The organism is Rodentibacter haemolyticus (genome assembly GCF_015356115.1).
Taxonomy (GTDB): domain Bacteria; phylum Pseudomonadota; class Gammaproteobacteria; order Enterobacterales; family Pasteurellaceae; genus Rodentibacter; species Rodentibacter haemolyticus.
This window is the reverse complement of record NZ_CP063056.1, coordinates 288,358-403,700: the sequence shown is the minus strand read 5'-3', so window position 1 is coordinate 403,700 and position 115,343 is coordinate 288,358. Positions and strand designations below refer to the sequence as shown.

Genomic DNA, 115,343 nt, shown 5'->3' with positions numbered 1-115,343 from the left:
ATTGACGGAGAGGACGTTACAAAATCGTCTATTCAAAACCGTGATATTTGTATTGTGTTCCAATCCTACGCACTGTTCCCGCATATGAGCATTGGGGATAATGTCGGCTACGGCTTGAAAATGCAAGGGGTAGGCAAGGAAGAGCGACAACAAAGAGTAAAAGAAGCGTTAGAATTGGTGGATTTGGCTGGTTTTGAAGATCGCTTTGTGGATCAAATTTCCGGTGGACAGCAACAACGAGTAGCCTTGGCTCGGGCATTAGTGTTGAAACCCAAAGTTCTCTTGTTTGATGAACCCTTAAGTAACTTAGATGCCAATCTTCGCCGTTCAATGCGGGAAAAAATTCGTGAATTACAACAACGGCTAGGTATTACGTCTTTATATGTTACACATGATCAAACGGAAGCCTTTGCCGTATCGGACGAAGTCATTGTAATGCACAAAGGTAAAATTATGCAAAAAGCACCGGCAAAAGAACTTTATCTTCGTCCTAATTCTTTATTTTTGGCGAATTTTATGGGGGAATCCAGTATTTTTGATGGAAAATTACAAAATGGCATAGTGGATATTAACGGTTATCAATTTCCACTCTCTAAGGCAGAACAATTCAATTTGGCGGACGGCGAATGTTTAGTCGGAATTCGTCCTGAATCTGTTTTCTTGGCTGATGAGGGGGCGGAAGTGCAATGTTGCGATATAAAAAGTGCGGTTTATATGGGCAATCATTGGGAAGTGGTTGCGACTTGGGCCGGCAAAGAGCTACTCATCAACTGCAAACCGGAAGATTTCAATGCAAATCTCAAACAAGCCTATGTAAATCTATCGGAACAGGGCATATTTTTATTGAGAAAAGAATAATCAAAAGTGCGGTTAAAATTAACGATATTATGTAGCTTGTATAAATCATTGTAGGGTGGGCAAATTTTTGCCCACCGATTTAAAATGGAGAATTTCAATGGTGGGCAACAAGTTGCGCTGCCCTGCGTCTCTCTTTGTGTGAGTGTTACATAATGCGGTAAATTAACCGCACTTTTTCCGTTAAAGATGTTTTACTCGGCGTTTTACTTCTTCTTGTTTACCTGCATTGAATGGGCGGGCATCAGGACTGCCTAGGTAACCGCACACGCGGCGGGTAACGGAAACTTTTGCGCTATCGTGATTGCCGCATTTCGGGCAGACGAAGCCTTTACTGGTGCATTCAAACTCGCCGGTAAAACCACATTCGTAGCATTCGTCAATAGGTGTATTGGTTCCATAATAAGGCACGCGGTCATAACTGTAATCCCACACGTCTTCGAGTGCTTTCAGGTTGTGTTGAATATTCGGGTATTCCCCATAGCAAATAAAACCGCCGCTTGCCAATGGAGGGTAAGCCATTTCAAAATCAAGTTTATCGTAAGGGTTGACCTTTTTTTCTACATCCAAGTGATAGCTGTTGGTGTAGTAGCCCTTATCCGTTACGCCTTCAATAATACCGAATTGTTTCGTATCAAGGCGACAGAAGCGGTCGCATAGGTTTTCACTCGGGGTTGAGTATAGGCTAAAGGCATAGCCGGTTTCTTTTTGCCATTGTTTTACGGTAGCGCTTAAGTGGCGAACAATCGCAATACCTTTTTCTCGTAATTGTTCATCATCAAAAATGTGTCCTTGATTGTAGAGAGCATTAACGGTTTCATGAATGCCGATATAGCCAAGGGAAATAGAAGCACGTCCGTTTTTGAAAATTTGTGCCACATTATCGTTGGCGTTCAAACGTACGCCGCATGCCCCTTCCATATAAAGAATAGGCGCTACACGTGCTTTGGTGTTTTCAAGACGGGCGATACGTGTCATTAAGGCTTTTTTCGCAATCGCAAGGCGTTCATCTAAAGTGCGGTAAAATTCCGCTTCGTTTTTAGATTCCAACGCAATGCGCGGTAGGTTCAGGCTCACAACACCCAGATTGTTGCGTCCATCGTGAATTTCTGTCCCTTGTTCTTCATAAGCCCCCAAGAAACTCCGGCAACCCATCGGCGCTTTGAAAGAACCCGTGACTTTCACGACTTGATCATAATTGAGAATGTCCGGATACATTCGCTTAGAGGCACATTCTAAGGCAAGCTGTTTAATATCGTAATTCGGATCGCCTTGTGTTTGATTTAGTCCTTTTTTAATGGTGAACACAAGTTTTGGGAAAACCGGCGTTTTGTGATTTTTGCCTAAGCCACGGATACGGTTCTTCAAAATAGATTGCTGAATTAATCTTGCCTGCCAGCTTGTACCAAGGCCAAAACCAAAGGTAACAAAGGGTGTTTGACCGTTAGAAGTATGAAGCGTATTGACTTCATATTCTAAGGATTGGAAAGCATCAAAACATTCCTTTTCAATCAGTGTGTCGGCGTAGCCTTTCGCATCCGCTATATTCCATTCCTGCGCATTTTTTAAATGTTTTTCATAGCTTATTTGCACATAAGGGGCAAGCACTTCATCAATTCGATTAATTGTTGTGCCGCCGTAAATATGGCTGGCGACCTGTGCGATAATTTGTGCCGTAACAGCGGTTGCCGTACCTATTGATTTCGGCGGCTCGATTTCCGCATTGCCCATTTTAAAGCCGCGGGAGAGCATTCCTTTTAAATCAACCAACATACAGTTGAACATTGGGAAGAAAGGGGCGTAATCAAGATCGTGATAATGAATTTCACCTTTTTCATGAGCTTCCACAACATCACGTGGAAGAATATGACGCTTGGCATAGTGCTTCGCTACGATACCGGCAAGTAAATCACGCTGAGTGGGAATAACTTTCGCATCTTTATTGGCGTTTTCGTTGAGCAATTCTATGTTGCTTTGTTCAATCAAACCTTCAATTTCTTTTGTGAGTTGACTACGTTTTTCACGTGCTAAATCCCGATCATGACGGTATTCAATATAGGCGCGCGCAATTTGAGGGTATCGGCTCGCCATTAATTTGTCTTCAACGATTTTTTGAATTTGATTGATGTCTATCTCTTGTTGGTGGCGGGTAAAGATCTCATTGCCTACCTCTTGCCCGATTTGATGACAATAAAATTCATCGTGAATATTGACCGCACTTGTCGCTTTTTTAACAGCCTGAATAATGCGTTGAATTTCAAAATCAGCACGTGAACCATCACGTTTGACGACTTGGAAATTTTTCATTGTATGCTCCGATATATTGTGTTTCCAAAATTTACGAAGCACTATATATAGATCTAAAAAGATAATCAACACACAATATGTAGTGTTTTTATTGAATAATAAGACGAAAAATCATCTGAGCTGTTGATTTTACTGGCTATAGTTGATTTTTATTATTGAGAACTAATCTCAAATAAAATGTTATTTATGTGATCTTGATCAAACTTTGGAAAGGAAATAAAAAACGGCCGAAAAATCGACCGCACTTTATTCATTTAAGTTTTAATATTACGCCGCAACCATCACCATTGCCGGACGAATGACGCGACCATTTAGGGTGTAGCCTTTTTGCAACACGGTTGTGATTTGGTTTGATTCAAATCCTTCAGCAGGTTGCATTGAGATAGCTTGGTGTAAATCCGGGTTAAATGCTTCACCTACTGTGCCAACTGCTTCAACACCAAAGCGACCTACGGTTGAAAGCAATTCTTTTAAAGTGAGTTCGACACCGTCAAATAGGGCTTTTATACTTTCATCTTCGGTATTTGCCGGTGTAGCAAGGGCGCGTTCTAAATTATCGATCGTATTCAAAATATCTTTTGAAAATTTTTCCAAAGCGAATTTATGTGCTTTTTCAATATCTTGCTCGGTGCGACGGCGAATATTGTCAATTTCTGCACGGGTACGAAGTAATAAATCCTGTTCTTTTTTTGCAGTTTCTTCCACTTGTGCTTTCAGTTGTTCTTCTAATTCTTGTACACGAGCGATCGCTTCTTCTAAAGGATCTTCTGTTTGCTCCTCTTCTTGTGTCTGCGCTTGTTGAGTTTCCAGCTCAAGCTCATCGGTGTTTTCAAATTTTTGTTCTTGTTCAGACATAATTGTTCTCCGTAAATCAAAGTTTCAGCTATTTTAGCAAGCTTCCTATAAAATTCATACTTTTGACAGGTGCTATGTAATATAATGGCACAAATATTAAATTCAAGTGCGGTCAAAACTAAGGAAGTTTTCGCATGATTTTAAGAGTGAACTATGGAACATTTATGTCGTTCTTTTAAAACCATCGGGCTAGTGGGAAAGCCTCGCAATGACGTTAATTTGCAAATGCATAAAAATTTGGCGCAATGGTTACAGGAGCGTGGCTACCGCGTGTTAGTGGAAAAAGACGTGGCGGAAAAATTGGCGCTCCCTAAGGAAAGTCTTGCCACATTGGAAGAAATCGGTCAGCAGGCACAATTAGCAATTGTGATTGGTGGTGATGGCAATATGCTAGGCAGGGCGAGAATTTTAGCCAAATATAATATTGCCTTGATTGGTATTAACCGTGGAAATTTGGGATTTTTAACCGATATTGATCCGAAAAATGCTTACGCACAACTGGAAGCCTGCCTCGAACGAGGAGAATTTTTTGTAGAAGAACGTTTTTTATTGGAAGCCAAGATCGAACGGGAAGAGGATATTATCTCATCAGGTTATGCCGTCAATGAAGCTGTTATTCACCCGGCAAAAATTGCGCATATGATTGATTTTCACGTATATATCAATGACAAGTTTGCTTTTTCACAGCGTTCAGACGGTTTGATTGTTTCTACTCCAACGGGTTCTACTGCCTATTCCCTTTCTGCCGGCGGTCCGATATTAACCCCTAATTTGAATGCTATCGCCCTCGTACCGATGTTTCCTCATACATTGACATCACGTCCGTTAGTCATTGATGGTGATAGTAAAATCTCCATTCGTTTTGCAGAACATAATACTTCTCAATTAGAGGTAGGGTGTGATAGCCAAATTGCACTGGATTTTACACCTGACGATGTTGTACATATTGAGAAAAGTATGCATAAATTGCGTTTATTGCACCTTAAAACCTATAATTATTACAATGTGTTGAGTACTAAATTAGGTTGGTTGAAAAATTTTTAGATAAAATCTCAAAAAAATCTTTACTGTATATTAAATCAGTATTAATATGATGGATATACAGTAATTAGGGATTTTGCTATGCTTACTCAACTTACCATCAATAACTTTGCCATCGTTCGCCAACTTGACATTGAATTAGCGAAAGGAATGTCGGTGATTACCGGTGAAACCGGTGCCGGTAAATCTATTGCCATTGATGCCTTAGGATTATGTTTAGGGCAACGTGTCGAAAGTACAATGGTGAGGGAAGGGCAAGAACGGGCGGAAATTTGTGCAAGCTTTCATCTTGAACCGCATAATCCGGCTTATCAATGGTTGCAGGCGCAGGAGTTGCAAGATCCTGATAATCCTTCCGAATGTATTTTACGCCGTGTTATTAATGCTGATGGGCGCTCTAAAGCGTTTATTAACAGCACACCGGTTTCGGCTGCTCAGCTCAAAGAAGTGGGGCAGTATCTTATTCATATCAACGGGCAACACGCTTCCCAGCTTTTACTGAAAAACGATTACCAGCTGCAATTGGTTGATAGTTTTGCGCGGCATTCTCATTTACTTAATCAAATGCGAGAAGATTATCGGGCTTGGAAAAACTTACAAACTCAAGTTAAAACTTTTCAGCAGAAAGTAATGGAAAATGAAGCAAAGAAACAATTGCTTCAATATCAAGTAGAGGAACTAGATGAGTTTAATCTTCGCCCAAACGAGTATTTTGAATTAGAAGAAGAGCAACGTCGTTTATCAAATAGCGAACAACTCACCCAACTTTCCCAATCGGCACTACAAATTTTAAGTGAAAATGAAACTGTGAATGTGGATACGATGCTGTATCGTGCAACACAATATATTGATGAATTGGCAGAATTGGATCCTCGATATACAGATGCTCGGAATTTACTTAATGAAGCCTTAATTCAGGTGCAAGAAGCGACAAATGAAGTTCAGCATCTCTCTTCAAATATTGAACAAGATCCAAAATTGTTGCAAGAAATAGAACAACGTATGGGGCAGGCACTTCAACTGGCAAGAAAGCATAATGTGAAACCGGAAGAATTAGTTGAGTGGCATAAAAAATTAAAGGTGGAATTGACCGCACTTTTAGATTTTTCAGAAAGTGAAGAAGCGTTGATTGAGCAAGAAAAAGCAGCGTTTGCAAAAATGCAGATTACGGCGGCTGAATTAACGGCAAGCCGTCAAAAATCGGCGAATGCATTAGCGCAACAAGTTACCCAATCTATTAAGCGGCTTGCAATGGAAAATGCGGAATTTTATGTAGAACTGAAAGCTGACGATGAAAAAATGGGGGCTAATGGTGCGGATCAGATTTTATTCACTTTACGAAGTAATTTAGGACAACAACCTCAACCGTTGGCAAAAGTTGCATCCGGAGGGGAGCTTTCCCGTATTTCTTTAGCCATTCAAGTGCTAACTTCCGATCAATCTGCGATTCCGACTTTAATTTTTGATGAGGTGGATGTCGGGATCAGTGGTTCAACTGCTAGTGTTGTCGGGAAATTATTGCGTCAATTAGGAAATAAATGTCAAGTACTTTGCGTTACCCATTTACCACAAGTGGCTTGCTGTGGGCATAATCAATTTAATGTGGAAAAATTTACCGTAGATGAAAAAACGGAAACAAAAATGACCGCACTTTCCCAAGAGGAGCGAATATCTGCACTGGCCCGTTTGTTAGGTGGGAGTCAAATTACAGAACTTGCATTGGCGAATGCAAGAGAAATGTTGGAGTCAGTAGCATAGTTTTATTTCCCTATAGCAAAATTATTGGGGAAAGGGGAATGAGATTTCATAGCGGTAGAATGTGGTCCAAACAGGCTAGGCGGATAAAATAACGAATTTTATTAGTCCGGAACTCATGGCATTTGACGGGAAAATAAATTCCTTTTCATTCCGGCTTTTTCATTAAATAAAAGACACAGCAAATGAAGAAATTGTTATAATTTCTCTTCAAATTCATCTGTCAAAGAACAATCATTTTTCTAACCGCACTTTGGGAGTCCTATGTCATTGCAATTTAATATGATCGCCCTGCTATTGGTGATTTTAATTGTTCTTGGTTTGGTTAGCCATAATAGTGCTATCACCGTTTCCGCCGCTGCGTTACTGATTATGCAGCAAACCTTTTTATCCGAATACATACCTCTACTTGAAAAATACGGTTTAAAGATCGGCATTATTATTTTGACGATTGGCGTATTAAGCCCTCTGGTTTCCGGCAAAATTCAATTACCTGATTTAGCGGGTTTATTAAGTTGGAAAATGGCACTCTCTATTGTGGTGGGCATTTTTGTCGCTTGGCTTGCGGGAAAAGGCGTTCCGCTGATGGGAGAGCAACCCGTATTGGTTACCGGTTTACTGATCGGCACGATTCTCGGCGTCTCGTTTCTTGGTGGGATTCCCGTTGGACCGCTTATTGCAGCAGGGATCTTGGCATTATTAATGGGAAAATTGTAAATGAAAAATAAATGGCTATCAGTTGCCTCGCTGAGCGGTTTTTTATGTGTTGGCATTGGGGCTTTTGCCGCTCATCGATTAGGTCAAATTTTAGAGCCCAAAGCCTTAGCCTGGATTGATACCGCGATTAAATATCAAATGTTTCACACCCTTGCCATTATGGGAATCGGCATTGTGCAAATAACTCGGGAACAATTTACTTTGAATAACGCGCTCAATTTTGCCGCTTGTTCTTGGGCATTCGGTATGCTTTTATTCTGCGGTAGTTTATATTCGCTCGCTCTTGGTGCGGGCAAATTGATGGTTTGGTTAACCCCTATCGGCGGTGTACTATTTTTAATCGGATGGCTATGTTTGGCTTACGGTAGTTTCAAATGTAAATCAGTATGAAAAAGAGAATAATAAAGCAAAAATTAAATCCTTTACAACAGACTCTTCTCTCTCAATTAAATGATGTGATGTCGGTGGATATGCGCCGTTTATCCGGGCGTATTCAGGGCATCGGCAAAATTAAAAATCAAGCGGCACAGCAAGCGGTGGCTACAGAGATAGAACAGCAAATTCAACAAGCCAAATTACGTGTGCAACAACGTCAAAGTGCGGTTAAAAATCCGATTGTTTTTCCGGATAGTTTACCGGTGAGTCAGCGTAAAGCCGAAATTGAAAAATTGCTATCAAAACACCAAGTGATTGTGGTCGCGGGGGAAACCGGCTCGGGCAAAACCACGCAGTTACCTAAAATGTGTTTAGAACTTGGGTTGGGCAATTGGGGTATGATTGGACATACGCAGCCTCGCCGTATTGCAGCCCGTTCTGTCGCTACGCGTATTGCGGAAGAGTTGCAAACGGAAGTTGGTGAACTGGTGGGGTATAAAGTCCGTTTTAACGATCAAATCGGCAACAATACCCAAATTAAGCTGATGACCGACGGGATTTTGCTCGCTGAAATTCAAACGGATCGTTTTCTTAACCAATATTCCTGCTTGATCATTGATGAAGCCCATGAGCGTAGTTTGAATAACGATTTCATTCTCGGCTACCTGAAACAGCTTCTTCCGTGCCGCCCGGATCTTAAATTAATCATTACGTCCGCAACGATTGATGTAGAACGTTTTTCTAAGCATTTTGATAATGCGCCTATTATTGAAGTTTCCGGCAGAACCTATCCCGTAGAAGTACGATATCGCCCGATTGGTGAGGAGGAAGAGCAAGATCAATTGCAAGGTATTTTAAATGCTGTGGACGAGCTCCAAGCTGAGGGGCGTGGGGATATTTTGATTTTTATGAACGGCGAGCGGGAAATCCGCGATACCGCTGAAGCATTACAAAAACAAAATCTAAAACATACGGAAATTTTACCGCTCTTTGCCCGCCTTTCTGCACAGGAACAAAATAAAATTTTTCATCCGAGCGGATTAAATCGCATTGTACTTGCCACGAACGTAGCGGAAACCTCGCTTACCGTACCGGGGATTAAATACGTTATCGATCCCGGCACCGCACGCATTTCCCGTTATAGCTACCGTACCAAGGTGCAACGTCTTCCTATTGAACCTATTTCGCAGGCTTCGGCTAATCAACGTAAGGGACGTTGCGGACGGGTGAGTGACGGGATTTGTATTCGTCTTTACTCGGAAGAGGATTTTCATTCCCGCCCGGAATTTACCGATCCGGAAATTTTGCGTACTAACCTGGCATCAGTGATCCTACAAATGACAGCGTTAGGTTTGGATGACATTGAAGACTTCCCGTTTGTCGATGCACCGGATAAGCGGCATATTCAAGACGGCGTGAAGTTATTGGAAGAGTTAGGGGCGTTTGAATATTTCTCCCCCCGTAAAAAAATTCGTAGAGATACCTCTAATATTGAGGAAGAAAGCGAGGAAAAGAGTGCCTCTAACTCACCTTTACAACGCAAATTAACCTCTATAGGTAAACAACTTGCTCAGCTCCCTGTTGATCCTAGATTGGCGAAAATGCTTCTAAGTGCGGTCAATTTCGGTTGCGTTTATGAAGTGATGGTTATTGTCTCTGCATTATCTATTCAAGATCCGCGTGAACGCCCGATAGAAAAACAGCAGGCGGCAGATGAAAAACACCGTCGTTTTGCCGATAAAAAGTCAGATTTCTTAGCGTTTTTAAATCTTTGGAATTATCTTCAAATACAACAAAAAGAACTTAGTAAAAATCAGTTCCGTCGCCAATGCCAAAAAGATTTTCTAAATTATCTACGTATTCGCGAATGGCAGGATATTTATCAACAAATCCGCCTCGCCGTACGTGAAATGGGGCTGCCGATTAATTCGGAGAAGGCGGAATATCAGCAAATTCATACCGCACTTTTAAGCGGTTTACTTTCTCACATCGGCTTAAAAGAAACGGAGAAACAACAATATCTTGGTGCACGTAATGCGCATTTTGCGGTTTTTCCAAATTCCGTACTTTTCAAAAAACAACCGAAATGGATCATGGCGGTCGAATTGGTGGAAACCTCCAAACTTTGGGGCCGAATGGTGGCAGAAATCGAACCGGAATGGATTGAACCCTTAGCACCGCATTTAACGAAAAAATCCTATTCTGAGCCACGTTGGTCAAAATCTCGAGGTTCGGTGATTGCCGATGAAAAAGTGAGTTTATACGGCGTACCCATTGTTGCTGCAAGAGCGGTGAATTATGGTGCGATTGATCCTAGCCTAAGCCGTGAGATTTTTATTCAGTCGGCATTAGTGGAAGGGGATTGGAATACCCGACATCCGTTTTTTAAGCAAAATCAACGCTTGATTCGCGAAGTGGAAGAACTGGAACATAAAAGTCGTCGCCGTGATATTTTGGTCGATGAACGCACATTGTTTGAGTTTTATGATCAGCGTATCGGTACAGAAGTCGTATCGCAAAAGCATTTTGATACTTGGTGGAAAAAAGCCTCGAAACAGAATCCGGATCTCCTTAATTTTAAACGTGCTTTCTTGATGAATGATGAGGCGGAGCGAGTCAGTAAATTGGATTTTCCGAATTTCTGGCATCAAGGTCATTTAAAATTCAAACTCACTTATCAATTTGAGCCGGGTACGGAAGCGGACGGTGTGACGGTACATATTCCGTTGCCTTTGCTCAATCAGGTAGAAATGACGGGGTTTGATTGGCAAATTCCGGGCTTGCGTGAAGAATTAGTGATTGCACTGATTAAATCCCTGCCAAAATCTTACCGCCGTAATTTTGTACCGGCGCCGAATTATGCTCAGGCTTTTTTAAATCGTGTTATACCGTCGGAAAAGCCATTATTAGATACGCTGATTTATGAATTACGCCGTATGACGGGCGTAATGGTCGAAGCTGAACATTGGAATTGGCAGCAAATTCCAAGTCATTTAAAAATGACTTTCCGCGTGGTAGATGAAAGAGGTAAGAAAATTGCCGAATCTATGGATTTGGATACGCTGAAATTTGAGTTAAAAGAACACGTGCAAGAAAGTATTTCTGCGGTGGCGGATGACGGCATTGAGCAAAGCGGCGCACATATTTGGAATTTCGCCGATCTGCCGCAATTTTACGAACAGAAAAAACAGGGATTCAGTGTAAAAGCCTTTCCGGCGATTGTGGATGAAAAAGATGCCGTAGGGGTTAAACTTTTTGAAACCGAATTTGAACAATCTGTGGCAATGCAGCAAGGATTACGCCGCTTATTGTTACTTAACGTGCCGTCCCCGATCAAATATTTACACGAAAAATTGCCGAATAAATCCAAATTAGGTTTGTATTTCACCCCATTTGGGCGGGTATTGGAGTTAATTGACGATTGTATTGCTTGCGCAGTGGATAAGCTCATCAATGATTTTGGCGGTTTTGTGTGGAATGAGGAAGGATTTGAAAAACTTCGGGATTTTGTGCGGGAAAATTTGAATGAAGTCACGGTTGATATTGCCCAAAAGGTGGAACAAATTCTAACATTCACTCACGCTTTGAATCAACGCTTAAAGGGAAAAATGGATTTTACTATGGCGTTTGCTTTTTCAGATATTAAAGCTCAACTTGGCGGCTTGGTATATCAAGGCTTTGTACAAAAGAGCGGTTATGATCGATTGCAGGATTTATTGCGTTATTTGCAGGCCATTGATAAACGCATTGACAAGCTTTTACAAGATGTCAACCGTGATCGCGCAGCAATGTTACGTGTGGAGCAAGTTCAGCAATCTTATCAGCAACTTCTTGCCAAATTACCGAAATCTAAACCGATTCCTAATGAAATCGCAGAGATCAGATATATGATTGAAGAATTGCGCGTAAGTTTATTTGCGCAGCAACTGGGAACAAAATATCAGGTTTCTGACAAGCGAATTTTAAATTTAATTTCGGGGTTTTAATGCATTCCTGCAAAGAGAAAAAATGTCTCCTTAATGGGTTCGTTATTTACCAATGATGAATATGTCAGGTTAGTGATTTCATCATTTTTAGATAATGGATTGTCCCTTTTATAACCTGTGATCATAAATTAAGCACAGGTTTTTATTTTTTGTGAGCTACTTCAAAGTTTCAACAAAAAGTATAAACCTTATATTTTTTTTATAGTCTTTTAGACGTATGATTTTACTTATATATTTGGAGAAAAAATATGCCGGAAGCTCAACAATTTAATCTGTCTGATATTAAAATTATTAACGAAGAAGTCGTGTATGACGGTTTTTTTACACTAAAAAAAATTCAATTTAAGCACAAACTTTTTGCCGGTGGAGAAAGCGGTGTTGTAACCCGAGAACTACTTATTAAAGGAGCTGCTTCTGCCGTGATTGCTTATGATCCCAAAGAAGATGCCGTGATATTGGTCGAGCAGGTTCGTATCGGTGCGGCTTATTATCCCGAAGCGAATCGTTCCCCTTGGCTATTAGAATTAATTGCGGGAATGGTTGAACAAGGCGAACGGCCGGAAGAGGTCGCATTGCGGGAAAGTAAAGAAGAAGCCGGTATCATCGTGAAGCATTTAACGCATTGTTTAAGTGTGTGGGATAGTCCCGGCGGTGTGGTTGAACGGATTCATTTATTTGTCGGACAAGTCGATAGTTCGACGGCAAAAGGGATTCACGGCTTGGACTGTGAAAACGAAGATATTAAAGTACATGTTGTGAAACGTGAACGAGCGTATCAATGGGTATGTGAAGGAAAGATTGATAACGGCATTGCCGTAATGGGCCTGCAATGGCTTCAATTAAATTATGCTCGATTACAACAACGTTGGTTACAAATTTAGGAGATATCGATGAAAAATACCTTTGTTTATCAGTCTGAACAAGCTGTAATTAAACTGTTGCAGGTTACCGATTCGCATCTGTTTAAGGATGAAAAAACAGAGCTATTAGGTGTAAATACGCAGGCGAGTTTTGCACAGGTTTTGCAGGAAATCCAGCAGGAGAATACGGAATTTGATGTTATTCTTGCCACCGGAGATTTAGTACAGGATAGCAGTGATGAAGGCTATCAACGTTTTGTGGAGATGATTAAACCCTTTGGCAAATCGGTGTTTTGGATTCCGGGAAATCATGATTTTCAACCCACAATGACAGAGAATCTAAATCGACCGCCAATGGAAAATGCAAAACATATTTTGTTGGGAAAATATTGGCAGGTGTTGCTGTTAGATAGTCAGGTTTATGGTGTGCCACATGGTGAACTTAGCCGATATCAACTTGATTTGTTGAAAGTTACCCTGGCAAAATATCCGGAACGTTATACCCTAATTGTTTTTCATCATCACGTATTGCCGACAAATTCGGCTTGGTTGGATCAACATAATTTACGTAATTCTCACGAGTTGCTTGATGTGCTTACACCGTTTAAAAATGTGAAAGCGATTTTATATGGTCATATTCATCAGCAAGTGGACGGTCAGTGGCAAGGGTATCAAGTGATGGCTACTCCATCAACCTGTATTCAATTTAAAGCGGATAGCCATCATTTTGCATTAGATACGGTTCAGCCGGGGTGGCGTGAAATTGATTTATATCCCGATGGCACTATTGTGACAAAAGTCAAAAGGATTCAACTGGCGACTTTTTTACCGAATATGCAGGAAGATGGCTATTAAATACGATGAAAGTGCGGTCAATTAAAACAATGTTTTTTATGACCGCACTTTTGGCTTTCGTGATTTTGCTTTCGTGAATTAGGCTTTTTTCAAAAACTCGGATTTCAGCATAATTTTGCCGCAATCTATGTTGTGATCACCCTTGACGAGACGGATATTTTTAAATTTTGTTCCTTTCTTCAATACTTCGGATGAGCCTTTCAGTTTTAAATCTTTAATGAGAAGCACATCATCGCCATCAGTCAGTAAGTTACCGTTACTGTCTTTCACGATTAATTGATCCTCATCGACTTCAACCGGTTCATTATCATTCCATTCGTAAGCACAATCAGGGCAAACGAAGTTGACGGAATCATGATAAACATATTCGCTTTGGCATTTAGGGCAAGCAGGCATTTTATCCATTGGGTTTTCCTTCCTAATTAAATATAATGGGGCGTGAGTATAGCAAAAAAATAAGTCGCGCTCCAAAAGTGCGGTCGTTTTTTAATGATTTTTGAGGGAAACAAATGAAAAAACAAATTTTATCCATTGTATTAGGTTCAATTGTCTTTGCCGGATCTGCCTTTGCGCATAATTTACAGCTTGAACAAACCGTGCCGGCGGTAAAGGTATTAGAATATGGGGAGATTGTACTGGCAGGGAAATCGGTTAAATTTCAACCTTGGACATCTTCTGCTTTAGCGGGGAAAGTGAGAATTGTTCATCATTTAGCGGGAAGAACCGCAGCGAAAGAGAAAAACCAGGCGGTGGTTGATGCCATTAAAAACGCACACTTTAACCCGATAAAATATCAGACGACAACCATTATTAATGCCGATGATGCTATTGTCGGCACAGGTATGTTTGTGAAAAACAGTGCGGAGAAAGGAAAAACGGAAAATCCACATAGCCAAGTGGTGTTGGATGATAAGAGTGCTGTGAAACAGGCTTGGGGCTTGAATGCAAAGGAAAGTGCAATCATCGTACTTGATAAAACCGGCAAAGTAAAATTCGTGAAAGAAGGAAAGTTATCTAACGCTGATATTCAAGACGTCATTGCGTTGGTGAACGGGTTAACGAAATAAAAACGATACAACCTGAGTAATACCAAAGTGCGGTTGAAAATTGAATAATTTCAACCGTATTTTCTTCCATAAATCTGACCGCACTTTAACCAAACTAAACTTCATTGCATAAGTTTATAAAACCCTTTAAACTAAGCCGCCATTTTTTTCTGTATTAATGGTTAAATCATACCCTTTCTTTTTATTTCTTTAAAAGCTACCTGTGAGTAGCAAAGGATATCTTATGACAGACAAAGTCAATCAATATGGTTGGAAAGCCCTATTAGGCTCAACAGTCGGCTATGCAATGGACGGATTCGATCTGCTTATTTTAGGTTTTATGTTAAGCGCTATCTCTGCTGATTTAGCTTTAACTCCCGCGCAATCAGGATCTTTAGTAACTTGGACGTTAATCGGCGCTGTATTCGGCGGGATTCTATTTGGAGCATTAAGTGATCGTTATGGACGGGTTCGAGTGCTAACTTGGACAATCGTACTCTTTGCCGTTTTTACCGGCTTATGTGCATTGGCTCAAGGTTATTGGGATTTATTGATTTATCGTACCATTGCCGGTATCGGATTAGGCGGCGAGTTTGGTATTGGGATGGCTTTAGCGATTGAGGCTTGGCCTGCCCGCCATCGTGCAAGAGCCGCTTCTTATGTGGCTTTAGGCTGGCAAATCGGTGTACTCGGAGCAGCACTTTTAACGCCATTGTTATTGCCTTATATCGGCTGGCGGGGAATGTTTATTTTGGGGATTTTCCCTGCTTTTGTCGCTTGGTATTTACGAATGAGATTGCACGAACCTGACGTATTTACCCAAACACAACATCGGCTATCCGTTCAAAAACAATCTAAATTTGAGTCTTTTAAATTATTAATTAAGGACAAAGCAACGACCAAAGTGAGCTTAGGGGTTGTGGTTCTCACTTCAGTACAAAATTTCGGCTACTATGGCATAATGATTTGGATGCCGAATTTTCTTGCTAAACAATTAGGTTTTAGTTTAACAAAATCAGGTATTTGGACTGCCGTTACGGTATGCGGTATGATGCTCGGTATTTGGATATTTGGTCGTCTTGCCGATTATTTAGGGCGAAAACCGAGCTTTCTATTATTCCAAGGCGGAGCCGTCGTGAGTATTTTCACCTATTCTCAGTTGACTGATCCCACCGCTATGCTGATTGCCGGTGCATTTTTAGGTATGTTCGTAAACGGAATGATGGGGGGCTACGGTGCGTTAATGGCGGAAGCCTATCCGACAGAAGCTCGAGCGACCGCTCAAAATGTATTATTTAATTTAGGACGGGCGGTAGGTGGCTTTGGACCGGTAGTTGTTGGAGCGATAGTGGCTGCTTATTCTTTCAGTGCCGCTATTGCTTTTCTCGCTATTATTTATGTTATTGATATGATTGCAACAATCTATCTGGTGCCGGAGCTAAAAGGCAAAAAACTGACTTAATAGATTTAAATGAAAAAGAAGAGACACCGGGTTTGGTGTCTTTTCCTTCTATTGAGAAAGGAGAGGTGCGATTAACATCACATCTCTTTATTTTATTGCTTACGCCAAGTTGTGCCGTTTGGGCCATCTTCTAACACGATACCCATCGCACTTAGTTCATTGCGCGCTGCATCGGCGGCAGCCCAATTTTTCGCCGCACGAGCTTCGTTGCGTTGTTTAATCAACGACTCGATTTTTGCTACTTCATCACCGTCAGAACCGGCTTGTAGGAAAGTTTCAGGCTCGCTTTCAAGTAAGCCTAAAATGCCGCCTAGCTCACGTAAACGGGCTGCCAAGCCATTGGCTTTTTCTCTATTTTCGTTTTTGAGTTTATTCAATTCACGCGCCATTTCAAACAGTACGGAAAGGGCGTTCGGCGTGTTGAAATCATCATCCATCGCTTCACGGAAAGTCTTGATATAATTTTCACCGCCAAAAGCGACCGCACTTTTATCCGTGCCGCGTAACGCCGTGTATAAACGTTCCAAGGCTTGCTGAGCAAGATTTAAGTTTTCTTCGCTGTAATTCAGCTGGCTACGATAATGTGCGGTGAGTAGGAAATAACGCACGGTTTCGGCATTGTAGTGGTTTAGTACATCACGAATGGTGAAGAAATTGCCGAGGGATTTCGACATTTTTTCTTTATCTACCATAATCATACCGGAGTGAATCCAGTAATTGACATACTCACCATCGTGAGCGCAGCAAGATTGTGCGATCTCGTTTTCATGATGTGGGAACATCAAATCGGAACCGCCGCCGTGAATGTCGAAGTGATTGCCGAGCTGTTTACTGTTCATTGCCGAGCATTCAATATGCCAACCCGGGCGACCTGCTCCCCAAGGCGATGCCCAACTCGGTTCATTCGGTTTTGACATTTTCCACAAAACGAAATCCATCGGGTTTTTCTTGATTTCATTGATTTCGATCCGTGCGCCGGCTTGAAGTTGTTCTAAATCCTGACGCGATAGTTTGCCGTATTCTTTGAAACTTTCTACATCAAACATCACATCGCCGTTATCTGCAACATAAGCGTGTCCCCGTTTGATAAGTTGTTCTACTATTTCAATGATTTCCGCAATATGATGGGTTGCGCGCGGTTCAACATCAGGCGGGAGAACGTTTAACGCAGCAAAATCTTTGTGCATTTCCACTACCATACGATCGACTAATTGCTCGCAGGTTTCTTTATTTTCAAGGGCGCGTTTGATGATTTTATCATCGACATCGGTGATATTACGCACATAAGTTAAATCGTAGCCTAAATAGCGCAGATAACGGGCGATAACATCAAAAGAGACGAAAGTGCGCCCGTGCCCGATATGACATAAATCATAAACCGTTACACCGCATACATACATTCCCACCTTATTTTCGTGGATAGGTTTAAAAATTTCTTTTTCTCTGGTTAGGGTATTAAAGATTTTTAGCATTTTGAACTCGACTTAACATTGATAAAACATTGGTTATTACATAGCAGTTGCACAAGAGAATTTTATATCCAATATTTTTCATTTATTGGTGCGTTACGGCTTCGCCTAACCGCACCCTACAGTGACTTGTGCGACTGATACATAATACCGAAAACATTCGGAAATTCGACCGCACTTTTATAGCACTTTCGCTACGATTATGGAATAATACAACCCTTTATTTTTCAAAAGGAAAACAAAATGGTTACGTTACATACAAATTTTGGCGATATTAAAATTAAATTGGATTTTGATAAAGCGCCGATAACGGCAGAAAATTTTTTAAATTACTGTAAAGAAGGCTTTTATAATAACACAATTTTTCACCGCGTAATTGATGGTTTTATGATTCAAGGCGGCGGTATGGAAAGTGGTATGCGTGAAAAAGCAACGAAAGCCCCAATTAAAAACGAAGCAAATAATCGTTTAAGCAACAAGCGTGGTACCATTGCGATGGCTCGCACTTCCGATCCACATTCTGCAAGTTCGCAATTTTTTATTAATGTAGCGGATAACAACTTTCTGGATTACCGTTCGAAAGAAATGTTTGGTAAAGAAGTGGTGCAGGAATGGGGCTATGCCGTATTCGGCGAAGTGGTTGAGGGTATGGAGGTCGTAGATAAAATCAAAGGTGTTAAAACCGGTAATAAAGGCTTCCATCAAGATGTACCGAAAGAAGACGTAGTGATTGAGTCTGTCTCGGTTGAATAATAGATTGATAACGCCCGTTTTTAGCGGGTGTTTTTTATAAGAGAATACGATGCCCTTTTTCGATACACATACCCATCTTGATTATCTTCACCAATTCACCGGAGAACCGCTTTCACAATTAATGGAAAATGCAAAGCGGGTAGGGGTGGAAAAAATTCTCATTGTTGCGGTGTTGCAACGGGATTTTAAAACCATTCAAAAAATGACCGCACTTTATCCGGAACATTTATACTATGGATTGGGATTGCATCCGCTTTACATCAAAGAACACTCGGGAAATGATTTAATATTACTGGAACAAGCCTTAGTATCGCGTGACAGAAATTGTACGGCAGTGGCGGAAATTGGTTTGGAGCGTGCCGTTTCGGATTTGATTTCTACGAAACTTTGGCAAAAACAGTGCCATTTTTTTGAAAGCCAACTTTATTTGGCGAAGCAATTTAATTTGCCGGTGAATATTCATAGCCGCAAATCTCACGATCAGGTTTTTACTTTCTTGAAACGTATTTCGCTCGCCCAAGGTGGCGTTGTGCATGGTTTTGCGGGGAGTTATGAGCAAGCCAAGCGTTTTGTCGATTTAGGCTATAAAATTGGTGTGGGCGGCACTATCACTTATGCACGTGCAAATAAAACCCGTCAAACGATTGCAAAGTTACCGCTGGATTCATTGGTGTTAGAAACCGACAGCCCGGATATGCCGGTATTTGGTTTTCAAGGACAGCCGAATCGTCCGGAGCGAATTGTGCAAATCTTGCAATCATTATGTGAATTAAGAAATGAACCTATTGAGCAAATTGAAGAGATCCTTTGGCAAAATAGTAACATATTGTTTGGATGATCTTATGAGGGTTGGTTTATCGCTATGCGGTAGATCAATAATAGCGTTTTTGTTTTTTTATTGTATAAATCTCTAAAGCGGAAATATCAGCCAGATTCTTCACAGAAGATCGGTTTGATTAAAAAATGTTACCTTATGAAGTGAAATTATAAGTCTTTGAACCGATAAATAACCTGATTTGCCGATCCACGCCAAACCAAACTTGGATCAGCTTGCTCTTGGATAAATTTGCCGTCAATTAACACATCAATATAGGGCAACATTGCGCGTTGTTGCTCGTCAAGCTCATCTAATTTATAACCTGTCCATACCCAAATATCTTTATCGGGGCATTCACGTTTTAAGCGTTCTACGAAAGGTAAAAGCGTTTCTACATTGCGTGGATGAAGCGGATCTCCGCCGGAAAGGGTTAAGCCTTGGCGTTTAATACGGGTATCTTTTAAATCATTGATAATTTGCTGTTCCATCGCTTCATCAAAGGGTACGCCTGCACTAAATGACCAACTTTTTTGGTTATAGCAACCTTTGCAACCGTGGGTACAACCGCTGACAAACAGCGTACAGCGTGTGCCTTCGCCGTTAATGACATCGGTGGGGTAGTATTGGAGATAGTTCATCGTGATATTCTCTTTTGCAATATTAGGTTTTACCGTGAAAACAGGCATTTTATTGCTGATTATTGCGACAACAAAAACGGCTCGAATTCTCACCGAATTCATCGAACTTTACAATTAATCTTTGCAATACGGCGGCAATTCTTGCATAATAGCGCACAATCGCTTTGGCGATATCAATGGAAACCTTCTCGGTCTCTCGCAACGGTGTCCGGTTTACTCGGTCAGGTTCGGAAGAAAGCAGCCAAAGTCGGAAGTGCTGTGTGCCGAGAAAAAGCTGGGGAGGTTTCCACCCGACTCCTTCTCTCTTATATCCGTTCTACCAGTCGTTTGAAAAATCCGTCTTCTTTTGTGATTAATTCCGCATAATTGCCTTGTTCGATTAATTGTCCTTCGTCAATGACACAAATGTTGTCAAATTGTTCAATGGCGGTTAAACGATGTGTTACCATAATGAGCGTTTTATTTTCGGCGTGTTTTAAAATTAAACGCAGAATTTGGCGTTCCGTTTCACGATCCAATCCCTCTGTTGGCTCATCGAGTAATAAAATCGGTGCATTACTTAATAAAATACGCGCAAACCCTAACCGGCGTTGTTCACCACCGGAAAGCGGGCGACCGCCATCACCAAGCCATAAATCCAAGCCTTGTGCTTGCTCCGATAATTTACTCAGTCCTACTTGATGTAACACTGAGATCATTTTTTCATCGGAAATAGGCTCAAGATCAGCAAACTGTAAGTTTTGGCGTAATGTATCGCTGAATACGTGTACGCGTTGGGTTAAAAAACACAATTGTTGGCGTAGAGTTTGTTCTGAATAGGCGGAAATCGGTTTTTCTGCAAGTAAGAGTTCGCCACGAAGGAGATCATAATTACGCACTAAAAGTTGAAGGAGGGTCGATTTACCGCTGCCGGTTTTACCAAGAATAGCAATTTTCTGCCCCTGTTCAATATTGAGTGTAAGATTTTCTAATGTGAGATGATCTTGTCCCGGGTAGGCAAAATTCAAATTCTTAGCCGAAATTAACCGCACTTTCTGCTCAAATTCGGCGTTGTCGGTAAATTCCACTAAGGGCTTCTGTTCAATAATATCCGTTACCCGTTCCGCAGCGGCAATCACTTGCCCGATATGCAAAAATGTTGCGCCCAAAGGCATAATGATTTCAAATGCCGCTAACGCCGCAAAAGTAAATAAAGCAATAAAGGCGGCACGATATTCATCAGTGCCGAAATCGGCTTGGCTGCTAAACCATAACATTATGCAAATCAATAAGCCGTTTAGGAACAAAACAAGTGCGGTTGAAAATCCGCTTAATTTTGCTTCTTTGGATTGAGCGGTTTGCCAGTCTTTCTCTGTTGCCGCCATTTTTTCTTTCACTTGATCTTCGGCATTAAACAATAAAAGTTCTGCTTGTGCCTGAATAAATTCCAAAAATTGTATGCGATAGGTTGCACGAGCTTGAATTAAAGGCTCACCGAATTGTTGTCCCAAACGATAAAAAATTGTCGGAATCAGAAGCAATAATATGAGCAGGAATACGCCTAAGCCGAAGGCGAGCGGCAGATTGATAAAACTCAAGCCGATAGTCATTGCAATGATGACGAATATTGCAGTAAAAAACGGTGCAAGAAGTCGTAAATACAGGCTATCAAGGGTATCTACATCAGAGACTAAACGGTTTAATAAATCGCTGTTACGATAACGATTTAATACTGCGGGGCTTAACGGAATGATTTTTTCAAAGACTTGCACGCGCAATTTTGCCAAAATGCGGAATGTTGCGTCATGGGTAATAATCTTCTCAAAATAACGTGCGACAGTTCGCCCGATTGCCAAACCGCGCACACTGGCGGAGGGATAGAAAAAATTAAAAAGCGTACCCAGCCCGGCAATCGCGGTTGCCGCTAAAAACCAACCGGATACGGTAAGCAGCCCCATACTGGAGGCCAGTCCTAAAATCATCAACACTAAGCCTAAAATTAGTGGAAATTTGGCGAATTTGAATAGACCTATAAAGGAAAGTAAGGCACGCATTATTGAATATCCTGTTGTCGTTGAGCGAGTAGTTCGGCAAAAAGACCTTCATTTTTGAGTTGTGAAAAATCCCCTTGTTGGACGATTTTGCCTTGTTGCATTACAAAAATTTGATCACATTGTTTAAGATCTTCAATGCGATGGGTGATCATTAATGTGGTTTGATAACAGCTCATTTCACTTAAAGCCTGTAGAACTAAATTTTCCGATTGGGCATCGAGACTGGCTGTCGGTTCATCAAGCAATAATAATTTACCTTTACGTAGCAACGCACGTGCAATAGCAAGACGTTGTGCTTGTCCTACGGAAATACCTAAAGCACCGTCTTTAATTTCGTAAGAAAGTCCAAGTTTATTGGTGAACTCTTTGGCTTGGGCAAGGGTTAAAGCGCGGTCAATTTCTTCATTATTTGCCTGAATATCGCCAAGCAATAAATTTTCTTTGATGGTACCTTGCAATAACAACGGATTTTGCCCCACCCAAGCGATGTTTTTTCGCCAGTCCGTAAGATGGCTTTCCCGTAGTTCTTGTCCGTTGATTTTTAGCGATCCTTCATAAGGTAAAAAGCCCAAAATCGTGTTGATTAACGAGGTTTTTCCGGCGCCGCTTTGACCGACTAAAGCAATATTGTGATTTGCCGGAATATGGAAGGTTAAAGGTTGGGTGAGGGCAATACCTTGTGTGGAAAGGACTACTAAATTTTCAGCAGAAATTTCAACCGCACTTTCAAGGGAAATTTTATGATCATCTTGATGAATGGTAAGATAATCCGTTTCCAGAAAATCCACAATCGCATCTGCTGCGCCAATGCCTGCCGCTCGATCGTGATAGTAAGCGCCAAGATCACGCAAGGGTTGATAAAACTCCGGGGCGAGAATGAGACAGAAAAAGCCTGTAAAGAGCGTGAGCGGCGCATTGTATGTACCAAACTCAATTTGACCTAAATAGCTAAAGCCGAAATAAACCGCCATTAGCGCAATGGAAATAGATGTAAAAAATTCCAACACGGCAGAGGATAAAAATGCCAGTTTCAACACATCCATTGTCGTTTCTCGGAAATCTTCCGTTGCATTTTCAATATGTCGCGTTTGTTCGGAAGTGCGGTTGAAAAGGCGTAAAGTTTCAAGACCGCGTAAGCGATCTAAAAATTGCGCGCTTAAACGGGCGAGGGTATCCATATTTTTTTGACTGCTATCTGCTGCGGCAATGCCCACTAACACCATAAAAACCGGTACTAACGGCGCGGTGAGCATAAGAATCAAGCCCGCTGCCCAGTTTAACGGGAATACGGCAATCAAAATAACGATAGGCACAATCACGGAAAGGCTTTGTTGCGGTAAAAAACGCGCATAGAAATTATGTAGGTTTTCCACTTGTTCCAACATAATACTTGCCCAACTGCCGGCAGGTTTCTGATTGATTGTTGCTGGGCCGACAAGGTGAATTTTATTAAGAATTTGTCGGCGAATATGATTGCGCAGCCGCTTGCCGCTTTCAAAACCGATTTTTTCACGCCCCCATAAAATGACCGCACGCAGCGCAAAGCCGAGGATTAAACCGAGAAAATAGGAAGTAAGTTCATCTCTCGGCACATTTTGCATAATGAGTTTATCAAGCAACGTGGCGAGAAAATAAGTTTGCGCCACTAAAATGAGTGATGAAAGCGTGGCTAACGCAATATTGGCAAGCATTAATTTCTTTATTGGTTGTTGCCGCGTGCGAAGCCATTTTTGCAGATATTTTTGACGAAGTTTGTTCATATATTTTTACGGTATTATGTAGCACTTGCACAAAATCTTGTAGGGTCGGGGTTCCGTGCCCGATCGAAGTTATTACCGAAATGGGTATAAAAATAATATTTACCACAACGTAAAACAATCCGTTTATAACGTTATGATTATTCCGAAAATAGGGTATATTTCATTAGCATTTATTTCGGGCGGGTACAGAATCCTCCCTTACCACCATAATGAAATTCTTTTTATGCATCAGATATATAATACTGGATTTTTACTGCCCTAGGGGTATGTTAGATGAAGCCGTAACGCACCATTTCATTATTAAGCTATTGTTAATCGGTGCGTTACGGCTTCGCCTAATCTCTACAAGAACTTATGTAAGTGTTGCATAATACCGAAAATTACCCTAGGGATAGTATTATATTATTCCTGAGCGTCTAAGAAACGCTCGGCATCCAATGCCGCCATACAGCCCGTTCCGGCGGAAGTGATGGCTTGGCGATAATTATGATCCATTACATCTCCTGCAGCGAATACGCCCTCCACGGACGTAGCGGTTGCGTTGCCTTCAAGACCGGATTTCACAATGATGTAGCCGTTATTAAGTTCAAGCTGACCGTCGAAAATTTGTGTGTTTGGTGAATGACCGATGGCGACAAATAAGCCGTCGAGGTTTAATTCTTCTTTTTCTCCCGTTTTGGTATTTTGCAAGCGTAAACCCGTTACTCCCATATTGTCACCCAACACCTCATCTAAAGTGCGGTCGGTGTGGAGTTGGATTTTTCCTTCCTCCACTTTTTTGTATAAACGGTCGATTAAGATTTTTTCTGCACGGAAACTATCGCGACGATGGATTAAATGCACCGTGCTTGCTATGTTTGCAAGGTAAAGGGCTTCTTCCACCGCTGTGTTACCGCCGCCGATGACCGCAACAGGTTTATTACGATAGAAGAAACCATCGCAGGTTGCGCAAGCCGAAACGCCTCGGCCTTTGTAATTTTCTTCCGAAGGTAAGCCTAAATAGCGTGCTGATGCCCCTGTTGCAATAATTAAGGCATCGCAGGTGAAATTTTGTACATCGCCGTAAAGTTTGAAAGGACGGGAAGATAAATCCACTTTGTTAATGTGATCGAATACGATTTCCGTGTTGAATTTTTCTGCGTGTTGCAACATACGTTGCATTAAGCCGGAACCGGTCGTTTCACCAAAATCGCCCGGCCAGTTTTCGATTTCATCGGTGGTGGTGAGCTGCCCGCCTTGTTGTAATCCTGTTACCAAGACCGGTTTTAAGTTTGCGCGAGCCGCATAAATTGCTGCCGTGTAGCCGGCAGGGCCGGAGCCTAGAATAAGAAGTTTTGCGTGTTTAACGTCTGACATAAGAATATCCTTGTTCATTTAATTCACTATATAAGGGCGTAAATTTGCGTAATTCACACATTCGTTGAGCGGAAACCCGACTGATTAGCGCTGTAAAGTCGGTTTCCTGCTTGGGATTATAAGCTTTTCAATCAATAGAGTAGCGAATAAAGTAATCGGCGAAACTTGTTTGTCAGCGGATCTGTATTACCCATTGCACTTAAAATTGATAAAAACTGTTGTTTTACTTCGCCATTTTGCGCGCTTAAATCCGTTTTTAAAATACCGAAAAGGAGGGTGAGCGCTTCTTCATTACGATTTGCTTGGTGGAGTTGAACGGCAAGTTTGATTGCAATTTCCGAGCTTGGATTTTTGGCAAAATCTTCCTGTAATTGCTGGATTTCAGGCGAGTCTGCCGCTTGAATTAACAACTCGATTTGCGCTTGCAATCCTTGCCAACGGCTATCGCGATCTTGCAGCGGAATTTGATTTAAAATCTCTTGTGCCGGTTCGGTTTTTTTCATGGCAATATAGGTTTCTGCATAAAGCAGGGCTATTTCACTGTTTTTCTTATCGGAAAGCTCCCATGCGGCTTTTAATAAAGGCAACGCCGCATCATAATTTTCTACTTGTAAGAAATCTAATGCCTGGTGAAATTTTAATTCTTCCTCTTTGGGTAAAATAACACTTAAACGTTGAACAAGTGAAGTCTGATCAAGTGCGCCCGGAAAGGCATCCAACGCTTGTGCTTCTTTAAATAAATAGGTGGTTGGCAAGGCTTGAATACGGAATTGCGCTGCGATCATTTGTTCTGTTTCACAATTTACTTTACCGAGAACAAATTGTCCTTGATATTGTTCCGTGACGCTTTCAAGTAGGTTTAGGAAATCGACAGATTCCTTGTGAGTTGGCGCATAAAAATTGACGACAAGTGGTTTTTCAAGGGATTGTTGTAGGATTTCGGTGAGATTTTGTTCGTTAATCTCAACAATAAAAGAAAAATCAGCCATTGCTTCTCCTTAATTCGGAAAAAATAATGGCTGATTTTAGCAAAGAGCGGTCAATTTTAGAAATGTTTTGAAAATCGACCGCACTTTAGGGCTTTAGGGTTAAAGAAGAAAACTACCGATAAGCGCGATAATGAAACCGACTACGCCAATAGAGGTTTCCAGTAATGTCCATGTTTTTAAGGTTGTTTTGGTATCCATTTCTAAAAAGCGGCTCATAAGCCAGAAGCCGGAATCGTTGACGTGAGATAATACCGTTGCGCCTGATGCAATAGCAATAACGATAAAACAAAGATCAAATTGACTTAAATCGGAGGCGGCGACTACGGTTGGTGAAATCAATGCTGCGGCGGTAGTGAGTGCGACTGTTGCCGAACCTTGGGCGACGCGCATAACCATAGCAATGACGAAGGCGGCAACAATAATCGGCATCCCCGTATCCGAAAGCATTGCGGATAATACTTCTCCGATACCACTGGCCCGTAATACACCGCCAAACATACCGCCGGCACCGGTGACTAATACGATCGAGCAAATCGGACCTAGTGCGTTATCACAGATTTTTTCGATTTGTTCATAGCTACGCTGTTCTTTAAGTAATAGGATAGCAATGATAAGTGTAATTAATAAAGCAACGGGTGTTTTACCAATCAGACGAAGGGATTGAACCCAAATTTGTGAACCGTCAATCACTTTTGCTACACTTAATGTATTTAAACCGGTATCAAATAAAATTAAGAGAATCGGTAAAAGTAAAATTGTCATTACACGTGCGAAGCTAGGCGGATTTTGCACCGATGTTTCACTAATTGCCGTTGCGTTTAAAAAAGCTTTCGGTAAATCAACGTGGATTTTTTTGCTGATAAACATACTGAATAAGTAAGTGCCGATATACCAGGTCGGGATTGCGCAAACTAAGCCGACAATGACTAATAAGCCGATATTTACCCCTAGTAAATCACCGGATGCCACCGGGCCCGGGTGGGGCGGTAAAAAAGCATGCATAACCGCAAATGCACCGGCTACGGGAAAGGCATAACGTAAGACGGAGCCGCCAAAACGTTTTGCTACGCTGAAAACGATTGGCAACATCACCACCAAGCCGGCATCAAAGAAAATAGGGAAGCCGAATAAAAGGGCGGCAATACCCAAGGCGAAAGGGGCTTTTTTCTCGCCGAATTTATTAATTAAAGTATCCGCAAGCACTTTAGCTCCGCCGGTAATTTCCAATAAACGACCAATCATCGCACCGAGTCCCACTAATAATGCAACGGCTGCCAGCGTGTTACCAAATCCGCCAAGTAAAGTCGGAAGGATTTTTTCTACCGGAATACCGGCGGCAAGGGCGGTAAGTAAGCTGACGATAATCAATGCCACAAAAGCATGAACTTTGAATTTAATAATAAGTAAAAGCAGCAATAAAATTGCGGCAATCATAATAATGATAAGCATAACATTCCCTCTGATTGAATTGTTACGGGTAACATACCTTTTATTTATACGAGGGTAAATATTCGCCTTTCAGATTTGTGATCTTGTTCACAGTATTTTTATTTATTAAAGTGCGGTCGATTTTTTAGTGAATTTATTTTGTGATCTACATCACAAAATAAATTGTTACCAGTAACATTTTTGACGAAATTCAGGTATGGTAAATAAAAAGTTGAGGAGTTTAGAAATGAGCGATAATAAACGGATTGGAAAAAGTTTTATCCTAATGGGCGTTTCAAGTACAGGTAAAACATCGGTAGGGACAGAAATTGCCCATCGTTTGGGAATTAAGTTAATTGACGGTGATGATTTGCACCCTCGAGCGAATATAATCAAAATGGCTGAAGGACAGCCGCTTGATGATGAAGATAGAGCGCCTTGGTTGGAGCGTATTCGTGATGCGGCATTTAGTCTTGAACGCAAAAGTGAGAGCGGGATTATTATTTGTTCTGCGTTGAAGAAAAAATATCGTGATGTCATTCGTGATGGCAATGAGCAAGTGAAATTTCTGTTTTTGACAGGTTCTTTTCAACTTGTTCTAGAACGTATGAAACAACGCAAGGGACATTATATGAAAACGGATATGTTAAAAAGCCAATTTGATACTTTGGAAGTCCCGGGGGCAGATGAGCCGGATGTGCTTCATATTGATATTGCGGGAAGTTTTGAGGATGTGGTTGCGCGTTGCATTTCTGCTTTAGAACCTTTTTTATAGCCACTCTAAAAGTGCGGTCAAATTTGACGGTGTTATGCATAATGGTGAAATTTAACCGCACTTTTGTATTTAGAGGCTTTCTCCAATGTGAATTTTAAAACCGAGATCAATCATTCTTTCCTTTACCGGTTCACCCCTTAGTCTTCCCAATAATTCTTGTGCCGCCCATTTGCCTATTTCTAAACGGGGAGTGATAACGGTGGCAAGTTGTGGCGTAACGGAAAAGCCCACATCATGCCCGTGAAACCCTGCGATAGCGATTTGTTTCGGAACCTCAATACCTAAGCGTTGGCATTCGAATAACGCACCGATAGCTAAGTCGTCATTCGTGCAGAAAATGCCGTTGGTCTCAGGGCGTTTGTTGATAATATCCCGAAGTTGTTTTCCTCCTAGAGTAAAAGATGATGATTCCTCGGTAATTAAACTATAGGGTTCAAACCCGTATTTTTTCATTGCCTGTTCATAGCCTTGCATTTTTAATTGGGTTCGCTTATCCATTCGTGCGGTGAAGTACACAACATTTTGATGACCGCGTAAAATCATTGTTTCCACCATCGTTTGCGCGGCTGCAACATTATCAAAACCGATCACCTGCTGAATACCTGCTTGCGTGCTATCCATAATTTCAATCACCGGAATATTGGCAATTTCAATCATTTTGAGTGTGCGTAGCGAATGATAATTTTCTGACAAAATCAAACCGTCCACATTATAAGAAAGCAAACTTTCAATACGCTCCTCTTCTTTTTTGACACTGTAACCGTAGTGGGCAAGCATGGTTTGATAGCCGGCTTGGTCGGCAATAAGTTCGATACCTTTTAAGACATCGGCAAAAACGTGGTTGGTTAGGGACGGGAGCAAAACGCCAATGGCTTTACTTTTCGCATTAGAAAGAATTTCCGGCGCACGGTTTGGAATATAACCGAATTGTTCAATGGCTTCGGCAATACGGCGTTGCGTTTCTTGTGCCACCGAATCGGGATTGCGTAGATAACGGCTTACCGTCATTTTGGTGATATTAAGACGATCGGCAATATCTTGCAGAGTAGGGCGTTTTCGTTTCATTGAAATTTGAATAAATATAGTGAATTAAATTTTAAAATGTTTACTGCACTGCCGCGCCTTGCCGTGCTTTTTATACTGTCTTCGGCTTGCGGCTTTGTACCCATTTTAATTTAATTCACTATCTTGAGGAAGTATCACAAAAACATTTGATTTTTTGACCGCACTTTTATACGAAAAAAGGTATAATTTGCTATCGTTTTATCAAAAGGAATGAGTATGGCAGATGAAATTCGTTTAACGCAATACAGCCACGGCGCAGGTTGAGGCTGTAAAATCTCGCCTAAGGTGTTAGGGACGATTTTACAAACTCAGCTTAACAATTTTGTTGATCCGCGTTTATTGGTGGGCAACGATACGGCCGATGATGCGGCGGTATATGATTTAGGCAATGGTACTGCGATTATCAGTACCACGGATTTTTTTATGCCGATTGTGGATGACCCTTTTGATTTCGGGCGTATTGCCGCCACCAATGCGATCAGCGACATTTTCGCAATGGGCGGCAAACCGATTATGGCGATTGCGATTTTAGGTTTTCCAATTAATAAATTACCGGCAGAAATTGCACAAAAAATTGTAGAGGGCGGACGTTTTACTTGTCATCAAGCAGGAATTGCGCTTGCCGGTGGACATTCCATTGACGCACCTGAACCTATGTTCGGTTTAGCGGTAACAGGCGTAATTAATACGGAAAAAGTAAAACGTAATGCTTCCGCACAAGAAGGCTGTAAACTTTATTTAACGAAACCGCTAGGCATCGGCATACTGACTACGGCGGAGAAAAAAGGCAAATTAAAACCCGAACATCAGGGATTAGCCACTGAAGAGATGTGTCGGCTAAATAGCATCGGTAGCCGATTTTCTGAAGTCAGCGGCGTTACGGCGATGACGGATGTAACCGGATTCGGTTTGCTCGGCCATTTAATCGAAATGTGTGAAGGATCAAATTTAAATGCCGAGATCTTTTTCGATAAAATCCCTACTTTAAAGGGCGTGCAGGAATATATTTTGGAAGGTTGTGTGCCGGGCGGAACGACACGTAATTTTGACAGCTATGGTCATAAAGTCGGTGCAATGTCGGATCACCAGAAAGCCGTGTTGTGCGATCCGCAAACTTCAGGCGGTTTGCTACTGGCGGTAAAACCCGAAAGCGAGCAAGAAATTTTGACGATTGCCCAACAAGCCGGTATTGATATTTATGAAGTCGGTGTGTTGAAAGCAAAAGATCCGAAAGGTGAAATTTTTGTTGAAGTGAGCTAAAAAAACATAACAACTTGGGACACCATATTTGGCGTCCCATTTTTTATAGATTATAAGATTTTTTGTAAAATCAATTTACCCATCATTTCAATATGTATAGGATCGGCATTTAATGCAGGGATATATTGATAGGATTGCCCACCGTTATTCAGAAAATTTTCACGGTTTTCCGTATCAATTTCCTCAATGGTTTCTAAACAATCTACGGAAAAACCGGGGCAAACCACGGCGATTTTATGAATACCTTGTGTCGCAGCAGATTCTAAAAATTGATCCGTATAGGGTTGTAACCATTCTTCACGTCCAAAACGGGACTGGAATGTCATTCCCCATTGATTTTCCGTTAAGCCGAGTTTATCAACGATGGCAAGGGTGGTTTGCTTACAGTGTTCGCGATAATAGTCGCCCATTTCTTCATAACGCAATGGAATGCCGTGATAAGAAAATAATAAAAACTCCTCTGATTTTAACCGCACTTTAATGGATTCAACCAACGCATTGATATAGTTTTCATCTAAATGATAAGAATGAATGAATTCAAATGCCGGAATGTTTTTAGTATTTTTCAGTGCTTTTGCGAAAACATCGAATAATGCGCCGGTCGTTGTGCTGGAGTATTGCGGATAAAGCGGCAGTACGATTATTTTCTCTACCTGATTTTCAAGCAATTTTTCCACCGCACTTTGCATAGACGGATTGCCGTAAGTCATGGCAATTTCTACTTGTGCGTCGATATTTTGTTCGGACAAATAGTGTTGTAATGCCTTTTGTTGCTGTTTTGTGATTGCAAGCAACGGCGAACCTTGTTCTGTCCAAATGGCTTGATAATTTTTTGCAATTCGTTTGGCGCGTGGCGGCAAAATAACGAATTTGAGTAACGGCAACCATTTCCAGCGCGGTAAGTCAACAATGCGGGGATCTGATAAAAATTCCCGTAAATAGCGGGAAATTGCGGCAGGCGTCGGCTCCTCCGGTGTACCTAAATTGGCTAAAATAACACCGATTTTTTTTGTTAGGGTCATAAATTAATAATAGAAAGCGTTAATCGTGAAACGCAGCAAAGTTTATCTTGTTCATTACGGATGTCAATTTGCCAAACATGGATATTTTTACTTAAATTGATAGGTGTAGCCTTTGCTATCACTTTTCCGTTTTTTACCGGGCGAAGATGATTGGCATTGATATCTAATCCCACCGCTGCCTTACCTTCTTCCACGCAAAGAAAGCCGGCGAGCGATCCTACGGTTTCTGCCAAAGCGACGGAAATGCCACCGTGCAAAAGCCCGAAAGGTTGGGTGGTGCGGTTATCCACCGGCATTGTGGCTTCAATCCAATCATCGCCAAAGGCGGAGATCTCAATACCAAGATGACCTACCGCACAGTTTTTTCCCATTTTATTGAGTTGGGTTAGGGTAAATGGTTTTTTCCAAATCATTTTTTCTCCGTTTTGTATTATCGCTGTATGCTATTATTCGAGTCTCTTTCTTCACTTAATAGTTCAAGTAATGCTTGTAACGGATGTTTTAATACAACCTGTTCATAACGTTTTACTTGGCTTCGACAGGAATAGCCGGTCGCTAAACAAAAGTGCGGATCTTTTCCATTGAGTTTTTTCCCCCAAGAAATATCATAAATTTCACGACTCATCGCTTGATTTTGCACTTCGTGACCGAACACGCCCGCCATACCACAGCATCCGACTTTTTCCACCTTTAAGGTTTGCCCGAATTTTTCAAAGATTTGTTGCCATTCTTTCGGGCTGTTCGGCATAAAAGTCGATTCCGTACAATGAGGAAACAAGTACCATTCAAAAGTGCGGTCATTTTTTTCCGTGTTTTTCAATTCGGTGGTAAATAAGTCGGAATCAAGTTGTGCTGTCAGCCATTCGTGTGCAGTTAATACGTGGAAGTCGCCGCGTTGTTCTTGCAGTGCTTCTTTATATTCATCACGGTAAGAAAGCACAATTGCGGGATCTACGCCGACCAACGGTACGCCCAATTTGGCTATGCGATTGAGAAATTCCGCTTGATTTTTGGCGGTTTTGGCAAAGCGTTTCAAAAAACCTTTGATGTGCATTGCTTTACCGTTTGGTTTAAACGGCAGCAAAATGGGTTGAAAACCGAGTTTTTGGGCAAGCGCGATAAAATCACGTACGACTTTCGCATCATAGTAAGAGGTGTAAGGATCTTGTACGATCAATAAAATACGGGATTTTTCTACCGCACTTAGCAGCTCCAACTCTTCTAACGGTTTGTCTTGATAGTTAATTTCAACAAGTTGCTGTTGTAAATTCGGTTCGGACAGTAAGGGTAAATCCGTCATACCGATTGTTTTTTCTACAAGAGTTTGTGTCGTTTTTAATTTTGTAAAATAATTGAAAAATTTCGCTTGTTTTGCCATATAAGGCGAGGCGATTTCTAAATTTGCCACAATGTGGTCTTTAACCGGACGTAAATAACGACTGTGATAAAAATGGAAGAATTTCGCACGAAAACTTGGCACGTCAATTTTTATCGGGCATTGACTGGCGCAGGCTTTGCACGCCAAGCAGCTATCCATTGCGGTTTTTACTTCGTGGGAGAAATCATATTCACCACGCCGTTTTTGTATCGTGTTACGAATGCGTGTGATAAGTGCGGTCAATTTGACTTCGGTTTTTTTGAAATCCAATTGCTCGGGCAGAATATTTTCAGCGGCTAATAAATGCAGCCACTCGCGCACCAAAGTTGCGCGCCCTTTTGGTGAAAATACCCGGTTTTTGCTGACTTTCATTGAAGGGCACATGATGCTGTGCTCATCAAAATTAAAGCATAAACCGTTGCCGTTACAGTTCATTGCACCTTTAAACTCATCACGAATTTGAACGGGGATTTGGCGATCATTATCGGCACGCATGGTTGATAAAATAGAATAGAGTTCGTCTTTAGAACCTAATGGCGTGCAGATTTTACCCGGGTTTAATCGATTATTCGGATCAAATAAGAACTTGATGTAGCGAAGTTCGTTCCATAATTCCGGCGTAAAGAATTTCTCACCATAATGCGAACGCACGCCTTTGCCGTGTTCTCCCCACAATAATCCGCCGTATTTTGCAGTGAGTTTTGCGACCTCATCAGAAATTTGTTTGAACAGCTTCACTTGATCTTTATCACATAAATCAAGCGCCGGGCGAACGTGTAAAACACCGGCATCGACATGACCGAACATACCATATTGTAAATGCTGGCTATCCAGCAAGGCGCGAAATTCTGCAATGTAATCCGCCAAATGTTCCGGCGGCACGCAGGTATCTTCCACAAAAGGGATCGGCTTTGCCGCACCTTTTGCATTACCGAGCAAGCCCACGGCTTTTTTTCGCATTGCATAAATGCGTTCAATGGAAGGTAAATCCGAGCAAACTTGATAACCGATAATAGAATCTTGTCGGTGTGCGATTTTTTCATCCAGTGCTTGGCAAAGTGCGGTCAGTTGACGGTCGATTTTTTCTTTATTATTACCGGCATATTCCACAATATTTAAACCGAGGATTGGATTTTCTTCGCTTTCGGTTAAAAGCTCACGTACGGAATGCCAAATAATGTCTTGTTTGGCAAGATTCAGCACATTGGAATCAATGGTTTCCACCGAGAGGGCATTGGCTTTTACCATAAACGGCGCATTGCGTAGCGCGGCATCAAAGGAACTATATTTAATATTAATTAAGGTGCGGTATTGTGGAATCGGAAGAAGATTTAATTTCGCCTCACAAATAAAGGCAAGGGATCCTTCCGAGCCGGTAAGCAGGCGGGTGAGATTAAATTCGCTTTCATCTTCATTAAAAACGTTCTTTAAATCATAACCTGTGAGAAAGCGATTGAGTTGGGGCAAATCGTTAATAATCGTTGTGCGTTTTTCTTTACAGCGTTGAGCAATTTCCTGATGAAGTTGTTTACTGGCACCCTTTAATTCGAGAGAATCGATATTTTCTAAAATATCCTGAAATTTGACCGCACTTGTATCAAGTATTTCGCCGTTCATTAATACTGTGCGTAGTGCCAATATGTGATCAGAGGTTTTTCCGTATTGTAACGAACCTTGTCCTGAAGCATCCGTATTAATCATTCCGCCTAACGTGGCGCGATTACTGGTGGAAAGCTCCGGTGCGAAAAATAAACCGTAAGGCTTCAAAAATTGATTGAGCTGATCTTTTACTACGCCCGCCTGCACGCGTACCCAACGTTCCTCTACATTGAGTTCTAAAATAGTTGTCATATAACGAGAAAGATCAACGATAATGTTGTTATTAAGCGATTGCCCGTTCGTTCCCGTACCGCCGCCGCGCGGGGTGAAAGTGAGGGATTGAAAATCCGGTTTATTTGCCAGTTTGGTAATACGCACGACATCGGCAACGTTTCTTGGGAAGAGTATCGCTTGCGGCAGTAGCTGATAAACGCTGTTATCTGTGGCGAGCGCTAATCGATCCGCATAATTTGTGGCGATATCGCCCTCAAAATATTGTTTTTTGAGTTCCGCAAGATAAGTTTCAACGGTTTTCTCAAGTTGTGGGACATTAGAAAGAAGGGGAAGCATAGTATCAATCACAAATATAGAAAAACAAGTGAAAAGGATAATATATTATGGCGAAGAAAAAGTCGATTTTTACCGCTTTAAATTTGTTTTTAAAGCAAAAGGTTAGGGTAAATAAAAGCTTTTAAATAAAGGTTTATATTGGATATTGTTTGTGTATAAAATCATCAAAACAGCTAAAAAAAATTTGATCTTTGTTTTTTTTGTAGGATAATAGACGGACTTTTGAACGTTCCTTTGGCGATACAAAGGAATTGAATTTGTCAAAAGGATAGAAATAGGGCAAATTCAAAACCCTAGTTAAGCAAAGTTTTGAGTGATATTTCTTAGTAGATTGTCACGATAAACGAGGAAACTTTTTATTTATCAATAGATGATTAAAATAGAGGACATCAAAATGAAAAAAACTGCAATCGCATTAGTCGTAGCTGGCTTAGCAGCAGCTTCTGTAGCTCAAGCGGCACCTCAAGAAAACACTTTCTATGTAGGTGCTAAAGCAGGTCAGGCATCTTTCCATGATGGTATTCGTGAAAATGCTAAGAACTATAATGGTGGTGCTGGTTACAAGCGTAACTCTTTCACTTACGGCGTATTCGGCGGTTACCAAATCTTAAACCGTGACAACTTAGGTTTAGCGGTTGAATTAGGTTATGATGATTTCGGTCGTGCTAAATTACGCCAAAATGGTCAAACCGTTGCAAAACATACTAACCACGGTGCACACTTAGGTTTAAAAGGTAGCTATAACTTAGGTGGCTTAGTGTCTGCATTAGACGGCTTAGATTTCTATGGTCGTGCAGCGGCGGCATTAGTACGTTCAGACTACAAATTCTATAGTGCAAACAACGGCAGCCGTGACCATGCAAAAGGTGCTCACAGCTTAAAAGTATCTCCGATGTTTGCAGCAGGTTTCGAGTATGCAATGCCTTCATTACCGGAGTTAGCATTCCGTCTTGAATATCAATGGTTAACAAGTGTTGGTAAAGATAACAAATTAGCTGAAAATGCAGATTACACTCCATGGATCGGTTCTATCAATGCCGGTTTATCTTACCGTTTCGGTCAAGGTGCCGCACCTGTAGTTGCACCTGAAGTTGTAAGCAAAACTTTCAACTTGAACTCTGATGTAACTTTCGCTTTCGGTAAAGCTAACTTAAAACCGCAAGCTCAAGCGACTTTAGACGGTATCTACGGTGAAATCGCTCAAGTTAGCAACGCTAAAGTAGCTGTTGCAGGTTATACTGACCGTATCGGTTCTGAAAAAACTAACTTAAAATTATCTCAACGTCGTGCAGACACCGTAGCTAACTACTTAGTAGCTAAAGGTGTTGCAGCACAAGACATCACTGCAACCGGTTACGGTAAAGCAAATCCGGTTACAGGTGCAACTTGTGACGCGGTTAAAGGTCGTAAAGCGCTTATCGCTTGTTTAGCACCGGATCGTCGTGTTGAAATCGCAGTTAACGGTACTAAATAATTTTATTTGGTATCCACTAGCGGATTAAACAGAAAAAGACCTAAACCTTGGTTTAGGTCTTTTCTTTTGTATGCTTACTCTAATGGTAGAGATCGTGTCTCTAAAAAATTTTATTGATTAATAGGAATATTCTTATGAAAAAGAAGTGGTTTGTTATTATCCTTGTTGCTGTGGTGGCGGGATTTACTTTAATGTCGAGTTATAACGGTTTAGTGAAAGCGGAAGAGGAAATTGATTCTGTATGGGCGAATGTGGAATCCTCTTATCAACGCCGTGCTGATCTCATTCCGAATTTAGTGAATACCGTGAAAGGTCAAGCCAATTTTGAACAACAAACCTTAACCAATGTGATTGAAGCCCGTGCAAAAGCGACACAAACTAAAATTGATCCGTCAAATATGACGGAAGAACAGCTTGCACAATTTCAACAAAACCAAAGTCAAGTAGGATCAGCATTGTCTCGTTTGCTTGTTACTGTTGAGCAATATCCGCAATTAAAAGCGCACGAAGGTTTTATGGATTTACAATCTCAACTTGAAGGTACGGAAAATCGCATTAATGTTGCCCGTAATAAATTTAATGAGGCTGCTCGTGTGTATAATCAAAAAGTACGTCAATTTCCAACAAAATTTGCTGCCTTGATTCTTGGATTTAAAGAAAAACCTTATTTTAAATCAACGGCAGGAGCTGAAAATGCACCGACCGTAAATTTTAATTAGGATAAGATAATGAAATTCTTTTCAAGGATTCCTGTCGATAAAAAACGAATCGAGGTGGAAATTGTTCGCCTCGAAAGCCAGAGTTCGGCAGAATTACGTGTATATATTGAGCGGAAATTACCGAAATCTTCAAAAAATTTATCGGCAATAGCGCGTGCTTTACAGGTATTTAATGAGCTGGAAATGCACAAAACCGCAGAGCAAAATGCCGTGTTAATTTATATAGGGTATAAAAATCATCTTTGTGCGATTGTAGGTGATAAAGGTATTCACCAATTTGTTAATGAGGCTTATTGGCAGAAACAATGTGATCTGATGATCGCTCGATTCAGGCAAAAAGCCTATACCCAAGGCATTGTTGAGGCAATTAATCGTATTACTGAAATTTTAATAACACATTTCCCGATTCAACCGGATGACCGAAATGAATTATCAAATGAGGTAATTATTCATGACTAGATTGTTGCAGATTATGAAAAGTGCGGTTGTTTTTAGCTTTATTTTTTGGGGAAGTTTCGTCTCTGCCGCACAGTTTCCGCCGGCACCAAATCCTTTTCATTATGTGAATGATTACACTAATACGCTCTCATCTCAACAGCAGCAAATTCTTGAAAATAAATTGATCGCTTATGGTAATTCGACAAGTTCACAAATAGCGGTCGTCATCGTGCCGACAACCGGTGAATATGAAATTGCCGATTATGCTTTCGCTTTGGGTGATAAATGGGGAATTGGACGTAAGCAGTTAAATAACGGTGTGTTAATGCTGATTGCGAAAAATGATCGTAAAGTTTTTATCGCTACAGGACAAGGCTTAGAAGGGGTATTGCCTGATGCTTTTTTATCACAAGTGATCCGCCATGCGATTTTGCCTCAATTTAAACAAGGACAATATGCGCAAGGCATAAATGACGGTTTAAATGACATCATTGCAGCCAGCCAAGGGGAATACGGTGCTTACCAGACGGAAGAAAGTGAATTTGAACAATATATTCCTTTCATTATGGTGTTGGTATTTATCGCTTTTGTTGTGCTTGGTGAATATTTGTATCATAAGGATGAAGTATATATTAGCCCCAATCAGCGTGATCAATTAAATCGTATTGTGCGTCAATCTACATTATCCCGCCGCCGCGGCAGTTCAGGGTTTGGTGGCGGATTCGGTGGTGGATTCGGAGGCGGTTCATCAGGCGGAGGCTTTGGTGGCGGCGGTTTTGGCGGCGGTGGAGCCGGAGGAAGTTGGTAAAACCTACATAAATACTCAAGTTATAATTTGTGATGTTTTTAACTTATGTTAAAATGCCCGCTCGTTTTTATGGGGAACATTATGGAAACTTTAGATAAAATTAAGAAACAAATCGGTGAAAATCCAATTTTAATTTATATGAAAGGCTCGCCAAAACTGCCTTCTTGTGGCTTTTCTGCACGTGCGGTTGAAGCCTTAATGAATTGCAAAGTGCCTTTCGGTTATGTCGATATTTTACAACATCCTGATATTCGGGCAGCGTTGCCGGCTTATGCGAATTGGCCGACCTTCCCTCAATTATGGGTTGAAGGTGAATTAGTCGGCGGGTGCGATATTATTTTAGAAATGTATCAAGCCGGTGAATTACAAACTTTGTTGAGCGAAGTCGCAGCTAAGCACCAAGCATAATGTATTTAGAGCTTAAACCCGCTTTTGCGGGTTTTCTTTTACTTAAATTTTGTGATTCTTTTAATCGTAAAGTGCTTGTATATTATAAAGCATTTGTATAGACTTCTACACAATTAGTCGGGGTGCCAACTTGTTTGGCTGAGAAATACCCGTGAACCTGAAACAGATAATGCTGGCGTAGGAAACTAATTCTTTTTCATTAGGCTGTTTCTTCATTTTTTTATAAGGATGGCATTATGAAAAAAACACACTTCATTTTAACCGCACTTTTGGCTTTATCTCCTTTTACTCAAGCAGAACCTCAACCATTAACGGTCTACACTTACGATTCTTTCAGCGCTGATTGGAGTGCCGGCCCGAAAGTTAAAAATGGTTTTGAAAAACAATTCCCTCAGTGTCAATTAAATTATGTTGCTTTTGATAATAACGGCACGCTATTTAATCGTGTACGTTTGGAAGGCAAGAAAATCAAAGCGGACATTGTTTTGGGGTTAGATAATCACCAAATTGATGAAGCGGAAAAACTCGCAATGTTTGAGCCGAATCAAGTTGATCTCAATAAACTTGCTTTGCCGTTAAAATGGGATAATCATACTTTTTTACCTTTTGATTTTGCGAAATACGCTTTCATTTATGATAAAAATAAATTAACCGATCCGCCAAAAAGCCTGAAAGAATTGATTGAGCGAAAAGATTTGAAAGTGTTGTATCAAGATCCTCGTACCAGCAGTATCGGGCGTGGTTTATTACTTTGGGTGAATACGCTTTATCCGCAAGCTGAAGTTGAAAATATGTGGAAAGCATTAGCCGAACATACGGTTACCGTAACGAAAGGTTGGACAGAAGCCTATGGTGCGTTCTTAAAAGGCGAGGGGGATTTGGTATTAAGCACTAACACTTCACCGATTTATCATTTTCTTTCCGAACAGAAAGAGAATTATATGGCGACTGATTTTACAGAAGGCGGGGTGCTACTGGTGGAAATTGCGGCGAAAGTGGCGAATCGTAATAATCGTTGTGCCGATCATTTCCTTGAATACTTACTTTCCGTGGAAGCGCAAGCCGATATCGCAAAAAATAATGTGATGTTACCGGTGATTAATACGGCAATTGAACGCCATATCGATGCCCTAAAGGCGCATACTCAACATAGTGTTGTTTTGGATACATCAAAAGTAACCGGTGAACATTTAAAAAACTGGATTAATCAATGGCAAAAAGCCCTTTCTAAATAATTATCGGTATGATGTCGTTATTTTTTCATCCGCATTTCCGACCCCGTCATTATCTTGGCGGAAGTGCGGTTATTTTGTTCATTGTTTTACTTTATGTCACTTCACTTTCATCGGTGTTTTCTGTGGGAGGGAGTTATTCATGGGAAAACTTTAAACAAGACAGTTATCTGCATCAAATTATCGCCTTTAGTTTTGAGCAGGCTTTTTTATCAGCATTGCTTTCTGTACTGATAGGTGTGTTATTTGGGCGGGCATTTTTTTATCAATCTTTTTGTGGCAAGCAGCTTGTGCAGCGTTTATTTTCCCTCACATTCGTACTGCCCGCATTATTGGCAATCTTCGGTTTACTTGGTATTTACGGTACGACAGGTTGGCTAAGTTTGCTTATGCAGCGTTTGGGAATCGACTGGAAACCGACAATCTATGGGCTAAGCGGCATATTGATTGCTCATCTTTTTTTTAATATTCCTCTTGCGGCAAGAATGACGGGGCAAGCCCTACAATCTATTCCTTCCGAACAACATCAGCTTGCCGCTCAATTAAATATTCGTGGTTGGCAATTTTTTCGTCTTATTGAATTACCTTATCTTAAAAATCAGCTTTTGCCTGCTTTTGTGTTGATTTTTATGTTGTGCTTTACCAGCTTCACGATTGTTCTCGCACTAGGTGGCGGACCACAAAATAGCACATTGGAAGTCGCTATTTATCAAGCGATTTTCTTTGAATTTGATTTTCCGAAAGCCGCCTTGTTTGCCTTGATTCAATTTGTTTTTTGCTTTGTATTATTTGCGATGTCGCAGTTTTTGGCAAAACCACCGGAAACCCACCTGTCTCAGCGTTATATTTGGCGGGCTACACCTTCAAGTGCGGTCAAAATTTTCAATGTTTTTATTTTAATTAGCGTTTGTTTATTTATTTTTATGCCCTTGCTGGATATTATCGTTGAAGGATTGAGCGCACGGCAATGGGGGCATTTTTTACAAGATCCACGGTTATGGAAAGCCTTAATGTATTCTCTTGCTATGGCACCGACTTCAGGCTTGCTGGCAATTACTTTTTCTTTTCTCTTATTACTGCTTTCACGTCAATTACAATGGCTTCATTTTCCTGTGCTTGCAACCTTTATTCAAACTGCCGGAATGATGATTTTAGCCATTCCTACATTGATTTTGGCGGTAGGACTATTTTTGCTTTTACAGAACATTGATTTTACCAATGTGCATTTATTTTTTATCGTCGTACTTTGTAACGCTTTGGCGGCTATGCCTTTCGTTATCCGAATTTTAAATTCACCGATGATGCAGGCGACGCAATATTATGAAAAACTATGCTTATCGCTTAATCTTAAGGGTTGGAGGCGCTTTAAATTGATAGAATATCCGTTATTAAAAGCACCGTTAAAATATGCGTTTGCGCTGGCAACAACGCTTTCGTTGGGGGATTTTACGGCAATTGCACTATTTGGTAGTCCGGATTTCACTTCTCTTCCCCATTTACTTTATCAACAACTTGGGCAATATCGTAGCCAAGAAGCCGCAATTACCGCATTGATTTTGCTTAGTTTATGTATCGGGTTATTTCTGTTTATCGAGCACAATAAGGTGGACAATGATTAAACTGAAAAAGGTTAGATTTAATTATAAATCAATGCTGATGGCATTTGATTTACATATTCGAGCACAAGAAAAAGTCGCGATTATCGGTGAAAGTGGCGCCGGGAAAAGCACTTTGTTGAACTTGATTGCCGGTTTTGACAGTGTAAATAGCGGAGAGATTTGGTTAAATGGTGAAAATCACACGAATGCCGCACCTTATCAGCGCCCTGTTTCTATGCTATTTCAAGAAAATAATTTATTTACTCATTTAACCGTGGCAGAAAATATAGCCTTGGGTTTGAAACCGAATTTATCGCTTTCTTCTGAAGAAAAAATACGTATAGAACAAGCGGCAAGTGCGGTCAATTTACAAGATTTTTTAATGCGAAAACCGACCGCTCTTTCAGGCGGGCAAAAACAGCGGGTTGCTTTGGCACGTTGTTTGTTACGTGATAAGCCGATTTTATTATTAGACGAACCCTTTTCTGCGCTTGATCCGCAATTACGGGGGGATATGCTGCATTTAATAGATCGCTTATGCAGTGAAAAAATGCTAACCTTGCTGCTTGTTACGCATCAGCCACAGGAATTGGAGGGGTATATTGATCGCATCATTCATATTCACCAAGGACAAAATTTATAGGAAAAAGTATGACAACCAAACAAACCGTTCAATTAAATAGCATTACACCACATCCTTGCGTTGAGTATTGGTCCGTTTGCAAAGTTGAAGCATTATTTGAAACTCCCTTTTTGGAATTGGTTTACCGAGCCGCTCAAGTACATCGAGAAAATTTTAATCCGCAAGCGATTCAGCTTTCGACACTTATGTCTATTAAAACCGGCGGATGTCCGGAAGATTGCGGTTATTGTCCGCAATCGGCGCGGTATCAAACCGGTGTGCAAAATCAGCAATTACTGAATGTTGATGAAATCGTTGAGAAAGCCAGAATTGCAAAATCTCGCGGGGCGGGGCGTTTTTGTATGGGGGCGGCATGGCGAGGACCGAAACCAAAAGATATGACAGAAGTTACAGAAATTATTAAAGCAGTGAAAGAGCTTGGTTTAGAAACTTGCGGTACTTTTGGATTATTGCAAGACGGTATGGCGGAAGAATTAAAAGAAGCGGGGTTGGATTACTATAATCATAACCTTGATACCGCACCGGAACATTATCACAAAGTTATCGGCACGCGCCGTTTTGATGATCGTTTAAGCACTTTAGGTAAAGTACGTAAAGCCGGTTTAAAAGTTTGTTGTGGCGGGATTGTGGGAATGAATGAAACTCGCAAAGAACGAGCAGGTTTAATTGCAAGTCTTGCAAATTTAGATCCGCAACCGGAATCCGTGCCAATCAATCAGTTAGTGAAAATTGAAGGCACACCGCTTGCCGAAGCGGTAGAATTGGATTGGACGGAATTTGTTCGAACCATTGCGGTGGCTCGCATCACAATGCCTCAAAGTTATGTGCGGTTATCCGCCGGTCGTCAAGGTATGACGGAAGAAATGCAGGCGATGTGCTTTATGGCAGGTGCTAATTCGATTTTTTATGGCGATAAATTGCTCGTTACGGGAAATCCTGAAGAAGACGGCGATCAAATTCTTATGGCAAAACTCGATTTAGAGCCGGAAACGGAAGAAAATCGAAAACCGATTGAGCGTTAAGGAAAAGCAAGTAAAGAAAAAAGTGCGGTAAATTTCACCACACTTTTTTATCGCTGTAAGTTAGCCTTTATTTCTGTCCTCAAATTCGGTTAGTGCTTCATCAAATTGTTCCGCTACTGTCGGATGAACTTGGGCGAATATTGATGAGGTTATCGTGATGAATGAGCAAACTAAGAAACCCGGAATGATTTCATAAAGGTGAGATAAATCTTCCCAACCTAGGTATTTCATTAACGGGCTCCAAGCGACAACGGTTACCGCACCTGATAACATTCCCCACAATGCTGCTTTGGAGCTGATGTTGCGATTAAAGAGAGAGAGAATGACGACAGGGCCGAATGCCGCACCAAAACCAGCCCAGGCATAGGATACCAATCCCATCACTTTAGAATTTGGATCTTGTGCGATGACAATAGCAATGACGGCAATCAATAACACCATTAAACGTCCAATCCAGACTAATTCTTGGCTTGAGGCATTTTTGCGGAAAAAACCTTTGTAAAAATCTTCGGTAATTGCTGCCGAACACATTAATAATTGTGCTGATAGCGTACTCATCACCGCCGCTAAAATAGCAGATAATATGATACCGACAATCCAAGGATTAAACATCACTTTAGAGAGTTCAATAAAGATGGATTCTGCATTATCAAGCGGAATATTTTTGTGGGTGAAATAGGCTAATCCGAAGTAGCCGACAGATACTGCGCCGCCTAAGCAGAGTAGCATCCAAGTAATGCCGATTGTGCGGGCTTTATTGAGCGACTGTACTGAATCCGCCGCCATAAAACGAGCCAAAATGTGCGGTTGCCCAAAATAACCCAATCCCCAAGCGAGGGCGGAGATCACGCCGATACCGGATACATTATGCAACCAGTTGCTATATGGAATATTGGTTACCGCTGATTTTGCCGCTAAAGCCGTATTAATTTCATTCCAGCCGATATTCACTAACGCCATAATGGGGGCAAGAAGCAAAGCAAAAATCATTAATGATGCCTGAATGGTATCACTCCACGAAACCGCTAAATAACCGCCGATAAAGGTATAGGTGATGGTAGCAATCGCACCGAGCCAAAGGGCGGTGTAGTAATCTAAACCTAATAAACTTTGGAACAATTTAGCACCTGCAACAACACCTGATGCGCAGTAAATAGTGAAAAAGAATAAAATAATAGAGGAGGAAATAATTTTTAACGCTTTTTTCTGACGTGGAAAACGCTGAGCAAAAAATTCAGGCAATGTGAGCGCATTGCTGTATTTTTCGGTAAAAATACGTAAGCGACCTGCCACGATTTTGTAATTCATAAAGGCACCGATGGTTAGTCCCACGGCAATCCAGGCTTCAGACAAACCCGAAAGAAAAATCGCCCCAGGTAAACCCATTAAAAGCCAACCGGACATATCCGAAGCTCCGGCAGACATTGCGGTGACAAAACTTCCCATTTTTCGACCGCCTAAAATATAGTCGTCAAAGTTTTGGGTTGAACGGTAGGCATATAATCCTATCCCCAAAATGATGAATAAATACAAACCGAATGTGATGTAAATTTGCATGGTTTTACTCCTATTGTTGAAGTGTTTTTATGTTTTTTATCCCCTCCATTTGCGGAGGGGGGGCGCAAAGTGGCAGGAGAAAATGCAATAAAGTTGCAAAAATTATTGATAGTTTATGTGGAAAGCACACATAGCAGAAATAACATAACTTTTTTAGGGTCATTACGCTATCACTGAAAACTATCGGGAAAATGACCGCACTTTTCCTCCTTAAATAAAGAGAAAGAATTACAACACTAATGTTCTTCCGCCGCCATCAATGATGTATTACCACCTGCGGCAGTGGTGTTATAGCTGCGAGAGAATTCATCATATAACGGCAGTAAATCTTGTGTCGTTTGCCAATCGAAACATTTGAAAATCGCTTTGCTGTTTTCCGCAAGCCATTGGCGTTGAGCTGACTCAAGTGCAGTCAAATAGACACCTTTTTGGCAATGACCTAATTGGGTATCTACACGAATCCCTACTTTGTTGGCTTTCGCAAGCGGGTGCTTCGGTTCAACTAACAGGGTAAAGCCCGCGTTAAGTAATTTATCCGCCACTTGTTGTGCGCTTTCTAAATCGCCGTTTAAGATTGCGACTTCGCACGGCAGATACGCCAAACTGTTGTGTTCACCGGTGATACTCTCTAGCACCGGTTTCGTGTTCCCTAAGGTGTGTTCGTCACCGAATTGACTATAATAGCGCGCTGTGCGGGTTAAGCGTTGGAGGTAGAACTCACCGCCGGCTTTAGGCCCTGTGCCGGATAAACCGTGCCCGCCGAAAGGCTGTACACCAACAACGGCACCTACGATATTACGATTGATATAGAAGTTACCGCAGTTGAGGTGTTTTTCTACCAAGTCCATTTGTTTGCGAATGCGGCTGTGGCAACCACCAGTTAGGGCATAACCTTTTTCGTTTACGCTTTCAAGCACTTTCACTAAATCATCTTTGCGATAACGGATGATGTGTAAAATCGGGCCGAAAACCTCACGTTTAATTTGATCCAAGTTATCTAATAAGTAGATAGATGGTGCAATAAAATGACCGCCCTCCGGTACGGATAATTCGGTATAAGCATGTGCTATTTTACGCATATTGGCTTGGTGGTTAAGTAAGTTTTGCTTCGCTTCATCATCAATCACCGGACCGATATCGGTTTCGAGTAAACGAGGATCGCCAAGGCTTAATTCTTTCATCGCTTCACTGAGCATTTTGTAATATTGATCCGCGACTTCTTCTTGCAGCAATAAAATACGAAGGGCGGAGCAGCGTTGACCTGCGGAATCAAAAGCGGAACTTAAAACATCCGCCGCTACTTGTTCAGGTAAGGCGGAAGTGTCCACTACCAAGACGTTTTGACCGCCTGTTTCTGCAATGAGAATAGGGTCATTGTCTGCTGTCGCTAAGCGTTTTTCGATAAGTTTTGCCACTTCAGTTGAACCGGTGAACACGACACCGTCAAAGGCTTGCTGTACTAGTGTCGCACCGAGATCGCCTGCACCTAACACTAATTGTAAGGTTTCTATCGGCACGCCTGCTTGATGAAGTAATTTCACGGCGGCATAAGCTATCAGTGACGTTTGTTCCGCCGGTTTTGCGATCACCGAATTACCCGCAGCCAGAGAGGCGGCAATTTGCCCTGTGAAAATGGCGAGAGGGAAGTTCCAAGGAGAGATACAAAGCACTTTACCTCTGGCTTCACCAAGTTGATTATTAGAACTTAATTGTTCGAGTTGATTGGCATAATAGCGGAGAAAATCGACCGCTTCACGCAGCTCTGCAATGGCATTTGGCAAAGTCTTTCCGGCTTCAATAATCGCCAATTTCATTAATAAACCGTGATGTTCTTCATAGAGATCTGCCGCTTTGCGTAAAACATCGGCTTTTTCGACCGCACTTTGTTCATTCCAACCCCGGTTGTTCGCTGCATTGAAAACGGTTTCTGCTTGCGTTATATCCAAGAAACGCACTTCACCAATTATCTCGGTTAATTTTGCAGGATTTTTTACCTTATGTGCAGCGTGTTGTGCCAAATTATCAAGTGCCGTTAAGGATTCTGCATTGGTGATTTTCGCTTCATTTAAGGCTTGTTCAAGGTTTGCAAGTACAAATTCGTTGGTTAAATCAAAACCGGCGGAATTACGGCGATCCGCAAAAATATCGAGAGGCTTACGGACTAATTTATTCGGTTCACCTTGGGATTTTTCATAAAGTTTCCAAGGTGGCGTTACGAGTTGCGAAACAGGAATGGTTTCATCCACTAATTGATGTACGAAAGAGGAATTTGCTCCATTTTCAAGTAAACGACGAACAAGGTAGGCGAGTAAGGTTTCGTGCGTGCCGACAGGAGCATATACACGAACTTGGCGATCAAAGTTATCTTTGCCCACAATGTTGTCATAAAGGTTTTCCCCCATACCGTGTAAGCATTGAAACTCAAATTCTTTTCCTTGCCCTAGTTCGTAAACGGTGCACATAGTGAGGATATTGTGAGTTGCAAATTGCGGATAAATGACATCTTGTGCCTTAAGGAGTTTTTGGGCACAAGCAATATAGGCAATATCAGTATGGTTCTTACGTGTGTAAAGTGGAAAATCTTCGAGCCCATCGGTTTGTGCCCATTTGATTTCGCTATCCCAATATGCGCCTTTCACCAAACGGATCATCAAATACCCTTGTTTTTCACGGGCAAGATTGATTAAATAATCCAACACATACGGACAGCGTTTGGAATAGGATTGCACGACAAAACCAATGCCTTTGTAGCCTTTGAGCTCCGGTTCATCAAGCAATTTTTCCAGTAAATCAAGGGAAAGTTCTAAGCGATTGGCTTCTTCCGCATCAATATTTACGCTGATATTGTATTTTTTCGCTAATAAGAAGAGTTGTTTTATGCGCGGATAAAGCTCGTTCATCGTGCGATCGTATTTCGCCCGGCTATATTTAGGGTGAATAGCAGAAAGTTTTACCGAAACGCTGTTGCTGTTGTAAATGGTACGTCCGATAGCATTTTTGCCTACTTCTTCAATGGCATGCAGATAATCATTGAAATAACGATCGGCATCGGAGGTAGTCATTGCGGCTTCGCCTAACATATCAAAAGAGAAAGTAAACCCTTTTTTATAGCGTGGATTAACGTGTTGCAAGGCTTCTTGCATTGTTACACCTGCTACAAATTGTTTTCCCATAATACGCATAGACTTTACCATTGCTTGGCGCATTGCCGGTGCGGCAAGACGGGCAAAAAGCTTTTTTAAGCTGCCGGAAAGTTGTTCTTCACTAAGGGTTTCACTCACTTTTTTACCAAAAACCAAGCCATAGCTGGCGGCATTGATGAAAAAAGATTTTGAATTGCCAAGGTGGGATTGCCAGTTGCCGTCTTGTAGTTTTTCATAGATAAGTTCATCACGGGTTTTGGCATCAGGAATACGTAATAATGCTTCAGCCAAGCACATTAGTGCCACCCCTTCCTCCGAACTCAATGAAAATTCTTCCATCAACGCATCGGCACCGTATTGTTTTTGCTTGATATGACGAAGTTTATTGATAAGTTTAGTTGCATTCTCTGTAATGCGTTTTTCCTGTTCTTCAGTGAAACTGAGTGTTGCCATCAAACGGTCAACCGCTGTTTTTTCATCAAGGCGATAGTTCTCCGTAATAATTTGACGTTCAGGGCGATAAGTTTTGGAAAGTGAAATAGACATTTGATAACCTCTTTCTGGTACTTATGTTGCAACTTTGTAAACAAAGTTAAGTCTATTTTAATAAGAAGTAAATGAGGATTTGTCAAATTTGTGAGTAATATCACAGAAAATGTGGATAAATTAGAAGATATTTGAGGCTGGAAGGGGGAAATAAAAAATCCTCTCATAAATAAATGAGAGGATTTTTAAACTATTAAAGGTGTTGATTAATAAAAGCCGCTAATTGACCTTTCGGTAATGCGCCTACTTGTGTGCCAACCACTTCTCCATTTTTGATAAGAAGTAATGTTGGAATGCTGCGTACGCCGTATTGCGCTGCCACAGCTTGGTTTTCATCTACGTTGATTTTCACGATTTTCGCTTTACCGTCAAATTCCGGTGCAAGCTCATCTAATAGTGGACCAACCATTTTGCAAGGGCCGCACCATGGCGCCCAAAAATCGACTAATACAGGGAGATTCGAATGTAATACGTCTGCTTCAAATGTTGCATCGGTAGTATGTAATACTTGACTCATTTTTATTTCCTTTCTTTGTGAATGTTGCCTTTATATAGAGGCATTTAGTTAAATTACAAGTGCGGTCAGAATAGCACGAGTTATTTAAAAGTACAGTTATTGATTTAATTGTTTAAAACTAAAAGCGTAAAGTATAGCTCTCAAAATTTACTAAGGCTTATTTTAAGTTGGCAAAGGCTTGGAGTAAATCTGCTTTAATGTCTTCTACATCTTCAATCCCTACAGAGAAACGCAGTAATGTATTCGTGATACCCCGTGCCACGCGTTCGGCTTCCGGAATATCCATATGAGTTTGTGTTGCCGGATAAGTGATAAAACTTTCCGTGCCACCAAGGCTTTCTGCAAAGGTGATGAGTTTTATAGATTTCAAGAAGGTATTTATCCAGGCTTCATTTTTTAAACGGAAAGAAAGCATTCCGCCTTTATTCGGGTAAAGCACGGAATCTACTTGCGGTTGTGCTTTTAAAAATTCGGCAATCGTTTTTGCGTTTTCTTGATGGCGTTTCATACGTAAAGAGAGGGTTTTCATACCACGAATGGTTAGCCAAGAATCAAATGGGGAAAGTACCGCACCCGCGCCATTTTGAATGTAAGCAATGCGATCGCAAAGTTCCTGACCTTTCGCTACAATCAAACCGACTAACGCATCATTATGGCCGGCGATATATTTTGTGCCGCTGTGAATTACAATATCGGCACCTAAATCTAATGGGCGGGAAAGTACAGGAGTTAAGAAAGTATTATCGACAATTAACATCAAATGATGTTTTTTGGCTAATTTAGCGATTTCTGTGATATCGCATTCTTCCATTAACGGATTGGAAGGAGTTTCAATAAAGATTGCTTTCGTATTTGGTGTGATTGCCGCTTCAATATCGGTTACTGAAGCCGTATTAACATAAACAGGTTTCACACTATTGTTATTTTTATAAGAAAAATCCAAAAGACGGTAAGTACCACCATATACATCGCTTGAAACGATCCATTCATCCGGTGAACGGAAAAGAGTCATTAACACCTGAATTGCCGCCATACCTGATGAGAAGGCAAAACCACGATCACCGTTTTCTAATTGTGCGATGGTATCTTCCAACACGGTACGGGTTGGATTTTTTGTACGGATGTAATCAAATCCCGTACTTTCACCAATACCGCGGTGACCATAAGCCGTAGAAAGAAAAATAGGGGTTGATACCGCCCCGGTACGTTCATCGCTGCGATTACCGGCTTGAGCAAGTAGGGTGTCGATTGCGTATTGTTGTGTTGTCATAATTGCCTCTAAAAATAACGAAAAAAGTGACCGCACTTTTTATTGAAGAATGCCAAGCATTTTGGCATAAAGCCCAAATTGATAAAAGAGGAAATTAAAAATAGAAGGAAATTTCATTTTTTCATCATTTATTGCCAATAATTTAGACGAAGTGCAGTTTTTTTAAACGGTTAATATTTTTTTTTAAATCTGCGATTGACAGCTTTTCAAATTTCCGTAAAATGCGCACCACTAACAGCGAATGCGGGAATAGCTCAGTTGGTAGAGCACGACCTTGCCAAGGTCGGGGTCGCGAGTTCGAGCCTCGTTTCCCGCTCCAATACGGCGTGTTAGCAAAGCGGTTATGCACTGGATTGCAAATCCATGTAGCTCGGTTCGACTCCGGGACACGCCTCCATATAATACGTTGTAAGTTAGTCTATGTGCCCGAGTGGTGGAATCGGTAGACACAAGGGATTTAAAATCCCTCGCCTTTCGAGGCGTGCCAGTTCAAGTCTGGCTTCGGGCACCATTTTATAGAATTCCATTTTTATAAAAAACTCCTTTAAAATCCTATACTTGGGTCGTTAGCTCAGTCGGTAGAGCAGCGGACTTTTAATCCGTTGGTCGAAGGTTCGAATCCTTCACGACCCACCAATGTTATCTTCTAATTACCATCTCTTAGACTTTTCATTAGTTTGCTCTTGACAAGAGAGTTTGACTATGGAAAATTTATCTCGAAATTCAGCATTTATTGTCACTGTTATGTCCACTAAAGGTGGTGTAACTAAATCAACGAATGTCGCCAATATCGGGGCATTTTGTGCAGAGTGCGGTTTGCGCACATTGATGATTGACACGGATGTTCAACCGACTTTATCTACTTACTATACTTTAAACTATACTGCACCACAGGGGCTTTTTGAATTTCTGATTCAAAGCAATACGAATCCTGAGCAGGTCATTTCAAAAACCGAATACTCCAATCTCGATATTATTCAATCAAACGATCCAACGGATGCCATTACGACACATTTGCGTAATTCTCCTGATGGAATGTTACGTTTCAACGATCTTGTCCGTTCTTTAGAAAACTATGATCTGATTTTGGTTGATACAAGAGGAACAAAAGGAATCACTGTTGATATGTCTGTATTGGCAAGTGATTTGGTTATTTCTCCACTCAAACCTGAGCTGCTTTCCGCCCGTGAATTTGTTCGTGGAACGATGGGGCTTTATCAACAACTCCAAGTCTTTACCAAGCATGGGTTCAAATTACCGCAATTAAAAGCCGTCATTAACTGTTTAGATAAAACTAATGATGCTAAATCAGTTGTAGAAAGTCTGCGTAAGCTCTTTATTGAAAGCAATGACACCTATATGGAATTACTTGAATTAGCTATTCCTGCGCGTGTTGCTTATCGTGAAGCGGCCAGTCTTGCTCTCCCTGTTCATCGTCATAACAAAGATGAAAAAGAGAATATTCGCAAACTCTGCCTTTCACTTTTTCCGCAATGGACTGATAAATTCCAAGCGCTTTAATTGGAGGTGAAATATGAATAATCAACCTTCAATGATTTGTAATATTGAAGCAGAGCAATCCGTTATCGGCGGATTGCTCCTCGATAACAATAAATGGGATGAATTAAGTGCGATTGTGACAGCGGATAATTTTTATCTCAGCCATCATCGTTTGATGTTTACGGTGATTGGTAAGTTGCTTATGAATAATGAACCGGCGGATATGGTAACGGTAGAGCATGCATTAAAACAACATAATTGGCTTGAAGAGTGTGGGGGGCTTGCTTATTTGGCTGAAATCACACAGAAAACCCCGAGTGCGATTAATGTAGAAGCTTATGCCAAGATAGTGCGAACAGATAGCCAGTCTCGTCAACTCTACGCTTTAGGTGATTTACTGAAAAAAGAAACAGGAAAAGTCAATTCTCAAGATGCACTTGATGAATTGATTTCTAATACAGAGAAACGCCTGACCGAATTAACACTTAACCGTTCGGATAACGAAACAAATGTGGATTTATCCGAGGTATTAGCTCATGTCGTGACGAGAATGGAAGAGAGTAAAAATAACCTTTCTCCCGTCACAGGCACCTCATTTGGTATTGAGCGTCTTGATATTAATACAACAGGTTCTCAAGCCGGCGATTTAATTTTGCTTGCCGCACGTCCTTCCATGGGGAAAACCGCGCTTTCATTGACTTTTTTGAAAGCGGCACTTGAACAGAAAAAAGAGAACACGGTTCAGTATTACAGCCTTGAGATGCCAGCAGAACAAATTATACAACGTCTATTGTCAGCACTTGCACGAGTTCCTTTACAAAAAATACGTCAAGCTATTCAAATTGATGAAATGGAATGGTCAAGGATTGCTGAAGCATTTGGCATGATTGCACATCAATGGAAAAACCGTTTGCTATTGGATGATAACAGCTATCTTACACCACAACTTTTACGCACTAAAGTACGCCGTAATGTACGTAAATACGGTGTGCCATCCGTGATAATTATTGATTATTTACAGTTAATGTCTGACCCGGCTTATAAAGATGGGAAAAATCGAAATTTAGAAATCAGTAGTATTTCCACTCAACTAAAACAGTTAGCAAAAGAAATTGGTTGCCCGATTATTGCCCTGTCCCAGTTAAATCGAAATTTAGAAACGCGTGCCGATAAGCGTCCTATTTCATCGGACTTGCGTGATTCAGGATCACTGGAGCAGGATGCCGATATGATTTTATTCATCTATAGGGATGAGGTGTATAACGATAATACTGAAAATCCCGGGATTGCGGAGCTCATTATCGCTAAGCAGCGTAACGGGCCGATTGGTACCGTATTAAGCCAATTTAAAGGGGAGTTTTCACTTTTTGAGAATATTCCAAATGATGATTATGAAAGATTAGCGAGATTATAGGTATGAAAAATCCTTTTGTTCCTTCCAAAGATAAAAAAGCGCGTGCAGAAAAAATGATGGCAGCATTATCCAGGCCGGCAATTATGAATAATTCGCCGGAATACGAAAAAATGGTGCAAAGTCAATCATTGCAGCCATATCAGGCGGTTTCTGCGGATACCGAAACACCAAACGGTCATCGTTTAATTACGATTACATTAGATCAGTTACGCCCTTATGAGGGGAATCCCCGCCGTACTAAAAATCCAGCTTATGAGGACATCAAAGCATCGATTAAATCACGTGGACTTGATCATGCCCCTAACGTGACACAACGTCCGGGCGATAATTTCTATACGATTTTAGATGGCGGAAATACCCGTTTACAGGCGTTAAATGAGCTATTTAAAGAAACCAGAGATCGTCGTTTTTGGTCGATAGAATGTATTTTTAAACCTTGGCAGGGTGAAGCGGACGATATTAATTCACAACTTAACATCTTGATTGGTCATTTGGCTGAAAATGATGTACGGGGTGATCTTTCTTTTATAGAGAAAGCCCTGGGTATCCGAGAAGTGAAAAGTCTGTATGAAAAAAAATATGGCGAATATTTTTCACATCGTAAGCTTGCTGAAAAGCTAGGTGAAAACGGCTATCCAATTTCATATTCCTTAATAGCCAAAATGGAGCAATGTTTAACCTATTTGTATCCACATATTCCGAATGTGTTGTTAAACGGTATGGGGAAACCTCAGATCGAAAAACTGCTTACTATTCGTCGTAATGCACAGGTTTCCTGGGAGAAACAGGCGGAAGCATACCCGGTACATAAGGATTTTGATATGGTTTGGATGAGCTCGCTTACCGGATTTGATGAAGAGCCTGATGAGTTTGTATTGAATGATTTTCAAGATCAACTTATCGGTAATATTACCGAGGCATTTAGTTATCAGGTTCCTTATGAAACCTTTAAATTTGAAATCGATCTGGCAGAACAAAAGTTCAAGAAGCTGGTAGAAAAACAACCTGACATTTTGCAACGCACTCAAGAGAGCGAAATTCGGGTCGAGGAAACAATGCGGGGGCTACAATCTAAACGGGAAGAACTCACACCAACGCATCAAGAACCCAAAACATTGGCACTGGGCAAGCAACATCAGAGCATTGAGAATGATGGAACATCCACTCCGCCTTCCATTTCACCACAAATGAATATTGATGATCCCCCTTCTGTGCCAAATATTACGCCGCTTTCGCCATTACCGGATTTAGGCATTTCCGGTGATGATGTTTCTTCCGCTGTTATGCAGCATTTTAGTGATTTAGGTTTGACACCGGGCGTGAATCCTGAAAAACAACGTCAAGAAGAGGCGGAGCTTAATGGATTGGAATTTTCAAATTGTGGTAAACAACCGGTAACCAATATTTGGAAAATTCACCCGAACCGTAAGCACAAAATGGAAGCCTATTCGCTCGCATTGGATATTGCCGAAGAAGTAGGACTTGGTGCATTTGTCGAACACGTTCACCATGAACCCATTGATTATAGCTATCGTATGCGTCCTCTTGATGGGCAAGAATATCCTGAATTTACCTTATTTGTTTACCACTTATTAACTGCACTCGCAACCGAATCTCAAGCTACCCGGCAGATTAGCTTATTAAATTCGGATTATTTAACCGGTAATACGATGCCTGATTTAATGTTGGTTCGTTTATTCCGTTTAATTCGTTTATATCGTTATATCAACGCCCAACAAACCGGAGGTCAAGATGCTTAATATCAATTTAAATCAAGCGTTGATTTCAGAAATCATCGCCCATGTTCGCCGTGGAGAGCTGAACTATTGTTATCAGTTAGGCTTTGATGAGTCTGAACTTGCTACCATTATGGCCCTCACGACAGAAGAGATTTGTGAGATCTGCGACAGTAGCAGTTCATTTGCCTCGATTAAGATTAATCATTCGGTATTTTGGAATCTGATTGAATCAGTACGTGTAAATTCACAAGAACGCAATATTATCGACCGAGCACTGAATTTAGGTATTTCAGGGGAAATGTTACGCCACCGATTCGGCTGGAGTTCTTCAGAGGTTTCTGCCCGTCGAAAATTATTGGGGATCAAAGAACATATTGGCCGTAAGCGAAGTGCTGATGAACAAGATGAGTTAAAGGTATGGGAACTGTGGCAGGAAAATAAACATACCATTAAAACCAATGAAATTGAAAATTCAATGGCGGGGCTTGATCTGTTGATGCATATCGCAGAGGAAACAGAATTAAGTTTAACTGAAGTTTGGCGTCTTGTTTCAACTTGGGTAAAAGAAGGTAAATGATCGCCAATAAAAAAGCGAGTCTGACAAACTCGCTTTTGAAATTATTGATATCTCAAGGCTAGATATATACGTATGCTAAAGGTAGATGGAGGTACCAAAGCATACGAGATATGAGCCGAAGTACATAACGTATGATAAAGGTAGATGGAGACACCAAAGCATACGAAATATAGGATGAAGTATATAACATTCCTCCAATATCTCAATAGAAAAATTAGATAAAAAAGATGGAGCAAAAAAATGTTGCCGGAAAATAAAGACTTTCAAGGATTATTATTTGTTGGCAATCGACATGAGACAGTACCGGTGCGATTGCTGATGGATAAATATTTAACCTCTAGGGCAAAGACGGCTTGGCAACTCATTAAATTGCATTCAATGCAGTTTAAAGGGGCGATGTTTCCTTCCTATGAAACCTTAGCATTATGGCTTTCAGATAGAAGTTATCAACAAAAGCCGGTATCCCGAAAAATTGTCAGTCAGACAATTATGTTACTACGCCTAACGCGTTGGTTGACGTTATGCGAGACCGTAAGAAATCATCACGGACAAATATTGGGTAATGTCTATGTAATGAATGATGAACCCTTTAGTATTGCAGACAGTTTAGTTATTAATGACGATTATCTCCGTTTTGTGGAAAAAATGACAAAACACCAAGATCCCATATTGCGTGATGTTGCGCTTTCTATTGTGGATGAAGTGGTAAAAAGCTCGGATACCGTATGGCATTTAGTTTCGCATATTGGAATTATCCGCGAACGTTATCTCATGTTTACCCAACAACAAAGTGATGATTCAGCAGTGACGACACTGCCGGAAAATTTGGTGCAAGCAGTCGAAAAAACACAGCAGAAATTGCTGGGTTCCAATAGGGAACTCAGTAAAACGAAAACGGAACTCAGTCAAAAAATGAACAATTCACCGAGTTCCGAAATGGAACTCAGTAAAAATTCACTGAGTTCCAATAGGGAACTTAGTCCCCAAAATGATGATAAGTCATTGATTTTAGACTTAGTTCCATTAGGGAACTCAGGTAATACACAGTACAGTACTAGTACTATAAATACTAAGTACAGTACTAGTACTATGCGTATCGAATCAATTTATTCGGAATTGGCACCATTCAAATTAAGTACATTGGAAAAACAGTCCATTGCGAATGAGATGATGAAGTTAGATCAGGAAACACGACAAGCCGTCATCTTTGAAGCAACACAACGCATTCAAGATGGCAAAGTTGCAAAACCGGCGGGTTATTTATTTAACTTGGTAAAACGTGCTAATAGCGGGGAATTTAAACCGTATTGGTTGAATAAAAATCGTCAGGCTGAGACAGCTCAAATTACAGAAAATAGCACACTGAAACAAGGTGCTAAACGGGTATTACCCGGTTTAATGGAAGCTCCGGGAGTAAAGGATGGCGTGGATTTTGATGCGATTCGGAAACTTGCAGGCTTAATGCGTGTATAGCCTGATACAGATTAGACCTTGCTTTGATAGGCTTAGTCATATTTAGTACAAAAAATAGGCAAAATGTAAACAGTGTTTACAGTTAGTACAAAAAATAGACAAAGTGTTTCCAGTGGAAACAGTTAGTACGAAAAATAGACAAAGTGTTTCCAGGGGAAACAGTTAGTACGAAAAATAGACAAAGTGTTTCCAGGGGAAACAGTTAGTACAAAAAATAGACAAAGTGTCGCCACTGGCGACAGTTAGTACAAAAAATAGACAAAGTGTCGCCACTGGCGACAGTTAGTACAAAAAATAGACAAAGTGTTTCCAGTGGAAACAGTTAGTACGAAAAATAGACAAAGTGTTTCCAGGGGAAACAGTTAGTACGAAAAATAGACAAAGTGTTTCCAGTGGAAACAGTTAGTACAAAAAATAGACAAAGTGTTTCCAGTGGAAACAGTTAGTACGAAAAATAGACAAAGTGTTTCCAGTGGAAACAGTTAGTACGAAAAATAGACAAAGTGTTTCCAGTGGAAACAGTTAGTACAAAAAATAGACAAAGTGTTTCCAGTGGAAACAGTTAGTACGAAAAATAGACAAAGTGTTTCCAGGGGAAACAGTTAGTACAAAAAATAGACAAAGTGTCGCCACTGGCGACAGTTAGTACAAAAAATAGACAAAGTGTTTCCAGTGGAAACAGTTAGTACAAAAAATAGACAAAGTGTTGCCAGGGGCAACAGTTAGTACAAAAAATAGACAAAATGTCGCCACTGGCGACAGTTAGTACGAAAAATAGACAAAGTGTTGCCAGGGGCAACAGTTAGTACGAAAAATAGACAAAGTGTTGCCAGGGGCAACAGTTAGTACGAAAAATAGACAAAGTGTTGCCAGGGGCAACAGTTAGTACGAAAAATAGACAAAGTGTTGCCAGGGGCAACAGTTAGTACGAAAAATAGACAAAGTGTTTCCAGTGGAAACAGTTAGTACGAAAAATAGACAAAGTGTTTCCAGTGGAAACAGTTAGTACAAAAAATAGACAAAGTGTTTCCAGTGGAAACAGTTAGTACGAAAAATAGACAAAGTGTTTCCAGTGGAAACAGTTAGTACGAAAAATAGACAAAGTGTTTCCAGTGGAAACAGTTAGTACAAAAAATAGACAAAGTGTTTCCAGGGGAAACAGTTAGTACGAAAAATAGACAAAGTGTTTCCAGGGGAAACAGTTAGTACAAAAAATAGACAAAGTGTCGCCACTGGCGACAGTTAGTACAAAAAATAGACAAAGTGTTGCCAGGGGCAACAGTTAGTACGAAAAATAGACAAAATGTCGCCACTGGCGACAGTTAGTACGAAAAATAGACATTATACTTTTTACATATAAAAAAGGGGTAACATATGACTTCAGAAAATACAGCTTATGCACCACAGCCGGAACAACCTCAAATTGGTGCACTTCGCAGTGAGATTACATTAACATTACACTCCCAATATGCCACCAGAATGTGGCAAGGGCGCCCTGTCGTTCGTGAGGGGAAAAAGGTTGTTCGTCCCGGTATTTTAAGTGTTCCGGGCTGTTTATCACTCCTTTCTCAGTTACAAAAAGATGCGGCAAATGACGATCCTTATGCCGATTATTATCTCGCTGAATTTGAAAGTATGGTGCTCAATAATACCGAGCAAATGAAAAAACTCATTGCTGATTTAGTGGAGATTCATGCCGAACAACTTCCTGACGGTATAGATATTCAACGTTGTAGTAATATTGAACCGGCTATCTACCAAATCTATGCGGATTCGCCTTTGGCATACAAATTAATTTATTTACTCTGTGAGTTTGATACACTGGCAAAAACAACGATGACCGCAGCCTATATTGCGTTATTAACCAAATCTGAGGCGCGTGAATGGCTTGAAGCTGGTTCGATTTTATTACGTCGTTGTTTTGGTGTTATTGAGACATACCGACATAGTGGAATTACCCGTCAAGATGTGCGAGATAATTCGGCTCGTTATCAAGAAGTGCGACAACGATTTAAACTTGAACTGCCGCAGGATATTTTAGAGGGAACGCGTCGAGCACGTTTTGCACCGGACATTCACGCAAGTGCGGTCAATAACGATGAAGTTTTACTGAAGGAGTAAAATATCACAATGAAAATTCATGCATTAATCCCTGAAGCAATGTATCGTGATCTCGCCGCTAAACATAATATCAATGGACTTATGCGAAATTTCTTCGGTGTGTTGTCTTCACCGGAAGAAATTAAGCTGTTATTGGCGCAGATTCGAACAGCGCGTGATGGTATGACGGCAAATTACCCGACACTTGTCCGAAAAATTACAGATACATTGGTTGGCACACTTCCTCTTTTACTTTATAAGGATGGTTCAGGGAGTAGTGCCGGAGCAGCTTATTTACGTTGGCGCAATTTAGAAAATAGTAAAAGCGGGCAAAAAGCCTGGGAAAATATTGTCGGTGACAAGCGTTATTCCCGCGAGGTTAGAGCTTCTATGGTGCAGATAGAAAAAGAGCGGTTAGTCCTTAATATGCAAGTTTCTGTTATGACATCAATTATGCGCCAGTTGTCAGAATGTGCTGAAAAAATGGATAAAGTTGATGAGCTATTTCAAACTGGGGAAAATACGTAATCCTCCCTCTTTTTTCATTGCTTGTATGGCATTTTTCTTACTGCTTGCAAACCTTTGATATTCACTGCTTGTAATGGTTTAAATAAAAGGCCTTTAAAGGTAAGGGAGCAAGTCCCTTACCTTTGACGAGGAAAAGGTTAGAAAACTTTCTTTCATTCATTTATCATTTTACTTATCGTATTGGCTCGATGACAGTTGATGATTCATATTGATAGAAGGAAATGAAAAATGGACGAATTTAAGTTATTAGCTCTAGTGACTTTTGAGGTTTTTGGTATTGTCATTGTTATTGTATATTCACAATACAAGCAGCAAAAAAGAATTGAGGATTTTAAAGCGGTTATCAAAAATTCGCTGCTAAAAGGATATCTTAATGATGAATCTTTAGATAGTTATGCGTTTTCTTTCAGACTAAAATATGAGCGTGTATCCCTTATTCTGCAACGTCTTATCATTGAGTTAGAGAAAGATGACAGTTTTCAATATCCGGAAAAGATTGAATTATTAAGACAAGTTACACGTATTTACCAAAAAACAGGTTTTTTATCTAATCTTCCTGATAGCATTCGTTCTAAACTTAGAGCGATTATTACAATGAATCCTCAACTTAATGAACTCATCTTTCAACTTGCTCAAGATATTTGGATATTCAATTTGAAAGATAAACTATTTAGGAATATTAGTTTTCTCATTTCAATTATCACGACATTGATTGCTTTATGGCAGTTCTACCCAATCGTTATCTCACTATTTTAATAATTCATTTTGATTCGCTATTTTAATTTACCTTGTTGTGGTTTTTTAATATTTGTATTTTTGCACCATAATCATGACGACTAAGGTAAAAGATGTTATCTGTAATTTATCGCTGCTTACGATTTTCATATCTACGTTATCGTTTGAGAAAACATATTTTTTATGAACAAAAGATATTGTGGCAGTATATGATTAAAAATGAATCGCCGATAGAAAACATTCATTACAATGTTAATGATTTTGAAGTTTTTAGACATCAATACAATTTGAATAAAGGTCAGATGGGAATACTGTTGAGAGAGGTCATTTGGATGCCTTATTATCAGATGGGAAATAAATATGGCATCATTAAAAAATGGCTACTCCCTTTACTTGAGGTGTATTCCGACACGGATATTCTTTGTTATTTCGCCCTGAATACGCCCAAAACGGATTTATCTCAGATACAAGACCCAAATAAAGTAATTCCACTTTTAATTGAAGATTTAATTCGTTGTAAGTTCTATTTATACGTTAAAGAGAATAAATAATGGCTAATGTAAAAATGACATTTATGGTAGAAGTTGATGGGGAACCGGTAATTCGTCATCAAGTTGAAGAGGAAATCACTAAAAAAGGTTTTTACTTTTCTCAAGAGCGTCAATTGACGAAAGAAATTATAAATAAGATGAATGAATTCCATTTTGAAAGATGGGTCGAGCTACAAGCTTGGCCCACCGTAGGAACTGATGATAATAAACCGTAAATACTATCTATTACAGATTTCATAAATAGATTCTGCTAACTCGTTTAATTTCATAGCAATAAAATCTTCTTGTTTATATGAGAGTTTATTCCATTCATCTATTAAATTATTTGGATTTACATCTCCTAAATTAATCGTTAAAAGATTGGATGCTGCGATAACTGCTTCACCATAAGTGATACGCGTTTTTTCTGACATATTGAGTCTCCTATTTTGTTGTGGTAGATAAAAATGGAGATATCAATATACCACATAGAGTCGGTGTGGCTAAATAAGCGGCTCAAAATTCTCTTATTTATCAAGTGAATTTCCTCTTAAGTATTCTCCATAATGTATGCACAATCTCTATCAATTTATTAATTACATATGGGGCCAATGTTATGGGAAAAGTGAATATTCATTTTAGTATCAGTATTGATGGAAAGTATGTGGTTATCTCCCTTCAATGAAAACGATGAGAAAAGACTAGCGATTGATGTGCTTAACCAATTAAATCAACTTGAAACTCGAAATCATATCTATGCGGAAAATTGGGAAGAATAATTTTTTAATAAGGAGTTTTTATGGCAGGTATAAACAAAGTAATTATTGTCGGATTTTTAGGTAATGACCCTGAAATTCGCACAATGCCAAATGGGGATGCTGTTGCTAATATCAGTGTGGCAACATCGGAAGCTTGGACAGATAAAACAACCGGAGAACGCCGAGAAATAACCGAATGGCACCGTATTGTTTTTTATCGTCGCCAAGCCGAAATCTGTGGTGAATATTTGAAGAAAGGCTCCCAAGTGTATGTTGAGGGGCGTTTACGCACTCGTAAATGGCAAGACCAAAATGGTCAAGATCATTATACAACAGAAATTCAAGGCGATGTATTGCAGATGTTGGGCAGTCGAAATCAAAATACACAGCAATCTGCTCATAATCCTAGTAATGGTAAACCAACTCCGGTGAATGAACCTCCAATGGATGGATTTGATGATGATATTCCATTCTGAGTTACAGGGAACAATCTTACGTGGTCTGGCATTATTAACTAAGTAGCCCCAAATTTGGAGAACAAGATGAAATGTAGCAATGATTTAAAATTTTTATTTAATATTGTCCAAATTGCATCTGCAACAGCTAACCGTATTCGATACTTATTGCTTTCCAATGAAATCGAAAAAGCACATGAGCTCTTGAATGTGATGAGTAATTTTACGCTTCTGCAACCAATAAGGCAGGATAAAACCTGCCATGAGAATTTGAAACTTTTCCAAGCCTTAATCATTAATTTACCCTATTCAGAGTTAAATGAACTCAAACAAATAATAACCTCCGCTATTGCCAAGATAGAGGCTCATAAAGATTTTTCCCTTTAAGTAATTTCTCTAGCTCTAGATTTAATTCGGTGAGATCGTAAAAAGATAATGGCGTTATACCAGCGTGTTTAGCTAACAAAATTGCACTTTCTTGATTATAAACATAGACAGGAAACAATTTTATTCCATTTGCAAGTAGCCATATTGTTCGGGTAATGCCGTTAATAAATGAACATTCTGCAATATGTTCTTCTGAATATCCGATTAATTTATTAAACCATAAAAAATGCTTTTTATAAATCGGGGTTCTTTTTATATATTCTTTGCAACTTACTTCTGCTAACGGAACGGGATTTTCACGTCCAATGCTAAAACCTTTTTCAGCATGATGAAATTTGTAATCCTTTCGCCATTCTTCTTCATTACCAGTACTAAGGTGATATTCTTGTGGGTATTGCATGTTTTGCCACATGTTTAGAAATTTTTCAGCTTGGACAAAAACGAGCTTTAATTCATCATTAGGTGATTGAAAGATAGGATGTTTCATATATACCAGACGATTATCTTTGGTTTGAAACTCAAAAATTAGGTGGTTTTGTAACGTATATATAGGTTGCTCAATAAAGATTGAGTGATTTGGAAATTTAGTTAGCTCCATAAATTTCTCCTTAAACTTAAAAGAGTTTTAAGTGGATTTTAGCCGTGCTTTTGTAAAAAATGAACCTAAATAACCGGATTGTAAGGATAATTTCATGCGTTACATCAAACAAAGTTTATTTCTTGTTTCTACCCTGCTAATTTCAGGTTGTGCAGAGCTATCGGCAATTAATGATAAAGTTGGTGAGTTTGCCGGGGAGTTAAATAAAACTCTGGGGATTAGTACTATTCAATCTACTGAAGATGAGGCAGTATCTAAGCGTGATATTGATACGCTCTACGTTCGATTAAAACGTGAATTTAATTTTCCTACAAAAGATGAATATTTAGGGCGTGCTTATGGGGATATACGCAGATGGAAGATTCAGCAAATGGAAGAGGATGGCATTATTCATGAAACCAATCCTGGCGTTTACTATCGCATGGCACAAGCATTTGGCAATAAAAATCAGTATTACCTCGATATTAGTCTTGAAAAAGATGGCAGAAACAGTAAAGTGTATTGGAAAGTTCGTGGTACACAAGATGTAGTCAATGAAGTGAAGAAAGATATTTTGAAAGCTATAAAATAATAAACTGGTGATTCTCCTTGTTGCTCCAACGTTTGTTGGAGCTTTTTTTTGAAAAATTATTTTTGTGTTTTTTCTCTTTTGGTTTAGATAGCGAGTTTTTATAATACTCATACTTTATAACAATAATTTTTTCCATTGAGATCGATCCCACCGGTCAATCCCTTGACCACTCATCTCATTTGACAACTCTCGCCCCTCGATGAAAGGGGCTTTTTTTATTATTGTTTATAATATCTTGTATTAATATTTAAATAACTCTCAAAAATACTTGTAACAGCCTAGATAATTTGGATGAGTATAGTCCCTGTCTGAAAGATGGGGAAAACTTATAAAAGGGGGAGTTAAATGAATAAATCAAAAGAATGGCTATTTGATACAGATATATGCTTAGGACGTATTATTATGAATACGCTTCATCAGGAAAATGTACAACAATTATCTGAATCCATACTAGCTACTATACCTTGCAACAATGAACCCCAAATAGATATATTGCTAAATTACTGGACGTATCGCCTTTATGATAAGGTTATTGTTCATGCTTTGGATTTTATGACATTATCCTATCAAGTGGTTTATACCTTAACATTGACTGAAGGTGATGACATTTGCTTTTATCCGCATTCTTTTAGTTCAAACCAAGGTTCTATAACGGTAATAGATACCGTTGATGTAAATGGGTTTATTCATCACCTCAGCCAAATTTTTCGAAATCGAAATGTTCGACTCATTTTTTCTTGCTTAGATATGAGTAAGTGAATAAGCAAAATAAACGGAGATCATTTATGTTGAATGAGTGAAATGTATATTGTTTTCCATCTTTATTTACTGTTTTTGAGTCTATATCTTCTTCATTAGGAATGAAAAATATTTTAAATTGTTTTTCCTGATAGGGATTTGTTTCTATATGATCGAATAAAGCTCGTTTATAACGATATGATTCCAATATATTCCGTGGTATGTGCAAGTAGATTGGCAATCTCTTATATCCAGCAGGTTTTTGATTTTTCCAAACCGTCTCAATGAATTGGAATGATAATCCTTTATCAGTTTGCTTTAAAATGGCATTTCCCATATAAACACAGTGTTTCTTATATTCAATCCCTTTCTTTATTCCATAAAAATATTGATACAAATATTTGACTTTAGAACCTTCTACTTTAAGAGGGAGCTTTTTAAACATGGTCTCGGATAACTTATTTTTACTATCTAGGTAAGATTCTACTAATCTTACTAGTTGGGTCGTTTTGGCATATCGACTATAAGGTGTTTCAGTGTTCTTTTCTTGTTTTCCTTGTCGAGAGGTTGATGCATTTTTTGTAGGTTGGGTATCTTTGCGTACTGTAACAGCTGATTCATCTGCTTGGATAAAATTAAATTCATCGATGTAATCATTTAGCCTCGCTCGTGCTTTTCTTAATTTGAATTCATCCGTGGTTTCTCCTGGTAATTGTTGTTCTAAGTCATAAGATAAATAGCAGTCACTGCAATGGAGATCCTTTTGTCCCGGGTAAGTTCGATAATGTGGTGAATTACGATGATTGTCTGAGGGATGAATCTGATAATTGATACCGGCTAACTTTATTCCTTTTGCTCGACAGCTTTCGGTTGGACATAAAAAATCAAAATGCTTCCACTCTGTCTGATTAAGGTATTCCGTTCTTGCTTCGGTGATAGGTACGACTCTTCCTAATTGAACACAATATGCAGTTTGTATTGGCATAAATTCATCCCTTTTCGTACATAATAAATAATTGTTAGAAATTTCTTCACTTGATGTAATAACAATCAATTTAAATTTTGATACTAATGATCAAAAAATAAACTGTCAAGAAAGTGAATTTAGTTTTTAGTGAGGGCACAATGAAACTCTTTCTCTGTGAAAAACCTTCTCAAGGAAATGATATTGCTAAAGTGTTAGGTGCGACAAAGCGTGGAGAAGGTTGTTTATCTACACCGAATGGACAGATTTTTGTGACGTGGGGTGTGGGGCATTTAGTTGAACAGTTTAATCCGGAAGAATACGATCCCGCATTCAAAAAATGGGCATTTGAAACTTTGCCAATCATTCCGTCTCAGTGGGGGCTTTCGCCTAAAAAAGAGACGAAGAAACAATATAACATTGTGATAAAACTTATTAAACAAGCACGATTAGTTGTGATTGCTACCGATATTGACCGAGAAGGCGAAACTATTGCGCGTGAATTACTTGATTTAGCTAAGTTTCGAGGACAAATAAAACGCCTTTGGTTATCAGCACTAGATGATGCCAGTATTCGTAAAGCATTAGGGGCATTAAAAAATAACGAAGAAACCTTACCGCTTTATTATGCAGGACTTGCCCGTAGTCGTGCGGACTGGCTGATTGGAATGAATTTCTCTCGTCTCTTTACTTTGCTTGCACAGCAAAAAGGGTACCAAGGTAAACCCTTAAGTGTAGGACGGGTGCAAAGCCCTACACTCGGTTTAGTGGTTAATCGTGATCGTGAAATTAAGCATTTCATACCGAAACAGCATTTTACATTACAAGCCAACGTTTCTGATGGGACACAAGCGTTTACCGCACAATATATGGTTCCGGAACAATATTGTGATGCTGACGGACTTTGCTTATCCGCTCAAGTGATACAGTCTGTTAATCAGCATATTCGTCAAATCGGACAGGCAAAAGTGGAGTCAGTTGAAACAAAACGGGAAAAGCAAAGTGCACCACTTTTGTTTGCATTAAGTGACCTACAATCGGAAGCCAATCGCCTTTATGGGTTAGGGGCACAAAAAGTGTTGGATATTGCTCAATCGCTTTATGAAACCTATAAAGCAACGACCTATCCGCGTACTGATTGTGGTTATTTGCCGGAATCTCAGCTCGCTGAAGCACCTAAAGTCGTTCAATGTCTAATGCAATCCGATTCTCGATTGCAGCCCATTGCCCCAAGATTAAATTTAAGTCAAAAATCACGCGCTTGGAATGATAAAAAAATCACGGCACACCACGGTATTATCCCAACGATGACCAAAGTGGATATAAGTAAAATGTCCGAGGAAGAATTTAAACTTTATGATCTTATTCGCCGTCGTTACTTAGCACAATTTTTACCTGTTTGTGAAACGGATAAAACCCAAGTTATTTTAAAGTGCGGTCAACATATCTTAAGTGCACGAGGTAATGTATTGATTACGCCGGGTTGGAAAATATTATTTGGCAAAACGCTTGATGAAGAAGATGAGAGTAAGCAATCTTTACCTACGTTAAAGCAGGGACAAATTTGTCAGATAGTAGAGACGGAAATGAAAACATTGCAAACTTCACCGCCAAACCACTTTACGGAAGGGACTTTATTGACCGCAATGAAGAATGCGGCACGATTTGTGACGGATGAGCGATTAAAGCAACGATTGCGGGAAACCGAAGGATTGGGAACAGAAGCAACACGAGCAGGCACTATCCAGGGGCTAATAGATAAAGGTTTTTTAAAGAAAAAAGGAAAATCCCTTTTAGCGACGGAAGAAGCGATCAGTTTAATTGATAATCTCCCTCAGATGCTAAAAGATCCGGGGTTAACCGCACTTTGGGAGCAAGCTTTAAATCAGATTGCCGAACGTAGCCTTTCACTTGAAATTTTTATGCAGCGACAAGAACAATTTGTTCGTCAATTAATGAAAGAATGCCTTGCGAGAGGAATTTCTTTGGGGAATATTGAGATAAAAAAATGCCCGAAATGTGGCTCTACAATGCTGAAAAGGGAAGGAAAAAATGGAACGTTTTGGGGATGTTCTCAGTATCCTAAATGTGATGGAGTAGAAAATATTACGAATCAACGTAGGGCAAGAAAAAGTGTAAAGACGAGGGAGAAAAGTAATCGTATCCTAGTTTGATGTTATTTCTTATATTTGTTAGAATCCTTGCATCAACCCGTGTGGTATTGTCGGTCATCAATACTGAAATGCACCTCAGCATTCTGAAAAGGTCTCTGTCTTAGACGGGAATGCATATTAAACCATTGCGATATGATATGGCAGTTTTACCTGTGTTGTTGTAAGGACAAAAGTGTATGTGAGGTATGCTTTTGTCCTTGCAGCAATGCGTATTTATCCAAACCGGAGCTCACCGGTGAAACATTGAGTGCCCTTTGCATTGTAATAATGCGCGTTGTGTCGGTAAAAGGCTGCTTTGTTACCGGATAATAGAAGAATGTTGTTGTGTTATGTTTTGACGAGGATAATGCAACTATACGCTTGTGTTATACAGCCGACTTTATCAAATCTTTTCATCCATATAGCCCCTAGTGTGTTTGACTAGGGGCTATTTTATTATCTAAACACAATATTTAATTAAACGTGTTTATTTTGTGATAAACGTTCTACATTAAAGCCCTATTCTAGTTTTAAGCCGCTATCGTCGATAGCACTTAAACGTTGCCATCCCTTGAAAGAGCAACACCTCATCGTTGATGAGTGGGGTATAAATGTCTCTCAGCGTTCTGAAAAGAGCTCCAATGATAAATCATATTGGGAACGTTTCATTTTACTCATCATTACTTCTTAACCCTTGGCGGGAAACATTTTTCCCGTGTTGGGTAGGAATGTTTCTCCGCTTTTTTATACTGGAGAAACATTATGTCTACTCAAACTGATTCTAAAACTTATTTTAACTTACACACTTCAGGCGTTGGCTATTTAAGCGATATTCGTACGGTCAATCCTAAAAAAGGTAAACCTTTTTTAGCTTGTCGTATCGCTGCTTTAGTTGGTGATTCCGATGACTTGGAGTATCGTTATTTTGACACCAATGTTGTTGGTAAAGAAGCTGAAAGTTTGATTAAACGTTGTGAGCAAGCCTGGGATGAAAACAGAAAAGTTCTGATTTCATTTAACATCGCAGATATATGGACGGATACCTTTACTTATAAAAAGGATACGCAATACCATAAAAAAGGTGATGTAGGCGTAACCCTAAAAGGACGTTTAATTCGAATCGATATGATTAAAATCGATGGTGAAGTTAAATATAAACGAGAAGCTAAATCAGCTGATAAAGGTGAAAACCAATAATCAGTATTCAACGATAAAGACCAACGGTTTGTTGGTCTTTTTTTCACCAAAATAATGGATGCTTTTCCATTACCCGCAGGGGAAAATTTTCCCTTCGTGGGTAATTTCTCCTTGTGATATGATTAACCAACCTTAGGAGAAATTGTATGGAGAATGCTGTGTCTACCATTCGTTTTGACAAATTGCGTTTTGTAAAAAAACTGCAAGAAGCCAACCAATCTGCTGAAATGGCAGAGGCTATCGCTGATGCGTTAGATGAGGCGCTAGAACAAAGCCAAAGCCCACTTGTAACTAAAGCGGATTTAAAAGAATTAAAAGCAGAGCTAAAAAATGATATGTCTCAGCTTGAAGTTCGCCTTACCTCTGCGATGTACAAAATGGCAGGGTTTATTCTTGCCGGAGTTGGCGTATTGATGGGTTTAATGAAATTCATTAACTAACTTAGATTTAACTTTATGGAATACTTATGGATCGTACGCTTATCGTTTTTGATATGGATACGCATTGTTTAGAACGATGCTATCATAATTCAAGTTGGCGCAATGCTTATGCCGATATTCAACGTGTTTTGAAACAATATGGGTTTACCAATATTCAAGGCACGGTTTATCTTAGTGAAATTGGTATAAAACAAGCACATGGAACTTTAGCATTACAAGATGTTGCAGCTCGATTTGAGTGGTTTGCCTCTTGTGCATCTAATATTCAGTTTTATGAATTGAAAGATGATTTTAATGCTCAATTTATTGTTGAAGGTGTTCAACGTGCTAGACAACGATTCAATCAAGCTATTGAGGATTTACGAACTGAATTATTAGACGCCGGTTTGCCTGAAGCTAAGGTCGAACAGATTATTAGTAAACGCAAATTTTCTTTGCAGTATGCACAAGAAAATAAAATATTACCGGAGTAATTCTTAATAATTTTTTAGCCCACAGGGGAAATATTCCCGGTGGGAATGTTTCTCCCTAATTTTATCGTTCTATTTTGGAGAAACAAGATGACAACGACTTATTTACCTTTACCCACTTTATCCCGTACGACTTATGAAGACGTGATAGAGAGTATTTATCTATTGAGTGTCTATTCAGCTGATTTGATGGATTTGCGAGATTATCTTCATCAACGTACTCAGTCTTCATCAGATTGGGCTGATATCTTATATCGGTTGAATACTGATATCTCAGTGGCATTAAAAAAATCCACTCAAGATATTGCTTACCTGGACACAGTTGATGCGTTCAATGTAGTTGAAAAATACGATGTGAACGATTCAGCCATACCTTGGTATTTTTGGGGTATGCCCTATATCTGCCGTAGTGTATTAAATCGAACACATCCGTTAGTTAAACTCTATGATAAATATCAGTATTTATTTGTTGATATCGTGGAATCCGGAGGTTGTACTTTGTATATACCTAGAAAGCTGTTTTAAGTTTAACTATAAGGAAATTTTTATGATGAAAAAAATATTACCCTATATTGATATGACTATGTTGATAGTGGCACTACTTAGTATTGCTTCATCATTATGTATTGTAATAACTATGTTATATACAAAAGATCATAGTCTAGTTTTTTACGCCAAAGTATCCATAGCATTCGGTCTCACAAGTGTAGCAATTTGGGTCTCTAGTCGTGTTATTGAATACTTGATTGAAGATATTAAGGGAAGAAATATTTCTTTATTTTAACTATCAAAAACAGGTTACGGATACGTAACCTGTTTTTCCTTTCACTTTAAACCCGGCGGTGAAATTTTCCCCGTGAGAATTTCCCCATTAACTATGAGGAAATTGAATATGGGATTAGATGCCTATGCTTATGCCATGTCTTATCTACCTGAAAAAGGCGTAGATTTTACGGTACCCGAACATATTGAAAAATACCCTGAGGATAGGGAATTAGAACGTGAGCGGGATTTGAATTTTGTCCGACAGGCAAGAGCTAAACTCAAGCAAGGTTTGACGATTTTCTATGATTCGTGGTGGTAACCTGATAAAACGTGAAAGCATACCTGATTATTTTGGGTATGCTTTTTTAATTGTTTAAATCTTTTTTCTGTTTTTTTCTTAAAAAGAATGCTTGTTTTTTGCATAGTAATGATGTTTCTTTTATTTTATAAAACTTGAGGTGCCTATGAAAAAAACGGTTTTAACACTCGCTATTGTTTCTACATTGATGCTTTTCGGGTGTGCGAAAAAAGCCTCTGTTGTAACGGAGGATAATGCGCTTTCTCCCGGTATTCCAATGCCGGAAAAGCCTGTGGTAACGACTACTCAGCCTACAAATATTCCGACGACGACTCATAATACAACAGTACGAGCAGAAGGACTGGAGCAAAATAAAATTCAAAAAGTTAATCCTTATCGTAAAGTTCGAGATGATATCTATACAGATACGACTTATGAAGAATATCCTGAAGTTATTCGTTACGGGCGCTATACGCTTGTGACGAGTGCACCGATTGGGGGACAAAAATATCTTTTGGAGCAGTTAGTTGATGTCAATGTACCGGTGAAGAAAAAACAATATACGGCAACTGTACGCCAAGGATTGCAAACGACCTTAAATAATACCGGATATAATTTATGTCATTTCCCCGCAGATGGAGATGTTCGTCAATTATTCGGACGACCTTTACCAAAAGTTCATTACAAATTTGGCTCAATGCGATTACGTGATGCATTACAAATGCTTGTTGGTGAGGCATTTGAACTGATTGTTGATGATACTCAACGTCAGGTTTGTTTTGAAAAACGTGCTTTCATTCCGGTATCTTCTCAACCTAGAGATCGTGTAGAAGCGGACGTAGGAATGAAGTAAATTATTTTTAATCACGATAGAATTTTTCATTACGATTTTTTCTCCATTTTGGCATAGTCGCCTCAATGATTTTGTTTATTGGTGCGACTATGAAATCTTTTAAATATCTCCTCCGTTTTTCCTTTTCCTTGATTTCACTTTCATTGAGTATCCCTGCTTTAGCAGATTCAGTCTCTCAAAATGAAAGCTTAACGAGGCAAGTTCTTTCCCAATCAAATGTATCAACTCAACAACAAACTCAAATCACGCCCTCCATTGAAAATAAGTGGAATGAATGGGGATTAACCGAGCAGGATTGGCGGAAATATGAAACGCTAATGAAAGAGGGGGCACGAGGTGTTTGGACTCCGAATATTGATCCACTCACAGCACTTGGTGTTGAGGCGAATACGGAGGAGGAACGAGTCCGTTATGCGCGGTTATTGGCTCGTAAAGAATTTGAACGCGCAGAAAAAGAAATCGCGTTTCAAATCACCTATACAAGAGTATTTAATGAATTATATCCTGACATTTTACCGTTCAAAGTGGGGGATAGTCAGATTCAATCAGGCAATATTCATCGAATCATTTACTTCACCCGTATTGATGACTGTAAAGCGTGCGTTAGTGATATGAGGAAATTACTAAATTATGCCGGCGATATGCAAGTAGATATCTACGTTGTAGATAGTAAAAAAGACGATAACAAGATCCGTGATTGGGCGTTGGCAAATCATATCAATGTTGAAAAGGTGAAAAAACGTCAAATTACGTTAAATCACGATCTCAATTTGAGTTGGGCTAAATACGCAAAAGGAAAAATGCCGGCTGCATTTGGCGTTGATAGGGAAGGGCAGTGGATAAATCTCGCTTATTAATAAAATTTGGTTATTTCCTTCTTTTTTTGCCTTTGGTTACTCAAGCCGGATTCGAAGGGTTTGGGCATGAAATTGATGGTTACATTAAAGAATCGGCAAGCCGTTATCAAGTTAGTGAAGCAATGTTACGTGGGTTGGTGAAAATTGAAAATGGTTGGAAGGGGAATATTTCTCCGACCGGTGCAACCGGGGTCGGACAATTTACGGTGAGAACCTGGAATTCTCTTGCTAATACGGTTGAAGGATATCGTATCGGGATGCGTCCTATAACGGCTAAAAATCGAAATACTCGCACAGATCCACGTCATAACCGATATATTAATACGCTTGCAACCGCACTTTATGCTCGCTGGCATCTAGAACAGTTTGCCGAAAGAGGGATTAAGCCAACGGATGAGAATCTCTATTTAGCTCATAATATCGGCTTAGACGGCTTACATCGAGCTATCTTAGGGTGTTCTACACCTGAAGATATTCGCAACATGCAACGCAATGGGATGAAGCGTGGAATGTCGGTAAAGCAATTCATCGCTTATCAAAAGGGGCGATATAACAGCCATAAATCGATTGCCAATTTTATGCCGGTTACCCAAAAGGAAACTGAAATGGTATGGGTTAAGCCACGATATGAGCAAAAATCAAAAATAGGATCAATGTCATCATCACATCAAAGTGCGGTCAATAATCCATCTATTATTTGGATTGAACCATCAGATGCTCAAATGACTTGGGTTAATCCAACAAAGATGTAGTAGGAATTAAGATGTTTAAAATACCGTTATTTTCTCATTTGAGGGGACATATTTTTCCATTTATACGTCAAGTTGTCCTCATGACAATAAATGCTGTTGTCTCGTCATTCGCCCTCTATGGTTTCTTTTGGTTATATCGTTTTTCACCGGAGAGTTTTGAAACAACCTTATCTGAGCTTACGGCAATAAAACCTAATACGGCTGAGTATCGCCAGTATTTTACTGATTTGTATCGCTTTTGTTTTTCCTTTGCCGTGTTTCTTGTTCTCGCTGAAAAAATAGTGCGATTCTTTTGTTCCATTTTCCGTCAAAAAGAATATGAACAAGGTAGAGCCTATGGAGGAGGCATAGTCATCCATAGAAAAATGACACCCAAAGATATTCAATATGTTGGCGCACACGAAGCTGGTCATCTTTTGGTTTATGCCGCATTAGGTCAATTGCCGCCATCTATGAAGGTGGAAGTGAAAGAACAAACGGATGAAACAACAAGTTTAGGATATGTGTCAGCTTTTGTTTCTAAACGTGTAACACAAAGTCGATTATTTATTGAATGGGAAATGCTCACTTTACTTGCCGGTCGTGAGGGCGAAAGTATTTTATTGCAAGATAATTCGTTAGGCTCTATTTCTGATAATTGTGAATGGTTTAATTTTGCGGGTGTTTATTTAAAAAACTATTTTGAGGATATTTTTTATATTGAGCCATTATCTCAGTTTGAGTTCAATGCAAATGAAGAAAAATTAAATGCCTTAAAAGCAAAACAAACGCAGCTATTACAAACCTTTTTTAGTTTGAATTTACCTATCTATAAACAACTTACTTCAATGCTTATCGAAAAAAAGATTTTATATGGTGACGAGATTATTCAATTTTTTCAGCAAGTAAATATCACCTTTCCGGAAGACTTTCCTTTTCCATTTGGTCGTTTTGAAAAATTTAGTGATAAATGGCGTCTCGTGGAGGAGTATGACGAAATCAAGCATATTGTAGATAAACGATTAGGGCAAAATTCATGAAGAAATTAAAGTATTTTTTAGGGTGTGGATTGCTATTTTCTGTGCATGCCTCCGCAGAATTAGAAGTCATTGCGGATTTAGGCGGAGAAAGTGCGGTCAGATTTTATGAAGGTATTCAGCCGGTACACTCACAAAATGCACCTGTTCACCCTGATGCCATTTCCGGAGAGATTTCAGAAAGCATGTTGTTGCCCGTCATCTCTCATAAATGGCAAGTCGGAGAAGTCGAAACTAAACAAGTGCATTTGCCCGGAGCTATGCCTATTTTCCTCATTGGTGCGGATGATGTATCAAAACAATGGTTAAAAACACGTTATCAAGATCTGATTAAACTCTCTGCAACCGGACTCATCATTAATGTCAATACACCGGAGGAACTCGCACAATTACGTAGTCTCGCTCCGGAATTATCTTTAATGCTGGTTTCGGCGGATTCTCTTGCAGATCGTATTGGTATTCATCATTATCCATTATTGATAACTGAATCGCAGATTAGCCAGTAAACATAAGGTGAAATATGAGTAATAAATATCTTGTTGAAGCGTTACTACGTCCGCCGGTTGAGTTTTATACAACTGCTGTTTGTACTATGTCTGCCGGACTATGTGCTTATGCACCTTGGGCGGTGGCATTACAACCGCATGTCGGTTATGGACTGGCGGCCGGATTTGGCTTAATAGGTGCTAAACGTGCACATGAAGGATGGCAGATTTTACGTTACCATCGAAATTTAAAACGTTTACCGCATTATGCATTGACCAGTAAACAAATACCGGTGTTAAAACGCGATCTTTTTTTAGGGAAAGGTTTTCGTTGGCAACAAAAACATACTCAACGATTACATGATTGTTTCCAACAGTCTGCGGAAAAATATATGCTTCCCTCAAAAACATTCACTTGTGTTCGGGAATTTGAGAAGAAACATCGTGATAGTTTTATTGCGAAATTGACTTCAAAAGATAGTCCTTTTAATCCGTTTAGACCGTTACCGCCTGTTGAGGGAATTCCTGCCATTCATGGTATCGAGCTAAATGAAATGGATGTGACCGTTCCTCTGAGCAGTCGTGTTGGTCATATGTTGGTATTAGGTACGACTCGGGTTGGGAAGACACGACTTGCTGAAACCTTTGTGACACAAGATATTAACCGGGGGAGCACGTTTGAAGAGCGCGAGGTGGTGATATTTATCGATCCGAAAGGGGATGCGGACATTCTTAAACGAATGTATGCCGAAGCCAAGCGTGCAGGACGTGAGAAAGAATTTTACGTCTTTCATTTGGGGTGGCCCGATATTTCAGCGCGTTATAACGCAGTAGGTCGTTTTAATAAAATTACCGAAGTGGCTTCTCGAATTTCCGGTCAACTAAGTGGAGCCGGTAATTCGGCGGCTTTTAAGGAATTCGCCTGGAGATTCGTCAATATTATTGCACGTGCATTAGTTGAACTCGGTAGACGTCCAAATTATGAACAAATTGGCCGTTATGTTAGAAGTATTGATTCGCTATTCTTGGACTATGCAAAATTTTATTTTGAGCGGAAAGATAAAAAAATTTGGTTAATGATATTAGAGGCGGCTGCAAAAATTGATCCTAACAAAGCGGCACTTTCAATGAGAGGGCGTAGTCCGGAAGTGATTGCCGTTGATCAATATATTCGTGATGAACAAATTTTTGACCCGGTATTAGATGGTTTGTGTAGTGCAGTACGTTATGACAAAACCTACTTTGATAAAATCGTTGCCAGCCTTTTACCGCTATTAGAAAAACTGACATCCGGTAAAGTGGCCGAATTGCTTTCTCCCGATTATTCGGATATCACGGATACCCGTCCTATCTTTGATTGGGAAGAGGTAATTCGTAAACGTGGCATTGTGTATATCGGTTTGGATGCATTATCAGATTTAACGGTAGCTTCAGCAGTGGGGAATTCCATGTTTGCCGATTTGGTTTCTATGGCGGGGCATATTTATAAGTTTGGTGTCAATGAGGGACTGCCTCAACAAGCCAATGCAAAACCAAGTAAAATTGCCATAAATGTGCATTGCGATGAATTTAATGAATTGATTGGTGATGAATTTATTCCATTGATTAACAAAGGCGGTGGTGCGGGGATTCAAGTGACGGCTTATACTCAAACGATTTCTGATATTCAAGCACGTACACAAGATAAAGCGAAAGCAGGTCAAATTATCGGTAACTTCAATACGCTTGTGATGCTACGTGTTAAAGAACAGGCCACAGCGGAAGTATTAACTAAAAACTTACATGAAGTAAACGTGTTGGAAGTGATGGCACTTTCCGGTTCGAGTGATAATACGAATCCGAACTCATATGAGGATTTTGGCTCCAGCACAAGCGATCGTGTGACGGTAAAATCAAAGCCGATGCTTTCTGCAGCCGACATTACGAATCTCCCGAAAGGACAAGCCTTCGCGTTAATTGAGGGTTCGCAATTATGGAAAATTCGGATGCCACTGCCGGTTGAAGATAAAGATGATATGATGCCATCATCTTTACAGCAACTTGCGGATTATATGCGAAGTCACTATCGAACCACCGATTCTTGGTGGGAAGGTGTGCATGATTATCAACCTAATAAAGAGGCGGTGGAAGCGTTTGAAGCGCTTTCTAAGTCAGTTCTACATTAGAAAAAAATGACAACGGAAAATACAAAAATGGAAATGCGAATTACCGAGATACCGGATTGTTACGTGAATTTAGACATTGATATGGGGGCACCTTTAGGTGCTTCTTCAGTGGGAATATTTGATAATGAAAGGCTCGTCTTTTTTGCGGAAACCATTTTTCCCGCATGGAAAAAACATCAATGGTCATTACATCAACTCGATCATTATTTAGAGCAATATGGTATTGAAATATGGAGCCATGATGAAAAAATTCCTGAAGATACTGCATTACCGGAGGAATATTTTAGTTTCTGGTTACGTTTTACACGGCAATATCCCGGTGACATATTAGTGCAATGTCAGCGACTTTCACAACAAAAGGTGAATTAATGGCGGAAAAAGAACAAGAAGCATCTTCTTCAAAGAAAAAGGAATTTCTACCTTGTAAAGTGATAGGAACGTTAATTTTCTCACTCATACTCAGTATTATCATTGAGTGGGTGGGAATTGCCTTCCAATACTGGGAACCACCGGGTTATTTACATAGTAAGCTGGTTATGCAAAATGAATTCAAATGGTTTTCAACGGATTTCCAACAAAGTTTACTCTACAGCACGCCGGTTAAATTTATGGAGTATATTATCGGGCAAGTACATCATTGGTTATTTGTGCAAACCGGTATTCAAGGATGGCTAAATAATCCGTCCGGTTCAGAATGGGGGGCTTGGATTTACCACTATCTGCAAGATTATGTTGAGTCAGGGCTTTATGTCATTATCACTTTCATTATTCGTTTGATGATTATTGTGCTCACCAGCCCACTATTTTTACTTGTTGCTTTAGTAGGGGTTGTCGATGGATTGGTTCAGCGGGATTTACGGCGTTTTGGCGTGGGGCGTGAATCCGCATTTAAATACCATCATGCGAAAAGAGCCGTATTTCCTGTTATGTTGTTAGCTTGGGTGCTTTATCTTTCCATTCCTTTTTCTATTCATCCAAACTTCATTTTAATTCCATCAGCAGTGTTATTTGGGTTGATGATTTCTTTTACCGCAGCGAATTTCAAGAAACATTTATGATAGGGAGCGTTTGTCTTTACTTAAAGGCTTTACAAGCATAAAATGGGAGTAAGTAATTTGTTTATATTGAGAAAAGATGAGAATTGATTTACATATCCAAAATTTTAGCAAGATGAAATCTGCTGAGTTCCGCCTTCACCCTTTTACTGTCATCGTTGGGGCTAACGAGCGGTAAGAGCTTTATTACGAAATCGTTATATCGCATCTATATTGAATAGAGTGAGTTACTCATCTCAAAAAGATATTTGCAATACATTCTGTCAAAGTAGAACTGTTGAAATTACGAACACCCTGTATTGCTGATTTAAAGGAGGGAAAATGGATAATACTTTAATTGACGATATTAGATTAAAAATCAATAAATCTCTCAATCCTTATAATAAATCAAAGTATGCTCAATTCATGACTCCAAGTGTGATAGCTGATTTTATGGCAAATTTATTTGATAATAATACGTCAGCAGTTAAGTTACTTGATTGTGGCGCAGGTATTGGTTCTCTTTCCATTTCTGCTGTAAAAAAGCTAAAAAATATTTCACTGGCTGACTTGTGGGAAATAGATCCCATCATGCAAGAGCAATTAGAAGTAAACATGAAATCAATGAATATTCAATTTTCTATACATACGAAAGATTTTATTTTTGATGCAGTTGAAAATATTTTATCTGATAGTGGTGAAAGATACACTCATGCCATTATTAATCCACCATATAAAAAGATAAGCAGTAGTTCAAAGCATAGAAAAGAATTAAGAAAAATTGGAATTGAAACGGTTAACTTATATTCCGCATTTCTTGCATTAACTATTATGTTAATGCAAGAAAATGGGCAAGTTGTTGCTATTATTCCAAGATCTTTTTGTAATGGTCCATATTATAAACCTTTCAGAGAGCTTCTACTGAAAGAATGTTCTATTGAGCACATTCATATCTTTAAAAGTAGAAACAGTGCTTTTAAAGATGATGATGTTTTACAGGAAAATATTATTCTAAAAATTAGAAAAGGCAAACAACAGAATTGTGTTGTTATTTCTCAATCCAATGACAGTGGGTTTTATGATCTCAGACAAAATCTAGTTCAATTTCATAATGTGGTAAAGCCAAATGATATGGAGCTATTTATTCGCATTCCTACTGATGAAATACAAATTGACAATAATATGTTTCAAGCCTCTCTTTCGGAACTGGGATTAAATGTTAGTACAGGTCCTGTTGTTGATTTTAGAATGAAACAATATCTTCAACAACAACTGACTGACGATGCAGTTCCTTTGCTTTATCCACACCATTTTGCTAATGGACGGCTACAATATCCAAAAGAACATAAAAAACCTAATGCTATTATTGTTTCTCCTGAATCTCAAAAATGGCTATTGCCTAATAATGGATATTATGTAATTGTTAAAAGATTTTCAGCAAAAGAGGAAAAAAGACGAGTTGTTGCATATGTCGTTAACCCTGATGAGATAGGAAAACAATGGATAGGATTTGAAAACCATTGGAATGTATTTCACATTAAGAAACGTGGTTTTGATAAAGAAACAGCAATGGGACTTGCTTGTTTTCTTAATAGTACTGCACTTAATGACCATTTTAGGGTTTTTTCAGGACATACCCAAGTTAATGCAACTGACTTGAAAAATATGCATTATCCTTCAATGAAAATACTGCATGAACTTGGGAAGTCTTATCGGACAAAAATGAATCAAGAACAAATTGATACACTATTAGCAGGAGTAATGAATTGAGCAATCAAGATGAGAAGTTGCAACAAGCGTTAAGTATTTTAATTGAGTTAGGAATGCCAAGACCACAGCAAAATGAGAGAACCGCACTCTGTTTACTGTGCCTGTTGGATATGACCCCCAATAAATCTTGGAATCAAGCAGATAATCCACTTGTTGGCATTACTCCAATCATGGAGTGGTCAAGACAGAATTATGGGAAGAATTATGCTCCCAATACAAGAGAGACTTTTCGTAGGCAATCTATGCATCAGTTTGTTGAAGCTGGGATATGTTTATACAATCCTGATGACCCTAATAGAGCAGTAAACAGTCCCAAAGCTGTATATCAGATAGAGCCAACTTTGCTTCAAGTTCTGAGGACCTATGGAACTGCTCAATATGAGCGGATGCTTCATACCTATCAACAACAGAGACAGACGCTCGCTCAGATATATGCAAGGGAGCGAGAAATGGCAATGATTCCATTGCAGATTCCCAATGGTCAAACAATTCAGCTTTCAGCAGGTTTACATTCTCAGTTAATTAAAGATATTGTTGTATCTTTTGGTAGTAGATATGTGCCTAATGGAACACTGGTTTATGTTGGTGATACTGGCGATAAACATGGTTTCTTTAATGTTGAGTTATTGGAATCCCTTGGGGTTCAATTAGATAATCACGGAAAATTGCCTGATGTTGTTATTTATAACCAAGAAAAGAATTGGTTATTTTTAATTGAATCAGTTACAACCCATGGTCCTGTTGACCATAAAAGATATAGTGAATTAACCACTTTATTTAGAGATTGTACGGCTGGGCTTGTTTTTGTTTCGGCTTTTCCTGATTCAAAAACTTATTCCAAATATTCAAGCGTTATTGCCTGGGAAACAGAGGTGTGGATTGCAGAGGCACCAACTCACATGATTCATTTTAATGGAACTAGATTTTTAGGACCCTACATGGAGTAGCAGAAAATTTAGGGAGCAAGTGATAAACACTACCTTGCTCTTAATTTAAGATTAATCAAATCTTAAAACTCAGTCTATAAAAGCGAGAGCTACTATTGCTTTGATTAATCTGTCCTTTTTAACACTTATTTAAAACTGAGTTTAAGTGTTTCAGATGATGTTAAAAGTATAAATTATCTTGAAGAACTTGAATCATCAATGATTGATGTTTTTCTTAGCGATAAAACCTATCGTTATGTTCCTTTAACTAGTTTTTAATATTCTTATTTATTTACCCAGCTGATATCACCATAGATCAGCTTTTCTTATTAAAAAATCCTCCAATTCCTCAATAGGATTTCTCATTACAATTCTTTCCCAAATTTTGCATTATTTCTTTGCAATAAAATTAACCTTTGGAGCAAGAAATTTATGCGTAATCCCGTCTTTATTTTTCTTTTTTCACTTGCCTGTTCAACGGTAGCTTATGCCGATGAAACGAGTGAATTAGAACAAGCAATGAGACAACTTGAGTCGGCTAAACAAGCCTTAGTTCGAGCTCAAAAAAGTGCGAATGCTGGGCTTAAAAGTCGACTCTATTTTGATTACCAAAAGGCTCATCAAGATATTAATACCGTCAAGGTTGGGATTAACCTCTACATTAACGGTGATCGAGCTCAACCGCGTGATCCACGTAAATTAAAAACACTTTCCGGTTACTACGATAAAGTACGGAAAAATTAAATATGTCGGACAAAAGTTCTTCCGTTCATTCAGCGTTTAAAGCCGGTTCCGGTGTTGAAGCAACCGATCTTCATGGGGTGATTATTGGGTTAATCTTTGCCGTCATATTTTTAGCCATAGCCTATATTTGGGTGAATGCTTTCAAGGATTTACGTGAAGGAAATATGAAAATCCCGACCTTCGGCGGTTTAATAGTTCGAAGTCTCTTGTTTTTATTCATCATTGGTTATTTTTTATTGCATTAGATCTATGAATTACACTTAGTTAAGGAATCATCTATGAACAAAATAAAACATTTTGTCAAAAAATATGCTAACCCAACAAATGCTGTGGTGATTTTATCTTCTTTCTTCGCAAATTCCGCCTTAGCTGACCTTCCTAAAATGGAACCGCCTAGTCGAGGGGAAGGGGATGGTATTTTAGCTACGATTAAGAACTATGGTTACGATATTGCGATACTTGGTGGTTTAATTATTTGTGCTTGGCTGTTTTTCAGTGTGGCTGGTGCTGCAATTGAAACATTCCGTGAAGTTCGAGCCGGTAAGAAAACCTGGGGTGACTTCGGGATGATTTGTGCGGTGGGTGTTGCTCTCATTATTATTGTGATTTGGCTTATTACTAAGGCTACCGATATTTTATAGGAATAGCATCATGCAAGAGCATTCAAACTCAACCATCCAATTTATTCCCGAACGGATAAATCGCCAACCTACTGTCTTTAGAGGAATGACGATGTCCGAACTTTTTATTGTTGTAGCAATAGGTGCGGTGATAGGTGGCGTGATAGGGGGATTTTTTGTGCTCTTGTTTAATTTAGGGCTTTACATCATTCTTCTCGGTATGGGAATCGTAGGGTATCTCAGCATTCGTATCGGAGGCATGTATATCTCTCGTTTAAAAAGGGGGCGTCCTGATACTTGGTTTGAACGTTTTATTGAATTTAAACGTTCCCCTTCTAAATTTGTAACAGAAGCATCTTATTGGTCAATTCATCGTTCCCGTAAAAAAGGGCATTTCTAATGAAGGTATTAAGTAAATTTAAAAATGCGCTAAGTAATGAGCGCGCCCACATTAATTCACTTCGCATAGTGATTGCAGGACTTCTTATTGTTTGCCTAGGATTAGGCTATGGTTGGCACAAATCACCGGATAATTTAACGATTCACATGCCGCCGGATTTACGTGCCGGTTCAACAAAGGCTTGGTGGGAAATTCCGCCTGCATCCGTCTATTCTTTTTCCTTTTATATTTTTCAACAACTTAATCGTTGGCCAACCGATGGGCGTGTAGATTACAAGAAAAATATTGAAGCATTAACACCCTATTTAACACCCCAATGTAAGAATTTCTTTTTAGAAGATTATGAAAGACGTAACACCTTAGGGGAATTACGGGATCGTGTGCGTGGCGTTTATGAAATTCCCGGTCGGGGGTTTTCTCAATCTCGCGTGAAAGTCAATAGTAAAGATGATTGGGATGTTACCCTTGATTTAAGTACGGACGAATACTTCTTAGATAATCCGGTGAAACGGGTTTTAGTTCGCTATCCCTTGCATGTTGTACGCTATGACTTAAATCCGGAGATGAATCCATGGGGGCTTGCTATTGATTGCTACCGTAGCTCACCAAAACTTATTGAATATCGTGAACAAGAGAAAGAACAACAGTAGGTTTTATATGAAAAAATCAGTCTTTTTACTCAAAATCTTCGCTATTTCGACCGCACTTTTTTCTGCTTATCCCATTCAGACCCAAGCAGAGATTTTAATGAAATGGGAAAGAACACCCTTGGCAATCGATCTTGTCACCAATAAGGAACGGCTCATCTTTGTCGATAAAAATGTTCAGGTGGGATTTCCTCAAAGTTTACAAGGTAAGCTACGTGTACAAAGTATGGGCGGTGCAGTTTATTTGACCGCATTAGCACCTTTTGATTCACATCGAATTCAATTACGGGAGATGGGCGGCGGACAGAATGTCTTACTTGATATTAAAGCAATTGAGGGACAACGTAAACCGGATAATATCCGTATTATTTTTGATGAAGAAGTGCAGTCTAGTCAAGGCGCAAATCAACCTGATATATCCGATGCCGTAGGTGATGATAGTAATCAAGTACGTAGTGCATTGCCTGTTCCCGCAGCCCTTGTCCGTTATGCCGCACAGTCTCTTTATGCACCATTGCGGACAGTCGAACCCCTGCCCGGTGTACGACGGGTTGCAATGAAATTGCCTAAATCGTTACCCACATTACTCCCTAATTTAAAAGTACGTGCCACGCCACTGGAAAGCTGGGGGTTGGATGGCATGGTCGTTACCGCCGTTAAAATACAACACTTGGAACCGTTTCGCGTAGATTTAGATCCCCGCTATCTTCAAGGGCGTTTTTATGCGGCGAGTTTTCAACACGGCTGGATTGGTGAATATGGTTCGCTCAATGATACAACCACGGTGTATCTGGTGACGGAAGGGGATGTGAGTAAGGCCATTGTACCGCTTAATACCGGGTCAAAATCATCTACTAAGAAAATTGTAAAGAAAACCGTTAAGGTTCAACCATAGAGGTGAAATATGGCTGAGAATAAATCAAATAAATTACTTAAATTTGGTGTGCCTATCGCTATTTTTGGCTTTATTGCTATCGCTGTTTTTGTCGCGAAAAAGGCAAAACAAGAAGATATTTCTGCCACACCGGATGGATCCATTGTTTTTGATTTGACCGATGAGGAGCGACGGGATCTCAATCTCAAAGATGGCGATACACCACATGATACGCTTAAAACATTACTCAGTGAGGTGAAAAAAGCCAAAACAGAAATGGAGAAAACTCGTCGTGAAAATGCGATGTTAAAAAGAAATCAAGGCGATCCGCTTGAGATAAACACGCGTATTAATGAAGCGGTACAGGAACGTCAACGTGAGCTTGAAGCTTCATTTCAATCTCGACTTAATAGTATGCAACAGAAACTTGAATCAATGATGGCATCAAAATTAGATTCAAACGCCAGTGAGAACATTCATAAGAGTAATAATAGTGAGCTACCGATTGGTTTAGGGCGTGAGGGGAAAAATATATCACCTGTAATGAATGACACGAATTCGGTTGGTTTAGATGGGGTGCATTGGGTTAATCCGGATGATCTGCAATATAAAGATCAATCCGGCAAAGTGGTTGAAGCAAATACAACCGGTGCGGTGCCTTTTTTTCCTAATTTATTTAAAAAACTAGATGAAAGTATTGTTGGAAAAGCGGCAGATGAAGTCACTCGAGGAAAACAAATTGCTCAAGATAAAGCAAAAGCAACACCTTATTACACCATTCCGGCAAATGCGACACTTGTGGGTGCGGTTGCGTTGACTGCACTTATTGGACGTATTCCTTTAGGTGGTTCACTGACTGATCCTTTCCCGTTTAAAGCAATGATTGGGCGCGAAAATTTATTAGCCAACGGTATTGAGTTACCGGATGTTCAAGAAGCAGTTATTTCGGGGACGGTCAGTGGTGATTGGACGCTTTCTTGTGTGCGGGGAAAAGTCACATCAATGACTTTTATCTTCCAAGACGGGCGTATTGTCTCCCTTCCAAATAATCAAAAAAACGGTACGGTAAAACAAGATTCGGATAATGAGGGGATTGGTTGGTTATCTGATCCTCAAGGGGTGACTTGTATACCGGGAGAACGTAAAACCAATGCACCTGAATACCTGAGTACACAATTTTTATTATCCGGTGCGAGTGCTGCGGCACAAAGTCTTGCACAAGGTCAAACAACGACTGTGGTAGAGGGCGGTTCGGTAGTCGGTGCAGTGACAGGGCAACAGGGTAAATATATTTTAGGACAGGGGCTTGCCGGGGGATTAAATGAAACCGCAACCTGGATAAGGGAGCGTTTTGGCCAAATGTTTGATGCGATTTATGTGCCGCCGGGTAAAACGATTGGGATCCATATCACAAAAGAATTAGCGATTGACTATGACGAGGCAGCACGGAAGGTGAAATATCACAATGCCTCAAATCGTAAGCATTTAGATTAAGGAGACAATATGAAAATGCGTTATTTAGCCCCATTTCTGACCGCACTTTTACTCACAGGGTGCTCGACATCTCAAGAAAAATTATTACCGGCGGGAGATCGCTCTATGGCTGAAATTTGGAAAAATGGCGGTGGTCATACCCAAGGTGGAATCAATGAAGCGCGTGATGCACTTGATTCATCTCGTCCCCTTGAAAGTAAGGCGAGTGTCGGTGATGAAAATAGTTGCTATACCCGTACGGCGGAGAATGAGGTTTCTAATTTATTTCCTCGCCTTCCTAATCCGGATATGACACTCTACGTTTTCCCACATTTAACAAATTCTGCCGAGCAATTACCTGTACCCGGCTATACCACGGTTTTCCCTTTTTTTGGTCGTATCCAATATGCGCAACCCGGTGAAAGAACGCGTGATTATTAGGGGGAATCAGGATGTTCAATGTATTTAAATTCGCGAAAGCCGGAAATAAGAGAAAGGCTAAAATACCTCAAGAAACCGTTGATCAGACGGAAAATTCGCTTGAAATCACGCCGTCTCAACTTGATGAAACAGAAAATACACCCCGGTTTATTAAACGCCGGGGGGATTACACTGTCGCAGAACATTTAAAACAATATCAACCGAACCCGTCCTTCGTTGATAATCTCCCTTATGTTGAATATTTAGATGATCGAAAAATTCTTTTACTCGAAGACGGCCACTCTGTGGGCGCTGTTTTTGAATTGACGGCGCTTGGGACAGAAGGACGTGCGAAAGATTACCTGGATGAGGTTCGCACAAAGGTTTGTCATGCGATCCAAGATAGTTTTGATGAACTCGATCGCCACCCTTGGGTGGTGCAATTCTATTGTCAAGATGATGAAGTATCCATGGAATACCTTGATGTTTTGCGCCGTTATATTCGCCCAAATGCGCAAGGCAGCCAATTTTCAGAACATTGGCTCAACATTATGGCAAAACATCTCAAAGATGTATCCAAAGAAGAAGGGTTATTTGAAGATAAGGAAGTAACCGGCACGATGTGGCGGGGGAAGCAACGTCGTACACGTATGGTGATTTATCGTTATGTAGAAAATAACTATGATTTGGAGTTGGCTGTTGAGGATTTGGAAGCGACTTGTGAAAATGCCACAAATGCGTTATTAAGTGCCGGAATTTCGGCAAAACCATTAGATGGGCAGGAGGTGCATCAATGGTTATTACGCTGGTTTAATCCAAGACCGGATTTATTTGATAACAAGGAAGAATTTTACCGCACTTGTGCTTACACCCAAAAGCATACGGATGATCCTAAAGATTTGTATTTGGCGAATGACTTTTCTGAAACCTTGCTCGTAAAATCCCCACGTACGGAAGAGCATTATTGGTTTTTTGATGACATTCCACATGAGGTTGTCGTTGTCGATTCATTACGTCGTGCACCGGAAGTGGGCCATTTAACCGGTGAAATTAAACGTGGGGATAATATTAATGCCCTGTTTGATTTATTGCCTGAGAATACGGTTATGGCGATGACTGTCGTCGTTTATCCACAAGATTTACTCGAAAACCATTTGCAAACTATTAGCGATAATGCGTTAGGCGATAATACCGAATCGAAATATACCAAATTAGACTGCAACGAAGTGAAACGCTACATCAAAGATAAACATAAGTTATATCTTTCATCCCTGGCATTTTATTTGCGGGCCGATGATAAAACCGAGTTAAAACGTCGAAGTCGTAAATTGCGCTCGCTGTTACAAAGTTCAGGGTTAGTGCCGGTACGTGAAGGCAATGAAATTGCGCCGTTGAGTACGTATTTACGCTGGCTTCCAATGTGTTTTAACCCGGAAGATGATTCAAAAAGACTCTATACTAAATTTAATTTCGTACAACATCTCGCGAATCTAATGCCTGTGCTGGGGCGTTCTGTGGGAACACGTCATCCCGGCATTACCTATTTTAATCGAGGTGGTGCGCCACTTGATTTTGATCCGTTAAATAAAGATGACCGGGCAAAAAGTGGGCATTGCTTAATTCTTGGCCCTACCGGTGCAGGTAAATCGGTAACGCTCAATGGCAAATTTGCACAATTAATGGCGGTTTATCGACCTCGATTGTTTATCATTGAAGCAGGGAATTCGTTTGGTCTACTGTGTGAGTACTTTCAACGCTATGGTATTACGGTGAATAAGATCTCGCTAAAACCGGGTGGCGGTGTTTCTTTACCGCTTTTTGCTGATTGTGACAAGTTGGTCTCCGATCCTGAAATTCAGCAAAAGCAAAGGGAGCTATCTGAACAAGTGCTTTCTCCTGAAGGGGATTTACCGGTGGTTAAAAGTACTGAACCGGAAGCCGATGATGAGAGTGATGAAGGTGATGCACAACGCGATATTTTAGGTGAAATGGAAATGATCGCACGTATTATGATCACCGGCGGTAAAATCAAAGAAGAAGAGAATATGACTCGTGCTGATGAGGCAATGATTCGTAAAGCTATCATTTTAGCTGCGGAAACGACGGTAGCAGCGAGGCGTACGACATTAACTCAGGATATTCGGGATGCGTTTTATACATTAAGCCAAGATGAAAGTTTACCGGAAAGACGGCGTGAGCGTGCCTACGATATGGGAGAGTCGATAGGTTTATTCTGTCAGGCTGGTAGCTTTGATGCCGAGTTATTCAATCGTGAGGGCGAAATCTGGCCGGAAGCGGATGTCACTTTAGTCGATTTAGCAACATTGGCTCGTGAAGGTTATGAAGCACAACTCTCCATTGCCTACATATCCTTAATTAACCATATAAATAACCTCGGTGAAAAATATCAGTTTTCCGGTCGCCCTATCGTGAATGCAACGGATGAAGCCCATATTATTACCGTCAACCCAATGCTCGCCCGTTATAAAGCCAAAGCCGGGAAAATGTGGCGTAAACTCGGTATTTGGTTATGGCTTGCGACACAAAATATGAAAGACCTTCCGAAGGAGGCGGCAAAATTACTTTCTATGATCGAATGGTGGGAATTGCTTTGTCTTGAGAAAGACGAGGTGGAACAAGTGAGCCGTTTTAAAGATTTGACACCGGAACAAAAATTCTTGCTACTTTCAACGAGAAAAGAGAACCGAAAATATACGGAAGGGGTTGTGCTGGCAACCAAAATGGAGGCACTCTTCAGAGTCGTACCGCCTAGCTTGTATTTAGCATTAGCGATGACAGATCCTGAAGAAAAAAAAGAGCGGGCCGACATTATGAAAAAATATGGTATTTCAGAATTGGATGCTGCTTTGAAAGTGGCTGAAAACATTGATAAAGCACGAGGTATTTATGCTAACTAAATCAAAAACCATTTTCCAATTATCGGCGTATCAAACAGATATTCATGCACTGAAAGAAACACTGGCAGAGCCTCATTTAAGTCACATTAAGGCATTAGTGACACATTGTCGGGAAAAAGTGGGACAGCTACAAGATATTTCGATTCATCCTTATCGGGTAAGCCAAACCAATTATGTCAAAGTCACGCTCGCCGGAGAGACGGGAAAATTAGTTTTTACCTTTGTGATCGCAGGTTACACCGAATATCCGGCGATTCAAGATAATGCTTTTCGCCTTCATTTATATGTTGTGGATTCGGCAGATTGTTACTGGTTCATTGAGTTATTGAAATCTGAACTATCCACAAAATCTGTGGATAACACTGTGAAAAATGACCAAGAGAGCATAGCAGAGAAGAATGATAATGAGTGATGGAAAAACAAACAGATCATTTGTGTGGATAAAAAGTGCGGTCAAATGGGGATTGATTTTATTTCTGACGATATCGTTATTCATCGGATTTGCTGCACTTTTAATGGCACATAGCGACGGTGTGATCACATTCCTTTCGAGTGTACGTCATCATCGTTTTATGTGGTTGGGTATTCGTGGTGTGATTTATGCCGTGTGCGCGGTTTATCTTTATCGAATTTACCGTTTAGCCAAAAATGAGGAAGATAAGCGTGCCTATCTACGTCTTATTCGAGCCGTCGTGATTTTATTTGGTACGGTTGAGCTGTTTCAGTTATTTCGAGGGTAAAGTAGGATGTTCATTTATTTAACGGTTGATAGTTATTATGAATATTTTTTAACGTTACTGGGTTGGATTATCAGTAACGGTATTTGGGACTTAATGGTTGATACCGGTCTATTTGCAATCCCATTTCTTGCGCATATTATTCGTTTATTTATGAAAGCCCGTGAACAAGGGGATGATGAAGGGAATAAAGGTAAACTGCTTGCAGCCTGGCTTGAGAATGCGGTTTATGGAAGCTTGATTGTCATGATTTTTACCTGTTTACCGCTTTTTAACGTCTCTTATGGCACGTTACAGTTCGACACCGAAAGAATGAAAGAATGCGGTTATACGGTGCGTAAACCAACGGATTTGGGGATGAAGGGACTGTCATCCGAATTGAGTGGGCAAACTGCCTCCTTACCTCTTTGGTGGGCGTTTGTGTATACCGCCGGTAAAGGATTTACACATGGTGCTATCGCAACCATTCCATGTAAACCGGATTTACGTCAATTGCGTTTTGATGTACAGCATACACGTATTAAAAGCCCGGTTCTACGCCAAGAAATTCAGCAATTTGCGGAAGATTGTTTTTTACCCGCTCGTGCTAAAGTTCGTCGTCAGAAAATTGAGCTGGATGAGGCGCAATCTCGAGATTTGGACTGGATTGGGTCAAGCCTTTTAGTCAATACACCGGGGTTTTATGATAAATATCGGGCTAAAACGCCTCAACCATTCTGGCAATATGAATTACCACGTGATGATGCTTTACCCAATACCGGCAATGGAGGATACCCAAGTTGTAAGGTTTGGTGGTCTGATGCGGATGTTGGATTACGTAAGCGAATTATCGAAACGGTAGATGATAGTATTTTTTTACAACTAAAAAGGGCAATTTCACCTGATCTTTATAATAGTGGTGTAGAAACGATAGTCCGCAGTATCGTACGTCCTTCAAATTTGTATGTATCAGGTGGTGAACCTGTTTATCAAGGGTACGGTAATAACATTGTGGGAGCCGGAGGTGAATTTGCTCCTGTTCAATGGATGAAAAACGCACTTGCCGGAACTGTTTCGGCAGCTGGGATTGCGGTGGCTGATATCGCAGCATTGCCCGGATTTGATGCAATGAGAGAATCATTACCGATGATACAAGGACTCGTGTCTCTTGCCGTTATTATAGCAATGCCAATTGTGATGACGATAGGGTTATATGGTATCAGGGTGATGATGGCTTTAACCTTTGTTCAATTTGGGCTTTTCTTTCTGTCTTTTTGGTGGGAGTTAGCTCGTTGGTTGGATACATGGCTGATTGATACATTGTATAATAGCAGTACGTACTCAAACACCGAAACTTGGCGTGAAGCAGCATTAAATTGGAATTTTTCCGGGTTACTCAATGAAAAAGATGGATTAATTGTGAAACTGGTGATCGCAACGATGTTCTTTATTTTTCCTGCATTGTGGTTTGGTATGATGTCTTGGGCAGGAGTGAAAGTCGGTGGTGAGCTAGCTGGTGCGATATCAAGAAGTGCTGATAATACAGTAAATAAACAAACACAGAGTGGTACTACAAAAATAGAAAGGCAGCTCACAAAATAAGCTATAACTATAAATAGTAAAATACCCCGTTATATTGATAACGGGGTATTTTTAATTATCATAATAGTGTTCATCATTATCATACCCAAAAGGGTTGGATGGATTAAAATAGTTGGAGGGAGTCAAATAGTCATAGCAATCTTCGTAATTTGCGAATTTACTTCCAAATTTGAGTATCAGAAATGCTAATCCCAAAATAAATGCAAATACAGCAATAATAAAAGAAAGATACAAAGCTACAAGAATAACAGCAGTAACCACTATCCCATAAACAACTTTTAACGCTTTAGGGTGTTGCCATTTTTTGAAACGAAATAAAATATACTTAATCGTATAGAATGCGAGGAGATAATATCGCCATAGCTGTCTTTTTCGAGGAAATTTCATATGCCCTCCGGTTACATTATAGGAATGCTTAATAACGTTTTTCCCGTTCTTCTTTGCCTATGAGGAAGATGTTATCAAGATATTGGGTCACACAGTAATGAGTCAAGCTTTTGCTTGATTTTTGTACTCAACATAACGTGATAAATAAACTTAACTAGGTTGTTTTGGAAATCAAGATTATCCTCGTTCTACCGCATTTTCCATACCAAGTAATCTGATAAGTACGCCACCATTTATAGCTGACTGTGCTACATTCTCTAATTCTTCAATACCCATCAGGTGTTTAGATTGTAGGTGTTTTTCCCAATATTTTTCTTCATCATTAAAAAATAATTGTTCTTTAGGTGTTAGAGAATACATATTGCTAATAAATTATCATTTGATATAAAGAGCTTGGGATGAAATAATCAAGCGCTCAATTATTTAAGTTACAATAGGTTGCATACGGTGAGTTTGTAAAAAATCCTTTACTCCTGCTAAGGGAAAAAATAATCTATTTGATTCATTTTGGAATTTAATAAAGCCAAATTTTAAATAAAAATTTACGGCTCTTTCGTCTTTAGCATCCACAATGACTGCATATGCAGCGATATCTGAGTTGATCACGCGTTTTAATGCATTACCTAATAAAGCCTGTCCCAATCCCAACCCTGTAACGTGTTTATCTACGGCTAATCGACCGAGTAGAACCGCAGGTATTGTTGGATATCTAGGAAGTTTCTTTTGTAGTATCTCTGGTAAATCTGACAATGAAATACTCATAGAAGCTAAAGTATAATAACCCATTATTTTTTGTTTTTCATCTATCGCCAAGAAACATGATGTGATACGCCGTTTGATATCCTGTGATGCTTGTTTTTTTAAGTAATTGTTTAATGGCTCCGATTCACTTTCAAATTTGTTTCGTTCAAACTCTTTATTGAAGGGAACTATTTTAAATGCTGAAGGCATTATTCCCCCAAAAGTTCAGAACTTAGATTTAATGCCTTTTGCATTGCCGCATTGGGAGTTGGGGGAGCAATTAATGCGTTTGTAAAAAGCATCTGATCACTCACTGTCAAGTGAAGTATATCATTTTGTTCAACGGTTTTTTTTGCCACGGATAATGCTGCACTGATAACAAAATCGCTCAAACTACGTCCTTCGAGAGCAGCGGCTCGTTTCAATAATAAATGAATCTCAGGGGGCATGCGAGCCTCAAATCTTGCTGTTGCCATAATTTTCCTCCTTTATTATTTTATTGTACGGTTTTTATCCGTACAGATCAAATATAAAAATTCAAATATTTTTAGCCTTAAATTATTTGATCTAAAAAGTGTTGCTCACAGATATGTCATGGTTATAACCGGTTTACGTGGTTCTCCTAGAAGTGTTCCGGGAGTTTTGTGCACAATACAAGTATATATACATTAGGTAATTCTATCGAAAGGATCTTGAGATGATACATCTTGGCGACGTTCTTCTTGTGTGAGAAAATCGCTTTCATTAATTTCGTCTAATGCTTCCCACATTTTATCCCAAGAAGACTGTCGTTTTGAGCGTACTGGTAACACAACATCACCATTTGCTTCTTTCCGCACATAACCTTTTTTAGTATCAAATTCAAAATTGACAGGCAATCTTACGTCTTGACTTCTCTTATTTTTTAAAAGACTTACAACACCTTCCATATTTCTCTCCATATGTTTTAGCATTGGCTTTATTTGATGATAATACAAGAAATTTTATGTAAAGGAAAAATGGGAAGCTATTCGCTTCCCATACTTATCGCCTATAATTGAAATCCTATTCGTCGATTTGAAGTTCAAAATTTCTTATGACAGGTTTCTTCGTGTTACATACGACATATTCTTTCGGATTTTCATTCCCTGACACTTTGAATACGCCGGCATAGAGTGGTTTTGCATCACCCATTGATTCCCGATATTGTACATAATAGCTATCTTGTTTATCGGCAAATTCTAGCGAAAATAGAATGTAACCGGAATGATTAGAGACATGGGTGTTATTACGTTTTTTCATCGCTTCAAAGGCATTGCTAACCTTTAGATTTTGGTAGGATAGTACGTAATCCGTTCCCACTTTCTCAACTTTGACCGGCTTGCCGTTTTTAGCCGTACACGAAAATATTGGATTGACTGCTGCTTGAGTGGACATCACGCTAAAAAGAGCACCAACTAAGACAGTGAGTTTTAAAGTTTTTTTGTACATAGCATTCTCCTTTTCGATTGAATGATTAAGTCAAATTATACTCGTTTTTATTTACCAAGAATATAATCGGCTTCTTGATTTCGACGTCTTGCATTTACACCGCCATTATCAACTTGTCGATTACGTATGGCATTAGCCAGTGCTGTCATATCGCCTGTTCTTGCTGATTCTTGTGCAGCAGTAATGACGCTTTGGGTTTTTGTTAAAGAGCCGTAATTATAGGCGTATGAGGTTAATACTGCTTGTGCATTTGGTGGTAACTTATCCCAAGCTTCCGGTGAAATATCACGTTTTGCCCGATTTGCGAACTCTTGGGTGCGACGAGTTAGATCACGCTCAGCATCTTCTCTAGAAACTTTCATTCCCGGTGTAATTTTCACAACGGTACCATCAGCCCTTGTTATTGTATCTGAGCCATAACCGGCACGATGCGCATTCACATCCCAAGCGGCTTGATTGATAAATCCTTCAAATTTTCTCAACAATCCGGTAGCTTGTTCAAATGCGGTTCCATTAATCGCCGGAATACGATTATAGTTTCCCGATGGGGTATTTATGGTTCCTGAAGAACTTGGTGAGGTTGCACCATTATAACGTCCATTAATATTCCCTAATCCGCCTGAAGAACGGTTGGGGATTGGGAGAACAATTTCTCTGTCTTTCGCACTAAAGTTTTGGCTGTTACGGTTATCTATGCTGTTAGCACCTTGTTCTTTGGTTAAATTTCTAAATTTGTTATCAGAATCGTCGGCACTATTACTTTCAACCGCACTTTGTGTATCACTGATTCGGTTATTTAGAATTGCTATCGCCGTGTTATTCGTGAGTGCTTTTTGAATATCCATTTCTAATTTGACTTGCTCAATTTCGCGATCAAGTGCGGTTAAATTTGCCGTTAATTCTTCTTGTGCGATAGTATTTACACTCACGTTGGGTTCTCGCATGCCGGCAAGGATCATACGACGGGCAACAAGTGCTTTTTCAATCGTTCGAGAGATAGCGACTTCTTGTGATAGACGGGTGGCGAGTACAACCGCATCCGGATCTTCACGCAACGATTCGATAAGACTACGTGTTATTGGCATAGTGCTTGAGCTGATAGCGGCTAATTGTGCGCCGGTGATATTGCGACTATTTAACACGTCTTGGAAATGAGTCATAACATTGATGGTTTCATCCTCAATTTTCGGCGCTAATCCTGTCCCGGCTTTTGTTGAAGCCGGTGTACCGCAAGTTTCACAAGTGGATAATGATTTATCACCTAACACATCACGTACCCATTCAGCGGCTTCTTCAGGTGAGTGCCATTCTGTACAAAGCATACCGTCACATTGCGTTTCCGGCACTTTGCTTTTATCTAATACATTTCGTCCTTGTAGAATATTGAAACCTGATTTTACGACGTCTTTCAGCACTTCAATACGCTCTTGACCTTCACCGCCTTTCTTTTCTCCGCCAATCCAGGTTTGCCCTTTTTTACCCATCTCCTTTTCTGATTTTTTCTTTGCTTTTTTAGCATCTGTCTCAGTTGAAACAATCTCCTTGAAGTTCTCAAGTTTTGCGGATTCCAGCCATTTGTTTCCCATCACATGATCGGCAAGCTTACTCGACATTTCTTCACAACTTGTTTTTAGGGAGTCAAAGTCAATTTTTGCTTGGTACATTCCGTTTGACAAAATATCATAAAGCTGAGGATTGGCACGTTGGATGATCATCGCCGGAAGGCTTGCAACGGCACCGGTTGCAGATTCAATCACATTGCTGTAAAGATCTTTAAACCCTTCGGTGATGCCGTTTAATTGGTTTTTAACGGTTGTTTTAATATCAAAATTACCGCACATCAAATTTGTTTTCCAACCTAAACTAATTGAGTATTCATGCATGCGTTTTTTTGACGGCGGAGGCATAATTGCCGAACCGCCGCCAATTTGATAGAACACTTTGTCAGATAACACAGAACCTTGTGTGTAACTTGTTGCATTTGAGCTTAGGGATATACTTAGAAGTAAACCCAATGCGATAGGTGTTAATTTCATTTTCATTAATTGGTTTCCTTATATTAATAACTCATCCAATCCACACTGCCGAGGAAAGTTTGACCTCGACGTTTACAGCACGAATAAGGGCGCCATAAAGCCCAACTGTAACTTTCTTGGTTTGATAATTTATCGCCATAGGCATCAGTTGCATTTCCGTCCGGGAAAATCGCACAAGTATTTTGTGTTTTAGGGCTTAGCATTTGCCATTTATGGGTCTTTTTATCACCTTCTTTCACTTCTCCCGGTGGCCAATAGCCATCTCGTTGTTTTGCTGTCGCCGGAAGATAAATATGCAATTGACCATCACGACTTACAATGTCTGCAATACGTTGAGCAACCACTGCGGAGGCTTTGTAATCATGAACTTGAGAAACATAACCACCTCGAGGAAATAAATTTCCCCACATATCACCGTTTTTTCGAACTTCTCGCATTCCGGGCGTGAGTGCCTCCGGATAAAACATTTCAGGCATGTTATAACGCCAGGCAAAATAATCGAGCGCACTTAAAAAGTAAGGCATATAGGCGGTAGTTTGGCTTTCACACGAATATCCCATTGAACCGATCATATTTAGAAATAACCCGCCGGGATGTCCGATAGCTTCGGCATTTTTGAAAGTCAGTTGCGTATATTTACCTTGAGTAAGAGATTGATACCCACCGCCTAGTGCACCTTGGTTTAGCATTTTCATTTCAGTCCAGGGGCTTTGGTTATCGTGGTTGTAGGTTGAAACGACCATTTCCGGAATAAAGTGGTGTACTTTTGTAGAAGTGCGTACTTTGCAACCGAATTGTGTGCAGAAAAGCCAATAACACATTCCTACAATTTTGTAATCCGCACAGCTAGGAGAAGCGGAAGACGTGCTTATCGTTGCAGTATTGATTGTTTTACCTTCAATTGCATATGTAGTAGAAGAGGTCGTTAAACCTGAAAATACTAGGCTATAAGCAAGAGTTACTACGGACAATTTTGAACGTTGTTTTCTCATTTTTCCCTCTAAAAACTGATGATTTGTTGATAACGGTGAATAGCACGAGCTATATCCGTTTCACCATAAATAACCGCACTTTTTCCTGTATCCGTATTGGTAAAAAGTACAGCCGGCACTTTCGTTATGCCATTTTTCCAGCCTTCGGTTACACCGACATAAGATTGGATAAGTGATTGTTCTGTTCTTTTCCATTCCATTGTCTGCATTTTTTGACGAACTTGGTTCTCAGCAATTTGTGGATCGGAACTCAGTTGATAGCTAAGTTGGTCTTCAAGTTGTTCCACACTATCTAAGTAGTAGATGTTGGCAGCAAGTTGAGCATTTTTTATGGGGTAATAATGCGTGGTATACGCATTCACCTCAATAGAAGAGGGAAGGGCATAAGCATTGATAGCTTGGGATAAAGTGAGTAATAAAAGTGAGATTTTTCGCATCATTATTTAAGCAATATTAAATAGGTTTTTTCGGTACGGTAAAATTAAGAAGTTTTGTGAGGAAAAGAAATGGGAAACTCTATTCAAAACGGGGAGAATTAAATTCTCCCGGAGAAAAATTTAATTAAAAATTGAAGCAGGATAAAAAACGCTGATAATCGCAATGAACTTTCACTATCGTTGATAGTAAAGTAGCCAACCGGAATCTGAAAGGTTGGGTATTCACTGCGGTGAGTATGATTCAAAAATGTGCCTCAGCATTCTGAAAAGGACTCTGCCGTCGGCAGGAATGCAATTTTATACTTATCTTTCATCCGTCCATTAGGAGTGCGATTCCTAATAGGGCGTGCTTCTTTTGGACTCTTTACAAGGAGTTCATCATGAACAAATCACCATCTTATTCCGTTGATTCATTTGATCCGTTTCAAACATCTCAATCTAAACCGACTTTTTTAGGTCGGGTGTTGGGCAAAGTGGTCGTTTTTGCACGGCATAAAATTTCAGGTGTAAGTCAGGGTATTCACCAAAGTATTGAGAATGATGTAGAAAAACGTCTTCTTGAACAAGGAGAGCACTTTGATGAAATTTATCGCTCACGAGAAATTGAACACGAGAATGAATGTGCAAAGCTTAAACGGAGCAAAATCAAAACCTCAATAATGATGTTATTAGTAGGCATCGCCACTGGAGCTTCAATAATGGGGTATTGGTTTTTAACACATTAATTCATTAACTTTAGTTTTTTCCTTGGAGGAAATAGGTTTCCTCCGGGAAATGTATTTCCTCATCTTATTTTGGAGAAATACAAATGAATATTTCACTACATCAGTCTTGTCTAAATTTATTTAAAAATGCAGAGTCTCGCCCTCATAGCGATACTTTATTTATAAAGGAACTTTCTGAGCAGGCTCGTCTTGCTTGGGCGTCTCGCAAGGAAGGTGATACTACCGTACGTTTTATCTTTGCGATGCCAAGTAAATATGGACAGAGTTTTCACTTCTTTACCGTGTTGCCATACCGTAAAGGGGGTAACGTGTTAAGCGTGAGAGCATAAACCATGTGCATTTTTATTTGAAGGTCGCAATGATTCTACATACCGTCAAAGTGGCTTTTGATGACGGCGATTTTTTCTATACACAAATCAGCGCCGATGAAGATACGATACGTCGCTATTATGCGGTCGGAAGTACCATCGGTTTTGATGACGATAGGAAAATAATCTCTGTCGAAATTATCCATTAACCATTTATCCCAACGGGAAACCTTTTCCTGTTGGGGATTGTGTTTCCCTTTTTTCTTTGGAGAACACATTATGTCAACCATTTTATCTGATTACTTTAACGCCAAACTTGTTGAGGCAGGCTTTCCGTCAGGATTACAAATTTGCTATTCACTTTCCTATTGTCAAGGGGATGGGATGGCGTTTTACGGTGCATTGTACGCCAGAGATTGGGTACGATTATTCAATGAAATGAATCCGAAGGCAACACTCAAGGTTCGCCGTCGTTTTCGCTTTTTGGCAAATCATATCTGCCTCAACGAGGTAGATAATATTATCACTATAGCTCGTAATTCTTTCGGCTATCGCTATTCGCATTGGAATACGATGGAAGTTCGTGCCGATTTAGGTCAGTATTTTGAATTTGACGGTATCCGCTATAAAGATCGTCCTGTGTTCATTGCACTGTGGGACGAATTTATTACGGATCTGAAAAATTATGTTCAGAATACTTCCAAAGAATTAGAGCGTTTAGGCTATCGCATTATTCAATCCGCTTGGATTGACGATGATGATGCACTGGAAACCATTAACACGCCAAACTACCGTGTGGAATTTAAAGTGAAACCTGTTCACTTTTATGATTACCGTAGTGCGGAAGATTTTGGGTATGAAAGTGCACTTCAGCTTTGTGCTGATGCAATGGAAGGTACGAAGTTTGTTGATCTCAGTGCAAGTGTAATTAGTAAATCAAATGACATCACAATGGCGACCCGCTCACTTGGATTTTGTGTTTATGACCGGCAGGATAAAACCTATGCGGGTAATAAGCGTTACCTAGTAAGCGAAGCAATTGAAGAAGCTCGTTTATTTGCCCAACAAGCGGTCAAAAATCTGCAACATTTGCGACCTGCGATGCACTAATTACAGAAAACGAGATTGATGCAATCTAAGGAGAAAACAATGAGTAGAACTGAACAACTTGAAATGCTGTACAAAGCAAGCCTTGAACTTCAAGAGACTTTTTTAAACCAGGTCAATTATGCAAAAAGTGCATTAAGTGCAAAGGGGGGTTCCGCACTCAATGACTTTTATAGCGCGTTAAATGCCCTCAAAGAAAAAGAATCGGATTGATCATAAAAATTTTGACCGCACTTTTTTAAGTGCAGGCAACCACCTTAACTAAGGAAAGGTCATGAATTTAACTATCAAATATCAACAAAGACGTGGCGAGACATTGTATAGCTGGGATTATCTTGATAATAATGGCTACATTCTTGCTTTTTCAAAATCGTGGTTTAACAGTCTTGATGAAACATACAGTGATTTCTTGTATCAACTGCAAGGCATTAGTGTAACGTTCAGAGAAGCTGAAATAAACGACATTTAACCTTACTATTCAACCCTTTTGGGAGAACTTACTCCCGAAAGGTGAGGGTTCTCCCTTTTTATTGGAGAACCCTTATGAATACAAAAACTCAACCTAAAGATTTATACCAACAAATCACAGACCAGATTGTGGAAGCCCTAGAACAAGGAACAGTGCCTTGGCAAAAACCTTGGGATAGCGGTTGGCCGCAAATGACCATTCCGTGCAACGGTGAAAGCGGCCGTCAATATTCCGGCATTAATGTCCTACTTCTTTGGATGAGCACACTTCGTAAAAACTTTACGCAACGTAAGTGGGTAACGTTTCAGGGGGCAAATCATCTCGGAGGAAAAGTTAGAGGCGGCGAGAAAAGCACCGTGATCATCTTATATAAACAAAATATGTTTGAAGAAAAAGATGATGAAGGCAAGGTCGTTCTTGATGAAAACGGGGATCCGAAAATGAAATCTTCGATATTTATTCGAGGCCATCACGTGTTCAATATTGAACAATGTGAGGGATTAGAAGCACATTATGAAGATTTCCCGGAACCACAAAATTCACCGAAAGCGGATATGGGCCTTAGACCGGATTTGGATGCGTTGCCTGCCAAAATGGGGATGCAACTGTATAACAAAGCACAAGATCGCGCTTGTTATATGCCAAAACGGGATTGTATTGTGATGCCGGATTTTGAAAAATTTAACATGGCGGATGACTACTATGCCACGCTATTGCATGAATGTGGTCATGCTACCGGACATAAAGATCGGTTAAATCGAGACGGTATTGTTAAATTTGATAAATTTGGTTCTGAACGCTATGCGTTTGAAGAATTAGTTGCCGAACTGACCAGTGCATTTATATGTGCAAACGTCAATGTACGTAATGATATCTCGCAAAATGCAGCGTATATAGACAGTTGGATTACAACCTTGAAGAGAGATAAAAAAGCGATTTTCCGTGCCTCATCACAGGCAAGGGAAGCAACGCAATATTTGATGGATGTACTCCATCAAGAAGTGCAACTTGCGGCTTAATCTCATTTTATTTTTTACTTTCAAAAGTGCGGTCAAATTTGACTGCACTTTTTCTATCCCATAGGGATAATTTGACTTGAATGACTGAATATTCATAGAATACTCAACATCAAGTGAAACCAGTACCACGGGAGGTAAACGATGTCGATTGCTTATGCATCGGATTTATATGCTTGGGCAAATGAGCAGGCTCGCTATTTAAGCCTTGGTGCCTTTGACCAAATAGATGTAAAACATTTAACAGAGGAATTGGAAACGATGGGTAATTCCGAATTGTCCGAGTTGGAAAGTCGGCTAGAATTGTTGATTATGCACCTGTTAAAGTGGCAATATCAGCCCAACCGTCAAGGACGTAGCTGGCTTCTGACAATCAAGGAACAACGTACTCGGATTGAGCGACGCCTAAAACGCTCCCCCTCTCTGAAATCCAAACTTAACAGTGAGGAATTCTTAAAAGATATTTGGGAATTAGCTGTTTTGTCGGCAGCAAGGGAAACCGGACTCGATGAAAGTAGTTTCCCTGAAACACCAAGCTGGACATTGGCTGAGATATTAAACCCTCAATTCCTACCATAACCATCAACGTGCGGTCAAATCAAATTTGACCGCACTTTTCATCCCATAGGGACAAGTTCCTTATGGGGATTTGCTCCCTATTTTACTGATAAGGAGCAATCCATGAATTTTGAGAAAAAATTTACCGCACTTTTTAACTCAATAGCACCACATTATCGGCGCTCGGAAGTGTTTTATGACTTTGTAACCATTTTTGGACTGGAGTTTTATCTTATTTTGTATGGAAATCAAGCGAATGAAACGCTGAAACAGCGTTATCGAACTGCGTTTGAACGCTATACCGAAGACGAAAGACCGGCATTGTCCCAACTTGGTGCGATTGTTGTAAATGCGCTTGAGCATAAAACCTATGACTTTTTAGGCACTATTTTTATGGCACTCGAATTAGGTGATGGATATAAAGGGCAATATTTCACACCGGCTCATGTCGCACAAGCAATGGCTGCAATGACGTTATCGACTTGCCATCATATCATTGAAAAACAAGGTTTTCTCACGTTACAAGAACCTGCGTGTGGCTCCGGTGTAATGATTATTGAATCTTACAACTATCTACGTCGAGAGGGATTTAATCCTCAACAGCAAATGTGGGTACAAGCACGGGATTTGGATTTTACCGCCGCAATGATGTGTTATATCCAGATGTCACTTTTACATATTCCGGGTGAAGTGATAATAGGGAATAGTTTAACAAACGAAGTCCAGCATCATTTCTATACACCGGCACATATATTGGGGAACTGGAACAAGAAATTAGACGGGAAGGATTTAAATACTGAAGCAGAAATTCAAATTATTGAATCTGAAGCAGTAAAAGAATTGCCGTTTGACATTGATTGGGAGACTGAACCGGTATTTTATTAAATTTTAGCCCTTATCTTCAGATAGGGGCTATTTTTGATACTTACTAAAAGTAAATGGAGCTATTTTATCTATCTAAAGGTAGATTCAATCAGTGAAAAAACTATCCCACCTAGCCCAATTAATATTAGTAATGTAGCGATTGGTGTTGGATTTGTTTTCTTCAAAGAAGATACACACACTAAAATAATTATTCCAGCAATAATTCCAGTAAGGATGACACTTAAAACCTCCATTTATTTCCTCCGTTTTCGTAAATAGACTGAATAAAAAATATGCTAAAACAAAAAAATTGCAATAGTTATTATTTTTCTCCACTGTATAAAAAGTAAATATTATGAATACTTTTCGATTATTCCCTGCTTTTTTCACCACCAAATTCATCTAATAAATACTTGGTTAGGTTAGCAAGAATTCCAGTCATTAGTACAAAGTCAGCATCAAAGCGCTGCGCGAAATCTTCTTTTAAAATATCATCATTTTTCTCTCGAATATTATCGGAAAATTTTAAACGTCTTAATGTACCATCTTCGTGAATGGCAAAACTCAAATGATTTTCCCAATCTAAATGAAGCTTTGTAACGATCTTTCCTTTCTCAAAATGTGAGAGCATTTCTTCATCTTCAAGCGGTTGCTTTTTGCAACGAATTACACTGTCTTCTTGGCTGCCTCGCAATTCCGCCTCTTCTAATGATGTTAACCAATCAGGTAGGTTATCTTGAGTAATCCAACTTGTTAGAATTGAGCTAGGTTCATTGGCAAAGGTGAGTGGAACAACCGGTAAAGAGCCTAAGGATTTACGTAGTAGAGCGAGGATATCTTCTGCACGCTTGTTTGATGTTGCATCCACATAAATTAAGTTTTGTGCCGTATCAATCCATAATGCCGTCTGCTGATATCTACTGAATGCACGTGGCAATAAATTCGTCACCACATCATCTTTTAACATTTGTTTTTCTGTTTTTTTGAGTTTACGTTGTTCTTTCTCTTCTAATGCGGTTATGCGATTATTGACCTCTTCATTAATTACGTGTGTCGGCAAAATTTTTTCTTCCTTATTAGCAACCAATAAAATCTGCTTACCGACTGAAAAATGTAATAAATCAGAACCATGTAACGGAGAAATCCAACCAAATTTACTTTTATCTTGTGCACCGCAAGGCATATAAGCACAGTCGCTAAGTTGATTTTGTAATTGTGTCAAATCCCAATCAAGGCATTTTGTTAATCGATAAATAATGGCATTTTTAAACCAAAACATAATTCAATCCTCTCAATGTTGATACGAAGGTGGTAACCCAAACATAATAGGGTTTAGGATAAAAATAGCAGTGATAAATTATCTTTAGGTTGCAGAGAGTTTTTTATTCAATTTCCTGAGATTATTGAGAAGATAGACAATATTGAAAGAAGGCGAATTTTGAACTGAAACAGACATAATTGTTGAGATAATGAAACAGCATATATTCTTACTGTTAAGCATTGTACTGATACCGGATAGCCTCGTTGCGAATATTCGTGTTCCACATGAGGGAGGGATTTGTCATGTTGAAGCAGAATATTTTTATCCGGGAGTATGGGAAAAATACGGTGAAAATGAATTGATTTGTAATTATTGGAAGTTTTTAAGTGAGGTGGATAAAGAGGCTCTAGAATCTGAACTTGATGATGATAAGGCGGAAGCAGAAAATGAGATGGAGGTTGATAATAGCGATTATGATACTTTAGATGAAATGGATGGAGAATAAGTTTGGATAAAACAATGGGGAGTAAAAAACATTGTTTCTCTAGCCACTGCCTAGAACTTTCTATCTACTCATTATAAGCTGACTGAGGTATACTATGCGGATCCTTGCTACGTTTAATGACCGAGGGAACATTTGTCCTGTCAAAGAAAGAAACTAAAAACCCACGTATTAATAACGTGGGTAGTCAGTAGGATAGTATGACATTTCCGCTCCAATTGCGTGGTGTGAGGGACTATCTTTCACGAGTATTATACCCACTTTTTATATTACACAAAAGAGCAAAAAGGTAAGGGGCCCCTGAAGGGGCAAGGGGAATTGTTCAAGGGTAAATCCGTTTCCAGGGGAAACGGGCTTACCCGAAAAGGCGAAAGAGCTAAAAGGCGAAAGGGCTAAAAGGCATAAAATGCAGGAGCCTTTTTACTTTTACAGCTTGATTTATTAATATTATTTAGTTTTTCAGAAAGTTTATTAAAAAGGTGAGGCTCTAATCCAAAGGATAGAATATCATTACTATTAATTTTCTTATCTTGAAAAAAGATAAAGTAAAAACCAAAAAAATAAAAAATAACATATCCCTTACTATTGGTTTGAGGAAAAATAATTTTAATATCTTCAAAGTACCTTTTATCTATCAAACACATAATGTGAAACCCTTCAGATAAAACTGCCTCTTCCTTTGTTAATAGAAATTTTTTGATTTTTAATAAATTTTCATTTGCTATTTTCACTTCTTTAAACTTATCTTCTTTCCATATAAATGCAGCCCTAAAAATAATACTCATAATGAAATATTTAAAGTATAAAGAATCATCATTTGGTAAAATATCTATGCTGGGAACTGGGCTATTAGTATTTTTTTGATATGAATATATTTCGTTGTATAAAGCAAATAGGTATTCTTTATTTTTTAAAATTCCACTAAACCATTTTTCACCATTATTCGCAAAAAGACATTCGCAACTTTTACAGAGTAAAGGTTTGACTATTTGATTCATTGGGATATTCCTGTGTATCTTGTTTCTTTTATCATAATAGAGTAAGCCAGTGGTTTTTCTTTTTTTTGTTAAGGCTGAATATAAAAATTTTGGAATAAGATGAGTCTTAAGAAGAGTATCTCTTTTTTCACACAATGCACAAATTAAATCATTATTCATATTTGATAAATTCCCTATTAAAGCTAAAGTATTCTTAATGGATATTGATGCTTTTCTTTATTTTTAAAAGCTGTTGAACATTCACAAATTTTTCTAATAAGTGTTAAGGTTCTGATAATTTCTAAATTGGTTTTAGTATGTGTTCTGACGAGCGGATTTAAAATCCACAATGTAAACATTTTCAAGACCGATAAGAAATTTCACTTGATACTTACCGTTTAAAATGGGAACTTCTTTGCGTTTACGAAATTTGTAAACATCCGCTGTGTACGAAAGTTTATCTACTTCGCTCTTGATTGCGTCATAAAACTGCTCTGCAATGATGATATTTTGAGATTTTTCTAAAATGTAATTAGCCTGGTTTAGTAACTTACTTTCAGCTAAATCATACCAAATAACGTTATAATCAAACTTCATTATTTGTCTTCTAAATGTAAGGCTTTACGTAGGTTCTCCATCACTTGATCGTGTGTTTTGGTTGGTACTAAGCCATTTTCTAATTTATATAAAAGAGCAAGCTCATCATCTGTATAAAAACTATATTTTTTGTCATTCTCTAATTGGAAATCTTGCGATAATGCAATACTCATAATCCTATTCTCCTTTCATATAGGTTAACCTGTGAAAACTTCAGACTATTTATAGGTTTACACCTAAAAAGCTAAACCTTTAATGTTTATGAAATATTATTGCTTGTAAAGCCTCGGGGCTAGTATAAAAAAATCAAAATGAAATTGCATTAACTTTTTGCTTTACCTTGTCGCTGAGTTACTGTTGTAATACACAAAACCTAACAAAGCATTACCACAATGTTAAAAAAATTCTTAACTTTATTCCGCGTGACGAACGCTCAAAAAAACGACACTTCGAAAGAAACACTGATAACTAAAGGGTGGTATGAACCATTATCTGCCTCAGAATTACTCAATACTCCACTAAGAGAGCAGCATTTGACAGATATTTGGCGAAATGTATCGATGACCCTGCAGATGTTTAATACACTCTATCGAGAACCAATAGAAAAATATGCGGAAATAGTTCAGCTACTTCCTGCCTCAGAAAGTCATCACCACGCCCATGCAGGTGGTATGCTTGATCATGGATTAGAAGTGTTATCTGTTGCCGTAAAGTTGAGACAAAATTATGTTTTACCACCAAATTCTCCTCCGGAAGAGCAAGCTAAACAGAGAGATGTTTGGACAGCAATTGTCATTTATGCTGCATTATTACATGATTTAGGTAAAAGTGCGGTTGATATTGAGGTTGTTTTAGAAGATCAGAGCCGTTGGTTTCCTTGGCAGGGAAAAATAGATAGCCCATATCGTTTTCGTTATATCAAATCTCGAGATTATTCACTCCATCCTGTGATGGGAGGAGTATTCGCACAGCAGTTTATTCCTAAAGAAGCCCTTAATTGGCTTGCTGAATTTCCAACGGCATTTTCTGCTCTCATGTACTTTATCAATGGTCATTCAGATAAAGCCGGTGTTTTATCAGATATTATTCAGAAAGCAGATCAAATTAGTGTAACAATGGCTCTTGGCGGAGATATTCAAAAAATTGGTGAGAAAACGCAAGTTTCATTTGCAAAACAACTTCACATTGCATTAAAAGAAGTCATTAAAAATATGAAATTAAATGCACCTAAAGGCGGTGGGGAAGGATGGTTAACAGGTGACGCACTTTGGGTCATGAGTAAAAGTACCACAGATAAAATCAGAGCATATTTAATGCAGCAAGGAGTATCTGTTCCAAGTCAAAACAGTCGTATGTTTGACGAACTACAAGCTCATAAGCTCATTGAACCCACAGAGGAAAATACAGCAATATGGTATGGTAAAGTTACTTCCAACAGCGGATGGTCTCATAATGAGCCATTTACGTTATTAAGAATTTCTCCTAATGTTGTTTGGGAAGATATTAATGATCGTCCGGCTTTATTTGACGGTTTTGTCAGTGTAACAGATAAAGATGGAAAAAATAAAATACAGTCTGACGCTATATTAGGGATTAATGATACGCACGGAAACAATGATATCAGTAGTGAATTTTCATTTAATGTAGTTGAAACCACGCAAAATGGAGAATTAAATACTGACTTAGGTGATCATCATATAAAAGCTGAGCCAGATGAAGATCCATTGGGTGCTTACTTAGATTTATTCCCAACACTTGATACTAGTGACTCATTGGCGAGTTCACATCTTAACGAACCTGATAATATGGGAGATGAAATAGTAGAAGAAAAATTACCTGAGGCAGAGCAACCTAGTATAGAGCCGGTAGACACTCCATCTAAAATGAGCGTTGGACAAAACTCAAAAGGTAAAAAAAGTCCTATTTCAGAAGTAAAAATCAAAGAAAAGCCAACAACAGGTAACGATGATTTATTAACGACAGAAAATTTTATTAAATGGGTAAAGGAAGGTATCATAGCAAAGTCCATCCATATTAATAAACCTGATGCAAAATTACATTTTGTCGAAGATCATCTCTTTATGGTTACTCCGGCGATATTTCAGTTATATACTAGTGAAAAGCTAGGTAGTGATAAACAAGATGATTGGGAATTCTTGCAAAAACAATTTCAAGATTTAGGGCTTCATAAGCGCTTATATGCTGATGGAGATTCTTGGAATATTTGGTCATGTGATGTGGTTGGACAGAAGAGAACATCTTCACTTAGTGGATATCTTATTGAAGATGTAAAGCTTTTTGTGGGTAATAAACCGGTGTTTAATAATCACTGGCTAAAACTAAAAGGAAATATTCAATGACATTTGATGAATTATTAACTCAATTTTTTTATTTCGTGAATTAAGACCTGATACCAAAAAAGCATATCAAAAGGTCGTAAACCAGCTACTAAAGTTCTATCCTGATAAATTACCTAATAGGCTGACGAAAGCTGATATTGTTTATTGGAGAACAGAGGCTTTATTTCGAATTAAAGCGGTGACATGGAATAATTATTGTCGCCATTTAAAGAGCATTTATAACTTTGCAATAGAGCAACACTTTATCAACCTCAAAGAGAATCCATTCAGAAAAATGATGGTACGAGAAGATAAAGCGCCAAGGAAAGTTTTGGATGATGTAGTTTTTAGAAAAATAGATTTACTTTTTCAAAATGAAGCTAACTTGCCGACACGCTTACAACCAAGGTGGTTTGTGTTGTGCTTGATTAATGTATTGAAATACACTGGGATTCGCCGAGCTCAACTTGTGAAATTAAGAGTAAAAGATATTTGTTTATCAAGAAAAATGATTTGTATACCATCACATATAAACAAGAGTCATAAATATCACGAGATACCGATCCCACAGATACTTTTTAGTGATTTTCAGAGAATAGCTTATGAATTAAAGAAAATGGGAGATAATGAAGATGCTCAATTTTTTAATGTGAATCGTTTTTCAAGCTCAACCTATCGTAAAGGTGAAAAAATGAGTAATCACCAGCTATCTCATATTTTTAATGTATTATCCAAGGTTATTCGTTGCAAAATATCACCACATCGCTTTAGACATACTTTAGCGACAAAGTTGATCAAGAATAAAACAAGCATCTATGATGTAAAACGAATATTAGGTCATTCTGATTTGAAAGTAACGATGAGTTACATTGAAGAAGACCCTGAGGATCTACGTTCAGCCCTAGATTCAGTGTACTAGACACAAAGCCTTTACAAGCAACATAAAAGGTGTAGAATAGGATCCGTCAGTGGTGTTATTTACTTGCTGACGGATCTTTTTTTATTTCATCGTGCAAATTTGATGAGAAGTCGTTGTACGGTAATTTTTTTAAAAGATAACATAAAGGATTTAAAATCCCTCGCCTTTCGAGGCGTGCCAGTTCAAGTCTGGCTTCGGGCACCATTTTATAAAATTCCATTTTTATAAAAAACTCCTTTAAAATCCTATACTTGGGTCGTTAGCTCAGTCGGTAGAGCAGCGGACTTTTAATCCGTTGGTCGAAGGTTCGAATCCTTCACGACCCACCACTTAGACCAAAGTGGCGGTAGAGTGGCGGTAAGATTTCGTAAGCATTCCAAATCTTCTTTCTAAACAGTTTTTCTAGTGGCGGTTATCGCCAGTCAGTCCTTTAAACTGAAATTAATTTTTCTGAAAATTTCCACGTAAAATCACTGAAGTTTTTATAAATCATAGGCTTATGTCATTCCGTTCGTTTTCTATGATCTCTTTTAAGTGTAAAACACTGTAAAAGGTTGTAATTTTTACAGTTAAGATCACTATTCTTTCGATTAAATGATCTCTTTTACTTCAAATAGTTAGATTTCTTTAAGCCTTGAAATTTAACTGAAAAAATGCAAATTTTTAACGCAAATTCGGCGGGGGAGGAAGTGGATTTTACGTGGCGTGGGGTTTTACGTGAAAAAATTCCGTGGCTAGTGGTTAATTTTTCTTTTTAAATAAATTTATTTAAGAAACAATTAGTTAAATTTTCCGTGGCGTGTTTTTAGAAATGAAAATGGTATGTTGCTATATCACAAAATTATTATGACAAGTTGGCATTTGCCAAAAAATCAGGGGTGTTGCTAAAATAAAAAAACGTCTGCCGGCATATACCAACAGAACGCTTTCTTCATTAATCTATTTGGTTACTTTTATTCATCATTCCGTCAAGCAATGAATCATCATTCCAAATTTCTTCAAGATATTCTAAAATTTTTTTCTTATCGCCTTTATCAAATCTTGAAATATCGAATCCTTGTGAGCTCGATGTTCTGATTCTTACTTGAACATCATTAAATTTTTCAGCAATACGTTTAGGCAATATTTCTTCCAACCTGGTGATAACTTTTTGCTGCAGACTATTTTTTTCATGTTGCTATTTTTATAAATAGTGTTTTAGAGAATAAAAAAATCACTGATAGGATATACAGTGATTTATTACTCGACTACAGCCGTGAGCTCTGATTTTATTTGTTAGGCTTTTGTTGATTTTGCCGTAGACGTAGCAGCCTGATTTAGTGAAAGTACAAGTCTATTATTATCTTTACTTCGTTTCTATTTCATCTAAAACCGTTTCTTTCGCTGCGTTTAGATATTGCATCATTGACCAAACGGTTAAGATGACGGCGATATAAAGTAAGATAATAGCGAGGATTTCCATATAAATATTATATCGCCATAATAATCCGCCGAGTGCGAGCATTTGAGAGGTCGTTTTTACTTTACCTAACCAAGAAACGGCTACTTTGTTGCGTTCGCCTAATTCAGCCATCCATTCGCGTAATGCGGAAATAATAATTTCACGGGAGATCATAATCATCGCCGGAATTGTTACCCAAAAAGTATGTTGATATTCCACAATTAATACCAAAGCGGCAATCACCATTACTTTATCTGCAACAGGATCTAAAAATGCACCGAAACGTGTGGTTTGTTTCCATTTTCTTGCAAGATAGCCGTCAAGCCAATCCGTTACTCCCGCAATAAAGAAAATGAGCGTTGTAATAAAGGGGGCGGATTCGATTGGTAAGTAAAACGCAATAACAAAAAAAGGAATCAAAATTACTCGGAAAATAGTAAGAAAAGTAGGGACATTAAATCTCATAGAAAACTAACCGCACTTTGGCTAAACGTGCATCTATTCTAAAGGATCTTGATCTATAAAAAAAGCCACATAGTGTGGCTTCTTGTAAAGATTTTTAAAGATTAAAGTTTATCCGCATTTTGTTTTAAGTATTTTGCAACACCTTCAGGGCTGTCTTTCATCCCTTCTTTACCTTTTTCCCATTGAGCAGGGCAAACGTCGCCATGTTCTTCGTGGAATTGTAATGCGTCAACCATACGTAGCATTTCATCAATATTACGGCCCAACGGAAGATCATTCACTACTTGGTGACGTACAACGCCGTTTTTGTCAATTAAGAATGATGCACGTAATGCCACACCTTCTTCAGGATGTTCGATACCGTATGCTTGTGCGATTTCGTGTTTCACATCAGCCGCTAACGCGTATTTTACTTGACCGATACCACCGTTTTCGGTTGGGGTATTACGCCATGCGTTGTGAGTGAATTGAGAATCGATAGACACACCAACCACTTCAACACCGCGTTTTTTAAATTCCTCATAGCGATGATCAAATGCGATTAATTCGGAAGGGCATACGAAAGTGAAGTCTAACGGATAGAAGAAAATTACAGCCGCTTTACCTTCAATATGTTTTTTGAAGTTAAAATTATCAACGATTTCACCATTGCCTAAAACTGCAGATGAAGTAAAATCCGGAGCTTGACGAGTTACTAATACCATAGTCATAATCCCTCTGTTAAGGTTAATAAAATTTTTGTGAGATAAGGTTCGAGCGATATTCTAAAAGATTTAGTCATACTTTTACAGCTGTTTTTTCTATTGAACCGGATTCCTATTTTTCTTTTCAGCAAAGGTGAATATATGTCAAACAATCACTCATTATCTACAACGCTTGTCCATGCCGGACGCGATAAACGTTTCTCTCAAGGTGCGGTGAATCCTGTACTTCAACGCGCTTCATCGCTTGTATTTGACACGATAGCGGATAAAAAATATTGTACAAAAAATCGTTATAAGGGCGAGTTGTTTTACGGTCGTCGTGGCACGTTGACGCATTTTGCTCTGCAAGATTTAATGTGTGAGATGGAAAACGGTGCGGGTTGTTATCTTTATCCCTGTGGTGCCGCTGCTGTAACAAATGCGATTTTATCTTTCGTCAAAACAGGCGATCATATTTTGATGAGTGGTGCGGCTTATGAACCGACACAAGATTTTTGCAATATTATTTTGAAAAAAATGCAGATTGAGACGACCTATTATGATCCTATCGATGGTGCAGATATTGTTAATCTAGTGCAGCCAAATACGAAAATACTGTTTTTAGAATCGCCGAGTTCCATCACGATGGAAGTGCCTGATATTCCGGCCATTGTGAAAGCGGTTCGCGCAGTAAATCCTGAAATTGTTATTATGATCGACAATACTTGGGGGGCGGGTGTATTATTCAAGGCATTGGAACATGGCATTGATATTTCTATTCAAGCAGGTACAAAGTATTTGGTAGGGCATTCTGATGTGATGATCGGAACTGCGGTCGCAAATGACCGCACTTGGGATCAGTTACGTGAGCATTCCTACCTCATGGGACAGATGGTGGATGCCGATTCGGCGTACACTACAGCACGTGGTATTCGCACCTTAGCGGTACGTTTAAAGCAGCACCATGAAAATAGTTTGAAAGTGGCTGACTGGTTGACACAGCAGCCTCAAGTTAAAGCCGTTTATCATCCTGCGTTACCAAGTTGCCTCGGACATGAATTTTTCCAACGTGATTTTAGCGGTGCAAGCGGATTATTTTCCTTTGAGCTAAATTGGCGTTTAACAGATGAACAGGTCGCACAATTTATGGATCACTTTAAGCTATTTACAATGGCATATTCATGGGGGGGCTTTGAATCTTTAATTTTGTGTAATCAACCGGAAGAAATTGAAAAAATCCGACCGAATATTAAGCGCAAAATAACCGGCTCACTGATTCGTGTCCACATAGGTTTTGAAGATCCGGAAGAACTGATTGCCGATCTGAAAAACGGTTTTGAACGAATTGTCTAACTGATTTTCTCCTTTGTGCAAAGGGCTTGTTCGACAAGCCCTTGTTTACTCATTCTTTGAGTTGATTTATCATAACTCAAATTTTTTAGACAAAGAGATAGCGATGAAACATATTCATATTTTAGGCATTTGCGGCACATTTATGGGCGGTGTGGCAATGATTGCCAAACAAATGGGTTATAAGGTAACGGGGTCGGATACAAATGTTTATCCGCCGATGAGTACATTTTTACAAGAGCAAGGAATTGAGATTATTCCCAACTATGATGTTGAACAACTTCAACCCGCACCGGATATGGTGATCATCGGCAATGCGATGAAGCGTGGCAATCCTTGTGTGGAATATGTTTTAGAAAATCAATTGCCTTATACCTCCGGTCCGCAATGGTTACATGATCATTTATTGAGGAATCGTTGGGTGCTTGCGGTTTCCGGTACTCACGGTAAAACCACTACAACCGGTATGCTTACTTGGATTTTGGAGCAAAACGGCTTAAAACCCGGTTTTTTAATTGGTGGAATTGCAGGAAATTTCGGTACTTCCGCCCGTTTAGGGGAGAGTGATTTTTTTGTTATTGAGGCAGACGAATACGATACCGCATTTTTCGATAAACGTTCCAAATTCGTGCATTACAACCCTAAAACCCTAATTATCAATAATATCAGTTTTGATCACGCCGATATTTTTGATGATTTAACAGCGATTCAACGCCAATTCCATCATATGATTCGCACGATTCCTGCAAGCGGTCGCATTCTTTCTTTTGTCGATGAACAAAGCACAAAAGAAACGTTAAAAATGGGTTGTTGGTCTGAACAACAATTTATCGGAAAAGATAAAGAATGGTTTGCAGAGAGAATGACAACCGATGCTTCTTATTTTTCGGTATTTCATTTAGGAAAAAAAGTGGCGGAAGTGAAATGGGCTCTTGTGGGAGAGCATAATATGCACAATGCCCTTATGGCAATTGCGGCGGCTTATCATACCGGCATATCTGTTGAAAATGCTTGTAATGCGCTTGGCTCTTTTATTAACGCTAAACGCCGATTAGAAGTCAGAGGCGAAGTAAATGGCGTAACGGTGTATGATGATTTTGCCCATCATCCGGAGGCGATTTTAGCGACTTTAACGGCATTAAGAGATAAAGTCGGCGGTGGCGTCCGTATTCTTGCAGTGCTTGAGCCTCGCTCAAATACCATGAAAATGGGAGTGCATAAAGACGAAATTGCACCTGCATTAGGCAGGGCTGATATCGTATTTATGCTTCAGCCGGATAATATCCCTTGGGAAGTCGCTGAAATTGCCGCACAATGTGTTCAACCGGCTCATTGGAGTGCAAATATTGATAAGTTGACGGATATGATTGTTACTGAAGCTCAACCGACGGATCATATCCTCGTGATGTCAAACGGCAGCTTTGGCGGTATTCATCAAAAGATTTTAGATAAATTGAAATAATCCCATTTTAAAGTGCGGTTGAAAAAAGCGGTATTATGTATCACTTGCACAAAACAGAGTAGGAGTCTCAGCCAAAGGCGTAACGCACCGTTAAACCCAAGTTTGGTGCGTTATGGCAAGCCTAACGCTCCACATTTGAATTAAAAACAGCTTTTTTGCAACTGATACACAATATCGGAAAAAAGTGATTTTTCTGACCGCACTTTTTTATTAAATGAAATATATAAGGAGAAAAAAATGGCTGATCCACATATTCAATCCCCCATGGATATTTGGGATAACATCACCGTTGCTATTTATCGAACGGGTTTTTTAATTGCAGGTTTCAGCGTTTTATTGCTTACTTGGTTTCCTAAACAGGCTGAAATTACAATTTTAATCGCCGCGACTTGTTGCGCCTCTTCTTTGCATATTTACCTTAAACATTTTCGTTTAACCTTTCAATTTGCCACTTGGATCGGTTTACTTTGCTATATTTTAGGTTGGTATGAATTAGCGCTTGGCGGGGCATTGGTTACATTAGGTGGGCTTTGTTTTAAAGAGTATTTTTGTTTCCGTGTGCCGTTATTAAATTTACAACCTATTTTTGTCGCCTTGTTATGGTTCCTTTGGGTGTTTGAAGGGGGAATGCTAACACGTATTTTATCAATTGTGGTGGGAATATTGTTATTGGTTCTTGCCGTACAAAAATGGCGAATGCCATTGCATTTTGATATTGGCGATAAAACGAAATATCAAATTTAATTTTACGGGTATAAAAAAGAGCGGTTAAATTTGACCGCTCTTTTTGAACCGATTTGATTAGTGTAGGTACGTAACAATTGCTAAGAACACTTTCAATAGTGAAGCATTAATTAAATCAATAAAGAATGCCCCTACCATTGGGACGATTAAGAATGCTTTATGAGATGCACCAAAGCGGCTTGTAATCGCTTGCATATTTGCTACCGCCGTAGGGGTTGCTCCTAAACCGAAACCACAGTGCCCCGCACTTAATACGATAGCATCGTAATCTTTCCCCATAACACGATAAGTAACATAAATCGCAAAGAATGCCATAAAAGCAACTTGAATCGCTAAGATAATCAGTACATCAGCGGCAAGGCCGGCTAATTCCCAAAGTTTCAATGACATTAAGGCAATCGCCAAGAAGATAGATAAGCCTACGCTACCA

The 115,343-nt window shown here is 39.5% G+C and carries 118 protein-coding genes, 5 tRNA genes, 1 other RNA gene and 1 riboswitch (2 of these 125 only partly in view); of the genes, 86 read left to right on the top strand and 38 right to left on the bottom strand.

Features of this window, described 5'->3' with window-relative positions:
* On the top strand, positions 1-858 hold the 3' portion of the coding sequence (gene fbpC / locus IHV77_RS02030; protein ID WP_194812503.1) for a ferric ABC transporter ATP-binding protein. 192 nt of this gene lie to the left of the window's left edge; only the last 858 of its 1,050 coding nucleotides appear in the window; its start codon lies beyond the left edge, outside the window; the stop codon is at positions 856-858.
* Positions 859-1,038: 180 nt separating this feature from the next.
* On the opposite strand, the gene nrdD is transcribed toward fbpC, so the two are convergent.
* Both nrdD and grpE read right to left on the bottom strand, forming a co-directional pair.
* Entirely contained in the window at positions 1,039-3,162 is a 2,124-nt protein-coding gene (nrdD, locus tag IHV77_RS02025; RefSeq protein WP_194812502.1) for an anaerobic ribonucleoside-triphosphate reductase, read from the bottom strand.
* A 267-nt stretch (positions 3,163-3,429) separates the two neighbouring features.
* The gene (gene grpE / locus IHV77_RS02020; RefSeq protein ID WP_194812501.1) at positions 3,430-4,017 is read right to left on the bottom strand and encodes a nucleotide exchange factor GrpE; all 588 of its coding nucleotides are present in this window, start codon (positions 4,015-4,017) and stop codon (positions 3,430-3,432) included.
* 153 nt (positions 4,018-4,170) lie between these two features.
* Between grpE and IHV77_RS02015 the strand changes: the two genes are divergently transcribed.
* The 7 genes from IHV77_RS02015 (at position 4,171) to cpdA (ending at position 13,606) form a co-directional block, all read left to right on the top strand.
* The gene (locus IHV77_RS02015) at positions 4,171-5,061 is read left to right on the top strand and encodes an NAD(+) kinase (RefSeq protein ID WP_194812500.1); all 891 of its coding nucleotides are present in this window, start codon (positions 4,171-4,173) and stop codon (positions 5,059-5,061) included.
* Between the two features lie 78 nt (positions 5,062-5,139).
* Entirely contained in the window at positions 5,140-6,816 is a 1,677-nt protein-coding gene (recN, locus tag IHV77_RS02010; protein WP_194812499.1) for a DNA repair protein RecN, read from the top strand.
* A 261-nt stretch (positions 6,817-7,077) separates the two neighbouring features.
* Positions 7,078-7,530: a DUF441 domain-containing protein gene (locus IHV77_RS02005; RefSeq protein WP_194812498.1), complete on the top strand. Its 453-nt coding sequence runs from the start codon at positions 7,078-7,080 to the stop codon at positions 7,528-7,530.
* Positions 7,531-7,920 carry a DUF423 domain-containing protein gene (locus tag IHV77_RS02000; RefSeq protein ID WP_194812497.1) on the top strand — a complete coding sequence of 130 codons (390 nt, stop codon included), beginning with the start codon at positions 7,531-7,533 and terminating at the stop codon, positions 7,918-7,920.
* Entirely contained in the window at positions 7,917-11,891 is a 3,975-nt protein-coding gene (gene hrpA / locus IHV77_RS01995; RefSeq protein ID WP_194812496.1) for an ATP-dependent RNA helicase HrpA, read from the top strand. The genes IHV77_RS02000 and hrpA overlap by 4 nt, the downstream gene beginning before the upstream one ends.
* Positions 11,892-12,139: 248 nt before the next feature.
* Positions 12,140-12,772 carry an ADP-ribose diphosphatase gene (nudF, locus tag IHV77_RS01990; protein WP_194812495.1) on the top strand — a complete coding sequence of 211 codons (633 nt, stop codon included), beginning with the start codon at positions 12,140-12,142 and terminating at the stop codon, positions 12,770-12,772.
* A gap of 9 nt (positions 12,773-12,781) precedes the next feature.
* Complete coding sequence (gene cpdA / locus IHV77_RS01985) at positions 12,782-13,606, top strand: 3',5'-cyclic-AMP phosphodiesterase (protein ID WP_194812494.1); 825 nt, start codon at positions 12,782-12,784, stop codon at positions 13,604-13,606.
* Positions 13,607-13,684: 78 nt separating this feature from the next.
* Here cpdA and IHV77_RS01980 read toward each other — a convergent pair whose 3' ends face one another.
* Positions 13,685-14,011: a zinc ribbon domain-containing protein YjdM gene (locus tag IHV77_RS01980; RefSeq protein WP_194812493.1), complete on the bottom strand. Its 327-nt coding sequence runs from the start codon at positions 14,009-14,011 to the stop codon at positions 13,685-13,687.
* A gap of 104 nt (positions 14,012-14,115) precedes the next feature.
* On the opposite strand from IHV77_RS01980, the gene IHV77_RS01975 reads away from it, so the two are divergent.
* Complete coding sequence (locus IHV77_RS01975; protein WP_194812492.1) at positions 14,116-14,673, top strand: YtfJ family protein; 558 nt, start codon at positions 14,116-14,118, stop codon at positions 14,671-14,673.
* Positions 14,674-14,896: 223 nt separating this feature from the next.
* On the top strand, positions 14,897-16,114 hold the full coding sequence (locus tag IHV77_RS01970; protein WP_194812491.1) for an MFS transporter: 1,218 nt from the start codon (positions 14,897-14,899) through the stop codon (positions 16,112-16,114).
* A 92-nt stretch (positions 16,115-16,206) separates the two neighbouring features.
* On the opposite strand, the gene cysS is transcribed toward IHV77_RS01970, so the two are convergent.
* Complete coding sequence (cysS, locus tag IHV77_RS01965) at positions 16,207-17,586, bottom strand: cysteine--tRNA ligase (protein WP_194812490.1); 1,380 nt, start codon at positions 17,584-17,586, stop codon at positions 16,207-16,209.
* A gap of 240 nt (positions 17,587-17,826) precedes the next feature.
* On the opposite strand from cysS, the gene IHV77_RS01960 reads away from it, so the two are divergent.
* Positions 17,827-18,336, top strand: coding sequence for a peptidylprolyl isomerase (locus IHV77_RS01960; RefSeq protein WP_194812489.1), 510 nt, complete (start codon positions 17,827-17,829; stop codon positions 18,334-18,336).
* A 49-nt stretch (positions 18,337-18,385) separates the two neighbouring features.
* The gene (locus tag IHV77_RS01955) at positions 18,386-19,174 is read left to right on the top strand and encodes a TatD family hydrolase (RefSeq protein WP_194812488.1); all 789 of its coding nucleotides are present in this window, start codon (positions 18,386-18,388) and stop codon (positions 19,172-19,174) included.
* 146 nt (positions 19,175-19,320) lie between these two features.
* On the opposite strand, the gene nrdG is transcribed toward IHV77_RS01955, so the two are convergent.
* A complete protein-coding gene (gene nrdG, locus IHV77_RS01950; RefSeq protein WP_194812487.1) occupies positions 19,321-19,791 on the bottom strand; it encodes an anaerobic ribonucleoside-triphosphate reductase-activating protein in 471 nt (156 codons plus the stop codon).
* A gap of 185 nt (positions 19,792-19,976) precedes the next feature.
* On the opposite strand from nrdG, the gene ffs reads away from it, so the two are divergent.
* An RNA gene (gene ffs / locus IHV77_RS01945) (signal recognition particle sRNA small type) lies at positions 19,977-20,075 on the top strand.
* Positions 20,076-20,096: 21 nt separating this feature from the next.
* Here ffs and cydC read toward each other — a convergent pair.
* From cydC to IHV77_RS01920, 5 genes are all read right to left on the bottom strand, one after another.
* On the bottom strand, positions 20,097-21,824 hold the full coding sequence (gene cydC, locus IHV77_RS01940) for a heme ABC transporter ATP-binding protein/permease CydC (protein WP_194812486.1): 1,728 nt from the start codon (positions 21,822-21,824) through the stop codon (positions 20,097-20,099).
* Positions 21,824-23,584, bottom strand: coding sequence for a heme ABC transporter permease/ATP-binding protein CydD (cydD, locus tag IHV77_RS01935; protein WP_194812485.1), 1,761 nt, complete (start codon positions 23,582-23,584; stop codon positions 21,824-21,826). Before cydD ends, cydC begins: the two co-directional genes overlap by 1 nt.
* 402 nt (positions 23,585-23,986) lie before the next feature.
* Positions 23,987-24,940 carry a thioredoxin-disulfide reductase gene (gene trxB / locus IHV77_RS01930; protein WP_194812484.1) on the bottom strand — a complete coding sequence of 318 codons (954 nt, stop codon included), beginning with the start codon at positions 24,938-24,940 and terminating at the stop codon, positions 23,987-23,989.
* 131 nt (positions 24,941-25,071) lie between these two features.
* Positions 25,072-25,929 carry a co-chaperone YbbN gene (locus tag IHV77_RS01925; protein WP_194812483.1) on the bottom strand — a complete coding sequence of 286 codons (858 nt, stop codon included), beginning with the start codon at positions 25,927-25,929 and terminating at the stop codon, positions 25,072-25,074.
* A 99-nt stretch (positions 25,930-26,028) separates the two neighbouring features.
* Complete coding sequence (locus tag IHV77_RS01920) at positions 26,029-27,378, bottom strand: GntP family permease (protein WP_194812482.1); 1,350 nt, start codon at positions 27,376-27,378, stop codon at positions 26,029-26,031.
* Positions 27,379-27,604: 226 nt separating this feature from the next.
* Between IHV77_RS01920 and IHV77_RS01915 the strand changes: the two genes are divergently transcribed.
* The gene (locus IHV77_RS01915; protein WP_194812481.1) at positions 27,605-28,132 is read left to right on the top strand and encodes a gluconokinase; all 528 of its coding nucleotides are present in this window, start codon (positions 27,605-27,607) and stop codon (positions 28,130-28,132) included.
* A 69-nt stretch (positions 28,133-28,201) separates the two neighbouring features.
* Here IHV77_RS01915 and gntR read toward each other — a convergent pair whose 3' ends face one another.
* A complete protein-coding gene (gene gntR, locus IHV77_RS01910; RefSeq protein ID WP_194812480.1) occupies positions 28,202-29,197 on the bottom strand; it encodes a gluconate operon transcriptional repressor GntR in 996 nt (331 codons plus the stop codon).
* Between the two features lie 216 nt (positions 29,198-29,413).
* On the opposite strand from gntR, the gene selD reads away from it, so the two are divergent.
* The gene (gene selD / locus IHV77_RS01905; protein ID WP_194812479.1) at positions 29,414-30,457 is read left to right on the top strand and encodes a selenide, water dikinase SelD; all 1,044 of its coding nucleotides are present in this window, start codon (positions 29,414-29,416) and stop codon (positions 30,455-30,457) included.
* A gap of 50 nt (positions 30,458-30,507) precedes the next feature.
* Here the strand turns inward: selD and hemH are convergent, their stop codons facing one another.
* Genes hemH through ydiJ form a run of 3 tightly spaced genes read right to left on the bottom strand, consistent with a single transcriptional unit; the run spans position 30,508 to position 35,026 of the window.
* Complete coding sequence (gene hemH / locus IHV77_RS01900; RefSeq protein WP_194812478.1) at positions 30,508-31,479, bottom strand: ferrochelatase; 972 nt, start codon at positions 31,477-31,479, stop codon at positions 30,508-30,510.
* On the bottom strand, positions 31,476-31,892 hold the full coding sequence (locus IHV77_RS01895) for a hotdog fold thioesterase (protein ID WP_194812477.1): 417 nt from the start codon (positions 31,890-31,892) through the stop codon (positions 31,476-31,478). The genes hemH and IHV77_RS01895 overlap by 4 nt, the downstream gene beginning before the upstream one ends.
* A 17-nt stretch (positions 31,893-31,909) precedes the next feature.
* Positions 31,910-35,026 carry a D-2-hydroxyglutarate dehydrogenase YdiJ gene (gene ydiJ, locus IHV77_RS01890; RefSeq protein WP_194812476.1) on the bottom strand — a complete coding sequence of 1,039 codons (3,117 nt, stop codon included), beginning with the start codon at positions 35,024-35,026 and terminating at the stop codon, positions 31,910-31,912.
* A gap of 394 nt (positions 35,027-35,420) precedes the next feature.
* Here ydiJ and ompA point away from each other — a divergent pair, with 394 nt between their 5' ends.
* The 9 genes from ompA to bioB all read left to right on the top strand — a co-directional run bounded on the left by ompA (position 35,421) and on the right by bioB (position 43,368).
* Entirely contained in the window at positions 35,421-36,500 is a 1,080-nt protein-coding gene (ompA, locus tag IHV77_RS01885; RefSeq protein WP_194812475.1) for a porin OmpA, read from the top strand.
* Between the two features lie 134 nt (positions 36,501-36,634).
* Positions 36,635-37,219, top strand: coding sequence for a LemA family protein (locus IHV77_RS01880; RefSeq protein WP_194812474.1), 585 nt, complete (start codon positions 36,635-36,637; stop codon positions 37,217-37,219).
* A gap of 9 nt (positions 37,220-37,228) precedes the next feature.
* A complete protein-coding gene (locus tag IHV77_RS01875; RefSeq protein ID WP_194812473.1) occupies positions 37,229-37,678 on the top strand; it encodes a TPM domain-containing protein in 450 nt (149 codons plus the stop codon).
* Complete coding sequence (locus IHV77_RS01870; protein ID WP_194812472.1) at positions 37,671-38,465, top strand: TPM domain-containing protein; 795 nt, start codon at positions 37,671-37,673, stop codon at positions 38,463-38,465. Before IHV77_RS01875 ends, IHV77_RS01870 begins: the two co-directional genes overlap by 8 nt.
* A gap of 81 nt (positions 38,466-38,546) precedes the next feature.
* Complete coding sequence (gene grxD, locus IHV77_RS01865; protein WP_194812471.1) at positions 38,547-38,873, top strand: Grx4 family monothiol glutaredoxin; 327 nt, start codon at positions 38,547-38,549, stop codon at positions 38,871-38,873.
* 108 nt (positions 38,874-38,981) lie between these two features.
* Positions 38,982-39,074: riboswitch (TPP riboswitch) on the top strand.
* 35 nt (positions 39,075-39,109) lie between these two features.
* Positions 39,110-40,108: a thiamine ABC transporter substrate binding subunit gene (gene thiB / locus IHV77_RS01860; RefSeq protein ID WP_194812470.1), complete on the top strand. Its 999-nt coding sequence runs from the start codon at positions 39,110-39,112 to the stop codon at positions 40,106-40,108.
* Between the two features lie 11 nt (positions 40,109-40,119).
* Positions 40,120-41,724, top strand: coding sequence for a thiamine/thiamine pyrophosphate ABC transporter permease ThiP (gene thiP / locus IHV77_RS01855; protein WP_194813193.1), 1,605 nt, complete (start codon positions 40,120-40,122; stop codon positions 41,722-41,724).
* Positions 41,717-42,346, top strand: a complete 630-nt coding sequence (gene thiQ, locus IHV77_RS01850) for a thiamine ABC transporter ATP-binding protein (RefSeq protein WP_194812469.1) — start codon at positions 41,717-41,719, stop codon at positions 42,344-42,346. Before thiP ends, thiQ begins: the two co-directional genes overlap by 8 nt.
* Positions 42,347-42,354: 8 nt before the next feature.
* On the top strand, positions 42,355-43,368 hold the full coding sequence (bioB, locus tag IHV77_RS01845; RefSeq protein ID WP_194812468.1) for a biotin synthase BioB: 1,014 nt from the start codon (positions 42,355-42,357) through the stop codon (positions 43,366-43,368).
* A 60-nt stretch (positions 43,369-43,428) separates the two neighbouring features.
* Here bioB and putP read toward each other — a convergent pair whose 3' ends face one another.
* The 4 genes from putP to IHV77_RS01825 form a co-directional block, all read right to left on the bottom strand.
* A complete protein-coding gene (putP, locus tag IHV77_RS01840) occupies positions 43,429-44,925 on the bottom strand; it encodes a sodium/proline symporter PutP (RefSeq protein WP_194812467.1) in 1,497 nt (498 codons plus the stop codon).
* 236 nt (positions 44,926-45,161) lie between these two features.
* Positions 45,162-48,614, bottom strand: coding sequence for a bifunctional proline dehydrogenase/L-glutamate gamma-semialdehyde dehydrogenase PutA (putA, locus tag IHV77_RS01835; RefSeq protein ID WP_194812466.1), 3,453 nt, complete (start codon positions 48,612-48,614; stop codon positions 45,162-45,164).
* Positions 48,615-48,807: 193 nt separating this feature from the next.
* Complete coding sequence (gene trxA, locus IHV77_RS01830; protein ID WP_194812465.1) at positions 48,808-49,131, bottom strand: thioredoxin; 324 nt, start codon at positions 49,129-49,131, stop codon at positions 48,808-48,810.
* A 157-nt stretch (positions 49,132-49,288) separates the two neighbouring features.
* Complete coding sequence (locus IHV77_RS01825) at positions 49,289-50,401, bottom strand: methionine biosynthesis PLP-dependent protein (protein WP_194812464.1); 1,113 nt, start codon at positions 50,399-50,401, stop codon at positions 49,289-49,291.
* Between the two features lie 243 nt (positions 50,402-50,644).
* Here IHV77_RS01825 and IHV77_RS01820 point away from each other — a divergent pair.
* The 14 genes from IHV77_RS01820 to IHV77_RS01755 all read left to right on the top strand — a co-directional run bounded on the left by IHV77_RS01820 (position 50,645) and on the right by IHV77_RS01755 (position 61,233).
* Positions 50,645-50,720: transfer RNA gene (locus tag IHV77_RS01820), tRNA-Gly, on the top strand.
* A 4-nt stretch (positions 50,721-50,724) separates the two neighbouring features.
* Positions 50,725-50,798, top strand: a tRNA-Cys gene (locus tag IHV77_RS01815).
* A 27-nt stretch (positions 50,799-50,825) separates the two neighbouring features.
* A tRNA-Leu gene (locus IHV77_RS01810) sits at positions 50,826-50,912 on the top strand.
* A 49-nt stretch (positions 50,913-50,961) separates the two neighbouring features.
* Positions 50,962-51,037: transfer RNA gene (locus IHV77_RS01805), tRNA-Lys, on the top strand.
* A gap of 66 nt (positions 51,038-51,103) precedes the next feature.
* The gene (locus IHV77_RS01800; RefSeq protein ID WP_194812463.1) at positions 51,104-51,922 is read left to right on the top strand and encodes a ParA family protein; all 819 of its coding nucleotides are present in this window, start codon (positions 51,104-51,106) and stop codon (positions 51,920-51,922) included.
* 13 nt (positions 51,923-51,935) lie between these two features.
* Positions 51,936-53,315: a replicative DNA helicase gene (dnaB, locus tag IHV77_RS01795; RefSeq protein ID WP_194812462.1), complete on the top strand. Its 1,380-nt coding sequence runs from the start codon at positions 51,936-51,938 to the stop codon at positions 53,313-53,315.
* A gap of 2 nt (positions 53,316-53,317) precedes the next feature.
* On the top strand, positions 53,318-55,075 hold the full coding sequence (locus IHV77_RS01790; RefSeq protein ID WP_194812461.1) for a ParB family protein: 1,758 nt from the start codon (positions 53,318-53,320) through the stop codon (positions 55,073-55,075).
* A complete protein-coding gene (locus IHV77_RS01785; RefSeq protein WP_194812460.1) occupies positions 55,068-55,631 on the top strand; it encodes a DUF2857 domain-containing protein in 564 nt (187 codons plus the stop codon). The genes IHV77_RS01790 and IHV77_RS01785 overlap by 8 nt, the downstream gene beginning before the upstream one ends.
* A 240-nt stretch (positions 55,632-55,871) precedes the next feature.
* Positions 55,872-57,104 carry an STY4528 family pathogenicity island replication protein gene (locus IHV77_RS01780; protein WP_194812459.1) on the top strand — a complete coding sequence of 411 codons (1,233 nt, stop codon included), beginning with the start codon at positions 55,872-55,874 and terminating at the stop codon, positions 57,102-57,104.
* Positions 57,105-58,478: 1,374 nt separating this feature from the next.
* Positions 58,479-59,225: a PFL_4669 family integrating conjugative element protein gene (locus IHV77_RS01775; RefSeq protein WP_194812458.1), complete on the top strand. Its 747-nt coding sequence runs from the start codon at positions 58,479-58,481 to the stop codon at positions 59,223-59,225.
* A 9-nt stretch (positions 59,226-59,234) separates the two neighbouring features.
* Entirely contained in the window at positions 59,235-59,732 is a 498-nt protein-coding gene (locus IHV77_RS01770) for a DUF3158 family protein (protein WP_194812457.1), read from the top strand.
* A gap of 228 nt (positions 59,733-59,960) precedes the next feature.
* Complete coding sequence (locus tag IHV77_RS01765; RefSeq protein ID WP_194812456.1) at positions 59,961-60,488, top strand: hypothetical protein; 528 nt, start codon at positions 59,961-59,963, stop codon at positions 60,486-60,488.
* Positions 60,489-60,631: 143 nt separating this feature from the next.
* Complete coding sequence (locus tag IHV77_RS01760; protein ID WP_194812455.1) at positions 60,632-61,018, top strand: hypothetical protein; 387 nt, start codon at positions 60,632-60,634, stop codon at positions 61,016-61,018.
* Positions 61,018-61,233, top strand: a complete 216-nt coding sequence (locus IHV77_RS01755) for a hypothetical protein (protein ID WP_194812454.1) — start codon at positions 61,018-61,020, stop codon at positions 61,231-61,233. The genes IHV77_RS01760 and IHV77_RS01755 overlap by 1 nt, the downstream gene beginning before the upstream one ends.
* A gap of 3 nt (positions 61,234-61,236) precedes the next feature.
* Here the strand turns inward: IHV77_RS01755 and IHV77_RS01750 are convergent, their stop codons facing one another.
* Positions 61,237-61,431: a hypothetical protein gene (locus IHV77_RS01750; protein WP_194812453.1), complete on the bottom strand. Its 195-nt coding sequence runs from the start codon at positions 61,429-61,431 to the stop codon at positions 61,237-61,239.
* A gap of 365 nt (positions 61,432-61,796) precedes the next feature.
* Here IHV77_RS01750 and IHV77_RS01745 point away from each other — a divergent pair, with 365 nt between their 5' ends.
* Both IHV77_RS01745 and IHV77_RS01740 read left to right on the top strand, forming a co-directional pair.
* Positions 61,797-62,231 (top strand): single-stranded DNA-binding protein, encoded by a 435-nt coding sequence (locus IHV77_RS01745; RefSeq protein ID WP_194812452.1) that lies wholly within the window; start codon positions 61,797-61,799, stop codon positions 62,229-62,231.
* A 66-nt stretch (positions 62,232-62,297) separates the two neighbouring features.
* The gene (locus tag IHV77_RS01740) at positions 62,298-62,597 is read left to right on the top strand and encodes a hypothetical protein (protein WP_194812451.1); all 300 of its coding nucleotides are present in this window, start codon (positions 62,298-62,300) and stop codon (positions 62,595-62,597) included.
* Here the strand turns inward: IHV77_RS01740 and IHV77_RS01735 are convergent.
* The gene (locus IHV77_RS01735; protein WP_194812450.1) at positions 62,557-63,195 is read right to left on the bottom strand and encodes a plasmid fertility inhibition factor family protein; all 639 of its coding nucleotides are present in this window, start codon (positions 63,193-63,195) and stop codon (positions 62,557-62,559) included. The genes IHV77_RS01740 and IHV77_RS01735 overlap by 41 nt on opposite strands.
* A 94-nt stretch (positions 63,196-63,289) precedes the next feature.
* Between IHV77_RS01735 and IHV77_RS01730 the strand changes: the two genes are divergently transcribed.
* Both IHV77_RS01730 and IHV77_RS01725 read left to right on the top strand, forming a co-directional pair.
* On the top strand, positions 63,290-63,766 hold the full coding sequence (locus IHV77_RS01730; protein WP_194812449.1) for a hypothetical protein: 477 nt from the start codon (positions 63,290-63,292) through the stop codon (positions 63,764-63,766).
* Between the two features lie 345 nt (positions 63,767-64,111).
* Positions 64,112-64,525: a hypothetical protein gene (locus IHV77_RS01725; RefSeq protein WP_194812448.1), complete on the top strand. Its 414-nt coding sequence runs from the start codon at positions 64,112-64,114 to the stop codon at positions 64,523-64,525.
* On the opposite strand, the gene IHV77_RS01720 is transcribed toward IHV77_RS01725, so the two are convergent.
* The gene (locus IHV77_RS01720) at positions 64,494-65,489 is read right to left on the bottom strand and encodes a hypothetical protein (RefSeq protein WP_194812447.1); all 996 of its coding nucleotides are present in this window, start codon (positions 65,487-65,489) and stop codon (positions 64,494-64,496) included. The two genes, IHV77_RS01725 and IHV77_RS01720, sit on opposite strands and share 32 nt — an antisense overlap.
* Before the next feature lie 140 nt (positions 65,490-65,629).
* On the opposite strand from IHV77_RS01720, the gene IHV77_RS01715 reads away from it, so the two are divergent.
* From IHV77_RS01715 to IHV77_RS01575, 29 genes are all read left to right on the top strand, one after another.
* Positions 65,630-67,642, top strand: a complete 2,013-nt coding sequence (locus IHV77_RS01715) for a DNA topoisomerase III (RefSeq protein WP_194812446.1) — start codon at positions 65,630-65,632, stop codon at positions 67,640-67,642.
* 741 nt (positions 67,643-68,383) lie between these two features.
* Complete coding sequence (locus IHV77_RS01710; protein ID WP_194812445.1) at positions 68,384-68,818, top strand: STY4534 family ICE replication protein; 435 nt, start codon at positions 68,384-68,386, stop codon at positions 68,816-68,818.
* 146 nt (positions 68,819-68,964) lie between these two features.
* Complete coding sequence (locus IHV77_RS01705; RefSeq protein ID WP_194812444.1) at positions 68,965-69,258, top strand: CCDC90 family protein; 294 nt, start codon at positions 68,965-68,967, stop codon at positions 69,256-69,258.
* Between the two features lie 26 nt (positions 69,259-69,284).
* Positions 69,285-69,731: a virulence factor gene (locus tag IHV77_RS01700; RefSeq protein ID WP_194812443.1), complete on the top strand. Its 447-nt coding sequence runs from the start codon at positions 69,285-69,287 to the stop codon at positions 69,729-69,731.
* Positions 69,732-69,818: 87 nt separating this feature from the next.
* Positions 69,819-70,253: a hypothetical protein gene (locus IHV77_RS01695; RefSeq protein ID WP_194812442.1), complete on the top strand. Its 435-nt coding sequence runs from the start codon at positions 69,819-69,821 to the stop codon at positions 70,251-70,253.
* 22 nt (positions 70,254-70,275) lie between these two features.
* Positions 70,276-70,512 carry a hypothetical protein gene (locus IHV77_RS01690; RefSeq protein ID WP_194812441.1) on the top strand — a complete coding sequence of 79 codons (237 nt, stop codon included), beginning with the start codon at positions 70,276-70,278 and terminating at the stop codon, positions 70,510-70,512.
* 108 nt (positions 70,513-70,620) lie between these two features.
* Positions 70,621-70,812, top strand: coding sequence for a hypothetical protein (locus IHV77_RS01685; RefSeq protein ID WP_194812440.1), 192 nt, complete (start codon positions 70,621-70,623; stop codon positions 70,810-70,812).
* Positions 70,813-70,957: 145 nt separating this feature from the next.
* Positions 70,958-71,644, top strand: a complete 687-nt coding sequence (gene pilL2 / locus IHV77_RS01680; RefSeq protein WP_194812439.1) for a PFGI-1 class ICE element type IV pilus protein PilL2 — start codon at positions 70,958-70,960, stop codon at positions 71,642-71,644.
* 89 nt (positions 71,645-71,733) lie between these two features.
* The gene (locus IHV77_RS01675; protein WP_194812438.1) at positions 71,734-72,501 is read left to right on the top strand and encodes a TIGR03759 family integrating conjugative element protein; all 768 of its coding nucleotides are present in this window, start codon (positions 71,734-71,736) and stop codon (positions 72,499-72,501) included.
* Complete coding sequence (locus IHV77_RS01670) at positions 72,480-73,253, top strand: transglycosylase SLT domain-containing protein (RefSeq protein ID WP_194812437.1); 774 nt, start codon at positions 72,480-72,482, stop codon at positions 73,251-73,253. Before IHV77_RS01675 ends, IHV77_RS01670 begins: the two co-directional genes overlap by 22 nt.
* Positions 73,254-73,264: 11 nt before the next feature.
* Positions 73,265-74,272, top strand: coding sequence for a hypothetical protein (locus IHV77_RS01665; protein ID WP_194812436.1), 1,008 nt, complete (start codon positions 73,265-73,267; stop codon positions 74,270-74,272).
* Positions 74,269-74,775, top strand: a complete 507-nt coding sequence (locus IHV77_RS01660; RefSeq protein ID WP_194812435.1) for an integrating conjugative element protein — start codon at positions 74,269-74,271, stop codon at positions 74,773-74,775. Before IHV77_RS01665 ends, IHV77_RS01660 begins: the two co-directional genes overlap by 4 nt.
* 14 nt (positions 74,776-74,789) lie before the next feature.
* On the top strand, positions 74,790-76,919 hold the full coding sequence (traD, locus tag IHV77_RS01655; RefSeq protein ID WP_194812434.1) for a type IV conjugative transfer system coupling protein TraD: 2,130 nt from the start codon (positions 74,790-74,792) through the stop codon (positions 76,917-76,919).
* A 6-nt stretch (positions 76,920-76,925) separates the two neighbouring features.
* Positions 76,926-77,288, top strand: a complete 363-nt coding sequence (locus IHV77_RS01650; RefSeq protein ID WP_194812433.1) for a hypothetical protein — start codon at positions 76,926-76,928, stop codon at positions 77,286-77,288.
* Positions 77,288-77,977, top strand: a complete 690-nt coding sequence (locus IHV77_RS01645; RefSeq protein WP_194812432.1) for a TIGR03747 family integrating conjugative element membrane protein — start codon at positions 77,288-77,290, stop codon at positions 77,975-77,977. The genes IHV77_RS01650 and IHV77_RS01645 overlap by 1 nt, the downstream gene beginning before the upstream one ends.
* Before the next feature lie 318 nt (positions 77,978-78,295).
* Positions 78,296-79,723 carry an Eco57I restriction-modification methylase domain-containing protein gene (locus tag IHV77_RS01640; RefSeq protein WP_194812431.1) on the top strand — a complete coding sequence of 476 codons (1,428 nt, stop codon included), beginning with the start codon at positions 78,296-78,298 and terminating at the stop codon, positions 79,721-79,723.
* The gene (locus tag IHV77_RS01635) at positions 79,720-80,670 is read left to right on the top strand and encodes a BsuBI/PstI family type II restriction endonuclease (RefSeq protein WP_194812430.1); all 951 of its coding nucleotides are present in this window, start codon (positions 79,720-79,722) and stop codon (positions 80,668-80,670) included. The genes IHV77_RS01640 and IHV77_RS01635 overlap by 4 nt, the downstream gene beginning before the upstream one ends.
* 411 nt (positions 80,671-81,081) lie before the next feature.
* Positions 81,082-81,393 carry an integrative conjugative element protein, RAQPRD family gene (locus IHV77_RS01630; protein WP_194812429.1) on the top strand — a complete coding sequence of 104 codons (312 nt, stop codon included), beginning with the start codon at positions 81,082-81,084 and terminating at the stop codon, positions 81,391-81,393.
* A gap of 2 nt (positions 81,394-81,395) precedes the next feature.
* Positions 81,396-81,638 (top strand): TIGR03758 family integrating conjugative element protein, encoded by a 243-nt coding sequence (locus IHV77_RS01625; protein WP_194812428.1) that lies wholly within the window; start codon positions 81,396-81,398, stop codon positions 81,636-81,638.
* Between the two features lie 33 nt (positions 81,639-81,671).
* A complete protein-coding gene (locus IHV77_RS01620) occupies positions 81,672-82,034 on the top strand; it encodes a TIGR03745 family integrating conjugative element membrane protein (RefSeq protein ID WP_194812427.1) in 363 nt (120 codons plus the stop codon).
* 10 nt (positions 82,035-82,044) lie between these two features.
* Complete coding sequence (locus tag IHV77_RS01615; protein ID WP_194812426.1) at positions 82,045-82,413, top strand: TIGR03750 family conjugal transfer protein; 369 nt, start codon at positions 82,045-82,047, stop codon at positions 82,411-82,413.
* Positions 82,413-83,063, top strand: a complete 651-nt coding sequence (locus IHV77_RS01610) for a PFL_4703 family integrating conjugative element protein (RefSeq protein ID WP_194812425.1) — start codon at positions 82,413-82,415, stop codon at positions 83,061-83,063. The genes IHV77_RS01615 and IHV77_RS01610 overlap by 1 nt, the downstream gene beginning before the upstream one ends.
* 7 nt (positions 83,064-83,070) lie before the next feature.
* Entirely contained in the window at positions 83,071-83,955 is an 885-nt protein-coding gene (locus tag IHV77_RS01605) for a TIGR03749 family integrating conjugative element protein (protein ID WP_194812424.1), read from the top strand.
* 9 nt (positions 83,956-83,964) lie between these two features.
* Positions 83,965-85,428, top strand: coding sequence for a TIGR03752 family integrating conjugative element protein (locus IHV77_RS01600; RefSeq protein WP_194812423.1), 1,464 nt, complete (start codon positions 83,965-83,967; stop codon positions 85,426-85,428).
* A gap of 9 nt (positions 85,429-85,437) precedes the next feature.
* Positions 85,438-85,848: a TIGR03751 family conjugal transfer lipoprotein gene (locus IHV77_RS01595; protein ID WP_194812422.1), complete on the top strand. Its 411-nt coding sequence runs from the start codon at positions 85,438-85,440 to the stop codon at positions 85,846-85,848.
* Positions 85,849-85,859: 11 nt separating this feature from the next.
* Positions 85,860-88,745 (top strand): conjugative transfer ATPase, encoded by a 2,886-nt coding sequence (locus IHV77_RS01590; protein WP_194812421.1) that lies wholly within the window; start codon positions 85,860-85,862, stop codon positions 88,743-88,745.
* Positions 88,735-89,157 (top strand): hypothetical protein, encoded by a 423-nt coding sequence (locus IHV77_RS01585; protein ID WP_194812420.1) that lies wholly within the window; start codon positions 88,735-88,737, stop codon positions 89,155-89,157. Before IHV77_RS01590 ends, IHV77_RS01585 begins: the two co-directional genes overlap by 11 nt.
* The gene (locus IHV77_RS01580; RefSeq protein ID WP_194812419.1) at positions 89,150-89,485 is read left to right on the top strand and encodes a hypothetical protein; all 336 of its coding nucleotides are present in this window, start codon (positions 89,150-89,152) and stop codon (positions 89,483-89,485) included. Before IHV77_RS01585 ends, IHV77_RS01580 begins: the two co-directional genes overlap by 8 nt.
* A gap of 6 nt (positions 89,486-89,491) precedes the next feature.
* Positions 89,492-91,063 (top strand): conjugal transfer protein TraG N-terminal domain-containing protein, encoded by a 1,572-nt coding sequence (locus IHV77_RS01575; RefSeq protein ID WP_194812418.1) that lies wholly within the window; start codon positions 89,492-89,494, stop codon positions 91,061-91,063.
* Positions 91,064-91,627: 564 nt separating this feature from the next.
* Here IHV77_RS01575 and IHV77_RS01570 read toward each other — a convergent pair.
* From IHV77_RS01570 to IHV77_RS01535, 8 genes are all read right to left on the bottom strand, one after another.
* A complete protein-coding gene (locus IHV77_RS01570; protein ID WP_194812417.1) occupies positions 91,628-91,810 on the bottom strand; it encodes a hypothetical protein in 183 nt (60 codons plus the stop codon).
* Between the two features lie 63 nt (positions 91,811-91,873).
* Positions 91,874-92,401 (bottom strand): GNAT family N-acetyltransferase, encoded by a 528-nt coding sequence (locus IHV77_RS01565; RefSeq protein ID WP_194812416.1) that lies wholly within the window; start codon positions 92,399-92,401, stop codon positions 91,874-91,876.
* Positions 92,401-92,667, bottom strand: a complete 267-nt coding sequence (locus IHV77_RS01560) for a type II toxin-antitoxin system TacA family antitoxin (RefSeq protein WP_194812415.1) — start codon at positions 92,665-92,667, stop codon at positions 92,401-92,403. Before IHV77_RS01560 ends, IHV77_RS01565 begins: the two co-directional genes overlap by 1 nt.
* 192 nt (positions 92,668-92,859) lie before the next feature.
* Positions 92,860-93,120, bottom strand: coding sequence for an antitoxin (locus IHV77_RS01555; RefSeq protein WP_228550026.1), 261 nt, complete (start codon positions 93,118-93,120; stop codon positions 92,860-92,862).
* Between the two features lie 115 nt (positions 93,121-93,235).
* Complete coding sequence (locus IHV77_RS01550; protein WP_194812413.1) at positions 93,236-93,661, bottom strand: hypothetical protein; 426 nt, start codon at positions 93,659-93,661, stop codon at positions 93,236-93,238.
* Between the two features lie 47 nt (positions 93,662-93,708).
* The gene (locus IHV77_RS01545) at positions 93,709-95,703 is read right to left on the bottom strand and encodes an integrating conjugative element protein (protein ID WP_228550025.1); all 1,995 of its coding nucleotides are present in this window, start codon (positions 95,701-95,703) and stop codon (positions 93,709-93,711) included.
* A 17-nt stretch (positions 95,704-95,720) separates the two neighbouring features.
* Positions 95,721-96,689 carry a TIGR03756 family integrating conjugative element protein gene (locus IHV77_RS01540; protein ID WP_194812412.1) on the bottom strand — a complete coding sequence of 323 codons (969 nt, stop codon included), beginning with the start codon at positions 96,687-96,689 and terminating at the stop codon, positions 95,721-95,723.
* Positions 96,690-96,697: 8 nt separating this feature from the next.
* On the bottom strand, positions 96,698-97,129 hold the full coding sequence (locus tag IHV77_RS01535; protein ID WP_228550024.1) for a TIGR03757 family integrating conjugative element protein: 432 nt from the start codon (positions 97,127-97,129) through the stop codon (positions 96,698-96,700).
* 377 nt (positions 97,130-97,506) lie between these two features.
* Here IHV77_RS01535 and IHV77_RS01530 point away from each other — a divergent pair, with 377 nt between their 5' ends.
* Positions 97,507-97,851 carry a hypothetical protein gene (locus tag IHV77_RS01530; protein WP_194812411.1) on the top strand — a complete coding sequence of 115 codons (345 nt, stop codon included), beginning with the start codon at positions 97,507-97,509 and terminating at the stop codon, positions 97,849-97,851.
* An 83-nt stretch (positions 97,852-97,934) separates the two neighbouring features.
* Complete coding sequence (locus IHV77_RS01525) at positions 97,935-98,180, top strand: hypothetical protein (protein WP_194812410.1); 246 nt, start codon at positions 97,935-97,937, stop codon at positions 98,178-98,180.
* A gap of 35 nt (positions 98,181-98,215) precedes the next feature.
* Here IHV77_RS01525 and IHV77_RS01520 read toward each other — a convergent pair whose 3' ends face one another.
* The gene (locus IHV77_RS01520; protein WP_194812409.1) at positions 98,216-98,437 is read right to left on the bottom strand and encodes a hypothetical protein; all 222 of its coding nucleotides are present in this window, start codon (positions 98,435-98,437) and stop codon (positions 98,216-98,218) included.
* Position 98,438: 1 nt separating this feature from the next.
* Between IHV77_RS01520 and IHV77_RS01515 the strand changes: the two genes are divergently transcribed.
* From IHV77_RS01515 to IHV77_RS01490, 6 genes are all read left to right on the top strand, one after another.
* Entirely contained in the window at positions 98,439-99,269 is an 831-nt protein-coding gene (locus IHV77_RS01515; RefSeq protein ID WP_194812408.1) for a hypothetical protein, read from the top strand.
* Between the two features lie 39 nt (positions 99,270-99,308).
* A complete protein-coding gene (locus IHV77_RS01510) occupies positions 99,309-99,479 on the top strand; it encodes a hypothetical protein (RefSeq protein WP_194812407.1) in 171 nt (56 codons plus the stop codon).
* A 61-nt stretch (positions 99,480-99,540) separates the two neighbouring features.
* Complete coding sequence (locus IHV77_RS01505) at positions 99,541-99,735, top strand: hypothetical protein (RefSeq protein WP_194812406.1); 195 nt, start codon at positions 99,541-99,543, stop codon at positions 99,733-99,735.
* 74 nt (positions 99,736-99,809) lie between these two features.
* On the top strand, positions 99,810-100,754 hold the full coding sequence (locus IHV77_RS01500; RefSeq protein WP_194812405.1) for an ArdC family protein: 945 nt from the start codon (positions 99,810-99,812) through the stop codon (positions 100,752-100,754).
* Positions 100,755-100,895: 141 nt separating this feature from the next.
* Entirely contained in the window at positions 100,896-101,330 is a 435-nt protein-coding gene (locus IHV77_RS01495) for a DUF29 domain-containing protein (protein ID WP_194812404.1), read from the top strand.
* Between the two features lie 102 nt (positions 101,331-101,432).
* The gene (locus IHV77_RS01490) at positions 101,433-102,194 is read left to right on the top strand and encodes an N-6 DNA methylase (protein ID WP_194812403.1); all 762 of its coding nucleotides are present in this window, start codon (positions 101,433-101,435) and stop codon (positions 102,192-102,194) included.
* Positions 102,195-102,543: 349 nt separating this feature from the next.
* Here the strand turns inward: IHV77_RS01490 and rdgC are convergent, their stop codons facing one another.
* Complete coding sequence (gene rdgC / locus IHV77_RS01485; protein WP_194812402.1) at positions 102,544-103,452, bottom strand: recombination-associated protein RdgC; 909 nt, start codon at positions 103,450-103,452, stop codon at positions 102,544-102,546.
* A 190-nt stretch (positions 103,453-103,642) separates the two neighbouring features.
* Here rdgC and IHV77_RS01480 point away from each other — a divergent pair, with 190 nt between their 5' ends.
* The gene (locus tag IHV77_RS01480; protein WP_194812401.1) at positions 103,643-103,939 is read left to right on the top strand and encodes a hypothetical protein; all 297 of its coding nucleotides are present in this window, start codon (positions 103,643-103,645) and stop codon (positions 103,937-103,939) included.
* A gap of 389 nt (positions 103,940-104,328) precedes the next feature.
* On the opposite strand, the gene IHV77_RS01475 is transcribed toward IHV77_RS01480, so the two are convergent.
* The 3 genes from IHV77_RS01475 to IHV77_RS01465 all read right to left on the bottom strand — a co-directional run bounded on the left by IHV77_RS01475 (position 104,329) and on the right by IHV77_RS01465 (position 105,683).
* Positions 104,329-105,093 carry a hypothetical protein gene (locus IHV77_RS01475; RefSeq protein WP_194812400.1) on the bottom strand — a complete coding sequence of 255 codons (765 nt, stop codon included), beginning with the start codon at positions 105,091-105,093 and terminating at the stop codon, positions 104,329-104,331.
* A gap of 132 nt (positions 105,094-105,225) precedes the next feature.
* Positions 105,226-105,510 carry a type II toxin-antitoxin system RelE/ParE family toxin gene (locus tag IHV77_RS01470; RefSeq protein WP_194812399.1) on the bottom strand — a complete coding sequence of 95 codons (285 nt, stop codon included), beginning with the start codon at positions 105,508-105,510 and terminating at the stop codon, positions 105,226-105,228.
* Positions 105,510-105,683 carry a hypothetical protein gene (locus tag IHV77_RS01465; protein WP_194812398.1) on the bottom strand — a complete coding sequence of 58 codons (174 nt, stop codon included), beginning with the start codon at positions 105,681-105,683 and terminating at the stop codon, positions 105,510-105,512. Before IHV77_RS01465 ends, IHV77_RS01470 begins: the two co-directional genes overlap by 1 nt.
* Before the next feature lie 219 nt (positions 105,684-105,902).
* On the opposite strand from IHV77_RS01465, the gene mobH reads away from it, so the two are divergent.
* The 3 genes from mobH (at position 105,903) to IHV77_RS01450 (ending at position 109,097) form a co-directional block, all read left to right on the top strand.
* On the top strand, positions 105,903-107,870 hold the full coding sequence (gene mobH, locus IHV77_RS01460) for a MobH family relaxase (protein ID WP_194812397.1): 1,968 nt from the start codon (positions 105,903-105,905) through the stop codon (positions 107,868-107,870).
* Positions 107,871-108,048: 178 nt separating this feature from the next.
* Complete coding sequence (locus IHV77_RS01455) at positions 108,049-108,768, top strand: tyrosine-type recombinase/integrase (RefSeq protein WP_194812396.1); 720 nt, start codon at positions 108,049-108,051, stop codon at positions 108,766-108,768.
* A gap of 253 nt (positions 108,769-109,021) precedes the next feature.
* Positions 109,022-109,097: transfer RNA gene (locus IHV77_RS01450), tRNA-Lys, on the top strand.
* A 605-nt stretch (positions 109,098-109,702) separates the two neighbouring features.
* On the opposite strand, the gene IHV77_RS01445 is transcribed toward IHV77_RS01450, so the two are convergent.
* From IHV77_RS01445 to IHV77_RS01435, 3 genes are all read right to left on the bottom strand, one after another.
* Positions 109,703-109,891 (bottom strand): DinI-like family protein, encoded by a 189-nt coding sequence (locus IHV77_RS01445; RefSeq protein WP_232842169.1) that lies wholly within the window; start codon positions 109,889-109,891, stop codon positions 109,703-109,705.
* 222 nt (positions 109,892-110,113) lie between these two features.
* Positions 110,114-110,674: a CDP-diacylglycerol--glycerol-3-phosphate 3-phosphatidyltransferase gene (pgsA, locus tag IHV77_RS01440; protein ID WP_194812395.1), complete on the bottom strand. Its 561-nt coding sequence runs from the start codon at positions 110,672-110,674 to the stop codon at positions 110,114-110,116.
* A gap of 101 nt (positions 110,675-110,775) precedes the next feature.
* Positions 110,776-111,378: a peroxiredoxin C gene (locus tag IHV77_RS01435; RefSeq protein WP_194813189.1), complete on the bottom strand. Its 603-nt coding sequence runs from the start codon at positions 111,376-111,378 to the stop codon at positions 110,776-110,778.
* Positions 111,379-111,519: 141 nt separating this feature from the next.
* Between IHV77_RS01435 and metC the strand changes: the two genes are divergently transcribed.
* The 3 genes from metC to IHV77_RS01420 all read left to right on the top strand — a co-directional run bounded on the left by metC (position 111,520) and on the right by IHV77_RS01420 (position 114,913).
* Positions 111,520-112,710: a cystathionine beta-lyase gene (gene metC / locus IHV77_RS01430; protein WP_194812394.1), complete on the top strand. Its 1,191-nt coding sequence runs from the start codon at positions 111,520-111,522 to the stop codon at positions 112,708-112,710.
* 103 nt (positions 112,711-112,813) lie between these two features.
* Positions 112,814-114,169 (top strand): UDP-N-acetylmuramate:L-alanyl-gamma-D-glutamyl-meso-diaminopimelate ligase, encoded by a 1,356-nt coding sequence (gene mpl, locus IHV77_RS01425; protein WP_194812393.1) that lies wholly within the window; start codon positions 112,814-112,816, stop codon positions 114,167-114,169.
* A gap of 237 nt (positions 114,170-114,406) precedes the next feature.
* Positions 114,407-114,913, top strand: a complete 507-nt coding sequence (locus IHV77_RS01420; protein WP_194812392.1) for a DUF2301 domain-containing membrane protein — start codon at positions 114,407-114,409, stop codon at positions 114,911-114,913.
* Positions 114,914-114,970: 57 nt separating this feature from the next.
* Here the strand turns inward: IHV77_RS01420 and gltS are convergent, their stop codons facing one another.
* On the bottom strand, positions 114,971-115,343 hold the final stretch of the coding sequence (gene gltS, locus IHV77_RS01415) for a sodium/glutamate symporter (protein WP_194812391.1). 842 nt of this gene lie beyond the right edge of the window; 373 of the gene's 1,215 nt are visible here — the last part of the coding sequence; its start codon lies beyond the right edge, outside the window; its stop codon occupies positions 114,971-114,973.

What these genes read in the sequence shown, in the direction of transcription:
- nrdD (WP_194812502.1), bottom strand. Translation starts at nt 3,162, where the DNA reads ATGAAAAATTTCCAAGTCGTCAAACGTGATGGTTCACGTGCTGATTTT.
- grpE (WP_194812501.1), bottom strand. Translation starts at nt 4,017, where the DNA reads ATGTCTGAACAAGAACAAAAATTTGAAAACACCGATGAGCTTGAGCTG.
- IHV77_RS02015 (WP_194812500.1), top strand. Translation starts at nt 4,171, where the DNA reads ATGGAACATTTATGTCGTTCTTTTAAAACCATCGGGCTAGTGGGAAAG.
- recN (WP_194812499.1), top strand. Translation starts at nt 5,140, where the DNA reads ATGCTTACTCAACTTACCATCAATAACTTTGCCATCGTTCGCCAACTT.
- IHV77_RS02005 (WP_194812498.1), top strand. Translation starts at nt 7,078, where the DNA reads ATGTCATTGCAATTTAATATGATCGCCCTGCTATTGGTGATTTTAATT.
- IHV77_RS02000 (WP_194812497.1), top strand. Translation starts at nt 7,531, where the DNA reads ATGAAAAATAAATGGCTATCAGTTGCCTCGCTGAGCGGTTTTTTATGT.
- hrpA (WP_194812496.1), top strand. Translation starts at nt 7,917, where the DNA reads ATGAAAAAGAGAATAATAAAGCAAAAATTAAATCCTTTACAACAGACT.
- nudF (WP_194812495.1), top strand. Translation starts at nt 12,140, where the DNA reads ATGCCGGAAGCTCAACAATTTAATCTGTCTGATATTAAAATTATTAAC.
- cpdA (WP_194812494.1), top strand. Translation starts at nt 12,782, where the DNA reads ATGAAAAATACCTTTGTTTATCAGTCTGAACAAGCTGTAATTAAACTG.
- IHV77_RS01980 (WP_194812493.1), bottom strand. Translation starts at nt 14,011, where the DNA reads ATGGATAAAATGCCTGCTTGCCCTAAATGCCAAAGCGAATATGTTTAT.
- IHV77_RS01975 (WP_194812492.1), top strand. Translation starts at nt 14,116, where the DNA reads ATGAAAAAACAAATTTTATCCATTGTATTAGGTTCAATTGTCTTTGCC.
- IHV77_RS01970 (WP_194812491.1), top strand. Translation starts at nt 14,897, where the DNA reads ATGACAGACAAAGTCAATCAATATGGTTGGAAAGCCCTATTAGGCTCA.
- cysS (WP_194812490.1), bottom strand. Translation starts at nt 17,586, where the DNA reads ATGCTAAAAATCTTTAATACCCTAACCAGAGAAAAAGAAATTTTTAAA.
- IHV77_RS01960 (WP_194812489.1), top strand. Translation starts at nt 17,827, where the DNA reads ATGGTTACGTTACATACAAATTTTGGCGATATTAAAATTAAATTGGAT.
- IHV77_RS01955 (WP_194812488.1), top strand. Translation starts at nt 18,386, where the DNA reads ATGCCCTTTTTCGATACACATACCCATCTTGATTATCTTCACCAATTC.
- nrdG (WP_194812487.1), bottom strand. Translation starts at nt 19,791, where the DNA reads ATGAACTATCTCCAATACTACCCCACCGATGTCATTAACGGCGAAGGC.
- cydC (WP_194812486.1), bottom strand. Translation starts at nt 21,824, where the DNA reads ATGCGTGCCTTACTTTCCTTTATAGGTCTATTCAAATTCGCCAAATTT.
- cydD (WP_194812485.1), bottom strand. Translation starts at nt 23,584, where the DNA reads ATGAACAAACTTCGTCAAAAATATCTGCAAAAATGGCTTCGCACGCGG.
- trxB (WP_194812484.1), bottom strand. Translation starts at nt 24,940, where the DNA reads ATGTCAGACGTTAAACACGCAAAACTTCTTATTCTAGGCTCCGGCCCT.
- IHV77_RS01925 (WP_194812483.1), bottom strand. Translation starts at nt 25,929, where the DNA reads ATGGCTGATTTTTCTTTTATTGTTGAGATTAACGAACAAAATCTCACC.
- IHV77_RS01920 (WP_194812482.1), bottom strand. Translation starts at nt 27,378, where the DNA reads ATGCTTATCATTATTATGATTGCCGCAATTTTATTGCTGCTTTTACTT.
- IHV77_RS01915 (WP_194812481.1), top strand. Translation starts at nt 27,605, where the DNA reads ATGAGCGATAATAAACGGATTGGAAAAAGTTTTATCCTAATGGGCGTT.
- gntR (WP_194812480.1), bottom strand. Translation starts at nt 29,197, where the DNA reads ATGAAACGAAAACGCCCTACTCTGCAAGATATTGCCGATCGTCTTAAT.
- hemH (WP_194812478.1), bottom strand. Translation starts at nt 31,479, where the DNA reads ATGACCCTAACAAAAAAAATCGGTGTTATTTTAGCCAATTTAGGTACA.
- IHV77_RS01895 (WP_194812477.1), bottom strand. Translation starts at nt 31,892, where the DNA reads ATGATTTGGAAAAAACCATTTACCCTAACCCAACTCAATAAAATGGGA.
- ydiJ (WP_194812476.1), bottom strand. Translation starts at nt 35,026, where the DNA reads ATGCTTCCCCTTCTTTCTAATGTCCCACAACTTGAGAAAACCGTTGAA.
- ompA (WP_194812475.1), top strand. Translation starts at nt 35,421, where the DNA reads ATGAAAAAAACTGCAATCGCATTAGTCGTAGCTGGCTTAGCAGCAGCT.
- IHV77_RS01880 (WP_194812474.1), top strand. Translation starts at nt 36,635, where the DNA reads ATGAAAAAGAAGTGGTTTGTTATTATCCTTGTTGCTGTGGTGGCGGGA.
- IHV77_RS01875 (WP_194812473.1), top strand. Translation starts at nt 37,229, where the DNA reads ATGAAATTCTTTTCAAGGATTCCTGTCGATAAAAAACGAATCGAGGTG.
- IHV77_RS01870 (WP_194812472.1), top strand. Translation starts at nt 37,671, where the DNA reads ATGACTAGATTGTTGCAGATTATGAAAAGTGCGGTTGTTTTTAGCTTT.
- grxD (WP_194812471.1), top strand. Translation starts at nt 38,547, where the DNA reads ATGGAAACTTTAGATAAAATTAAGAAACAAATCGGTGAAAATCCAATT.
- thiB (WP_194812470.1), top strand. Translation starts at nt 39,110, where the DNA reads ATGAAAAAAACACACTTCATTTTAACCGCACTTTTGGCTTTATCTCCT.
- thiP (WP_194813193.1), top strand. Translation starts at nt 40,120, where the DNA reads ATGTCGTTATTTTTTCATCCGCATTTCCGACCCCGTCATTATCTTGGC.
- thiQ (WP_194812469.1), top strand. Translation starts at nt 41,717, where the DNA reads ATGATTAAACTGAAAAAGGTTAGATTTAATTATAAATCAATGCTGATG.
- bioB (WP_194812468.1), top strand. Translation starts at nt 42,355, where the DNA reads ATGACAACCAAACAAACCGTTCAATTAAATAGCATTACACCACATCCT.
- putP (WP_194812467.1), bottom strand. Translation starts at nt 44,925, where the DNA reads ATGCAAATTTACATCACATTCGGTTTGTATTTATTCATCATTTTGGGG.
- putA (WP_194812466.1), bottom strand. Translation starts at nt 48,614, where the DNA reads ATGTCTATTTCACTTTCCAAAACTTATCGCCCTGAACGTCAAATTATT.
- trxA (WP_194812465.1), bottom strand. Translation starts at nt 49,131, where the DNA reads ATGAGTCAAGTATTACATACTACCGATGCAACATTTGAAGCAGACGTA.
- IHV77_RS01825 (WP_194812464.1), bottom strand. Translation starts at nt 50,401, where the DNA reads ATGACAACACAACAATACGCAATCGACACCCTACTTGCTCAAGCCGGT.
- IHV77_RS01800 (WP_194812463.1), top strand. Translation starts at nt 51,104, where the DNA reads ATGGAAAATTTATCTCGAAATTCAGCATTTATTGTCACTGTTATGTCC.
- dnaB (WP_194812462.1), top strand. Translation starts at nt 51,936, where the DNA reads ATGAATAATCAACCTTCAATGATTTGTAATATTGAAGCAGAGCAATCC.
- IHV77_RS01790 (WP_194812461.1), top strand. Translation starts at nt 53,318, where the DNA reads ATGAAAAATCCTTTTGTTCCTTCCAAAGATAAAAAAGCGCGTGCAGAA.
- IHV77_RS01785 (WP_194812460.1), top strand. Translation starts at nt 55,068, where the DNA reads ATGCTTAATATCAATTTAAATCAAGCGTTGATTTCAGAAATCATCGCC.
- IHV77_RS01780 (WP_194812459.1), top strand. Translation starts at nt 55,872, where the DNA reads ATGTTGCCGGAAAATAAAGACTTTCAAGGATTATTATTTGTTGGCAAT.
- IHV77_RS01775 (WP_194812458.1), top strand. Translation starts at nt 58,479, where the DNA reads ATGACTTCAGAAAATACAGCTTATGCACCACAGCCGGAACAACCTCAA.
- IHV77_RS01770 (WP_194812457.1), top strand. Translation starts at nt 59,235, where the DNA reads ATGAAAATTCATGCATTAATCCCTGAAGCAATGTATCGTGATCTCGCC.
- IHV77_RS01765 (WP_194812456.1), top strand. Translation starts at nt 59,961, where the DNA reads ATGGACGAATTTAAGTTATTAGCTCTAGTGACTTTTGAGGTTTTTGGT.
- IHV77_RS01755 (WP_194812454.1), top strand. Translation starts at nt 61,018, where the DNA reads ATGGCTAATGTAAAAATGACATTTATGGTAGAAGTTGATGGGGAACCG.
- IHV77_RS01750 (WP_194812453.1), bottom strand. Translation starts at nt 61,431, where the DNA reads ATGTCAGAAAAAACGCGTATCACTTATGGTGAAGCAGTTATCGCAGCA.
- IHV77_RS01745 (WP_194812452.1), top strand. Translation starts at nt 61,797, where the DNA reads ATGGCAGGTATAAACAAAGTAATTATTGTCGGATTTTTAGGTAATGAC.
- IHV77_RS01740 (WP_194812451.1), top strand. Translation starts at nt 62,298, where the DNA reads ATGAAATGTAGCAATGATTTAAAATTTTTATTTAATATTGTCCAAATT.
- IHV77_RS01735 (WP_194812450.1), bottom strand. Translation starts at nt 63,195, where the DNA reads ATGGAGCTAACTAAATTTCCAAATCACTCAATCTTTATTGAGCAACCT.
- IHV77_RS01730 (WP_194812449.1), top strand. Translation starts at nt 63,290, where the DNA reads ATGCGTTACATCAAACAAAGTTTATTTCTTGTTTCTACCCTGCTAATT.
- IHV77_RS01725 (WP_194812448.1), top strand. Translation starts at nt 64,112, where the DNA reads ATGAATAAATCAAAAGAATGGCTATTTGATACAGATATATGCTTAGGA.
- IHV77_RS01720 (WP_194812447.1), bottom strand. Translation starts at nt 65,489, where the DNA reads ATGCCAATACAAACTGCATATTGTGTTCAATTAGGAAGAGTCGTACCT.
- IHV77_RS01715 (WP_194812446.1), top strand. Translation starts at nt 65,630, where the DNA reads ATGAAACTCTTTCTCTGTGAAAAACCTTCTCAAGGAAATGATATTGCT.
- IHV77_RS01710 (WP_194812445.1), top strand. Translation starts at nt 68,384, where the DNA reads ATGTCTACTCAAACTGATTCTAAAACTTATTTTAACTTACACACTTCA.
- IHV77_RS01705 (WP_194812444.1), top strand. Translation starts at nt 68,965, where the DNA reads ATGGAGAATGCTGTGTCTACCATTCGTTTTGACAAATTGCGTTTTGTA.
- IHV77_RS01700 (WP_194812443.1), top strand. Translation starts at nt 69,285, where the DNA reads ATGGATCGTACGCTTATCGTTTTTGATATGGATACGCATTGTTTAGAA.
- IHV77_RS01695 (WP_194812442.1), top strand. Translation starts at nt 69,819, where the DNA reads ATGACAACGACTTATTTACCTTTACCCACTTTATCCCGTACGACTTAT.
- IHV77_RS01690 (WP_194812441.1), top strand. Translation starts at nt 70,276, where the DNA reads ATGATGAAAAAAATATTACCCTATATTGATATGACTATGTTGATAGTG.
- IHV77_RS01685 (WP_194812440.1), top strand. Translation starts at nt 70,621, where the DNA reads ATGGGATTAGATGCCTATGCTTATGCCATGTCTTATCTACCTGAAAAA.
- pilL2 (WP_194812439.1), top strand. Translation starts at nt 70,958, where the DNA reads ATGAAAAAAACGGTTTTAACACTCGCTATTGTTTCTACATTGATGCTT.
- IHV77_RS01675 (WP_194812438.1), top strand. Translation starts at nt 71,734, where the DNA reads ATGAAATCTTTTAAATATCTCCTCCGTTTTTCCTTTTCCTTGATTTCA.
- IHV77_RS01665 (WP_194812436.1), top strand. Translation starts at nt 73,265, where the DNA reads ATGTTTAAAATACCGTTATTTTCTCATTTGAGGGGACATATTTTTCCA.
- IHV77_RS01660 (WP_194812435.1), top strand. Translation starts at nt 74,269, where the DNA reads ATGAAGAAATTAAAGTATTTTTTAGGGTGTGGATTGCTATTTTCTGTG.
- traD (WP_194812434.1), top strand. Translation starts at nt 74,790, where the DNA reads ATGAGTAATAAATATCTTGTTGAAGCGTTACTACGTCCGCCGGTTGAG.
- IHV77_RS01650 (WP_194812433.1), top strand. Translation starts at nt 76,926, where the DNA reads ATGACAACGGAAAATACAAAAATGGAAATGCGAATTACCGAGATACCG.
- IHV77_RS01645 (WP_194812432.1), top strand. Translation starts at nt 77,288, where the DNA reads ATGGCGGAAAAAGAACAAGAAGCATCTTCTTCAAAGAAAAAGGAATTT.
- IHV77_RS01640 (WP_194812431.1), top strand. Translation starts at nt 78,296, where the DNA reads ATGGATAATACTTTAATTGACGATATTAGATTAAAAATCAATAAATCT.
- IHV77_RS01630 (WP_194812429.1), top strand. Translation starts at nt 81,082, where the DNA reads ATGCGTAATCCCGTCTTTATTTTTCTTTTTTCACTTGCCTGTTCAACG.
- IHV77_RS01625 (WP_194812428.1), top strand. Translation starts at nt 81,396, where the DNA reads ATGTCGGACAAAAGTTCTTCCGTTCATTCAGCGTTTAAAGCCGGTTCC.
- IHV77_RS01620 (WP_194812427.1), top strand. Translation starts at nt 81,672, where the DNA reads ATGAACAAAATAAAACATTTTGTCAAAAAATATGCTAACCCAACAAAT.
- IHV77_RS01615 (WP_194812426.1), top strand. Translation starts at nt 82,045, where the DNA reads ATGCAAGAGCATTCAAACTCAACCATCCAATTTATTCCCGAACGGATA.
- IHV77_RS01610 (WP_194812425.1), top strand. Translation starts at nt 82,413, where the DNA reads ATGAAGGTATTAAGTAAATTTAAAAATGCGCTAAGTAATGAGCGCGCC.
- IHV77_RS01605 (WP_194812424.1), top strand. Translation starts at nt 83,071, where the DNA reads ATGAAAAAATCAGTCTTTTTACTCAAAATCTTCGCTATTTCGACCGCA.
- IHV77_RS01600 (WP_194812423.1), top strand. Translation starts at nt 83,965, where the DNA reads ATGGCTGAGAATAAATCAAATAAATTACTTAAATTTGGTGTGCCTATC.
- IHV77_RS01595 (WP_194812422.1), top strand. Translation starts at nt 85,438, where the DNA reads ATGAAAATGCGTTATTTAGCCCCATTTCTGACCGCACTTTTACTCACA.
- IHV77_RS01590 (WP_194812421.1), top strand. Translation starts at nt 85,860, where the DNA reads ATGTTCAATGTATTTAAATTCGCGAAAGCCGGAAATAAGAGAAAGGCT.
- IHV77_RS01585 (WP_194812420.1), top strand. Translation starts at nt 88,735, where the DNA reads ATGCTAACTAAATCAAAAACCATTTTCCAATTATCGGCGTATCAAACA.
- IHV77_RS01580 (WP_194812419.1), top strand. Translation starts at nt 89,150, where the DNA reads ATGAGTGATGGAAAAACAAACAGATCATTTGTGTGGATAAAAAGTGCG.
- IHV77_RS01575 (WP_194812418.1), top strand. Translation starts at nt 89,492, where the DNA reads ATGTTCATTTATTTAACGGTTGATAGTTATTATGAATATTTTTTAACG.
- IHV77_RS01570 (WP_194812417.1), bottom strand. Translation starts at nt 91,810, where the DNA reads ATGTATTCTCTAACACCTAAAGAACAATTATTTTTTAATGATGAAGAA.
- IHV77_RS01565 (WP_194812416.1), bottom strand. Translation starts at nt 92,401, where the DNA reads ATGCCTTCAGCATTTAAAATAGTTCCCTTCAATAAAGAGTTTGAACGA.
- IHV77_RS01560 (WP_194812415.1), bottom strand. Translation starts at nt 92,667, where the DNA reads ATGGCAACAGCAAGATTTGAGGCTCGCATGCCCCCTGAGATTCATTTA.
- IHV77_RS01555 (WP_228550026.1), bottom strand. Translation starts at nt 93,120, where the DNA reads ATGGAAGGTGTTGTAAGTCTTTTAAAAAATAAGAGAAGTCAAGACGTA.
- IHV77_RS01550 (WP_194812413.1), bottom strand. Translation starts at nt 93,661, where the DNA reads ATGTACAAAAAAACTTTAAAACTCACTGTCTTAGTTGGTGCTCTTTTT.
- IHV77_RS01545 (WP_228550025.1), bottom strand. Translation starts at nt 95,703, where the DNA reads ATGAAAATGAAATTAACACCTATCGCATTGGGTTTACTTCTAAGTATA.
- IHV77_RS01540 (WP_194812412.1), bottom strand. Translation starts at nt 96,689, where the DNA reads ATGAGAAAACAACGTTCAAAATTGTCCGTAGTAACTCTTGCTTATAGC.
- IHV77_RS01535 (WP_228550024.1), bottom strand. Translation starts at nt 97,129, where the DNA reads ATGATGCGAAAAATCTCACTTTTATTACTCACTTTATCCCAAGCTATC.
- IHV77_RS01530 (WP_194812411.1), top strand. Translation starts at nt 97,507, where the DNA reads ATGAACAAATCACCATCTTATTCCGTTGATTCATTTGATCCGTTTCAA.
- IHV77_RS01525 (WP_194812410.1), top strand. Translation starts at nt 97,935, where the DNA reads ATGAATATTTCACTACATCAGTCTTGTCTAAATTTATTTAAAAATGCA.
- IHV77_RS01520 (WP_194812409.1), bottom strand. Translation starts at nt 98,437, where the DNA reads ATGTGTTCTCCAAAGAAAAAAGGGAAACACAATCCCCAACAGGAAAAG.
- IHV77_RS01515 (WP_194812408.1), top strand. Translation starts at nt 98,439, where the DNA reads ATGTCAACCATTTTATCTGATTACTTTAACGCCAAACTTGTTGAGGCA.
- IHV77_RS01510 (WP_194812407.1), top strand. Translation starts at nt 99,309, where the DNA reads ATGAGTAGAACTGAACAACTTGAAATGCTGTACAAAGCAAGCCTTGAA.
- IHV77_RS01505 (WP_194812406.1), top strand. Translation starts at nt 99,541, where the DNA reads ATGAATTTAACTATCAAATATCAACAAAGACGTGGCGAGACATTGTAT.
- IHV77_RS01500 (WP_194812405.1), top strand. Translation starts at nt 99,810, where the DNA reads ATGAATACAAAAACTCAACCTAAAGATTTATACCAACAAATCACAGAC.
- IHV77_RS01495 (WP_194812404.1), top strand. Translation starts at nt 100,896, where the DNA reads ATGTCGATTGCTTATGCATCGGATTTATATGCTTGGGCAAATGAGCAG.
- IHV77_RS01490 (WP_194812403.1), top strand. Translation starts at nt 101,433, where the DNA reads ATGAATTTTGAGAAAAAATTTACCGCACTTTTTAACTCAATAGCACCA.
- rdgC (WP_194812402.1), bottom strand. Translation starts at nt 103,452, where the DNA reads ATGTTTTGGTTTAAAAATGCCATTATTTATCGATTAACAAAATGCCTT.
- IHV77_RS01480 (WP_194812401.1), top strand. Translation starts at nt 103,643, where the DNA reads ATGAAACAGCATATATTCTTACTGTTAAGCATTGTACTGATACCGGAT.
- IHV77_RS01475 (WP_194812400.1), bottom strand. Translation starts at nt 105,093, where the DNA reads ATGAATAATGATTTAATTTGTGCATTGTGTGAAAAAAGAGATACTCTT.
- IHV77_RS01470 (WP_194812399.1), bottom strand. Translation starts at nt 105,510, where the DNA reads ATGAAGTTTGATTATAACGTTATTTGGTATGATTTAGCTGAAAGTAAG.
- IHV77_RS01465 (WP_194812398.1), bottom strand. Translation starts at nt 105,683, where the DNA reads ATGAGTATTGCATTATCGCAAGATTTCCAATTAGAGAATGACAAAAAA.
- mobH (WP_194812397.1), top strand. Translation starts at nt 105,903, where the DNA reads ATGTTAAAAAAATTCTTAACTTTATTCCGCGTGACGAACGCTCAAAAA.
- pgsA (WP_194812395.1), bottom strand. Translation starts at nt 110,674, where the DNA reads ATGAGATTTAATGTCCCTACTTTTCTTACTATTTTCCGAGTAATTTTG.
- IHV77_RS01435 (WP_194813189.1), bottom strand. Translation starts at nt 111,378, where the DNA reads ATGGTATTAGTAACTCGTCAAGCTCCGGATTTTACTTCATCTGCAGTT.
- metC (WP_194812394.1), top strand. Translation starts at nt 111,520, where the DNA reads ATGTCAAACAATCACTCATTATCTACAACGCTTGTCCATGCCGGACGC.
- mpl (WP_194812393.1), top strand. Translation starts at nt 112,814, where the DNA reads ATGAAACATATTCATATTTTAGGCATTTGCGGCACATTTATGGGCGGT.
- IHV77_RS01420 (WP_194812392.1), top strand. Translation starts at nt 114,407, where the DNA reads ATGGCTGATCCACATATTCAATCCCCCATGGATATTTGGGATAACATC.